Source organism: Variovorax sp. WS11, from assembly GCF_010499245.1.
Classification (GTDB): Bacteria; Pseudomonadota; Gammaproteobacteria; order Burkholderiales; family Burkholderiaceae_C; genus Variovorax.
The window spans coordinates 786,896-899,856 of sequence record NZ_JAAGOW010000005.1 but is presented as its reverse complement, the minus strand read 5'-3'; the positions used below and the strand labels follow the sequence as shown (position 1 = coordinate 899,856).

Annotated in this window: 105 protein-coding genes and 2 pseudogenes (2 of these 107 running past the window's edge); 45 read left to right on the top strand and 62 right to left on the bottom strand. The window is 68.7% G+C overall.

Translation table 11 applies throughout. The annotated features are described in order from the left end of the window. Positions 1–83 (top strand): annotated as a pseudogene (locus tag GXN78_RS41765) (VapC toxin family PIN domain ribonuclease); its annotated part reaches 31 nt to the left of the window's first position; the annotation flags it as partial. Here GXN78_RS41765 and GXN78_RS38840 read toward each other — a convergent pair. Beyond that, positions 81–1,517: an ATP-binding protein gene (locus tag GXN78_RS38840; RefSeq protein WP_239143153.1), complete on the bottom strand. Its 1,437-nt coding sequence runs from the start codon at positions 1,515–1,517 to the stop codon at positions 81–83. The pseudogene GXN78_RS41765 and the gene GXN78_RS38840 overlap by 3 nt on opposite strands. 271 nt (positions 1,518–1,788) lie before the next feature. On the opposite strand from GXN78_RS38840, the gene GXN78_RS38835 reads away from it, so the two are divergent. Continuing rightward, positions 1,789–4,926: a response regulator gene (locus GXN78_RS38835; RefSeq protein ID WP_106556968.1), complete on the top strand. Its 3,138-nt coding sequence runs from the start codon at positions 1,789–1,791 to the stop codon at positions 4,924–4,926. Positions 4,927–4,995: 69 nt separating this feature from the next. Here GXN78_RS38835 and GXN78_RS38830 read toward each other — a convergent pair whose 3' ends face one another. After that, positions 4,996–5,847, bottom strand: a complete 852-nt coding sequence (locus tag GXN78_RS38830) for a transporter substrate-binding domain-containing protein (RefSeq protein WP_164256326.1) — start codon at positions 5,845–5,847, stop codon at positions 4,996–4,998. A gap of 215 nt (positions 5,848–6,062) precedes the next feature. On the opposite strand from GXN78_RS38830, the gene GXN78_RS38825 reads away from it, so the two are divergent. Beyond that, complete coding sequence (locus tag GXN78_RS38825; protein WP_219910072.1) at positions 6,063–6,461, top strand: response regulator; 399 nt, start codon at positions 6,063–6,065, stop codon at positions 6,459–6,461. Positions 6,462–6,608: 147 nt separating this feature from the next. Next, positions 6,609–7,253 (top strand): enoyl-CoA hydratase-related protein, encoded by a 645-nt coding sequence (locus GXN78_RS38820; RefSeq protein ID WP_106556966.1) that lies wholly within the window; start codon positions 6,609–6,611, stop codon positions 7,251–7,253. Here GXN78_RS38820 and GXN78_RS38815 read toward each other — a convergent pair. Genes GXN78_RS38815 through GXN78_RS38780 form a run of 8 tightly spaced genes read right to left on the bottom strand, consistent with a single transcriptional unit; the run spans position 7,250 to position 16,513 of the window. Continuing rightward, positions 7,250–9,415: a hypothetical protein gene (locus tag GXN78_RS38815; protein WP_106556965.1), complete on the bottom strand. Its 2,166-nt coding sequence runs from the start codon at positions 9,413–9,415 to the stop codon at positions 7,250–7,252. The two genes, GXN78_RS38820 and GXN78_RS38815, sit on opposite strands and share 4 nt — an antisense overlap. A 42-nt stretch (positions 9,416–9,457) precedes the next feature. Further along, positions 9,458–10,417 carry a nitronate monooxygenase family protein gene (locus GXN78_RS38810; RefSeq protein ID WP_106556964.1) on the bottom strand — a complete coding sequence of 320 codons (960 nt, stop codon included), beginning with the start codon at positions 10,415–10,417 and terminating at the stop codon, positions 9,458–9,460. A 13-nt stretch (positions 10,418–10,430) separates the two neighbouring features. Next, positions 10,431–11,633 carry an ABC transporter substrate-binding protein gene (locus GXN78_RS38805; RefSeq protein ID WP_106556963.1) on the bottom strand — a complete coding sequence of 401 codons (1,203 nt, stop codon included), beginning with the start codon at positions 11,631–11,633 and terminating at the stop codon, positions 10,431–10,433. Further along, the gene (locus GXN78_RS38800) at positions 11,630–12,580 is read right to left on the bottom strand and encodes a branched-chain amino acid ABC transporter permease (RefSeq protein ID WP_106556962.1); all 951 of its coding nucleotides are present in this window, start codon (positions 12,578–12,580) and stop codon (positions 11,630–11,632) included. The genes GXN78_RS38805 and GXN78_RS38800 overlap by 4 nt, the downstream gene beginning before the upstream one ends. 1 nt (position 12,581) lies before the next feature. Further along, entirely contained in the window at positions 12,582–13,451 is an 870-nt protein-coding gene (locus tag GXN78_RS38795) for a branched-chain amino acid ABC transporter permease (RefSeq protein WP_106556961.1), read from the bottom strand. Then, positions 13,448–14,173, bottom strand: coding sequence for an ABC transporter ATP-binding protein (locus tag GXN78_RS38790; RefSeq protein ID WP_106556960.1), 726 nt, complete (start codon positions 14,171–14,173; stop codon positions 13,448–13,450). The genes GXN78_RS38795 and GXN78_RS38790 overlap by 4 nt, the downstream gene beginning before the upstream one ends. Then, the gene (locus tag GXN78_RS38785) at positions 14,170–14,997 is read right to left on the bottom strand and encodes an ABC transporter ATP-binding protein (protein WP_106556959.1); all 828 of its coding nucleotides are present in this window, start codon (positions 14,995–14,997) and stop codon (positions 14,170–14,172) included. Before GXN78_RS38785 ends, GXN78_RS38790 begins: the two co-directional genes overlap by 4 nt. 10 nt (positions 14,998–15,007) lie before the next feature. Further along, positions 15,008–16,513, bottom strand: a complete 1,506-nt coding sequence (locus tag GXN78_RS38780; protein ID WP_106556958.1) for an AMP-binding protein — start codon at positions 16,511–16,513, stop codon at positions 15,008–15,010. 141 nt (positions 16,514–16,654) lie between these two features. Between GXN78_RS38780 and GXN78_RS38775 the strand changes: the two genes are divergently transcribed. From GXN78_RS38775 to GXN78_RS38760, 4 genes and pseudogenes are all read left to right on the top strand, one after another. After that, a complete protein-coding gene (locus GXN78_RS38775) occupies positions 16,655–17,680 on the top strand; it encodes an AraC family transcriptional regulator (RefSeq protein ID WP_164256324.1) in 1,026 nt (341 codons plus the stop codon). Positions 17,681–17,789: 109 nt separating this feature from the next. Next, positions 17,790–18,866, top strand: a complete 1,077-nt coding sequence (locus GXN78_RS38770) for a L,D-transpeptidase family protein (RefSeq protein ID WP_106556956.1) — start codon at positions 17,790–17,792, stop codon at positions 18,864–18,866. A 164-nt stretch (positions 18,867–19,030) separates the two neighbouring features. Beyond that, a pseudogene (locus GXN78_RS38765) lies at positions 19,031–19,417 on the top strand (M23 family metallopeptidase); the annotation flags it as partial. Between the two features lie 91 nt (positions 19,418–19,508). Next, complete coding sequence (locus GXN78_RS38760) at positions 19,509–19,685, top strand: hypothetical protein (RefSeq protein WP_164256198.1); 177 nt, start codon at positions 19,509–19,511, stop codon at positions 19,683–19,685. Between the two features lie 58 nt (positions 19,686–19,743). On the opposite strand, the gene GXN78_RS38755 is transcribed toward GXN78_RS38760, so the two are convergent. Further along, positions 19,744–20,094: a hypothetical protein gene (locus tag GXN78_RS38755; RefSeq protein WP_146163049.1), complete on the bottom strand. Its 351-nt coding sequence runs from the start codon at positions 20,092–20,094 to the stop codon at positions 19,744–19,746. Between the two features lie 257 nt (positions 20,095–20,351). Between GXN78_RS38755 and GXN78_RS38750 the strand changes: the two genes are divergently transcribed. After that, positions 20,352–20,600, top strand: a complete 249-nt coding sequence (locus GXN78_RS38750) for a DUF3297 family protein (protein ID WP_106556953.1) — start codon at positions 20,352–20,354, stop codon at positions 20,598–20,600. A 441-nt stretch (positions 20,601–21,041) separates the two neighbouring features. Then, on the top strand, positions 21,042–21,653 hold the full coding sequence (locus tag GXN78_RS38745) for a toll/interleukin-1 receptor domain-containing protein (protein ID WP_164256320.1): 612 nt from the start codon (positions 21,042–21,044) through the stop codon (positions 21,651–21,653). 45 nt (positions 21,654–21,698) lie between these two features. Here GXN78_RS38745 and GXN78_RS38740 read toward each other — a convergent pair whose 3' ends face one another. Then, positions 21,699–22,697, bottom strand: coding sequence for a tripartite tricarboxylate transporter substrate binding protein (locus GXN78_RS38740; protein WP_106556951.1), 999 nt, complete (start codon positions 22,695–22,697; stop codon positions 21,699–21,701). A 94-nt stretch (positions 22,698–22,791) separates the two neighbouring features. Further along, entirely contained in the window at positions 22,792–23,712 is a 921-nt protein-coding gene (locus tag GXN78_RS38735; RefSeq protein WP_106556950.1) for a LysR substrate-binding domain-containing protein, read from the bottom strand. Between the two features lie 119 nt (positions 23,713–23,831). Here GXN78_RS38735 and GXN78_RS38730 point away from each other — a divergent pair, with 119 nt between their 5' ends. The 12 genes from GXN78_RS38730 (at position 23,832) to GXN78_RS38675 (ending at position 37,482) form a co-directional block, all read left to right on the top strand. Continuing rightward, positions 23,832–26,579 (top strand): tannase/feruloyl esterase family alpha/beta hydrolase, encoded by a 2,748-nt coding sequence (locus tag GXN78_RS38730; protein WP_106556949.1) that lies wholly within the window; start codon positions 23,832–23,834, stop codon positions 26,577–26,579. Between the two features lie 50 nt (positions 26,580–26,629). Further along, entirely contained in the window at positions 26,630–27,922 is a 1,293-nt protein-coding gene (locus tag GXN78_RS38725; RefSeq protein ID WP_239143151.1) for a hypothetical protein, read from the top strand. Positions 27,923–28,029: 107 nt separating this feature from the next. Beyond that, the gene (locus GXN78_RS38720; protein ID WP_106556947.1) at positions 28,030–28,944 is read left to right on the top strand and encodes a LysR family transcriptional regulator; all 915 of its coding nucleotides are present in this window, start codon (positions 28,030–28,032) and stop codon (positions 28,942–28,944) included. A gap of 157 nt (positions 28,945–29,101) precedes the next feature. Beyond that, entirely contained in the window at positions 29,102–30,475 is a 1,374-nt protein-coding gene (locus tag GXN78_RS38715) for an SLC13 family permease (RefSeq protein ID WP_106556946.1), read from the top strand. A 49-nt stretch (positions 30,476–30,524) separates the two neighbouring features. After that, on the top strand, positions 30,525–32,207 hold the full coding sequence (mdcA, locus tag GXN78_RS38710) for a malonate decarboxylase subunit alpha (RefSeq protein ID WP_106556945.1): 1,683 nt from the start codon (positions 30,525–30,527) through the stop codon (positions 32,205–32,207). A gap of 14 nt (positions 32,208–32,221) precedes the next feature. Further along, the gene (gene mdcC, locus GXN78_RS38705; RefSeq protein ID WP_106556944.1) at positions 32,222–32,554 is read left to right on the top strand and encodes a malonate decarboxylase acyl carrier protein; all 333 of its coding nucleotides are present in this window, start codon (positions 32,222–32,224) and stop codon (positions 32,552–32,554) included. Next, a complete protein-coding gene (locus tag GXN78_RS38700) occupies positions 32,551–33,432 on the top strand; it encodes a biotin-independent malonate decarboxylase subunit beta (RefSeq protein WP_106556943.1) in 882 nt (293 codons plus the stop codon). The genes mdcC and GXN78_RS38700 overlap by 4 nt, the downstream gene beginning before the upstream one ends. A gap of 11 nt (positions 33,433–33,443) precedes the next feature. Beyond that, complete coding sequence (mdcE, locus tag GXN78_RS38695; RefSeq protein ID WP_106556942.1) at positions 33,444–34,145, top strand: biotin-independent malonate decarboxylase subunit gamma; 702 nt, start codon at positions 33,444–33,446, stop codon at positions 34,143–34,145. Between the two features lie 16 nt (positions 34,146–34,161). Continuing rightward, positions 34,162–34,845: a malonate decarboxylase holo-[acyl-carrier-protein] synthase gene (gene mdcG, locus GXN78_RS38690; protein WP_106556941.1), complete on the top strand. Its 684-nt coding sequence runs from the start codon at positions 34,162–34,164 to the stop codon at positions 34,843–34,845. Next, entirely contained in the window at positions 34,842–35,705 is an 864-nt protein-coding gene (gene mdcB, locus GXN78_RS38685; RefSeq protein WP_106556940.1) for a triphosphoribosyl-dephospho-CoA synthase MdcB, read from the top strand. Before mdcG ends, mdcB begins: the two co-directional genes overlap by 4 nt. After that, positions 35,702–36,607, top strand: coding sequence for an acyltransferase domain-containing protein (locus GXN78_RS38680; RefSeq protein WP_106556939.1), 906 nt, complete (start codon positions 35,702–35,704; stop codon positions 36,605–36,607). The genes mdcB and GXN78_RS38680 overlap by 4 nt, the downstream gene beginning before the upstream one ends. 56 nt (positions 36,608–36,663) lie before the next feature. Continuing rightward, positions 36,664–37,482 (top strand): IclR family transcriptional regulator, encoded by an 819-nt coding sequence (locus tag GXN78_RS38675; RefSeq protein WP_106556938.1) that lies wholly within the window; start codon positions 36,664–36,666, stop codon positions 37,480–37,482. A 33-nt stretch (positions 37,483–37,515) separates the two neighbouring features. Here the strand turns inward: GXN78_RS38675 and GXN78_RS38670 are convergent, their stop codons facing one another. Genes GXN78_RS38670 through GXN78_RS38655 form a run of 4 tightly spaced genes read right to left on the bottom strand, consistent with a single transcriptional unit; the run spans position 37,516 to position 40,628 of the window. After that, a complete protein-coding gene (locus GXN78_RS38670) occupies positions 37,516–38,505 on the bottom strand; it encodes a tripartite tricarboxylate transporter substrate binding protein (protein WP_164256319.1) in 990 nt (329 codons plus the stop codon). 58 nt (positions 38,506–38,563) lie between these two features. Then, entirely contained in the window at positions 38,564–38,734 is a 171-nt protein-coding gene (locus tag GXN78_RS38665; protein WP_239143081.1) for a rubredoxin, read from the bottom strand. After that, positions 38,731–39,948, bottom strand: coding sequence for a cytochrome P450 (locus tag GXN78_RS38660; protein WP_106556935.1), 1,218 nt, complete (start codon positions 39,946–39,948; stop codon positions 38,731–38,733). Before GXN78_RS38660 ends, GXN78_RS38665 begins: the two co-directional genes overlap by 4 nt. Continuing rightward, on the bottom strand, positions 39,945–40,628 hold the full coding sequence (locus tag GXN78_RS38655; RefSeq protein ID WP_106556934.1) for a TetR/AcrR family transcriptional regulator: 684 nt from the start codon (positions 40,626–40,628) through the stop codon (positions 39,945–39,947). Before GXN78_RS38655 ends, GXN78_RS38660 begins: the two co-directional genes overlap by 4 nt. Before the next feature lie 158 nt (positions 40,629–40,786). Between GXN78_RS38655 and GXN78_RS38650 the strand changes: the two genes are divergently transcribed. From GXN78_RS38650 to GXN78_RS38635, 4 genes are read left to right on the top strand one after another with little or no spacing between them, the layout of a single operon-like run. Further along, complete coding sequence (locus GXN78_RS38650) at positions 40,787–41,956, top strand: acyl-CoA dehydrogenase family protein (RefSeq protein WP_106556933.1); 1,170 nt, start codon at positions 40,787–40,789, stop codon at positions 41,954–41,956. Then, positions 41,953–43,098 (top strand): CaiB/BaiF CoA-transferase family protein, encoded by a 1,146-nt coding sequence (locus GXN78_RS38645; protein ID WP_106556932.1) that lies wholly within the window; start codon positions 41,953–41,955, stop codon positions 43,096–43,098. Before GXN78_RS38650 ends, GXN78_RS38645 begins: the two co-directional genes overlap by 4 nt. A gap of 7 nt (positions 43,099–43,105) precedes the next feature. After that, positions 43,106–44,308 (top strand): acyl-CoA dehydrogenase family protein, encoded by a 1,203-nt coding sequence (locus GXN78_RS38640; RefSeq protein WP_106556931.1) that lies wholly within the window; start codon positions 43,106–43,108, stop codon positions 44,306–44,308. A gap of 10 nt (positions 44,309–44,318) precedes the next feature. Next, positions 44,319–45,461, top strand: coding sequence for an acyl-CoA dehydrogenase family protein (locus tag GXN78_RS38635; RefSeq protein ID WP_106556930.1), 1,143 nt, complete (start codon positions 44,319–44,321; stop codon positions 45,459–45,461). Here the strand turns inward: GXN78_RS38635 and GXN78_RS38630 are convergent. The 6 genes from GXN78_RS38630 to GXN78_RS38605 form a co-directional block, all read right to left on the bottom strand. Further along, positions 45,458–46,279 (bottom strand): IclR family transcriptional regulator, encoded by an 822-nt coding sequence (locus tag GXN78_RS38630; protein ID WP_106556982.1) that lies wholly within the window; start codon positions 46,277–46,279, stop codon positions 45,458–45,460. The genes GXN78_RS38635 and GXN78_RS38630 overlap by 4 nt on opposite strands. 101 nt (positions 46,280–46,380) lie before the next feature. Further along, positions 46,381–47,283, bottom strand: a complete 903-nt coding sequence (locus GXN78_RS38625; protein ID WP_106556929.1) for an SDR family NAD(P)-dependent oxidoreductase — start codon at positions 47,281–47,283, stop codon at positions 46,381–46,383. A gap of 25 nt (positions 47,284–47,308) precedes the next feature. Beyond that, complete coding sequence (locus GXN78_RS38620; RefSeq protein ID WP_106556928.1) at positions 47,309–48,112, bottom strand: enoyl-CoA hydratase-related protein; 804 nt, start codon at positions 48,110–48,112, stop codon at positions 47,309–47,311. After that, positions 48,109–49,242, bottom strand: coding sequence for an acyl-CoA dehydrogenase family protein (locus GXN78_RS38615; protein ID WP_106556927.1), 1,134 nt, complete (start codon positions 49,240–49,242; stop codon positions 48,109–48,111). The genes GXN78_RS38620 and GXN78_RS38615 overlap by 4 nt, the downstream gene beginning before the upstream one ends. A gap of 18 nt (positions 49,243–49,260) precedes the next feature. Next, positions 49,261–50,466 carry an acyl-CoA dehydrogenase family protein gene (locus GXN78_RS38610; RefSeq protein ID WP_106556926.1) on the bottom strand — a complete coding sequence of 402 codons (1,206 nt, stop codon included), beginning with the start codon at positions 50,464–50,466 and terminating at the stop codon, positions 49,261–49,263. Positions 50,467–50,511: 45 nt separating this feature from the next. After that, positions 50,512–52,413 (bottom strand): feruloyl-CoA synthase, encoded by a 1,902-nt coding sequence (locus GXN78_RS38605; RefSeq protein ID WP_106556925.1) that lies wholly within the window; start codon positions 52,411–52,413, stop codon positions 50,512–50,514. A 98-nt stretch (positions 52,414–52,511) separates the two neighbouring features. Here GXN78_RS38605 and GXN78_RS38600 point away from each other — a divergent pair, with 98 nt between their 5' ends. Next, on the top strand, positions 52,512–53,315 hold the full coding sequence (locus tag GXN78_RS38600) for an enoyl-CoA hydratase-related protein (RefSeq protein WP_106556924.1): 804 nt from the start codon (positions 52,512–52,514) through the stop codon (positions 53,313–53,315). After that, positions 53,312–53,740 (top strand): PaaI family thioesterase, encoded by a 429-nt coding sequence (locus tag GXN78_RS38595; protein ID WP_106556923.1) that lies wholly within the window; start codon positions 53,312–53,314, stop codon positions 53,738–53,740. Before GXN78_RS38600 ends, GXN78_RS38595 begins: the two co-directional genes overlap by 4 nt. 46 nt (positions 53,741–53,786) lie before the next feature. Here the strand turns inward: GXN78_RS38595 and GXN78_RS38590 are convergent, their stop codons facing one another. Continuing rightward, positions 53,787–54,227, bottom strand: coding sequence for a carboxymuconolactone decarboxylase family protein (locus GXN78_RS38590; RefSeq protein ID WP_106556981.1), 441 nt, complete (start codon positions 54,225–54,227; stop codon positions 53,787–53,789). A gap of 125 nt (positions 54,228–54,352) precedes the next feature. Between GXN78_RS38590 and GXN78_RS38585 the strand changes: the two genes are divergently transcribed. Genes GXN78_RS38585 through GXN78_RS38575 form a run of 3 tightly spaced genes read left to right on the top strand, consistent with a single transcriptional unit; the run spans position 54,353 to position 57,104 of the window. Beyond that, entirely contained in the window at positions 54,353–55,333 is a 981-nt protein-coding gene (locus GXN78_RS38585; RefSeq protein ID WP_106556922.1) for a phytanoyl-CoA dioxygenase family protein, read from the top strand. 5 nt (positions 55,334–55,338) lie between these two features. Further along, positions 55,339–56,193: a glucose 1-dehydrogenase gene (locus tag GXN78_RS38580; RefSeq protein WP_106556921.1), complete on the top strand. Its 855-nt coding sequence runs from the start codon at positions 55,339–55,341 to the stop codon at positions 56,191–56,193. After that, entirely contained in the window at positions 56,190–57,104 is a 915-nt protein-coding gene (locus tag GXN78_RS38575; protein WP_106556920.1) for a crotonase/enoyl-CoA hydratase family protein, read from the top strand. The genes GXN78_RS38580 and GXN78_RS38575 overlap by 4 nt, the downstream gene beginning before the upstream one ends. A 674-nt stretch (positions 57,105–57,778) precedes the next feature. On the opposite strand, the gene GXN78_RS38570 is transcribed toward GXN78_RS38575, so the two are convergent. The 6 genes from GXN78_RS38570 to GXN78_RS38545 are packed head-to-tail and all read right to left on the bottom strand — an operon-like array spanning position 57,779 to position 64,663. After that, positions 57,779–58,648, bottom strand: a complete 870-nt coding sequence (locus tag GXN78_RS38570) for a MaoC/PaaZ C-terminal domain-containing protein (RefSeq protein ID WP_106556919.1) — start codon at positions 58,646–58,648, stop codon at positions 57,779–57,781. A 14-nt stretch (positions 58,649–58,662) separates the two neighbouring features. Then, positions 58,663–59,817 carry a thiolase gene (locus GXN78_RS38565; protein ID WP_106556918.1) on the bottom strand — a complete coding sequence of 385 codons (1,155 nt, stop codon included), beginning with the start codon at positions 59,815–59,817 and terminating at the stop codon, positions 58,663–58,665. 3 nt (positions 59,818–59,820) lie between these two features. After that, positions 59,821–60,183, bottom strand: a complete 363-nt coding sequence (locus GXN78_RS38560; protein WP_239143080.1) for an OB-fold domain-containing protein — start codon at positions 60,181–60,183, stop codon at positions 59,821–59,823. A gap of 19 nt (positions 60,184–60,202) precedes the next feature. After that, complete coding sequence (locus GXN78_RS38555; protein WP_106556916.1) at positions 60,203–60,994, bottom strand: SDR family NAD(P)-dependent oxidoreductase; 792 nt, start codon at positions 60,992–60,994, stop codon at positions 60,203–60,205. Positions 60,995–61,011: 17 nt separating this feature from the next. Next, positions 61,012–63,846 (bottom strand): AMP-binding protein, encoded by a 2,835-nt coding sequence (locus GXN78_RS42340; RefSeq protein ID WP_164256317.1) that lies wholly within the window; start codon positions 63,844–63,846, stop codon positions 61,012–61,014. A 1-nt stretch (position 63,847) separates the two neighbouring features. Continuing rightward, positions 63,848–64,663: an enoyl-CoA hydratase/isomerase family protein gene (locus GXN78_RS38545; protein WP_239143079.1), complete on the bottom strand. Its 816-nt coding sequence runs from the start codon at positions 64,661–64,663 to the stop codon at positions 63,848–63,850. Between the two features lie 143 nt (positions 64,664–64,806). Here GXN78_RS38545 and GXN78_RS38540 point away from each other — a divergent pair, with 143 nt between their 5' ends. The 10 genes from GXN78_RS38540 (at position 64,807) to GXN78_RS38495 (ending at position 73,457) form a co-directional block, all read left to right on the top strand. Next, positions 64,807–65,277: a MaoC family dehydratase N-terminal domain-containing protein gene (locus GXN78_RS38540; protein WP_106556912.1), complete on the top strand. Its 471-nt coding sequence runs from the start codon at positions 64,807–64,809 to the stop codon at positions 65,275–65,277. Then, complete coding sequence (locus GXN78_RS38535) at positions 65,274–66,542, top strand: CoA transferase (protein ID WP_239143078.1); 1,269 nt, start codon at positions 65,274–65,276, stop codon at positions 66,540–66,542. The genes GXN78_RS38540 and GXN78_RS38535 overlap by 4 nt, the downstream gene beginning before the upstream one ends. Before the next feature lie 4 nt (positions 66,543–66,546). Beyond that, positions 66,547–67,371 (top strand): enoyl-CoA hydratase, encoded by an 825-nt coding sequence (locus GXN78_RS38530; RefSeq protein ID WP_106556911.1) that lies wholly within the window; start codon positions 66,547–66,549, stop codon positions 67,369–67,371. Then, entirely contained in the window at positions 67,368–68,564 is a 1,197-nt protein-coding gene (locus tag GXN78_RS38525; protein WP_106556910.1) for an acyl-CoA dehydrogenase family protein, read from the top strand. The genes GXN78_RS38530 and GXN78_RS38525 overlap by 4 nt, the downstream gene beginning before the upstream one ends. Before the next feature lie 7 nt (positions 68,565–68,571). Beyond that, positions 68,572–69,681 carry an acyl-CoA dehydrogenase family protein gene (locus GXN78_RS38520; protein ID WP_106556909.1) on the top strand — a complete coding sequence of 370 codons (1,110 nt, stop codon included), beginning with the start codon at positions 68,572–68,574 and terminating at the stop codon, positions 69,679–69,681. 11 nt (positions 69,682–69,692) lie between these two features. Continuing rightward, positions 69,693–70,487, top strand: coding sequence for a crotonase/enoyl-CoA hydratase family protein (locus tag GXN78_RS38515; RefSeq protein WP_106556979.1), 795 nt, complete (start codon positions 69,693–69,695; stop codon positions 70,485–70,487). A 5-nt stretch (positions 70,488–70,492) separates the two neighbouring features. After that, on the top strand, positions 70,493–71,335 hold the full coding sequence (locus tag GXN78_RS38510) for an SDR family oxidoreductase (protein WP_106556978.1): 843 nt from the start codon (positions 70,493–70,495) through the stop codon (positions 71,333–71,335). Positions 71,336–71,360: 25 nt separating this feature from the next. Next, entirely contained in the window at positions 71,361–72,155 is a 795-nt protein-coding gene (locus GXN78_RS38505) for an SDR family NAD(P)-dependent oxidoreductase (protein ID WP_219910071.1), read from the top strand. A gap of 91 nt (positions 72,156–72,246) precedes the next feature. Continuing rightward, positions 72,247–72,765, top strand: a complete 519-nt coding sequence (locus GXN78_RS38500) for a helix-turn-helix domain-containing protein (protein ID WP_164256315.1) — start codon at positions 72,247–72,249, stop codon at positions 72,763–72,765. Further along, positions 72,762–73,457, top strand: a complete 696-nt coding sequence (locus GXN78_RS38495; protein ID WP_106556906.1) for a nucleotidyl transferase AbiEii/AbiGii toxin family protein — start codon at positions 72,762–72,764, stop codon at positions 73,455–73,457. The genes GXN78_RS38500 and GXN78_RS38495 overlap by 4 nt, the downstream gene beginning before the upstream one ends. 77 nt (positions 73,458–73,534) lie before the next feature. Here GXN78_RS38495 and GXN78_RS38490 read toward each other — a convergent pair whose 3' ends face one another. The 21 genes from GXN78_RS38490 to GXN78_RS38390 form a co-directional block, all read right to left on the bottom strand. After that, on the bottom strand, positions 73,535–74,980 hold the full coding sequence (locus GXN78_RS38490) for an MFS transporter (RefSeq protein WP_106556905.1): 1,446 nt from the start codon (positions 74,978–74,980) through the stop codon (positions 73,535–73,537). Positions 74,981–75,041: 61 nt separating this feature from the next. After that, a complete protein-coding gene (locus GXN78_RS38485; RefSeq protein ID WP_106556904.1) occupies positions 75,042–77,480 on the bottom strand; it encodes an MMPL family transporter in 2,439 nt (812 codons plus the stop codon). Between the two features lie 7 nt (positions 77,481–77,487). Further along, positions 77,488–78,579 (bottom strand): YCF48-related protein, encoded by a 1,092-nt coding sequence (locus tag GXN78_RS38480; RefSeq protein WP_106556903.1) that lies wholly within the window; start codon positions 78,577–78,579, stop codon positions 77,488–77,490. A gap of 45 nt (positions 78,580–78,624) precedes the next feature. After that, complete coding sequence (locus tag GXN78_RS38475) at positions 78,625–79,986, bottom strand: DUF1329 domain-containing protein (protein WP_106556902.1); 1,362 nt, start codon at positions 79,984–79,986, stop codon at positions 78,625–78,627. 22 nt (positions 79,987–80,008) lie between these two features. After that, positions 80,009–81,715 (bottom strand): DUF1302 family protein, encoded by a 1,707-nt coding sequence (locus GXN78_RS38470; RefSeq protein WP_164256313.1) that lies wholly within the window; start codon positions 81,713–81,715, stop codon positions 80,009–80,011. Between the two features lie 137 nt (positions 81,716–81,852). After that, positions 81,853–83,328 carry an MFS transporter gene (locus GXN78_RS38465; RefSeq protein ID WP_106556900.1) on the bottom strand — a complete coding sequence of 492 codons (1,476 nt, stop codon included), beginning with the start codon at positions 83,326–83,328 and terminating at the stop codon, positions 81,853–81,855. A gap of 81 nt (positions 83,329–83,409) precedes the next feature. Beyond that, entirely contained in the window at positions 83,410–84,180 is a 771-nt protein-coding gene (locus GXN78_RS38460) for a helix-turn-helix domain-containing protein (protein WP_146163048.1), read from the bottom strand. Positions 84,181–84,209: 29 nt separating this feature from the next. After that, complete coding sequence (locus GXN78_RS38455) at positions 84,210–85,607, bottom strand: acyl-CoA reductase (protein ID WP_106556898.1); 1,398 nt, start codon at positions 85,605–85,607, stop codon at positions 84,210–84,212. Continuing rightward, a complete protein-coding gene (locus GXN78_RS38450) occupies positions 85,604–86,959 on the bottom strand; it encodes a hypothetical protein (protein ID WP_106556897.1) in 1,356 nt (451 codons plus the stop codon). Before GXN78_RS38450 ends, GXN78_RS38455 begins: the two co-directional genes overlap by 4 nt. A 10-nt stretch (positions 86,960–86,969) precedes the next feature. Beyond that, the gene (locus tag GXN78_RS38445) at positions 86,970–87,809 is read right to left on the bottom strand and encodes an oxidoreductase (protein WP_106556896.1); all 840 of its coding nucleotides are present in this window, start codon (positions 87,807–87,809) and stop codon (positions 86,970–86,972) included. A 314-nt stretch (positions 87,810–88,123) separates the two neighbouring features. Then, positions 88,124–88,942 (bottom strand): enoyl-CoA hydratase/isomerase family protein, encoded by an 819-nt coding sequence (locus tag GXN78_RS38440; protein ID WP_164256311.1) that lies wholly within the window; start codon positions 88,940–88,942, stop codon positions 88,124–88,126. Positions 88,943–88,970: 28 nt separating this feature from the next. Then, complete coding sequence (locus GXN78_RS38435) at positions 88,971–89,765, bottom strand: enoyl-CoA hydratase-related protein (RefSeq protein ID WP_106556894.1); 795 nt, start codon at positions 89,763–89,765, stop codon at positions 88,971–88,973. A gap of 4 nt (positions 89,766–89,769) precedes the next feature. After that, positions 89,770–90,600, bottom strand: a complete 831-nt coding sequence (locus tag GXN78_RS38430; RefSeq protein WP_106556893.1) for an enoyl-CoA hydratase — start codon at positions 90,598–90,600, stop codon at positions 89,770–89,772. Beyond that, entirely contained in the window at positions 90,600–91,772 is a 1,173-nt protein-coding gene (locus GXN78_RS38425; protein ID WP_106556892.1) for an NADH:flavin oxidoreductase, read from the bottom strand. The genes GXN78_RS38430 and GXN78_RS38425 overlap by 1 nt, the downstream gene beginning before the upstream one ends. A 9-nt stretch (positions 91,773–91,781) precedes the next feature. Continuing rightward, on the bottom strand, positions 91,782–92,759 hold the full coding sequence (locus GXN78_RS38420; protein ID WP_106556891.1) for a nitronate monooxygenase: 978 nt from the start codon (positions 92,757–92,759) through the stop codon (positions 91,782–91,784). Next, positions 92,756–93,976 (bottom strand): amidohydrolase family protein, encoded by a 1,221-nt coding sequence (locus GXN78_RS38415; RefSeq protein WP_106556890.1) that lies wholly within the window; start codon positions 93,974–93,976, stop codon positions 92,756–92,758. The genes GXN78_RS38420 and GXN78_RS38415 overlap by 4 nt, the downstream gene beginning before the upstream one ends. 65 nt (positions 93,977–94,041) lie before the next feature. Then, the gene (locus GXN78_RS38410) at positions 94,042–94,362 is read right to left on the bottom strand and encodes a 2Fe-2S iron-sulfur cluster-binding protein (protein WP_106556889.1); all 321 of its coding nucleotides are present in this window, start codon (positions 94,360–94,362) and stop codon (positions 94,042–94,044) included. A gap of 14 nt (positions 94,363–94,376) precedes the next feature. Then, on the bottom strand, positions 94,377–95,663 hold the full coding sequence (locus tag GXN78_RS38405) for an FAD-dependent oxidoreductase (RefSeq protein ID WP_106556888.1): 1,287 nt from the start codon (positions 95,661–95,663) through the stop codon (positions 94,377–94,379). Beyond that, positions 95,636–96,874, bottom strand: a complete 1,239-nt coding sequence (locus GXN78_RS38400) for a CaiB/BaiF CoA-transferase family protein (protein WP_106556887.1) — start codon at positions 96,872–96,874, stop codon at positions 95,636–95,638. The genes GXN78_RS38405 and GXN78_RS38400 overlap by 28 nt, the downstream gene beginning before the upstream one ends. A gap of 16 nt (positions 96,875–96,890) precedes the next feature. Then, a complete protein-coding gene (locus GXN78_RS38395) occupies positions 96,891–97,118 on the bottom strand; it encodes a hypothetical protein (RefSeq protein WP_106556886.1) in 228 nt (75 codons plus the stop codon). Positions 97,119–97,408: 290 nt separating this feature from the next. Beyond that, positions 97,409–97,654, bottom strand: coding sequence for a hypothetical protein (locus GXN78_RS38390; RefSeq protein WP_106556885.1), 246 nt, complete (start codon positions 97,652–97,654; stop codon positions 97,409–97,411). Between the two features lie 170 nt (positions 97,655–97,824). Here GXN78_RS38390 and GXN78_RS38385 point away from each other — a divergent pair, with 170 nt between their 5' ends. Next, positions 97,825–99,078, top strand: coding sequence for a cytochrome P450 (locus tag GXN78_RS38385; RefSeq protein ID WP_106556884.1), 1,254 nt, complete (start codon positions 97,825–97,827; stop codon positions 99,076–99,078). Then, positions 99,075–100,676 carry a GMC family oxidoreductase N-terminal domain-containing protein gene (locus tag GXN78_RS38380; protein WP_106556883.1) on the top strand — a complete coding sequence of 534 codons (1,602 nt, stop codon included), beginning with the start codon at positions 99,075–99,077 and terminating at the stop codon, positions 100,674–100,676. Before GXN78_RS38385 ends, GXN78_RS38380 begins: the two co-directional genes overlap by 4 nt. Before the next feature lie 21 nt (positions 100,677–100,697). Here the strand turns inward: GXN78_RS38380 and GXN78_RS38375 are convergent, their stop codons facing one another. From GXN78_RS38375 to GXN78_RS38325, 11 genes are all read right to left on the bottom strand, one after another. Next, complete coding sequence (locus GXN78_RS38375) at positions 100,698–101,426, bottom strand: 2-oxo acid dehydrogenase subunit E2 (RefSeq protein WP_106556882.1); 729 nt, start codon at positions 101,424–101,426, stop codon at positions 100,698–100,700. Further along, positions 101,423–101,653 (bottom strand): lipoyl domain-containing protein, encoded by a 231-nt coding sequence (locus tag GXN78_RS38370; protein WP_106556881.1) that lies wholly within the window; start codon positions 101,651–101,653, stop codon positions 101,423–101,425. The genes GXN78_RS38375 and GXN78_RS38370 overlap by 4 nt, the downstream gene beginning before the upstream one ends. Positions 101,654–101,681: 28 nt before the next feature. Beyond that, positions 101,682–102,692: an alpha-ketoacid dehydrogenase subunit beta gene (locus GXN78_RS38365; RefSeq protein WP_239143077.1), complete on the bottom strand. Its 1,011-nt coding sequence runs from the start codon at positions 102,690–102,692 to the stop codon at positions 101,682–101,684. Continuing rightward, entirely contained in the window at positions 102,689–103,672 is a 984-nt protein-coding gene (locus tag GXN78_RS38360) for a thiamine pyrophosphate-dependent dehydrogenase E1 component subunit alpha (RefSeq protein ID WP_106556880.1), read from the bottom strand. The genes GXN78_RS38365 and GXN78_RS38360 overlap by 4 nt, the downstream gene beginning before the upstream one ends. Positions 103,673–103,691: 19 nt before the next feature. Further along, on the bottom strand, positions 103,692–105,407 hold the full coding sequence (locus GXN78_RS38355; RefSeq protein ID WP_106556879.1) for an FAD-binding protein: 1,716 nt from the start codon (positions 105,405–105,407) through the stop codon (positions 103,692–103,694). Positions 105,408–105,414: 7 nt separating this feature from the next. Next, positions 105,415–106,770 carry an aromatic ring-hydroxylating dioxygenase subunit alpha gene (locus GXN78_RS38350; protein WP_106556878.1) on the bottom strand — a complete coding sequence of 452 codons (1,356 nt, stop codon included), beginning with the start codon at positions 106,768–106,770 and terminating at the stop codon, positions 105,415–105,417. Between the two features lie 148 nt (positions 106,771–106,918). Next, entirely contained in the window at positions 106,919–108,121 is a 1,203-nt protein-coding gene (locus GXN78_RS38345; protein ID WP_106556877.1) for an acetyl-CoA C-acetyltransferase, read from the bottom strand. A 25-nt stretch (positions 108,122–108,146) separates the two neighbouring features. Continuing rightward, complete coding sequence (locus tag GXN78_RS38340) at positions 108,147–108,743, bottom strand: nuclear transport factor 2 family protein (RefSeq protein ID WP_219910070.1); 597 nt, start codon at positions 108,741–108,743, stop codon at positions 108,147–108,149. Then, the gene (locus tag GXN78_RS38335) at positions 108,740–109,552 is read right to left on the bottom strand and encodes an SDR family oxidoreductase (RefSeq protein ID WP_106556876.1); all 813 of its coding nucleotides are present in this window, start codon (positions 109,550–109,552) and stop codon (positions 108,740–108,742) included. Before GXN78_RS38335 ends, GXN78_RS38340 begins: the two co-directional genes overlap by 4 nt. Positions 109,553–109,560: 8 nt before the next feature. Next, positions 109,561–110,355, bottom strand: a complete 795-nt coding sequence (locus GXN78_RS38330) for an SDR family oxidoreductase (RefSeq protein ID WP_106556875.1) — start codon at positions 110,353–110,355, stop codon at positions 109,561–109,563. A 34-nt stretch (positions 110,356–110,389) separates the two neighbouring features. After that, positions 110,390–111,112, bottom strand: a complete 723-nt coding sequence (locus GXN78_RS38325; protein ID WP_106556874.1) for an SDR family oxidoreductase — start codon at positions 111,110–111,112, stop codon at positions 110,390–110,392. Positions 111,113–111,258: 146 nt separating this feature from the next. Here GXN78_RS38325 and GXN78_RS38320 point away from each other — a divergent pair, with 146 nt between their 5' ends. Both GXN78_RS38320 and GXN78_RS38315 read left to right on the top strand, forming a co-directional pair. Continuing rightward, entirely contained in the window at positions 111,259–112,413 is a 1,155-nt protein-coding gene (locus GXN78_RS38320) for a serine hydrolase domain-containing protein (RefSeq protein ID WP_106556873.1), read from the top strand. Positions 112,414–112,915: 502 nt separating this feature from the next. Beyond that, a protein-coding gene (locus GXN78_RS38315) for a heparan-alpha-glucosaminide N-acetyltransferase domain-containing protein (RefSeq protein ID WP_164256309.1) crosses the window boundary here: on the top strand, positions 112,916–112,961 show its start. It continues 1,076 nt past the right edge of the window; 46 of the gene's 1,122 nt are visible here — the first part of the coding sequence; the start codon lies at positions 112,916–112,918; its stop codon lies off the right edge, out of view.

Genomic DNA, 112,961 nt, shown 5'->3' with positions numbered 1-112,961 from the left:
CAGCCGATCGAGTCATTGCGTACACGCAGAAGTGCGTGGTCGTGCCGCTGGATACTCCCATCGCCCTGCTGACTGTCGACCTACGGCTCCCTCCCCCCGGTCGGCAGCGAGAGCTGGAACAAGGCGCCGTGGGGTAGGTTGGACGCGACCCAGAGCCGGCCGCCATGGGCCTCGACGATCGACCGGCTGATGGAAAGCCCCATGCCGATGCCCTGCGGCTTGGAGGTACAGAACGGCTCGAAGAGCGTGTCCGCCATCTCGAGCGCGATGCCGGGGCCGGAGTCGCGCACCTCGATGCACACACCATCAGCCGCTTCGGCCGCGCAGCCGATAACCAGTCGCCGAGGACGATCGCCTGGCGCGCTCATGGCGTCGATGGCGTTGGCGATCAGGTTGAGGATTACCTGCTGGAGCTGCACCCTGTCGCCGCGTACGCTCGACAGACCGTCGGCGAGCGCCGTCTCGAGCGCGATGTTGCTACGGCGCATCTGGTCGCGCGTGAGCGCGATCACATCGAGGATGGTCTCTTTGACATCGACGAGATCCTGGCGCGGCGGTTGGCGCATCACCAGGGCGCGGATGCGGTCGATGACTTCGCTGGCGCGCTGGCCGTCCCTGGCGAGGCGTTCGAGCGAGCGCCGTGCCTTCTCGAGCTGGGGCGGCTCGGCCGCGAGCCATCGCGTGCAGGACCCCGCGCTCGAGACCATGGCCGCCAGCGGCTGGTTCACCTCGTGGGCGATGGATGCCGCCAGCACGCCGAGCGTGGTCACTCTGTTCACCCGCGCCAGCGCCGCCTGCGCCTCGCGCAGCGCTTCGGATGCGAGGACGTGGTCGGTGAGATCGCGCGAGATCACGAGCACCGCCTCCAGCCGCTCCGAGTCGAGCCGCAGCGGCGAATAGGACACCGACAGGTAGAAGCGGCCCAGCTGGGTCGTGAACCATTCCGCGAAAGTGACGTGTTCTCCGGCGAGGCAGCGGTCGAGATGCGGCTTCAAGGTGCGCTCGAAGACGTCGGTCCCCGAAAGGTCGGCGACATGCATGCCAACGATTCTCTCGGCCGGCATCCCCCAATTGCGCTCATAGACCGGGTTGACTCTTTGATAACGGTAATCTCGACCGATCACGGCCACGCCATCGGAGGCACTCTCGAACACCTGCCGCGTCAGGTACTCGGCCCGCTTTCGGGCGGCGAGGTCCGCCACGGTCACCGCCTGGAGCAGCTCGCGGCGGGTGAACGGCTTGGCCAATGTGCGTGCGGCTCCCAGCGCGACCGCGCTGTCTGCGTCCAAGCCACGTCCCAATTGGAAGAGGCCTGAGATCGCGATCACCGGGATGTCCGGGTGGTGCTGTTGCAACTCGGCGATGACGACCGCGCCACTCGTTCCCGGCATGTGGATGTCGGTGACGACCAGCGCCGGGGCCGCCGATCTCACGGCCGCGAGCCCGGCGCTTCCGTCCGCGGCCTTGCGCACCACGTAGCCGGCCGCCTCGAGCCACTCCGCCAAGGCTTCGCGCATGATCTCGTCGTCTTCAATGACGAGGATGTCGTTGGTCGTAGTCATGCTCCGTCGACGAGGGTAAAAACCCCTGACCAGTCGCTTCTTGAAAAGGTCATCCTGTCGATGCCTCTCGCGCCGATTCGAATTAGGCTACGGAGATGAAAAAAAGGAAAGCAAGCGGGAACGCGCGTGGCGGCCAAGGCCCTAGCGGTCACCTGCATCTCCCCCTTGCCGGGGGCGCACCAAGCGCATAGATTCCGACGGATCGATGTGACGAGCGAGTTCACCGATGATCCTGAAAGCGCGTGAGTCGGACACACGGTCCCCGGGCCACGGCTGGCTGGCATCGATTTCGCGGGTCCCGGGAGGCGGCATCGGGATCGCACTGCTGCTTCGCGTGCTGCTGTTCAGCACCGTGGTCACGCTGATCCTGACCATCTTGCAGTTGTCCTTGAGCTACCGCAGCGAGAGGGCGCGCCTCGAGAGTCGGTTCGGCGAGATCGATCAGGCCTCCTCGCGCAGCCTGAGCGAAAGCCTGTGGACGCTGGATTCGAAGCAACTCCAGGAGCAGCTCGATGGCATCTTGCGCCTACCTTCCATGCGCGCCGTGGAGGTTCGGGAGGCGGCTTCGTCTGCCCATGCCTTAACGGTCTTTCGCGGCGAGCGACAGACCGCCAGCGTTGTCGTGAAGGAATTTCCGCTGACCTGCTGCGGCGAACGGCCGGAAGTCATCGGCGTGCTGCACATCGAAGCGACGCTCAAGGACATCTACCGCGACATTGCGGCGCAGGCTGTCGTCATCCTCCTCAGCAACGCTGCCAAGACCTTCCTGGTCGCACTTTTCATCTTGTTCATCGTGCACCGCCTGGCGACGCGCCATCTGCAGGACATGGCCGTTTCGCTGGGCAGCGTCACCCCGGATGCAGAGGCCGTGCCGTTGCGATTGCGGCGCGCGCCTGGCAAGGGCGATGAACTCGACCAGCTGGCGGACGCCGTCAACGCGATGCGCGAGAGGCTGCGGCAGCACGCCCTGGAGCTCAGGAATGCCAATGCACGCATGGCGGCGATCCTGGACAACATCCCGGACCTCGCATGGGTCAAGGACGCGAGCGGTCATTTGGTCGCAGTCAACCAGGCTCTCGCCGCCAGCAAGGGTTTTGCCGAGCCGAGCCAGATGATCGGGAAGACCGATTTCGAGCTTCACCCCGCCGAACTCGCCAGGAGCTATCTTCTCGACGACGCTGAAGTGATGGCATCGAACGGCATCAAACGGATCGAGGAGCACCACATCAACGCCGACGGAAGCAGTACCCTGGTCGAGACCATCAAGACTGCGCTGCATGGCGGCGACGGCCGCGTGGCCGGGACGGTCGGCATTGCTCGCGACATCACCGCACGGCGGCAGGCCGAGGCGGACCGGATTGCGCGGCAGGCAGCCGAAGCAGCGAATCAGGCCAAGAGCGAGTTCCTGGCCAACATGAGCCACGAGATCCGGACGCCGATGAATGCCATTCTCGGCATGGCCTACCTGGCCCTGCAAAGCGGACTCAACTCGCAACAGCTCGACTACGTGCAGAAGATCCATGGCGCAGCCGAATCGCTGCTCAGGATCATCAACGACATCCTCGATCTCTCCAAGATCGAGGCCGGCAAGCTCGACATCGAGTCCATTCCCTTCGACCTCGGCGACGTGATGGAGGGACTGGGAAATCTGGTCGGCCTGAACGTCGAGGCGAAGGGCCTCGAGTTGCTGTTCGTCCTGCCGCCGGAGTTGCCGATGGCCCTGGTGGGCGATCCTTCGCGTCTGCGCCAGGTGCTGCTCAACCTGGGCTACAACGCCGTCAAGTTCACCGAGCGCGGGGAGGTTGTCATCGCCATCGAGATCGTCGAGCACGAGGCCCAGTCCGTTCGTCTGCGATTCGAGGTGCGTGACACCGGCATTGGCATGGCGTCCGACGTGCAGCAGCGTCTGTTCCAGCCGTTCTCGCAGGGCGACTCGTCGACGAGCAGGCGCTACGGCGGCAGCGGACTGGGGCTGTCGATCAGTCGTCACCTGGTGCGCATGATGGGCGGCGACATCGAGGTCGACAGCGCGCGGCAACTCGGCAGCCGATTCCACTTCACGCTGCGCTTCGACCTGCAGCCAAAGCCGGCAAGAAAGTCCTTGCTGCACCAGGAAGTCCTGCGCGGCCGCCGCGTGCTGGTCGTGGACGACAACACCTGCGCTCGCGCCGTGCTTGCCGACATGAGCGCCGCTCTCGGACTGCAAGCCGACACCGCGGCCGGTGATCAGGACGCCCTGCGCATGATGGAGCTTGCCGACGCGAGCGACAAGGCATACGACCTGGTTCTTCTGGATTGGAAAATGCCCGGCCTTGGCGGCGTGGAGTGCGCGCGCCTGCTGAGCGAGCGCGAATCCCGGCGCCCGCGGACATCCACCGTGCTGATGGTGACCGCCTTCGGCCGCGACGAAGTGCAGGAACAGCTGAGGGAACGAGACCTCCGCGTCGGCGCGCTGCTGATCAAGCCGGTCATCCCGGCAACGCTTTTCGAAGCCTGCAACCAGGCACTCGGCCCGTCGGCTCTCCGCTCGACCCGCACAACCAAGAGCGAGGAGGCATTGCTGCGCCATCAAGCCCACCTGCGCGGCGCGCGGATACTCCTCGTGGAGGACAACCCCATCAACCGCGAGATCGCCTCGACCGTGTTGCGCCGCGCCGGCATCTTCGTCAGCGTTGCCTGCAATGGCAAGGAGGCCCTGGACATGCTGGACCGGGAGCGTTTCGACGGCGTCCTGATGGACTGCCAGATGCCCGTCATGGACGGCTACGCTGCCACGCGTGCGCTGCGCCAGCAGCCGCAGGGGCGCGAGCTGCCGGTGATTGCGATGACCGCCAGCGCGCTGGTCGGCGATCGCGACAAGGTACTGGCAGCCGGCATGAACGACCACATCGCCAAGCCGATCAGCGTCGAAGCCTTGTTCGCGACGCTCGACCGCTGGGTTCGCCCGGCCTCGCTCGAGCCCGCGCAAGCGCCAGATTCCGCCCGCGGCGAATCGCGCACCGATTCGCTGGAAGGAATGGCTGGAATCGACCGCCGCGCGGGCCTCGACGCGATGGGCGACGAGGCCCTCTACCGTCGCCTGCTGCAAATGTTTCGCGATCGGGAAGCGGACTTCCCGGAGCGCTTCCGGGCCGCGCGCGCGACGGGCCAGAAGGAGGCGGCGATGCGCATGGCGCACAACCTGAAGAGCGTCACCGGTGCGCTCGCCGTAAGCGCCGTCCATCCCGCGGCGGCGGAGCTCGAAATGGCCTGCAACGACGGCACCGACGATGCGGGCGTCGAGACCCTGGTTCGGAAAGTGGCTCGGCTGCTCGGCCCGGTCATTTCCGAACTGCAGGCGCTCGGGCCAAGACAGCTGCGCTGAACCGGCGGCGCCGGCCAGGCATCGAGGCGCTGCAGCGGCCGTGGCCTGGTCCGGCTTGATGGATCAGCCTCACCGCCCCCGTTTGTGGTCGTACCAAAGTTCCGGCCGATTGGATGGCGTCTCGGGCGTCAGCAACGGGTTTCGCAGCTCGATGACCGTACGCTTGTCCAGACGCGCCTTGCGCAGCCGTTCGCCAAAGTGCTGAAGGAAGAGCTTGTCGAACGAGCCGTCGGCAATCGCCTTTTCGAGTCCTTGGCGGATGTCTTCTGCCAGCTTGGTGTTCTTGCGGTTCACCATGAAGTAGGAGTCGTAGACGTAGTGCAGCGCGAGGCGGGGTTCCACTTCGAGGGATTCAGCGTTGATCGCCTGCTCGTCCCAGATCTCCATGACGCTGCGCGGAAAGTAGTCGAAGCGCTTGCCCTCGAGCATCTTGAACAGGACTTCGTATTTCGGGGCGGTGATCACGTCGATGCCGTTGGCGCGGAGAATGTTCGTATCGGGCCACTCGTGTCCCTGCGCGAGCCGCACGCCCTTCAGGTCGTCCAGCGTCCTGACGCCCGCGACCAGGTCCTTGTCGCCCTTGCGGACCAGGCCCAGGCGCCATCCGAGCATGCCCTTGTTCACGGGGATGCGAATCGGCAGCAGACGCGTCTCGCGCTCCGCGGAGCTGGGGATCGGGCCGACATCGAGCGTGCGTCCTGCCTCGATCTCCAGCACCTGGCGCTCCTGGTTCATGGGGAATTCGGCCGTCTGGATCCGATACTCCGTACCGGTCTTCGACAGCGCGAGCTGCAGCAACTGCAAGGGATAGTCGAAACGGCGATCGCCGTCGAACTCGGGCCTCGGGAAGCGGACGATGTCCACGCCGGCGGCGCTCAGGTGCCAGGCAAGCATCAGGCAAGCCAACAGACGAAACATCATGGACATCATCTTCTCCTCGCCCACCCGGCTCCCGGCGGCCGATTGACGTTCTGCGGGCAACCGCTTGCGCACCGACGAATCGGATCAGCTTACATCCTCAGGTCGATCTCGTCACCGTTGCGGCCTTAGGCGCCTAAACCAAAGTCGTAGAGCGCGTGACAAACGTCCAATGGTCTTGCGCGCGCGATCGGCCTAGTCTTGCGTCAACGCTCAACGTGACCGGCAAGGACATCCAAGTGCGCAACAACCCGACCGTGGCGATTGTGGACGACGATGAGTCGGTGCGAGACACCACGAAGGACCTGCTCGACTCCGCCGGCTTATGCGCCGCCACCTTCGACTCGGCCGAGAGCTTCCTGCAGTCCAAGAATGTGCGCGCCATCCGGTGCCTCGTCGCCGACATGCGCATGCCGGGGATGACCGGGCTCGAACTGCACGGCCACCTCGCCGCCGCCGGCACCCCGATTCCCACGGTCCTCATCACCGCGTACCCCGACGAACGGGTGCGCTCCCGGGCCTTGTCGACGGGCGTGATCTGCTTTCTCGCAAAGCCCTTCAGCCCGGAAGACCTCCTCACCTGCATTGAGACCGCCCTGCGCGTTGACCGTGCGTGAGATGCACGACTCTGTTTTCCGGAACTGCTCCATCGAACTGAACCACGACGAGATCGCCATGCCCACCGCCTCCCACTCATCCGCTGCACCGTCCGCCTTCGGAGCAAAGCCATGTGCGATGGATCGGCCGTAATCCCGGACGGCGGGATGCCACATGCATCGCTGCAGAATCTCCTCTATGAAAAGAGGGCGGGGATCGCATACGTCATGATCAATCGCCCGCAGGCGATGAACGCACTGAGCCACACGGCGCTCGAGGAGCTGAGATCGGTGATGGAGGACGCGCAGGCGGACTCCGTCGTCCAAGGCGTGATCGTGACCGGCGCGGGCGACAAGGCCTTCGTCACCGGGGCCGATATCAGCGAAAACGCGTCGATCTCCGCCCCCGACGCGCAAGCGTTCACGCGCAGCGGCCGGCTTGCGTTCGATCTGATCGAGCACCTCGGCAAGCCGGTGATCGCCGCCATGAATGGCTTCACATCGGGCGAAGGGTGCGAACTGGCGATGGCTTGCACCTTGCGTCTTGCAGCGGCGCATGTGAGATTCGGCGGGCCGGAAGCGAAGGCCTTCGTTCGCGGCTTCGGCGGAACGCAGCGCCTCCTGCGTCTCGTCGGCAAGGGCCGTGCGCTGCAGCTCATTCTCACGGGGGACACGATCGACGCGACAGAAGCACACCGGAACGGCCTGGTCAACGAGATTGTCGATGCAGACCAGCTCATCCCCCGTGCCGAAGCGATCCTCGGCCGAATGGCGGCGAACACGCCGATCTGTCGTATCGCCGAGCCGCTCTAGGGAATGAAGTTCAGTCCTTCAGGCAACGGACCCAACAGAGGTACCTCGAACACTCCTTGCGTGCCGTCAGGGTCGACCGTGCGCGTGCCGCCGCTGGACAGAAACTCGGCAATCTGGCGCTGCGCAGCGATGGCATGGGGCCGGCTGGCAGGGTTGCCGATGCCGGTCATGAAGCCATGCGGGTCCTTCGGCACCGCCGGGTTGGCAGCAAAGGCGAGGTCGTTGCGGAAATAGGTGACACGATCTGCAAAGTCGCCTGCTCGCACGATGAGGCTGGAAGTCGGATTGGGCATCGTCCGGTCGCCCTTGGCCATCTGAAAGACGATGGGCTTGGCCGCTTGGCCGGGCAGCGGGCGCTTTCGGATCAGTGGCGCGTAGGCTGCGGCCGCGCCGGCCTGTTGCGCCCATTCGCCACGTTCGAACACCGCGGCGATGGCCATTGCGCCGGGAACGTGCTTGACCAGCGGCGGCTCATTGCGCAACGGCATGTTCTCGTCGAACTGCAGGTTGGCGGGGGCAGGCACGCCGGGCAGCGGAGGCAGGTTGATCAGCGAAGGCGTGCGGCCGGCAAGGCTGCTCGTCCGCAGGGAGCGCAAGGTGCCGAGCCGGGTTGCCTCCATCAGGTTGCCGCCGCCGACAACCGGGACGCCCGCAATCAGAGAGCGCTCCACGCCCAGCAGCATGGTCCCGTACACGCCGCCGAACGACTGTCCGCTGTAGCTGATGCGACGCCCATCGAAATCGGCGGCGCCGTCGCCGTCGATATCCACGCCGGCCTCGAACTGGCGCGCCAACTGCATGAGGTCGACCACGGTCTGGCGCAGCGTATCGCGTGCGCCGATCAGTCCGTGCGGCGCGGGCGCCGTGCTGCCCTCGGTGGGTGCGATGGCGCCGTCACCGTTGACATCGATGCCACGCCCACTCGCCGGCAAGGTGAGCGTCGCACCGCTGGCAAGCGTGGCCTGCAGGCTGCCCTGCGTGCCGCCGCCATGCCCCATGACATGGATCGAAGCCGTGGCCAGGCCATAGGAGGCCAAAACCGAAGCCACCGACCAGGGGGAGCCGAACAGGCTGTCGCCAAAGCCATGACCGAAGATCACCACGGGCCAGCCGCTCGCGGGCTTGGCACCGCCTGGAGCGAAGACCTGCAGCAGCAACCGGGTCTCGCCACGCTGCTGCGGCGTGCCGATGGCCGTGCCCATCGGCGGGATCTGCAGGGTGGACGTCAGGTAGTTGGGAGAACTGAAATAGGCGTACCCCACACGTGCGACGCTGCCCGGCACGACCTGAAGCGAGGCCAGCGGCTGCTCGATCTCGCTGAACTGCGACGTGCCCACCTGCCGGCGGAACACCATGCGCGTGATATCGGCCACGTCGAACAATGCGCGAGCAGGCGTGCCGTCACGCGTTGCGACCATGAAGTCCACCGAGCTCGGCGTGCGCGCCTTCACCTGATGGGCCATCTGGGCCAGTTCCGACGTCGCGCTCTGGGTCGTGAACAGGCTCGCAGCCACGGGCCGGCCCGGACCCGCAGCGACCAAAGCGAGTGCCCTCCGCAGTTCGTGGCGGTAGCTGCCCGACTCGGCCCGGTGGCCGATGGCGAGACCGCTCGCCTCTTCGAGCCACTCGCCGCGACCGATCGGCCTGCCCTGCATGTCACGCACGCGGTTCGTGACCACCAGCAAGTAGCGCGCATGGTCCAGCAGCAATTCATCGCTCTTGAACGACAACATGCGGGAAGGCGGGTCCCACGCAATCTGGTTGATGCCCACCCGGGCACCGGCGCGCAGCTCACCCGGACTGCCGACATGCAGCAGGTAGACGCTGTCGCTGGTCACTGTCGCCGGATCGATGTCGCCGGTGAAGGGAACCGTGAAGCGCGGCGTCACCGAGAAGCCGTCGAGCGTGTTGAGCACCTCGATGTCCTGGCAATCGCTCACGCGGACTGCACAGTTCGGCTTAGGCAGGGCTATGCGGCGCCCGGAGAGCTGCGTCGGATCGACGGCGGTGTAGCGGTCGCTCGGGAATGGAGCGGCATCGGGATCACTGACCGAGAATTGCACGGCGACGTTGCTGCCGGCCACGCTCGGGCCGCACGCGAAGGTGGCGGCGGTCGAGAGCAGCACGCAGCGCACGAGCGCGCGTCGTGAGTGAAACGACATTCGGATGTCTCCTTGAGTTGTGGTTGACTGTGCAGAGGCGGGTCAGTCAGCCAGCGCCGTTTCGGCGAGGCGCTGCCGCGCCGCGCAGTATTCGCGGCGGAGGCGCTCGACCAGCGCGGCGGCGGGCACCACCTGGGTCACCGCCGCGATGCCTTGGCCGCAGCCCCAGATGTCTTTCCAAGGCTTTTTGCGGTCGCTTCCGAAATTCATCTTGCTGGCGTCGCTGTGCGGCAGCGCGTCGGGATCGAGCCCCGCCGCCGCGATCGACCCGCGCAGGTAGTTCCCGTGCACGCCCGTGAACAGGTTGGAATAAACGACGTCGCGGCTGGTGCTCTCCACGATCATCCGTTTGTAGGCTGCGTCGGCGCGTGCTTCCTCGGTGGCGATGAAGGCGGAGCCGATATAGCCAAAATCGGCGCCGGCCGCCAGTGCGGCGAGCAGTGCGTCGCCGGTGGCGATGGCGCCGCTCAGGGCGAGTGGCCCGCGGAACCAGCGGCGAATTTCGTGCACGAGCGCGAATGGGCTGACAGTTCCGGCATGGCCGCCGGCGCCGGCGGCCACTGCCACCAGCCCATCGGCGCCTTTCTCCACCGCCTTGCGCGCAAAAGCGTCGTCGATCACGTCGTGCAGCACGATCCCGCCCCAGCCGTGCACGGCGTCGTTGATCTCCGGGCGCGCGCCAAGCGAGGTGATCACGATCGGCACCTTGTAGCGCCCGCAAGCCGCCATGTCGCGCTCGAGCCGGTCGTTGCTCCGGTGCACGATCTGGTTGATGGCGAACGGTGCCGACGGTGCTTCGGGATGCCGGCGGTCGTGCGCCGCGAGTTCCTCGGTGATCTCGGCCAGCCAATCGTCGAAGAGTTCGGCCGGCCGGGCGTTGAGCGCCGGCATCGAGCCAACGATGCCGGCCTTGCACTGGGCGATGACGAGTTGCGGCGTGCTGATGATGAACAGCGGCGCGGCGACGACAGGAAGCCGCAGCTTGCGAAGAGCAGGATGCATGGGTATGTGGGAGTCAGAAGATGGAAACGAATTCGCCGAGGCGGTTCCAGCGCTTGCCGTCGAACACGACCGGCTGGAGCGACTTGATCAGCCGGTAGTCGTCGGGGCTGCTGCTCACCACCACGCCGGGCAGGAACATGGGGAGCTGCACGGCCTTGATCGATGCGGCTTGCCGCAGCACGTTCTCGCGGGTGAGGTTGTCGCCGCAGGCGCGCAGGATGTCGACCATCAGCTTCGCGCTGGAGTATGCGTAGACATGGGAGCCCAGGCGCAGGTCGGCTTCCGGCCGGTATTTCTTCATGAAAGCAAGCCATTCGCGGAACGCGGCATCGTTCTCCCACTGCGGGTCGTTGGGGTCCTTGGAATACGCGGTGGAGATCACACCGATGGCCTTCTCCGGCCCGGCCGGGTTGAATACCGCGCCGATCAGCGCGGCGCCCTGGGCCAGATAGTGCGTCGGCTTCCAGCCTGTGTCGTGAACCCGGCGCAGCGTCTGGATCGCCGCCTTCGCGGTGCTGAAGCTCACCAGCACGTCCGCCCCCGCGCCGCGCAACTGCACGATCTGCGAATCCACCGTCGGGTCGGTCACTTCGTACGAAGCCTCCGCGACGATCATCGACTTGGCGCGGGCACCCAGCCCTTCCTTGAAGCCGCGCAGATAGTCGCGTCCATAGTCGTCGTTCTGGTACAGGATGCCGATCTTCGCGGTGGGCTTGTGCTCCAGGATGTGCCGCGCGTAGACGCGCGCTTCGGACGGATAGTCAGGATAGAAACTCATGCTCCAGGGGTGCCGCTGCGGGTCGTTCCACTTCGAAGCGCCGGTCAGCAGCAGCAGGTGCGGGACCTTCTTCGCGTTCGCATAGCGGTGCACGGCGGAATTGGTCGCAGTGCCGAACATGCCGTACAGCAGCAGCACCTGCTCCTGCTCCACCAGACGCCGCACACCCTCCACCGTTTTCGGCGGCGAATACCCGTCGTCGAGGCTGATGAAGTTGAGCTTGCGGCCGTTGAAGCCGCCTTGGTCATTGACCATGCGGAAGTAAGCCGCCTGCGTCTTGCCAACCTCGCCATAGATCGATGCGGCGCCGCTGTACGCCATCGTCTGCCCGATGCGGATCTCGGTATCTGACGCACCCGGATCGTATTTCTTCTGCGCGGCGGCGCTACCGCACGCCAATGCCAGCGTTGCTGCCAGTCCCAGGACGAACATCTTCATGGTTTGCTCCTCGCGATAAACCGATTTTTCAAGTGACGGATGCCGCCGGCTGCGCCGGTGGGCCAGAGCAGCACCAGCACGATCAGGATGGCGCCGTAGACGGCCCAGGGCGCAGACTTCGAGACCTGCTCCGCCACGCGCGGCACGAACTGGATGAACAGCGCGCCGTAGACTGCGCCCTGAAGCGATGACAAGCCGCCCACCACGGCGCCGACCAGCAACGTGATCGACAGGAAGATCGAAAAGCTGTCGGGCGCGACGAACTGCACCACGATGGCCGACAGGGCGCCGCCGACGCTGGTGCACAGCGCCGATACACCGAATGCGAGCGTCTTGATCCGTGCGTTGTCGACGCCCATGGCCTGCGCCGCGATGGGGTGGTCGCGCACGGCCACGACGTTCAGTCCGATCCCGCCGCGCAGCAGGTTGTGCACGGCGGCGAACAGCGCCGCCGCCACCGCCAAGCAGAAGAAATAGAGCCACTGGTCGGCATCCAGCGGCAGACCGAAAGGCGCATCAGGCTTCATCAGCACGAGGCCCTGCGAGCCTCCGGTCCAGGTCTCCAGCCCCTTGTACTTCAGCAACTGCGGCGTGGCCACGCCCAGCGCGAAAGTCGCCAAAGCGAGGTAGACGCCATCGAGCTTGAGTGCGGGCCTGCCGAACAGCCAGCCGAGCGTCCCGCCCACCAGCGCGGCGGCCGGCGGCGTCGCCCAGTAGGGCCATCCGGCATGCTCCATCAACATCGCGGCTGCATAGGCGCCCAGCGCGAAGAACGCGCCGTGACCCAGCGAGATCTGCCCATTGAACCCGGTGAGCAGGTTCAGGCCGAGCAGGGCTACCGCGTACGTGATCACGAGGGTGGCCTCGAACACGGCATAGCTTGGCAGCGCAAACGGCAGAGCGCAGGCGATCGCAAGGAGGACGGCGGGAAACAGGTGACGCGGCATTTCAGACTCTCACCACGACAGCCTTGCCGAACAAACCGTTAGGCCGAGCCACCAGCACCGCGATGATCAGCACCAGGGCGACGGTGAGTTTGAGCTCGGCACCCACCACATAGGTGCCGATCAGGTTCTCCAGCACGCCGACAATGAATCCGCCCACGACGGCGCCCGGTGCGCTGCCGATGCCGCCGAGCACCGCCGCGGCGAAGGCGTACACCAGCACGCCCGACATCATGTGGACGTCGAGGAAGACGACCGGCGCGATCATCATCCCGGCGACGGCGCCGATCGAGCCGGCGAACCCCCAGCCGAGTGCCAGCATGCGGTCGACCCGCACGCCGACAAGGCGGCTCGACACCGGGTTTTCCGCGGTCGCGCGCATCTGCAGCCCCAGCGGCGAGTGGCGAAAGAACAGGTACACCACCAAGAGCATGGCGAGCGTCATGCCGACAGCGCCGAGCTGGTGGGCGGAGAGGAGTGCGCCGGCCGCGCCGGTTTGCGGGAACGGGCTGGGGAAAGATCGGATCGCATAGCCGAACAGCCAGCCGGCAATGCTGTGCAGGATGACCAGCAGCGCGACGAACACCACCACGATCGACAGCACTGGCGCATGGCGCAGCCGGCGAATCAGCACGGCTTCGATCGCGGCGCCCAGCGTGAACGCGAGCGCGACGGTGGCGAGGAAGGCCGCCCAGTAGGGCCACCCGGACTCGATCAGCACAGACGCGATGAAGGTGCAGAACATCGCCATCTCGCCCTGCGCGAAGTTCACGTGGTGAGTGCTGCGATACACCATCACCAGCGCCAGTGCCAGGCTGGCGTAGATCCCGCCGGTCGCCAGGCCCGCCGCGAGCTGCGGCAGCAATGTGTTCATGCGATGTCTCCTCCCAGGTAGGCCGCGTGCACGGCCTCGTTGTTGCGCACGGCCGCCGCCGGCCCGTGCAGGACGATGCGGCCGGTTTCGAGCAGGTAGGCTGTGTCCGCCAGGTCCAGGGCGAGCCCGGCGTTTTGTTCGACCAGCAGGATCGCGACGCGCTGTTCGTCGCGAACGCGCCGCATGATGCGGAAGATGTCTTGCACCACGTTTGGCGCCAGTCCGAACGACGGTTCATCCATCAGCAGCAGCCGGGGCCGCAGCATGAGGGCGCGCGCGATCGCGAGCATCTGCTGCTCGCCACCGGACAGCGTGCCCGCCTGCTGATGGCGGCGCTCCTTCAGCCGCGGGAAGTACTCGTAAAGGCGCTCGAAGTCCTCGCGCACGCCGGCCTTGTCGGTCCGTGTGCATGCGCCCATGCGCAGGTTCTCCTCCGTGCTGAGCCCCCCGAACGTGCCGCGGCCATCCGGAACGTGGGCCACGCCGAGGCGCACGATGTTTTCCGTGGCCAAGGTGTCGATGCGCTTGCCGGCGAACGTGACGCGGCCATGCCGGCGCACCAGGCCGCACAGGGCGCGCAGCGTCGTCGTCTTGCCGGCACCGTTGGCGCCGAGCAGCGCGGTGACGCCTGCGGCAGGCACCTCCAGATCGATGCCGAAGAGCACGCGGCTGTTGCCGTAGCCCGCCTCAAGCCCGCGCACGTCGAGCAGGACGTCGCTCATAAGGCAAGCTCCCTTTGGTTGAAGGCCGCCGACTCGCCCAGGTAGGCTTTCACCAGTTCGGGGTCGCACCGCACCTCGGCGGGCAGGCCCTCTGCGACCTTGCGCCCGAAATTCAGTGCCACGATGTTGTCCGACAGAGCCATCACGAGGCCCATGTGGTGTTCCACGAGCAGCACCGTCAGCGCGAAGCGCCGGCGCAGCGTGCGGATCAAGAACGCGAGCTCGTCGACCTCCTGGTGATTCAGGCCGCACGCCGGTTCGTCCAGTAGCAGCAGGCGCGGCGACGAGGCCAGCGCGCGCGCGAGCTCCACGCGCTTCTGCGTGCCGAAAGGCAATTCGCCGGCGGGTGCGTCGGCCACGTCGCCGAGATGCAGCAGGTCGATCAGCTCGTCGACGCGCGCCGCCTGCGCCAGTTCTTCGCGTGCAACCGCGGGCAGGCGCAGTGCATGTGCAAGCCAACCGGTGCCGCGGCGGCAAGTGGTGCCAACCGCGATGTTCTGCTGCACCGTCAGCGTCCTGAACAGCGCGAGGTTCTGGAAAGTGCGCCCGATGCCCAGGCCCGCCATCCGGTGCTGCGGCAGCGCACCGAGCGCCTGCCCCGCGAAACGGATCTCGCCTGAATGGCTCGCGTACAGGCGCGACAGGCAGTTGAACAGGGTCGTCTTGCCCGCCCCGTTCGGTCCGATCAGCCCGCAGATCTCACCAGGCGCGACATCGAAGGACACGCGGTCCAGGGCAACCACGCCGCCGAAGCGCACTGTGATGTCCCGCACCTCGAGCAGGGGCTTGGGCTGCCGCCGGCCGCCGGAGACGCCGTATTTCATCGGCCCTCCCTCATCCGCGGACCTGCGCACGCAGCACGCTCTTGAGCACCTTGCCGGCACCCGACAGCGGCAACTCGGGCACGAAGCTGAAGGCGCGCGGGCACTTGTAGCCGGCCAGCCGCTGGCGACACCACTCGCGCAGCACCTCGCCCTCGATCGGCGCCGAGCCGGTCCGCAGTACCACCACCGCGTGCACGGACTCGCCCCAGCGGGCGTCGGGCACGCCGACCACTGCCGCCTGAGCCACCGCCGGGTGGCCTCGCAAGACGGTCTCGACCTCGCCGCCGTACACGTTCTCGCCACCGCTGATGATCATGTCCTTGAGGCGGTCGACAATGAAGAGATGGCCGCTTTCATCCATGCGGCCGGCATCGCCGGTGCGCAGCCATCCTTCGCGAAATGCTGCTTGCGTCGCCTCCGGCTGGCGCCAGTAGCCGCGCATCACCATGGGCCCGCGCACCACCACCTCGCCCACAGCCCCGCGCGGCAGCTCGCGGCCTTCTGCGTCGGCGACGAGGATCTCGGCGCCAAGGCCGGCGCGGCCCACGGAATGGAGCAGCCCGCGCTCGCGAGCCCCTGCGCGGTGGTTGCCCGGCGGGTTCATGCACACGGCGCCCGCAGTTTCCGTCATGCCATAGGCCTGAAAGAATTCGGCTTGCGGCAACGCGTCCAATGCGCGGGTCAGCAGGTCCGGCGGCATCGGCGCCGCGCCGAATGCGACGCGCGTGAGACCCTGCACGCGCTCGCGCCGGAACTCGGGCGCGTCGAGCAGCGACTGCAGCATCGTGGGTACCGCGACGATGTCGCTCACGGCGTGGTGCTCGATCGCGTCCAGCACGCGATCGGGCTGGAACCGGGTCAGCGTGTTGCATGTGCCGCCCACGACGATTTGTCCGAGCAGCCGGCCCAGGCCGGCGACGTGGAACAGTGGCGCGACGAGCAACGCCACCGAGTCCGGCGAATTGGGCAACTCCGCCCCACGCGCGACAGAGGCGGCCCAGAAGTTGGCGTGCGACAGCATCACACCCTTGGCGCGGCCGGTCGTGCCGCCTGTGTAGAGTATGGCGGCGAGCGCGTCGCCGCCCGTGCGCGTATCAGGCAGTCCCGCGTGCCCGCGCGCTTGCGCCCCGAATGCGTCCAGCGTGAGCACCTGCGTTTGGAGCTGCGGCACAAGATGCGTGAGCGATTCGTCGGCCAGCATCAGCACTGCGGCGCTGTCGGAAAGCGCATCGGCCAGTTCGGGCGCGCTCCAGCGAATGTTGAGCGGGCAGGCGACGGCCCCGAGCCACCAGCAGGCCAGAAGCGCCAGGACCAGGCGATCATCGTTGGGCGCGAGCAATGCGACCCGGTCGCCGGCGCCGACGCCGTGCCCGGCCAGGGCGGCCGCCTGCCGCGCTGTGCTTTGCAGCAGTTCGGCGAAGGTCAGGCGCCGCGGGGCGCCGTCTCCGAGATGGATCAATGCGTCCTTGCCGGGGTGGCTCTGGAGCGAGCGGTGCAGTCCTTGCGTGAGGTACATAGGGTCGGTTCAGAAGAGACCTGCAGCTTCGCGCCGAACTGCGCGCACGGGTATCGGAAATGTGCAGGCCAGAGGATTGCGTGCAGGCACTGCGGTTTCCCCCCATTGCCCATCACTGCAATGGGTCCGAGAGTGGCGGCCATGCGCGTTTCCTCCCTGCCTTCCCGGATCGAATTCGCAGGCCATCGGATCGTCGGCCTGCGCCTGGCGGACTGCCGGGACGTTGACCAATCCAACGAGCTTTCCGCCCGCCTGTTCGGTTCTGCACGCATGCGCCGGCTGCGCACCGGCGGTGCTTTCCATTTCACGCACGACCACGTGCCGTTCGGTTCGGTTTCTTTCGACCGCATGAGCTGGGGTGCCCATACCTCGCTCGTCCCCAAGGCCGAATCGTTGCCGGGGTATTACCTCGTCAACTTGCCCATCTGCGGCGCGGCACGTGTGCGGCAGGATTCGCACGTACAGCCGCTGGCGCACGGCACCTGCGGCGTGTTCAGCCCCTTGCGCAGCTTCGAGATCGAGGCTTACGAGGGATTCGACCACCTCCTGGTGCGCATCGATGCCGCGTTCCTCGCGCGCGCATGGCAGGGGATTTCGGGCCGGCCGCTCACTGCGCCCCTGTTCTTCGACCCCGCCATGCCGGATTCGCCGGCCCTGGCGGCCAGCTGGATGTCTTTGGTGAATTTGGGCGAGAGCGTGGCAAGACTGCCGTTGGGCACTACGGCGCGCGAGTATGCGCAATCAGCGTTTGCCGCGAGCGTGGCCTCGGTCCTGCTGACACAGCACCCCCATAACCACCGATTTCTTCTGGAGTCCGACTCCAAGGGAGCTGCGCCCCGCGTGGTCCGGCTTGCCGAGGAGTTCATGCAGCAGCGGCTGCGTGAGCCGGTAACGGCGGACGAGGTCAGCGCTGCCTGCGGCGTGTCGCGCCGCTCGCTGTTTGCCGCATTTCAGGCGCATCACGCAACAGGCCCGATTGCATGGCTGCGGCAGCGCCGCCTGGATGCCGCACGCGCGTTGCTCGAGAAGCCCGCGCGCGGCGACTTGCGCGTGGCGGATGTCGCCTTGGAGTTGGGCTTCTTCCATGTGGGCGAATTCGCGGCTGCCTACGGGCGCGCGTTCGGCGAAACGCCGTCCGTCACATTGCGGCGAGGCCGGCGGGGCTAGCGGGCCCAGCGGCGGCGCCTGACCGCAGCGCATTGGCTCGGATGGATGCGGCGCAGGCCGAGGCTTTGTGTCTGTTTGAGACTACAGGTCGCAAGCGGTTGCCGACCGTATGGTCCAACGGACTTTACTGCGTTCGCCCACTCCCATGAAGATGTCTTCACGTCGAATCTTGTTCCGCACCGCGGCCTGTCTTGCTGTCAGCGCCACCGGCGCCACGTCGTGGCTTGCCTATGCGGCAACGAAACACGTCTCGAAGGATCCCTCCGGCGTGTCGGGTCCCGCTGCGCTCGACAGGCTCAATGCAGCCGCGGAAACGCCGGTGCTCGCGCAAGGCTCGCGCGGGGCCGCGGTCATGCGAGCGCAAATCCTGCTCGATCGCGCCTGGTTCTCGCCCGGCGAGATCGACGGCGGTTTCGGCGCCAACATGCGCCGCGTGGTGAAGGCCTACCAGAAGGCAAAGGGTCTTGCGGAGAGCGGCAAGGTCGATGCCGCGACGTGGACCGCGCTGAAGGCCGACACCGCGCCATTGTTCGCCACCCATGCAATCACCGAGAAGGAAGCGGCTGGTCCCTATGCGGCGACGCCGAGGGAGATGGCCGACCGAGCCAAGATGAGGGTATCGAGCTATGAGAACCTGAAGGAAGCCATTTCGGAGAAGCACCACATGTCTCCCAAGGCCCTGGTCGCCCTGAATGTCGGCGCCAGATTCCAGGCCGGTGAGGAAATTGTGGTTGTCAACGTCACGAGCGAGGCAGATGCCAGTGTCATCAAGGCCGCGGCGTCGATCGAGATCGACAAGAGCGAGCACATGCTGTTCGTGCTCGACGGTGCGGGCAAGCCGCTCGCCGGCTTTCCCATCAGCATTGGCGGGCCTCTGGACCCGCTGCCGTTGGGCAAGATGAAGATCATCAACGAAGTGAAGGACCCCACCTTCACGTACGACCCGGCGATCCTGAAGAACGCGCCGGCAGGCGCGGTGAAGGTCGATATCGCAGGGGGTCCGAACAACCCGATCGGCAACGTGTGGATGGGGCTGTCGAAGCCGCACTGGGGCATCCACGGCACGCCGGCGCCGGATCGCGTGGGGCATGCGGCAACCAATGGCTGCATCCACCTGACCAACTGGGACGCGGCACGCGTGTCGCAGTTGGCGAAAGCGGGCTTTGCGGTCGAGGTGAAGGCCTGAAGGGACTGCCGATGCACATGTCGCGACGGCAAGTGGCGATTGCTGTGGCTTGCCTCGTAGTGCCAGGCTGGGCGACTGCCGAGGCCTGCACCGACAGCGCCGGGCCGGCGCCACTCGCCGCCCGCGCGTTGCAGTTCCCAGTCGACGGCATCCAGCCCGAGACCGTCCGCGACACCTTCGACGACGGCCGCCCCGACCACCGCCATGAAGCGCTCGACATCATGGCCCCACGCGGGACGCCCGTGCGCGCCGTGGAAGACGGCAAGCTGGTCAAACTGTTCGAAAGCAAGCCGGGGGGACTCACCGCCTATCAGTTCGACCCGGCAGGCCAACTGGTCTACTACTACGCGCACCTGGACCGCTATGCCGAAGGCCTGCATGAAGGCATGCAGCTTCGGCGCGGCGACCTGATCGGGTACGTCGGCACGACCGGCAACGCCGCGCCCGACGCGCCGCACTTGCATTTCGCGGTATTTCTGCTCGGTCCGGAAAAGCAATGGTGGAAGGGCGAAGCGCTGAACCCGTACTGCGCCTGGCGCGCTGCCCGATGACGAGGCGTCGCGTGAGCGCCATTGCCTGACCGCCGCATGGTTGGAGACCGGGGCGCTCCTACCCAAGGACCATCGATAAAGCTCAAGCTCATTGTGTGGACCCAGTACCAGCTATTGGTCCGGCGACATCGGCAAGGCCTTCGCCGACGCGCTGGCCGAGCGCTCGCGCGCTGGCGTCAAGGTCCGTCACGCTGGAAGCCTGGCGCGATCGGCCGTGGTGGGAGAAAGCACGGAACATCTGGCCGCATCGATCGCCTCGCAGCTCTAGGCTGCCGGCCCAGGTACGCGGTGGCCGACGCCAAGCGCGGTGCGCGATCGCGCCGGACCTACTCGCGCGTCAGCCGCAACAACTCTTCACCGACTACACGACGCGCCTCGTTGGTCGACGCGCAATCGAACAGGGTCTGCAAGAGGTCGTCGCGCTCGAGGACCAACAGGCTTGCAATCATGAACTGCTGCGCTGCAGAGAAAACTTTGCCCAACACCCAGGACTCGAGCATCAGCGCCGCTTGCGCCGGGTTGTCGTGATGCAACTCGGCGAGGTGCAGAACAAGCTTCACCTGCGCCGCGTCGAACGATTGTGGGATCGCCGGATTCGTCTTGAGCGGTTCCGCAATCCGGAAATATGGCGTCCGCCCGCGGATACGAGCCGCGAGCCTCGACATGGCTTTTTGCATCGCCTTCCCCGCGTCGTGGAGATGAGATCGAACAGCAACCATCATGCACCTGGCCCGAGAAGTCGAGCGGCGGGGGCGTAACCTTTGTAACGAACGGCTCGCGGTAGCGCCCCGCGTGGCCGGATCACTTGCTGCGGCACTGAAGCTAGACTTCGCGATGCACCTGGCAGATATCGTCCGCCCGCTGCCCTGCAGCCAAGGCTTCGATCCTGTCAGGCGGCACGACAAACTGCCCCCTGATGCAGTGAACCCTATCCATGACTGAAGCCAATCCAATCCCGCCCCTCCCGGATCACCTGTCCATTGATCCACGCAGCCCCCATTACCTTGCCGGCGTCTTCGAACACGACATCGGCATCCGATTCAACGACAAGGAGCGAGGCGACGTGGAGGAATACTGCATCAGCGAGGGCTGGATCAAGGTCCCCGCGGGCAAGACGCTGGATCGCAAGGGCAAACCGCTGCTGATCAAGCTGAAGGGCAAGGTCGAGGCGTTCTACCGGTAGGCCGGCTGGCTCCGACGAGCCCTCAACACCCGGGCGCCGGCGTTCACCAAACCAGCTGGGCTCGGCAAGGTTCGTCAATGACGAAGGGCCCTCCGCCAACTTTCGTTCGTCCGGAGGGCCCCCGCAGCTTCGGATTGCCGCACAGGGTGTTGCCGAAACCGTGTGGTGATTGTCTGATCGAGCGCCCAGCCCCTCCATTGGCCAGGCGCCATAGTTCAAGTGGGAGAAGTCCTGCGCACGTGGGGCGCGGGCCCTCATGGGCTACCAATACGCATCTCCGGTCGTCGATCTTGGTCGATGCTTGTAGCCGCCGGGGATGGCGGAACCACTTCGCTACCTTGGTAACGTGCGCAAGCAATGACGGCACGCGACGCTGTGACTATGCTGCGGAAGGCGGCGCCGGTCGTTCGAACCGCGCCCACAACGCCAGGTGAGGTAGCCATGATTGGTGACTCCATTCGATCCATCGTCGACCTGCTCGTGTTTCGCAAGATGCCGAAGAAGCTGGGTGCGGAACTCGAGGAAGCGCCGAGCGACTTCGAGGAGGCTGGTGACGCCGGCACGCCCCATCGCATCGACGACATTCTCAAGCGCGATCCACACGCGGCGGAAATGCACGCCGTGCAAGCCATACCCTTGAGCGCATATGTGTCCTTCGCGCATTCCGATGCCGATTTCGCTGAGTCGCTACGCACCACGCTTCAACAGAGGCATGAAGTGTCGGCCTTCCTCAAGGACGACCGGCAGAGGGCCCCGGACTATTTCGATCGAGTGATCCCTTGGGCCATCGAGGCCGCGGACATTTTCATCGTCCTGCTCTCGCCGGAAACAATGGGAAGCAACTACCTGGGGCGCGAGCTCCAACTCGCCCTTCAATTGCACAAGCGCGTCGTACCGGTCTATGTCGAAGCCTTTGATCTCGGGGCGAATGCGCCAACACCGTTCGACCAGTTGCGAAACATTCCGGCTTTGCATCTGGAAGAGATGAGCATCGAAGAAGTAGCGCAAGAGACCGCGCGACTGATGCGTCCAGTCGCGCGGCGGCTGCGATAGCGCCGCTGTGCGTCGGCCGAATGCGGCTGAGCACCGGGCGGAGCGTCAGTCGAACTGCGAGCGGTTTCCCGCCACCAGTTCGCGGTTGCGCCGCCTGTCGGCGGCGATATCGCGCGCGAACGCTTCACTGCTGCCCTCGGCCGGGATGTTGTGAGCGCCGCGCAGCCACGAGCGCAGCGCCTCCCCCCGCAGCACGCGGTTGATCTCGGCATTGAGGCGTTGCACCACCGCGGGTGGCGTGCGCGCGGGCGCGAAGATGCCGAACAGCGAGTCGCAGTTGGCCCGCTCAAAGCCCAGCTCGGCCAGCGTGGGGACCGCGGGCAAGGCCTCGACACGCGCCGGCGCGCCCACGGCCAGCGCCTGGAACCGGCCGCTCTCGATGTACTGCAGCTGCTGCGCCGCGACGTTGGTCGACAGCACCTCGAACTGCCCGCTCAGCGCATCGTTGAGCTGCGGCCCGCCACCGTGGTAGGGAATGTGCGTGATGTCGCTGTGGCTTTGCATGCGCACTTGCGCCAACACCATGTGCCCGCTGGTCGCCACGCCCGAGGTGGCCCAGCGCACCGCGCCGGGCCAGCTGCGCGCGAGTGCGATCAGGTCGCCGAATCCGTGGCCTGCGAAGGCCGGGGTTCCCACCACCAGCACCGGCGTGCGCATCACGCCGGCGACGGGCGCAAAGCCGTGCAGCGGGTCGTAGGGCACGCGCGCGAGCAGCGGGTGCAGCGTGAGCGGGCTGATGGCGGAAAAGGCCAGCGTACAGCCGTCCGGCGCCGAACGCCCGAGCGCGTCCATGCCGAGGCTGCCACCCGCGCCGGGGCGGTTCTCGACCAGGACCGGCACGCCGAGCGACTGCGACAGCGGTTCGGCCAGGACACGCGCCATGCCGTCGCTCACACCGCCGGGCGGGTAGACCACGATCAGCCGCACCGGCCGGTTCGGCCAGGCGGTCGGCGCAGCGCACACCCGATGCGGCGCGGCACAGGCGGCCGCGAGCAGCGCTCCCGTACCCTGCAGGAAGTGGCGGCGCGGCAGTAGCAGGGTCACTGGAGTACCTCCGCCTTCGGAGCGGCCGTGCGTCTCACTGGAGTACCTTCGCCTTCGGCTACGGTGCTATTCGCCTTGGGAGCGGCCCGGCGGCTCATGACCGCGGGCTCTCGCGCGCGAGCCTGCGCAGCAGCGCCGCGAAATGCTGCGCGGGCAGGTTGTCTTCGCCTGCGCGCGACACCAGCGTGAGCGGGGCGTCGAGCTGGCCGCCGTCGGCCAGCCGCGCATACGCAACGGCATGGGCGTGCACGCCGGCCATCGAGGCCGGCACCACCGACAGGCCAACGCCAGCAGCCACGAGGTTCAGGTTGGTCATCATGCGATCGACTTCGGCGACCACGCGCGGGCGCAGGCCCTTGGCGTGGCACAGCGCAAGGAGCTCGGCATAGAGGCCGGGCGCACCCGGGCGCCGCACGAGGATGATGCCTTCCTCGCACAGCTTCGCGAGCGGCAGCGGGCGCGAATCCTTGTGTCGGGCGAGGGCAAGGCGATGGTCGCTGGGCATGGCCACGAGCACCGGCTCGCGCAGCAGCGTCTCGAACACCAGCCCCTCGGGGCGCGCCACCGGTACGCGCAACAGGCCGCAGTGCAGGCGGCCCGCCGCCAGCGCCTCGGTCAGCTCGGCGGCGTTGTCTTCGCGCAGTTGAAGCTCCACATCCGGGTGCGTGCGACGAAACGCGCGCAGCGCCTCGGGCATGAAGCGATGCGCCGCGGCCGAACTCGTGAAACCGACGGCGAGCGTGCCGGCCTGGCCTTTCGCCACGCGCGTCATGCGCTGCTTCATGGCCTCCATGTCCTGCAGCATGCGCGCCGCCTCGGCCTGGAACAGCCGGCCCGCATCCGTGAGCGCCACGCCGCGCGGATGGCGGCGCAGCAGCAGCACGCCCAGTTCGCGCTCGAGCGTCTTGATCTGCACGCTCAGAGGCGGCTGCTGGATGCCCAACTGCTCGGCGGCACGCGTCATGTGACCGGTCTCCGCGACGGCCACGAAGTATCGCAGCGCTCTTATGTCCATATGTTTTTCATATTGAAGGTGCCTCTTTATTTTATTTGACCCGAAGTCACTCGTGAATCTATCGTCCGGCCGCCCATTCAAAAAGCGGCCCTTCGAGGCCGCATGCCGGAGACAAGTCCATGCGCATACCGCGCCCTGCCTCGATGATTCGTGCCGCCCTTGGCACCTGCTGTTCGTTCGGCCCCGCGATCGCCGTTGCCCTGGTTCTGACCGCCTGCGGCGGGGGTGGAAGCGGCGCCGATCTCTCCCTCGCGGCACTCACCACCCCGTCCGCCGCCGGCAACACGACCCCGGCCGCCGACGACCCGCCGGACAACCCGCCGGCCCCGCCCGTGCAGCCGGTCGTGTCTTGCGCGGACCTCAATGGCAAGAGCCTGCCGGCCTCCCTGATCAGCCTGCCCACGCAGGGCGCGACCGTCACCAGCGCCACGCCCGTGGCGGCGGCCGACGCCGGCAACCTGCTGGGCGACTACTGCCGCGTGCGCGGCACCATCCAGCCGGTCGACGCGAACGCGTCGGTCATCAACTTCGCCGTCAATCTGCCCGAGCAGTGGAACCAGAAGACCATCCACTTCGGTGGCGGCGGCTTCAACGGCCGGTTGATCGACGGTACCGAAACCGTGCGCTTCGGCCCTGCGGACAAACCTGCGCCGCTGGCGCTCGGCTACGCCACCTATGGCGACGACTCGGGCCACCAGTCGAGCAGCATCACCGACGGGCGCTTCGCCGCCAACGACGAAGAGCTCGCCAACTACGGCGGCCAGTCGCTCAAGAAGACGCGCGACGTGGCGCAGACGCTGGTGCTCGCGCGCTACGGCGTAGTGCCGAAGCGCGCCTACTTCCTCGGCACCTCGACCGGCGGTCGCGACGCGCTCAGCTACATCCAACGCTGGCCGCTCGACTACGACGGCGCGATTGCCAACGAGCCCGCGCTCAACTACACCGGCACGCGGCTGTCGAACGTGGCCGTGGGCCGCGCACTCTACGACAACGGCGGTGCGGGCTGGATGAACGTGGCCAAGACGCTGCTGGTGCAGAAGGCCGCGATGCAGGCCTGCGACAAGCTCGATGGTGCGGCCGACAACCTGGTGAGCAACGTGGAGAGCTGCCGCCTGCTGAACGCGCAGATCCTGGCATCGCTGCGCTGCAGCGGTGGTGCGGACACGGGTGACACCTGCCTGTCGGATGCGCAGATCGCCACCGTGCGCACCATCGAATCGCCGCTGGACTTCACGCGCTATTCGCTGGCCAACGGCGTGAAGCGTGCCGGCGGCTACAACCTCCTCGAAGGCGCACTGGTGGCGGGGCCGTACACCACGCGCGACCTCGGCACCCGCAAGGTCCCCGCCAATCCGGCGACCTCGGCCGATGCCAACATGTACGTCACGGGCGACCAATGGGTGAAGTACTTCGTCACGCGCATCGCCGGCTTCGACTCCCTGACTTTCGACCCGCTGGACCCGGGCAGCTACACGGCACGCGTGACCGAGGTCTCGAAGCTCACCGACGCCACCGACCCCAATCTCACGCCCTTTCTCGCGCGCGGCGGCAAGCTCATCATGCTGCACGGCCTCGCCGACGAGGTGATCAGCCCCAATTCGAGCATCGACTATTACAAGCAGCTCATCGCCACCGTGGGCCGGGCCTCGGTCGACCAGAACGTGCGCTTCTACACCGTGCCCGGCATGGGCCACGGCACCGGCAGCTTCATTCCCAATTGGGATTCGCTGGCAGCGCTCGAGGGCTGGGTCGAGCGCGGCCTCGCACCCGCCACCGGCGTGGCGGTCGATGCCGTGGCGGGCACGTACGGGCGCACGCGCCCTCTGTGCCAGTACCCGGCCTGGCCCAAGTACCGCGGCAGCGGCAGCCTCGACGCGGCCGTCAACTACAGCTGCGTGACCGAGGCCGGCGACCCGCTGGCCTGCCCGAATCTGCCTGCGACGGCCAGCACTTTCAAGGGCGGCAACAGCTTCGGCGAGGAGCTCAGCGTGACGATCGATCCGTCCACCATGGCTTATGCCGTGACCATCGACGCAAGCCTGCAGCGCAGCGCCGGCACGCAGCGCAGTGGTTCATTGGTGGCGCAAGGGCAATGCAGCTACGCCAGCGCCGAGAGCGGGGCGGTGTTCAGCTTCGCGCCGGGCGGTGTGCTGCTCGGCGGCGTCAACGCTCCCTCGGGCGGTGGGTTCGCTCCGCTGCTGGCATTCCAGAGCACCTTCCAGAACGCGGGCACGCCCACGGTGTTCAACCCGGTGGCCAACATTTTCAACGCGGTGGGCGTGCAGCAGGGATCGGGCGTTGCCGCCGCCCAGGCTGCATCGGTGCGACTGCGCAATGCGGGCACCTTCCAGTACTGCCGCGACCCGGTTTCGGGCGGCTTCATGGTCTACGACGCCAACTGCACCCAGACGGAGAAGGGCTACATCACCTACAACACCACGCGCAAGGCCTTCGACCTGTTCACCACCTCGCCGACGGGCGGCGCCACCACCAGCGGCGGCACACTCACCGGCTCGATGGTGATCGGCCTGGTGAACGGCAGCCCCGTGCCGCTGCACCTGGTGCGCGAGTCGGCCGCCAATGCGGGGCTGCGCATGTTCTCGCTGCAGCAGAGCCTGATGGCCGGCGCTGCCGACGGCAGCTATGCGATGGTCAGCGTCAAGGACGAAAACCACGATGCGACGGTGAGCGGCAGCGCCCTGAACCTCGGCGGCGCTGCCGCGGCGCTGAGCTACGACACGCCCGTGCCCGGGGCCGTGCAGGCCGATGCGGGCCGGCCGGGCAGTTTCATCTTCAACGGCGGCGTCCTCGGATTCATCTCCAGTGCGGGGGCGAACGCGGCGCTGGAACTCGGAGTACGCCATTGACTTGCAAGCTCTTGGGCCTCGGCGCGTTCGCCCTGCTCGCCGCTGCGCCGCTGCTGTCCGCGCACGGCGCGCCCGTGGCGCCCAGGCCCGCCACCTGCCCCGCGCCGGTGCCCGAAGCCGCGCGCTGCTACACCGGTGAGGACGGCACGGGCGCGCTTTACTGGATCGCAGTCCCGAAGGACTGGAACCGCGTGCTCGTGATGCACGCACACGGCGGCCCCGAGACCGGGCCGCCCAAGCTGCAGCGCAGCGAGGAAGACCTCAAGCGCTGGGCCGTCACCGTGAAGGCGGGTTACGCCTGGGCCGGTTCGACCTACCGGCGCGGCGGCTACGGCGTGACCATGGCGGCCGAAGACACCGAGCGCCTGCGCCGGATCTTCGTGCGTCACTTCGGGCGGCCGCGCGCCACGCTCCTGCATGGGCAGAGCTATGGCGCGGGCGTGGCCGCGAAGGCAGCCGAACTCTATGCGCCGGCGGGCGACACGAAGAGCCCCTACGACGGATTGCTGCTGACCAGCGGCGTGCTCGGCGGCGGCAGCAGCGCCTACGAGTTCCGGCTCGACCTGCGCGTGGTCTATCAATACGTGTGTCGCAACCATCCCAAGCCCGACGAGCCGCAGTACCCGCTGTGGATGGGTCTGCCGATGGACTCGAAACTCACGCGCGCCGACCTCGCCGCGCGTGTGAAGGAATGCACCGGCGTCGGCCTTCCAGCCGCGCAACGCTCGCCCGAGCAGACGGCGCGGCTCAAGACCATTCTGTCGGTCGTGAAGATCCAGGAGCGCTCGTTGCTCGGCCACCTGAGCTGGGCAACCTGGCTGTTCCGGGACCTGGTGCAGACGCGCCTGAACGGCCGCAACCCCTTCGGCAACATCGGTGTGGTCTACCAGGGCTCGGCCGACGATGCGGCGCTCAATGCCGGCGTGGCGCGCTATGCGTCCGATCCGCAAGCCAAAGGCGCGCTGGCGGCCGACAGCCGGCCCACCGGCCGCTCCGCGCTGCCGACCGTGGGACTGCATGCCATCGACGATCCGACGGCCTTCGTCGAGCTGGCGCACGCCTACCGCCGCATTCGCGATGCGGCCGGCACCGGCGAGCTCCTGGTGCAGAGCTTCAGCACCGAGCGTGAGCACAGCTACCTGAGCGATTCGGAGTACCCCGCGCTGTTCGCCGCGCTGCTCGACTGGATCGACAAAGGCGAGAAGCCCACGCCGGAAGGCCTCGCGCAGCGTTGCGCCGCATTGCAGGCGCACTACGACACCGACGGCAGGAACGGCTGCCACATCGATCCCGAGTGGCAACCACCCGCGCTCGAAAGCCGCGTGCCGCCCCGCGATCCTTGATTCGCCTGTTCCAGGCCCGGCCGGGCCCGGCGCGGGCGGCGCGTCACGATCCCTTGTCGGCGCCACGCCGGACTGGCTTACGATTCGACCGCACCCCGGGCCGTCTCATGCACCTACACGTCGACGAAGAGATCACTTTCCGCAGGCTCGAGATCCTCCTGGCCTTCCTGGAGACCGGCAACCTCGCTCGCACGGCCGAGAAGCTCGACATCAGTGCCGTCAGCGTACACCGCGCGTTGCATGCGCTGGAGACGGGTTTGCGCTGTGCCTTGTTCCGGCACGAAGGCCGCAATCTGCATCCGACCGAAGCCGCGCAGGCACTGGCCGAGGTGGCCCGCGAGGTGCTCCGCACGATGTCCAGGGGCATCCACACGACGCGAGAAGTCGCCGGCTACTCGGCCGATCGGATCCGCATCGGCTCGCTCTACTCCCTGACGAGCCGCACGGTGCCGCAGTTGATCATGGGCATGAAGCTTCGCAAGCCGGAGCTGCACACCGAGCTCGTGCTCGGGTCCAATGCCCACCTGCTGCAAAAGCTGCGCGACGGCGCCGTCGATGCCGCGCTCATGGCGATCCCCGAGGAGGCGTCCGATGTCGAATCGGAGCCCTTGTTCGAGGACGACATCCAGTTCGCCGCACCCGTGGGCTCGCCTTACTCGGCGCAGAAGGAGATCGACCTCAGCGCCTGCGCCGGCGAGCGTTTCGTCAGTCTGAGCGAGGGTTTCGTCACCTACAGCGGCTTCATCGACACCTTTCGCATCGCCGGCTTCACGCCCAACGTGGTGATGAAGACCGACGACATCTTCTCGCTGATGAACCTGGTCAGCGGCGGCGTCGGCTACACGCTGCTGCCGGGCCGGGTGCGCGGCGTCATGCCGCAGAACGTGCAGTTGATCCCGCTGCAGCCCAGGTACCTGATGCGCCAGACCATCGCGCTCAATTTCCTGCGCACGCGCGAGCGCGACCCCAACCTGCTCGCGCTGCTGTCGGTATGCCGCCTGGCAAAGGCCGAACTCGGCTGAGCGCGCGACCTCGGTTCGATTGGGGTTAACCCTCGATCATTTCAGAAGGCGTAAAGGTCGACGGCAGCGCTTCATTGATCGTCCCGGAGGGGGTGCGTACTGTCCGTACCCAGACGCGCAAGCACTGCACGTCGTACCAAAAACTGGAGACGCCTCGATGAGTTCTCATTGGATTTCGATCTACGCGCTGGTCGGCATGTTCGTGCTGGCCACCGTGCTGCCGATCAACATGGGCGTGATCGCCTTCGTCGGCGCCTTCCTGGTCGGCACGCTCGTGGCCGGCATGAACGCCAAGGCGATCATGGGCGGCTTTCCGGCCGACCTGTTTCTCACCCTGGTCGGCATCACCTACCTGTTCGCGCTGGCGCAGAACAACGGCACCATCGACTGGCTCGTCAGGCTGGCGGTGCGCGCCGTGCGCGGGCGCATCGCCGCCATCCCCTGGATCATGTTCTTCATCGCCGCGCTGCTCACGGCGGTGGGCGCGGTCAGTCCCGCGGCGGTGGCCATCATCGCGCCGATCGCGCTGGGCTTTGCCGCCAAGTACGGCATCAATCCCCTGCTCATGGGGCTGATGGTCGTGCACGGCGCGCAGGGCGGCGGCTTCTCGCCGATCAGCATCTACGGCGGCATCACCAACAAGATCGTCGCCAAGGCCGGCCTGCCGCTCAACGAACTCGCGACGATGCTGGCAAGCCTGGGCGTGAACCTGTCGGTATCGCTGCTGCTGTTCTTTCTCATGGGCGGGATGAAACTGCTGCGCCAGAAGGCCGACACGACCGGCGCAGTGCCTGCAACGCGCCGCGCTGCGCATGCACAGGGCGGCGCGCAGGTGTTCGGCGACGCCGAGGCCGAATCGTTCGCGGAAGAGCGGCGCGTCGCGACTGCGGCTGGCGAGTCGCTCATGGACGCTGCGCCGGCGGTCCCGGCCGACCAGGGTTCGCGCGGCTACCAGATCGCGACCGTGGTCGGCCTGCTGGCGCTGGCGGTACTGACGCTGTTCTTCAAGCAGGACATCGGCTTCGTCTCGATCACCATCGGCCTCGTACTGACGCTGATGGCGCCCAATCTGCAGAAGCGCGCCCTGGGTCAGGTGTCGTGGCCGGAGATCATGCTGATCGTCGGCGTCAGCACCTACGTCGGCGTGATGGAGAAGATGGGCACGATCGATTTCGTCGGCCACAGCGTTGCCGGCCTTACTTCGCCCATGATGGCCGCGCTGCTCTTGTGCTTTGTCGGCGCCGTGGTGTCGGCCTTCGCCTCGTCGACCGCAGTGCTCGGCTCGCTGATCCCGCTGGCGGTGCCGTTCCTTCAGGGTGACGCCGGCGTCAGCGCGATCGGCTTCATCGCGGCGATGGCCGTGTCCTCGACCATCGTCGACGTCAGTCCCTTCTCCACCAATGGCGCGCTGGTGCTTGCCAATGCGAAGGGGGTGGACCGCGACGTGTTCTTCCGGCAGCTGATGGTGTACGGCGCCATCGTGACCGTGGTGGCCCCCGTGGTGGTGTGGCTGCTCTTCGTGGTGCTGTGAGACGGCGCCTCCCCTTCGACTCAACCCCATGCAAACCCATCGGACCGACATGAACCCCAGCGCCTGGAACTCCAAGGCCGAAGACCGCGCAGCCCGGCTGGCGCGTGCCGCCACTGCACTCGGCACACGGCTGGCCGGCAAGCGCGTCGATACCGAAGCGATCGCCACCCTGCTCGAAGCGGTGCTCTCGCCCGGCGACCGCGTCTGCCTCGAGGGCAACAACCAGAAGCAGGCCGACTTCCTGGCACAGGCGCTGGTGCAGGTCGATCCGCAGCGGGTCCATGGTCTGCACATGGTGCAATCGGTGCTGGCGCTGCCCGAGCATCTGGACATCTTCGAGAACGGCGTGGCCGCCCGGCTGGACTTCAGCTTCTCGGGCCCGCAGGGCGCGCGCCTGGCCAAGCTGGTGTCCGCCGGACGTATCGAGATCGGTGCGATCCACACCTACCTCGAACTGTTCGCACGCTACTTCGTCGACCTCACGCCCAAGGTGGCACTGGTCGCGGCGCAGGCCGCCGACGCCGAGGGCAATCTCTACACCGGCCCCAACACCGAAGACACGCCGGCCATCGTCGAGGCCACGGCGTTCTCGGGCGGCATCGTGATCGCGCAAGTCAACGAATGGGTCGACGGCAAGACCACGACGCTGCCCCGCATCGACATCCCGGCCGGCTGGGTGAACTTCGTCGTGAAGGCGCCGCGCCCCAACTTCATCGAGCCGCTGTTCACGCGCGACCCGGCGCAGATCAGCGAGGTCCAGGTGCTGATGGCGATGATGGCGATCAAGGGCATCTATGCCGAGTACGGCGTGCAGCGCCTGAACCACGGCATCGGCTTCGACACCGCCGCGATCGAGCTGCTGCTGCCGACCTATGCCGAGTCGCTCGGCCTCAAGGGCAAGATCGGCAAGCACTGGGCATTGAATCCACATCCGGCACTGATCCCGGCGATCGAGGCGGGCTGGGTCGAGTCGGTGCACTCCTTCGGCTCCGAGCTGGGCATGGAGGACTACATCCGTGCGCGCTCCGACGTGTTCTTCACCGGCCCCGACGGCAGCCTGCGCAGCAACCGCGCCTTCTGCCAGGCGGCCGGCCACTACGCCTGCGACATGTTCATCGGCTCGACCTTGCAGATCGACCTCGACGGCAACAGCTCCACCGCGACCCTGGGCCGCATTGCCGGCTTCGGCGGTGCGCCCAACATGGGGGCCGATGCACGCGGCCGGCGCCATGCGAGCCCGGCCTGGCTCAAGGCCGGACGCGAGGCGCGTGCCGGGCGCAGCGGCGCAGCCGGAACGCCGCGCGGGCAGAAGCTGGTCGTGCAGATGGTCGAGACCTTCCGCGAACACATGCAGCCGGCCTTCGTCGACCGGCTCGACGCGTGGACGCTGCAGGAGCAGGCCGGCATGGCGCTGCCGCCGATCATGATCTACGGCGACGACGTCTCGCACATCCTCACCGAAGAAGGCATCGCCAACCTGCTGCTGTGCCGCACCGATGCGGAGCGGGAGCAGGCGATCCGCGGCGTGGCCGGCTACACCGCGGTGGGTCTGGCGCGCGACCGGCGCGCGGTGGAGAACCTGCGCGACCGTGGCGTGATCCGCCGGCCGCAGGACGTCGGCATCGACCCCCGCCAGGCCACGCGCAACCTGCTGGCCGCACGCAGCATGCGCGACCTGGTGCGCGCCTCGGGCGGGTTGTACCAACCGCCCAAGCGCTTCAGAAACTGGTAACAGGAGATTCGACGATGAGCGACGTTCCCGCAGGGCTCGAAACCCTGGACTATTCCTTCTCCGGCGGCCGGCCGGCCGGCGCCTTCGCGCCGGTGCTGGTCGGCGTCGTCGGCTCCGGCAATCTCGAAGTCATGCTCGAGCCGGCCGACGGCAACGACTGCGCGGTGCGCGTCCAGACCTCGGCGCGCGGCTTCGGGTCGATCTGGCAGGCCGTGATGAACGACTTTCACGCTCGCCATCCGCTGGCCGGCCTGCGCGTCTCGATCAACGACATGGGCGCCACGCCCGCGGTGGTGAGCCTGCGCCTCGACCAGGCGGTGGCCGAGATCGGCGGAGGGCAGCCATGATCAGCTATGCGGAATGCTCTGCGCGCGAGCGGCTGGCGAAGCTGCTCGACCCCGGCAGCTTTCACGAGTGGCTGCCGCCGGCCGAGCGGGTCACCAGCCCGCACCTGGCGCAGCTCGGCGTCCCCTTCGCCTTCGACGACGGCGTGGCGATCGGCCGCGCGACGCTCGACGACCGCAGCGTCTTCGTCGCCGCGCAGGAGGGTGGCTTCATGGGGGGCGGCGTCGGCGAGGTGCACGGCGCCAAGCTGGTGGGCTTGATGCAGCGCGCCTTGCGCGACCGCCCCGCTGCCGTGCTGCTGCTGGCGGAGTCGGGCGGCGTGCGCCTGCATGAGGCCAACGCTGGGCTGATCGCCGTGTCGGAAGTGATGCGGGCGCTCCTCGACGTGCGCGCCGCCGGCATCCCCGTGATCGTGCTGATCGGCGGCGCCAACGGCTGCTTCGGCGGCATGGGCATCGTGGCGCGCTGTGCCGATCACATCGTGATGAGCGACGTCGGGCGGCTTGCGATGTCGGGGCCGGAGGTGATCGAGTCCTCCCACGGCGTGGACGAATTCGATTCGCGCGACCGCGCGCTGGTCTGGCGCACGACCGGCGGCAAGCACCGCTGGCTGACCGGCGACTGCGACGCGCTGGTCGAAGACGACGTCGCGGCCTTTCGCGCGTCGGCTGTCGCGGCGATCGATGCGTCCAGGCCATTGACGCTGGCGGCGCTGGAGGAGGAGCACGCGCTGCTCAGCGCGCGCCTGCATGCACTGCCTTCCGATACGGCCGGCCGCGACGAAGCCACCCTGCTCTGGAGTGCGCTCGGCTTCGCCGATGCGCAACAGGTCCCTGACCTTTCGGTCGAAGCCGTGCGCGCGCTGCGCGCCATCCGTTGAGGAGCGTTCAGATGCAGTGGAATTCTCTTGTCACTCAGCTCTTCGGTCCGTACCACGGCATGCGTGCCGACGGCGACTTCCTGCGGGGCGAAGTGATGTTCGAAGGCGAGCCGCTCACGGTGATCGGCACCACGAACCACGCGTCGATCGGCGTCCGGCTCGCGCTCGCTCAGGCCCGCGCGGTGCTCGATACGGTGGCGCAGCATCCCGGCCGACCGATCCTGCTGCTGATCGACACCCAAGGCCAGCAGTTGCGCCGGCGCGACGAATTGCTCGGCATCAACCGCGCGATGGCGCACCTCGGCGCGAGCATCGATCTGGCGCGGCGCCGCGGCCACCGCGTGATCGGCCTGGTGTACGACCAGGCCCTCTCCGGCGGCTTCATCACCTCGGGCCTGATCGCAGATGCCTGCTACGCGCTGCCGGATGCCGAGATTCGCGTGATGCGGATCCCTGCCATGGCGCGCGTGACCAAGCTGTCCGAGGAAAAGCTCGCCGCGCTGTCGCAGTCCAACCCCGTGTTCGCACCCGGCGTGCAGAACTACGTGGCCATGGGCGGCGTGCGTGCGCTGTGGCGCGGCGACCTGCAGGCTTGCCTACGCGATGCGCTGACCCACACGCCGACGGAAGACCGGCGCGCGCAGGACGGCGCCGAGCGGGGTGGGCGCCAGCTTGCCGCCGCCGTCGTGCAGCGCGTGCTGGACGCCGCCTGACCGCCAGAGGTGCACCATGGTCTCCCTGCGCCGCCATCAACTCGTCCGGCTCTCCGAGGCGGGCTGGTCCGCCGTCTTGCTCCGGCCGTGGGACCCGCAGGCGCGCGAATGCCTGACGCATTGGGCGATGCATCGACTGCCGCTGGTGGTGACGCGTCAACCGATAGCACCCCCTGCCGCCGGATGCATCGCACTGGGCCTGCCGTCGCCTGCGCGCTGGGACAAGCGCCGGCTGACGCTGCAGGTGCCGCGCACCGCGCTGCTTTGCTTCGACGAGTTCCCGCGGCTTGCCCAGGTGCAGGGGCTGCTGCCGCGGGCGGCGCGGTCTGCGGTGCGCGAGCTTCGCGGCGGACTCGACGCATGCCGAGCGTCATCTCGCGTCTTCGGCAGTTACGGGTGGCAAGCGATCAGCGGTCTCGACCACGTGCGGCCGGGCTCCGACCTCGATCTGTGGATTTCCGTCGATGACGCCTCCCATGCGGATGCCGTGACGCAGGTCCTTCAGTCCTTTGGCGCAGCGCGCCCGAGGCTGGATGGCGAGCTCGTTTTCGACGGTGGCGCGGCGGTTGCGTGGCGCGAATGGGCCGAGTGGCGCGCCGGACGCGCGCGGGCGGTGATGGTCAAGCGACTGAACGACGTGGTCCTGAAACGCGATACGGCATGGTGTGAGCGTGCCGGGCTGGCGGAGCTGGTCCCATGAGGACCTCTGCGCTGCGTGAGCAGCGGCACCCAGCGCTCACGCCATCGGCCATCGGCCGGGCCGCAACGCTCGCGCTGCACGACGAGCTGTCGCTGACGCCCAAGCCCGGCCTGGTGACGCTGATCGACCGCGGCAGCCACGACGACATGGATGCGCACACCTTCATGCGCAGCCTGTTCTCGCTGCGCCACTACTTTGCGCAGATCGCCGAGGCCGGCCTGGCGGACGCGGAGTTCGACGTTCTGGAGCGCTCCGGGATCGCGGCAGAAGCACGCATGCTGGCCGCCACCGGCGGCATCAACACGCATCGCGGTGCGATCTTCATGCTCGGCCTGTTGTGCGCCGCGGCTGGCGCTGCCCTGCGAGAGCAGGATGAAGCACCCCGCCCGGCAGACCTGCAGCGTGCGCTGCGCCGGCGGTGGGGCGATGCGCTGGCCCTGCGAAGTCAGCGCACGTCGACTCTCTCCGGCGGCATCGCTGCCCGACGCCATGGGCTTCGCAGCGCATCCGAAGAAGCGGCGCTGGCCTTTCCGGTGTTGTTCGATGCAGCGCTGCCCGCTCTGAGCGCGGCACTGGCCCGCGGATTGACGCCGCAGCAGGCGCGTCTCGACGCCTTGTTCCACATCATGGCCGTCCTGGAGGACAGCAACCTCGCGCATCGCGGCGGTCTTGCCGGGCTGCGCTTTGCGCAGCGCACGGCGCAGGCGTTCCTGGACCGTGGCGGTGTCGCGCGCCCCGGCGGACTTCAGGAGGCACACGCCATTGCAGGCGAGTTCGTGGCACGCCGCCTGTCGCCCGGAGGCGCGGCAGACACGCTGGCCGCAGCCTGCTGGCTCACGCGGGTGTGTGGGGGCTCATGAGCTTCGCGCTGCTGTTTTCCGGCCAAGGCAACCAGCACCCCGCGATGCTGCCGTGGATCGCCGACGATGCCATCGTCGACGACATGCGCACGCGCCTGGGCGTCGAGGACTGGCGCCGTGCGCTGGCCGATCCCGGCTGGGCCGAACGCAACGACAACGCGCAGACCTTGTTGACCGGCCTGGCACTGGCGGCCTGGAGCCAACTGGCTCCGCTCGTTGCACCTCCTGCTGCCATTGCAGGCTACAGCGTCGGGGAGCTGCCGGCCTTCAGCGCGGGGGGCGTGCTCGAACCCGCGGCCACCGTCGAACTTGCACGGCGGCGGGCCGAGGCGATGGACGAATGCGCGGCGCGGGCCCCCGGCGGCTTGCTGGCTGTGTCCGGTCTTTCCCGGATCGGGCTCGAACGCCTGCGAGCGCAAACCGGCCTCGCGCTCGCCATCCGCAACGGCGAGGACAGCGTGATCCTCGGCGGACCGATCGCTGCGTTGGTGCAGGCGCAGCCAATGGCCGAGCACGAAGGTGCGCAATGCACGCGATTGCGCGTCAACGTGGCATCCCATACGCCGTGGATGCGCGAAGCTGCCGACCGCTTTTCGCGGACGCTCGAGAACGTCCGGTTCCATGCGCCACGCGTCGTGTTGTTCAGCAATGCGGCGGACCGCATCCGGGACGCATCGTCTGCCCGGTTCGCGCTGGCCGCCCAGATCGCCACGACGGTTCGCTGGGACGAATGCATGGAAAACGTCATGGGGCGGCAGGTACGCTGCGTGCTGGAGATCGGCCCTGGCCAGGCGTTGGCGCGCATGTGGAGCCAGCGCTACCCCAGCGTTCCGGCGCGCGCCTGCGACGACTTCCGCAGTGCTGCAGCGATTGCTGCCTGGCTGAACAGCCATGCGGACTGACGAATCGCCGTAGATAAAATGCCGCTTCAGCACCCCTCCAAGGGCGAAGGATTCGAATGACAAGAAAAGCGAGCTCGGCGCCACTGGCCGCGGAAGGCCCTGAACGCGATAACACCGGCCCGCGTTCCCTGACGCGGCTGCTGGGATTGTTCGACGTGTTGTCGCTGACACAGAACGGGATGTCGCTCGCCGAGTTGAGCGCAACCCTGGCATCGCCGAAAAGCAGCCTGCTCAACCTGCTGCGGCCCCTGGTGGCCGAAGGCTACCTGATCCACGCCGACGGCAGCTATCGCATCGGCCCGTCGATCATCCGCCTCTCGGCCAGCGTGATGTCCGCCTGGAACTTCCCGAAGATGATCCGGCCCTTCATGGAAGAACTCGTCGAGCGCACCGGCGAGACCGTGCTGCTCGGCGTGCTCAACAAGGAGGCCGAGGCCGTGGCCTTTGTCGAGCTCGTCAACAGCCCTCATCCGGTGCGCCTTCAAGTACCGGTCGGGACGGTTCGCCCGCTCTATGCGAGCCCGACCGGCTGGCTGCTGCTCGCCTATGCCGACAAGGGCTTCAGGGACCCGTACATGGCCTCGGTGCAGTTCAAGCTCAAGATGCCGGCCGGGATCGCGAGGGCCTCGATCACGCGCGAGATGGCCAAGATCCGGACCGAAGGCGTGTGCAGTGCCATCGATACCCCCATCGCCGGGGTCGGATCCGTCATTGCGCCCGTTTTCGACGGCAATGGCGAGTGCATCGCATCGCTTACCGTCGCCGGCCCGGCAGATCGATTCCGCAAGGACATGGATTTGCTCAGAGCGACAGTCAAGGAAGTGGCTGCGAGGGCTTCGGGCATCGTCGGGGCTGCCCAGCCGGGTCCCAGGTAGCCAGGTAGAGGCCTTGCGCCATCCGGCCCGTCTTCATTCCTTCAGGACGATCCGGCCCTCCTCGATGAGGCGCCCCATCTTCTCGTACTCGGCGGCCAGGAATGCGGCATAGGCCTTCGACGTGCCCCCGACGCGCTCCACCGCCATCGCGAGCATCTTCTCGCGGACCCGGTCGTCGGCCAGCACCTCGTTGGTCGCCCGGTTCAGCGTGTCGATGACCGGCGCGGGCGTACCTGCGGGCACGTTGAGCCCCACGAAGGTGTACGCCTCGTAGTCCGGGTAGCCCTGCTCGGCCACGGTCGGCACATCCGCCAGCGAGGGCGAGCGGCGCTTGCCGGTCACGGCGATCGGCTTGATCTTCCCGGCCCGGATCAGCGGCTCGGCCACCGCGATCGAGCCGAAGGCCAGGTCGACGTGCCCTGCCATGAGGTCGTTGAACGCCGGGTTCTCGCCCTTGTAGGGCACGTGATTCAGGCGGATGCCCGCCAGCTTCTGGAAGTACTCGCCCGCCAGGTGCTGCGGACCGCCCAGCCCGGTGGTTCCGTAGCTGATGGCGCCCGGCTTGCTCCGCGCCAGCTGCACCAGCTCGGGCACCGTGCCGGCCGCGAGCGTGGTGCGCGCCACCAGCACGTTGGGCACGTTGTGGATATGGATCACGGGCAGCAGGTCCTTGCGCGGATCGAAGGGCTGCTTCGTCAGGTGCGGCAGTATCACCTGCGGGCCGGTGGTGCAGAAGCAGACGGTGTAGCCGTCGGGCGCCGACTTCGCGACATGGTCGGTCCCGATCGAGCCGGCGGCTCCGGCCTTGTTCTCGACGATCACGACCTGGCCCAGCACCCTGCCGAGTTCCTGTCCCACCAGCCGGCCGAGCACATCCGTCGCTCCGCCCGCGGGAAAGGGCACCACCAAGTGGATCGGCCTGGCCCGGGGATAGTCCTGCGCTTGCGACGCAGTGGAGAACCCGAGCGTCGCAGTGAGCATGAACACAGAGCTCAAGGCGCGAAACAGCGTTGCGGAGAACATGGCCATCACCTGATGTTCACGATTCTGGTGCCGGTATCGCGCGCGGTCGCCGGGGTCTTCACACCTCGACCGGCGCGAAGTCGCTCTTCGTCGCGCCGCATTCCGGGCAGCACCAGTCCTCCGGCACATCGGCCCAGCTGGTGCCGGGCGCGATGCCGTGGTCCGGGTCGCCCAGAGCCTCGTCGTAGAAGTGCGCGCAGAAGAAGCACTGCCATATTGTCGTGTTCACTGCGCGCGCACCTCCCACACCAGCGGCAGCTCGAACAGCGTGGCATTGACGCCGGCACGCACGCCGCATTCCTTGCCGGGCTCGATCTGAAAGTCGGGAATGCGCTTGAGCCATTCCTCGAGAAAGATCTTGATCTCGGTGCGCGCCAGCAGCGAGCCCGGGCAACGGTGCGCGCCGTTGCCGAAGGTCGAATGGATCGGGGTGCGGCGCTGGAAGTTCACCGCCATCGGATCGTCGAACTGGCGGTCGTCCACGCCGTGCAGCGTCGTGGGCATGACGACCATCTCGCCGGCCTTCATCTCGACGCCCTTGTAGTTCATGTCCTCGCGCACCATGCGGCCCTGGTTGACGACCGGGAAGCGGCGCAGCAATTCTTCCACCGCCGCCGGGATGCGATCCGGATGCTCGATCAGCTCATGGCGGTGCGCCGGGCTCATGGCCAGGAAGCGCGCGGCGAACCCCATCGCCGAGGCCACGGTGTCCAGGCCGCCGATCAGCACCAGCGCCACCATCGGGATCACCTCCTCGTCGGTGATCGGCCGTCCGTCCACCTGCGCCTTGGTTAGCTGGCTGATCGCGTCCGGCCCGGGGTTCGCGCGCCGCTCCTTCACCTTCTGCGCTGCATAGCCGAAGATGTTCATGTAGCTCTGCTCGCGCTCGGCTTCGCTGCTCGGGCGCACCTGCTGGTCGGCCCAGGCCAGCAGCTTCTCGCGGTCTTCGACCGGGAGGTCGACCATCCGCATGAAGATGCCGATCGGCAGGTGCTGCGCGAACTCGCTGACGAACTCGCAGCGGCCGCGCGGCCGGAAGCCCTCGATCAGCTCGATCGCCTGCTCGCGCGCCCGCCCCGCGAGGGCCGACACCGCCTTGGGCGACAGCAGCGGCGACAGCAGCGACCGGTACTTCGTGTGCTCCGGCGGATCGAGAAAGATCGGCGGCATCCGGTGCGTGTTGCGTTCGGCGGGCACCACCAGCTTCTGCGAAGTGAAGCGCTCCGCGTCCTTGAAGATTTCGTAGATGTCCTCCCCGCGCGTCGCCACCCAGTGCCCGCCGTTCTTCGGCGTCCAGAAGATGTCGGGGATGCCCGGATCGTGAAGGCGCTTCAGCGCGGCGTGATAGTCGCCGCCCGTGACCTCGACGTTGTAAAGGTCGAACGTATGCACCCGTTCGGCGGGCACGTGCGGCGGGATTCGGTCGGCAACGGAATGACTCATGTGGTGGACCTCTTGAGCGAAGTTTTTTGGGTCGTGCGGCCCGCTGGGCGGCTTGGGCGGGCTGCGCGCGCCGGGCCGGCGACCGCCAGCAGCCCGCGCAGGTAGAGCAGGAACATGTCGCCGGCGTAGGCGGGATTGCCGCGCTGCGCGCCGTGGCCGCTCTGCAGCGCCAGCGATGTACCGAAGGACAGGGCGGCCGCGGCGAGCGCCTCGGGCGCGGCCGGCGGCTCCTTGCCCGCCTTCTCGAACAGGGCCGCGAAGACGCGCGCGACGTGCCGGTGATGGGCGGTGATGAAGGCCTGGTAGTGGGCTGCGAATTTCGGATTGCGCTCGGCATGCAAAGTGAGCTCGACCCAGAGCAGGCCGCCGCTGCCGTCGCGGCGGGAGCGCTGGAAGCGCGCCAGGAAACCGTGCAGCACGGCCTCCGCGTCCGGCGCCTCGGCAACCACCTGGCTCCACTCGCTCGCCTGGCGTTCGAGCCACTCGCTCATCAGCTCGAGCAACATGTCTTCCTTGGTGCTGTAGTTCGCATAGAAGGCGCCTCGGCTCAGGCCCGCGGCCTGGCTGATGCCGTCCACCGAGGCCGCCCGGACGCCTTGCCCGGCGAACGCCTGGGTGGCGGAACTGCGCAGGCGGGTCTTGGTGATCTCGCGCTTCTCTTCACGGGTCATCGCTTCCATGACTGTCTCCTTCACATACAGTTGTGTATTCTAATTATTGATCGATGTTCTGATATTGGTACACACCCTAGCGCCGACTGTTTCATTCGAAACGCTTCTTGACGAGCCTTTTGGGTTTGTTCAGAATTACGCACTGTGTTCATATATTAGACCAAAACGTGTCCTCCACGAGCTACGAACTGAGCGATGAGCAGAAGGCCATCCAGGACCTGATCCGGCGCGTCGCGCGCGAAAAAGTGGCGCCGCGCGCCGACGAGATCGACCGCACCGCCGAGTACCCGCACGACATGTTCGCGCTGCTCAAGGGACTGGGCCTGTTCGCGCTGCCCTTCCCCGCCGAATACGGCGGCACCGGCAGCACGCTGTCGGCCTGCGTGGCGGTCGAGGAGTTCGGGCGCGTCTGCTACAACACCGGCTACCTGCTGGTCGTGCAGTGGACGCCGTTCGGCGCCATCCTGGCCGGTGGCACCGAGGCGCAGAAGCAGCGCCTGCTGCCCGGGCTGGCGAGCGGCGAGCTGCGCGGCGCGCTGTCGCTGACCGAGCCGCAGAGCGGTTCCGACGTCTCCGGCATCAAGACCACCGCGCGCCGCACGGCCGGCGGCTACGTGCTCAACGGCGCGAAGATCTGGTGCACCAACGCCGACATCGCCGACTTCATCCTCGTCGCCGCGAAGACGCAGGACGAAGCCGGCCAGCCGCTCGGCATCAACCTGTTCGTCGTCGATCGCGGAACGCCCGGCCTGACGGTGGGCCGCAAGGAAGACAAGATGGGCGCCCGCGGCGTGCCCTCGTGCCCGCTCTTCTTCGACGAGGCGAAGCTCCCGCTGGACAGCCGCCTCGGCCCCGAGGGCGGCGAAGGCTTCAAGGTCGCCATGGAGGCGCTCAACACCAGCCGGCCGATCGTCGCGGCGCGTGCCGTCGGCATCGCGCAGGGCGCGATCGACCACGCCGTCGCGTACATCCGGGAGCGGCGCGCCTTCGGCCAGGCGATCAGCGACTTCCAGGGCGTGCGCTGGATGCTTGCCGACATGGTGATGCAGACCGAAGCAGCGCGCCAATTGGTCTATCGTACGGCCGCCATGGTCGACGCCGGCGTGACGGGCCGGGCGCTGGCGCCGATGGCGGCGATGGCCAAGTGCGTCGCCTCCGACGTTGCGATGAAAGTCGCCACCGATGCGGTGCAGCTCTTCGGCGCCGCCGGCGTGTCGGCCGAGTATCCGATCAACCGCTACTTCCGCGATGCGAAGGTGGTGCAGATCATCGAGGGCACGAACCAGATCCAGCGCAACATCATCGCGAACAGCCTGCTCGGGAAGGCCGGCCGATGACGGGACCGCTGGCCGGCCTGAAGGTCCTCGAGCTGGCCGGCATCGGCCCGGGGCCGATGTGCGCGATGCTGCTCGCCGACCTCGGCGCGACCGTGATCCGCGTGGACCGCAAGCAGCCCGTGAAGCTCGGCATCGAGCGGCCGCTGAAGTTCAACACGCTGCTGCGCAACCGCGGCGTGGTCGCGCTCGACCTGAAGCAGCCCGCTGCGGTGGAGGCGGTGCTCGGGCTGGTCGAGCAGGCCGATGCGCTGATCGAAGGGTTTCGCCCCGGCGTCACCGAGCGCCTCGGCCTGGGGCCCGACGTCTGCCTCGCGCGTAATCCGCGGCTGGTCTACGGGCGCCTCACCGGATGGGGCCAGAGCGGCCCGCTGGCGCAGGTGGCCGGCCACGACATCAACTATCTCGCCATCACCGGCATCCTGGAAGCGATCGGACGAGAAGGCCAGCCGCCGTCGATCCCGCTGAACCTGCTCGGCGACTATGCCGGCGGATCGCTGTACATGGCGGTCGGCCTGCTCGCCGCGACCCTCGAGGCGCGCCGCACGGGCCAGGGCCAGGTGGTCGACGCGGCGGTCGTCGACGGCGCCATGCACCTGGCGACGACCTTTCACGGCATGGTCGCCGGCGGCATCTGGCACGAAGGCCGCGGCGCCAACCTGACGGACAGCGGCTCGCATTTCTACGACTGCTACGAGTGCGCCGACGGCCGCTGGATCGCGGTCGGGCCGATCGAGGAGAAGTTCTTCGCCGAGCTGCTCGCCCGTCTGGAGATCGACGCCGAAGCGCTCGGCCCCCAGATGTCGCGCGAGCACTGGAAGCCGGCCAAGGAAATGCTTGCCGCCACCTTCAGGACGCGAACGCGCGACGACTGGGCGACGCGCCTGGAGCAGACCGACGCCTGCGTATCGCCGGTGCTGAGCTTTGCCGAGGCCGCGGCGCACCCGCACCTGAAGGCGCGCGGCAGCCTGGTCGAGATCGACGGCATCGTCCAATCCGCACCGGCCCCGCGCTTCTCGCGCAGCACGCCCGCCACCCCGACGCCGCCTCAGGCGGTCACGCCCGAGAACACCGATCGAACCTTGTCGGCCTGGTTGTCCCCGGACAAGATCGCGGCACTGCGGCGCGACGGCGTCATCGACTAGACACACCATGGACCTGCGCTACACCGACGAAGAACTTGCCTTCCGCGACGAGGTGCGCGCCTTCTTCGCGACGGCATTGCCGCCCGAGCTGCGCCGCAAATGCGAGCTCGGCCAGCGCATCGGCAAGGACGAAATGAAGCGCTGGGTGCGCATCCTGCACGAGCGCGGCTGGGCCACGCCTTCGTGGACGCCCGAATGGGGCGGCACCGGGTGGGACCCGGTCCGGCAATACATCTTCAAGGAAGAGCTCGCCATGGCCCCGGCGCCGGAGCCGATCTCGTTCAACATGAACATGATCGGGCCGACGCTGATCGCCTTCGGCAGCGACGAGCAGAAGCGCCATTTCCTGCCCCGCATCGCGCGCATGGAGTATTGGTTCTGTCAGGGCTTCTCGGAGCCGGGTGCCGGGTCGGACCTGGCGGCGCTGCGCACCAGCGCCGTCCTGGACGGCGACCACTACATCGTCAATGGGCAGAAGCTGTGGACCTCGACCGCGCACCATGCCGATTGGTGCTTCCTGCTCGTGCGCACCGATCCGGCAGCGAAGAAGCAGCAGGGCATCACCTACCTGCTGATGGACATGCGCTCGCCCGGCGTTTCGGTGCGGCCGATCGTGACGATCGATGGGCACCACGAGACCAACGAGATGTTCCTCGACAACGTGCGCATCCCGGTGGCGATGCGCGTCGGCGACGAGAACAAGGGCTGGGACTATGCGAAGTACCTGCTGGGCCATGAGCGCAGCGGCATCGCGCGCGTGGGCGTCTCCAAGTTCCGGGTGCGCCGCGCGAGGCAGCTCGCCGCGCAGGTGATGCAAGGCGGCCGGCCTCTGATCGAGGACGCGCGCTTCCAGGAGCGCGTCGCCGAGATCGAGATCGAGCTGAAGGCGCTCGAGATCACCCAGATGCGGCTGATCTCCGAAACCGCCAAGCACTCCAACGGCAAGCCCGACCCCAAGTCCTCGATCCTGAAGATGAAGGGCTCGCAGCTCCAGCAGGCGGCGGCCGAGCTGCTGCTGGAGGTCGCCGGCCTGCACGCACTGGAGTTCGACCCCGGCTTCCTCGCCGGCCGGCCGGACGCCGCCGAGGATGCCGACGATTGGGCGCTGACGATCGCCCCCAACCACTACTGGGCGCGGCACGTGTCGATCGTCGGTGGCTCGAACGAGATCCAGCGCAACATCCTCGCCAAGACCGTGCTCGGACTCTGACCCACCCACCATGGACTTCGACCTCACCGACGAGCAGCGCATGCTGCAGGACAGCCTGCAGCGGCTTCTGGCCGAACGCTGCGGCTTCGAACAACGGCTGGCCAGCCGCGACGAGCCCGGCGGCTACAGCCGCGCGCTGTGGTCGCGCCATGCCGAGATGGGACTGCTGGGGCTGCCCTTCGCCGAGGATGACGGCGGTCTCGGCGGCGGCCCCGTCGAAACGCTGATCGTGATGCAGGCCTTCGGCCGTGCACTCGCGCTCGAGCCCTATTTGCCGACGGTGGTGCTGTCCGGCGCCCTGCTGCGCCAGGCCGCCTCGCCGGCGCAGCGCGATGCGCAGGTGGGCGCGATCGTCGCCGGGGAGCGCACGCTGGCCTTTGCCTACGCCGAATCGCAATCGCGTGACGACCTGGCCGACGTCACGGCGCGTGCCGAGCGCGACGGCGCCGGTTGGCGGCTCTCGGGCATCAAGCGTTTCGTGCTCGCCGGCGACAGCGCCGAGCTGCTGATCGTCTCGGCCCGCACGCACGGCGATGCGCGCGACCGCGACGGCGTGTCGCTGTTTCTCGTCGATCCGGGCGCGGCCGGGATCACGCGGCGCGGCTACCGCACGCAGGACCACCAGCGTGCCGCCGACATCCGCTTCGATGCGGTGCATCTGGAGGCAGACGCTCTGCTCGGGCCCGAAGGCGCCGCGCTGCCGCTGATCGAAGGCGCCGTCGACACCGCCACGGCCGCGCTGTGCGCCGAAGCGGTCGGCGCGATGGAACGCCTGCACGAGATCACCGTCGAGTACCTGACGATGCGCAAGCAGTTCGGCGTCGCGATCGGCAGCTTCCAGGCGCTGCAGCATCGTGCGGTGGACATGCTGGTCGCCGTCGAGCAGGCGCGCAGCATGGCCTTGTACGCAGCGATGATGTGCAGCGAACCCGACGCCGCCGAGCGCGGCCGCGCGATTTCCGCCGCCAAGGTGCAGATCAACAAGAGCGCGCGCTTCGTCGCGCAGGAGGCGATCCAGCTGCACGGCGGCATCGGCATGACCGAGGAGTGCCAGGCCGGGCATTACTTCCGGCGGCTGTCGGTGATCGAGATGCTGTTCGGCGACACCGCGCACCACCTGCGGCGGGTGGCCGCTGGGGGCGGATTGATCTAGGCGGCCCGCGCCTCGATGCCGGCCACCACGCCGGAAGCCTTCGCAGCGACTTCCTTGACCACGGTCTTCAGCTGGTCGAGCTCGTTGCGGAAGCGATCCGACGGGCCCGCGATGTTGAGCGATGCGACGCAGTTGCCGTCGCCGTCGAACACCGGCGCAGCCACGGCCGCCAGGCCGACCATGTAGTTGTCCACCGAGGTCGACACGCCCTCGGCACGAATCCGGTCGAGCTCGCGCGAGAGCGATGCGCGGGTCACCGGAATCGCCGTCCTGACCTTGAACTGCACCGACGACAGGTAGGCCTCGCGCCAGCGCTTCTCGGTGTAGGCGAGCAGCAGCCGGCCGGCGGAGCTGGCATAGAGCGGCCGCGTGGTGCCCACCGGAATCTGGTAGCGCACCGGATGCGGGCTGTCGATGATTTCGACGTAGGTCAGCACCTCGGCGTCGCGGTTGAGCACCCCCAGGAGCACGGTTTCGCCGGTGCGCTGGCAGAGCTCCTCCATGAAGGGCCGGATCATCCTCGGGAAGTTCCAGGCCGACATCACGCTCGCGGCGAGCCTAAAGATCGACGGGCCCAGCCGGTACTGGCCGGCGCTGTGGATCAGGTAGCCCTCCGCGACCAGCGGGCGCAGCAGGTTCAGCAGGCTGCTTTTGGGGGACTCGAGCGTGACGTTGAGCTCGGCCAGCGACATGCCGTCCGGCGTCATCGACAGCACGTCGAACAGGCCGAGCAGGCGCGTGAGCGAGCGTGGCCCGGTGACGTCGCGCTCTGCGGGCAGGCCGTTGTTGTTGTCTTCGACGATTTTCTTGGTGACCATTGCATCCCCATGCGGGCCGGACGGGCCGCTCAGTTCGGTCGGGCCCGTCAGGCTCGCAATGCTACCCGAGCCCGGCAGCATTGCATGCTCCCGGGCTTTCCTCACACCGGATCCCAGGGCGTCAGCTTCATCGAGGGCACGTTGTCGAAGAAGCTGGCCTCGAAGGCCGGCATCGCCTCGTCCGCGATCATCTCGGGCGTCCAGCCATCGCCGCGGTGCATCGAGCGCATCATGCGGATCTGGCTGAAGAAGTAGATCTCGTTGGCGCGCACGCCGAAGATCTGCCCCGACACCTTGCCGGCGCGGTCGCTGGCAAGGTACACCGCCAGCGGCGCGATCTTGGCGCTTTCCATCTTCTTCAGCTTCTCGACGCGCGCCTTCTCCTCCGGCGTGTCGGCCGGGATGCCCGCGGTCATCGCCGTCCAGGCCCAGGGCGCGATGCAGTTGGAGCGGACCTTGAAGCGCGCCATGTCGAGCGCGATCGATTTCGACAGCCCCACGATGCCCATCTTCGCGGCCGAGTAGTTGCCCTGGCCCAGGTTTCCGATGAGCCCCGAGGTCGAGGTCATGTGCACGTAGCTGCCGCTCTCCTGGCTCTTGAAATGCGGCGCCGCGGCGCGCGTCATGTAGAAGGAGCCGTTCAGGTGCACGTCGACGACGGCCTGCCACTCCTCCTTGCTCATGTTGAAGATGAAGCGGTCGCGCACGATGCCGGCGTTGTTGACGATGCAGTCGATGCGGCCGAAGCTGTCGAGCGCGGCCTGCACGATCTTGTGCGCCGAATCCCATTCGGCCACGCTCTCCACCGCAGCCACCGCCTGCCCGCCCGCTTCCCTGATCTCGGCGACCACCGATTCGGCCAGCGCCTGGCCGCTTTCCTTGTCGCGCGCGAGATCGTTGACCACCACCTTCGCGCCATTCGCGGCGAACGCCTTCGCGAAGTCGCGCCCGATGCCGGCACCGGCGCCGGTCACGATCACGACCTTGTCTTGAACCATCCCCATCCGTTTGCTCCTTGAGTTTTGGTGTTCAGTCGCCGCTGAAATCGGGCACGCGCTTGCCGCGAAACGCCGCGACGGCCTCGGCATGGTCTCGCGTCTGGTTCGACAGCAGCTCGTAGGCCATGCCGGCGTCCATCACCGAGGCGGCGATCTGCTTGAGCCCGACGTTGATCGTGGCCTTGGTCCACTGGATCGCGCGGCGCGCGCCGCCGGCCATGCGCTGGGCCCAGGCATCGACCGCGGCATCGAGTTCCTCGGCCGGCAAGGCGAAATTGACCAGCCCGATCGCGGCCGCCTCCTCGCCGGTGATCGTGTCGCCGGTCAACAGGTACTGCTTGGCTCGGGCATAGCCGATGAGCTGCGGCCAGATGACCGCGCCGCCGTCGCCGGCGACGAAGCCGACCTTCACATGCGGATCCGCGATCTTCGCGTGGTTCGCGGCGAAGATGACGTCGCAGAACAGCGCCAGCGTTGCGCCCAGGCCCATCGCGGCGCCGTTCACCTTGGCGATCACCGGCTGCGGCACGTCGAGCAGGCCCATCACCAGGCGCTTGGCCATCGTCGCATCCGGCACCATCAGCGACGGGCGATCGACCAGGCGCTGCATCTGCTCGACGTCGCCGCCGGCGCTGAAAGCCTTGCCGGCGCCGGTCAACACGACGACATGCGTCGCGTCGTCGCGAGGCAGTTCGCCGAGCAGGCGCTCCAGCTCGTCGTGCATCGCCGTGTCGAACGCATTCAGCGCCTCCGGGCGGTTGAAGCTCACGTGAAGCACGCGCCCGTCGCGGCCGTCGCGTCGGAGTGCCAGGCTGCGGTAGTGGTCGAGATTCATGCTGCCGTCTCTCGTTGCGCCTCGATGAAGCGCCCAAGGTGCCATTCGCCGTCGCCGTACAGCGTCGTCAGCGCCAGCAGCCGCTTGTAGTAGTGGCCGATCGGATACTCGTCGGTGAGCCCGATGCCGCCGTGCAGCTGGATGCCCTGCCCGCCGACGAAGCGGGCCGACGATGCCAGCAGCACCTTCGCGGCCGAGACCGCCTGGCGACGCAGCGCGGGCGCGCCGTCGAGGCTGGCGATGCCGCGGTACAGGATCGATCGCGTCTCCTGCACCTCCACGAACATCTCCGAGATGCGGTGCTGCAGCGCCTGGAAGCGGCCGATCGGCTGGCCGAATTGCTGGCGCGTCTTCAGGTACTCGCTGCTCGTCTCCAGCACCGCTTCCATGCAGCCCAGCGCCTCGGCCACCTGCGCGAGCGCGGCGCGGTCGAGCGCCTCCTCGAGCTTCGCGAGGCCGCTGCCGGGCGCCGTGAGCCGCGCGTCGGCGGCAACGTACACCGAGCGCAGCTCCAGGTCGGCGGCCAGCGTGCCGTCGATCAGCGGATAGCCGTGCACCGCGGCCGCGCTCTTGTCGACCAGGAACAGCGCGAGCCCCTCGCCGGCGACCTGCGCCGACACGATGAAAAGATCCGCCCCCTGCGCGCCGGGAATCATCAGCTTGGTCCCCTCGATCACGAAGCCGTCGCCCTCGGCGCGCGCGAGGGTCGACGCCGCGTCCAGCTCGTAGCGGCCGGCCGGCTCGCTGTGCGCGAGCGCGATCTGCAATGCACCGCCGGCCAGAGCTTCGAGCAGCTCGCCGCGCCGTTGCGCTGCGAACACCGGCGCGTCGGCGGTCTCGACCAGCCGGGCCGACAGCACCGCGCAGCCGATGTAGGGTTCGAGTGCCAGCGCGCGGCCGAGCTCCTCGGTCACCAGCGCCGTCTCGACGAAGCTGCAGCCCAGCCCGCCGAAGTCCTCCGGGATGCCGAGGCCGAGCCAGCCCATCTCGGCGTACTGCGCCCAGTGCGGCGTCGATGCGTCGCCGGCCGCCTGCAGGCGGCGCCGCGCCTCGAAGCCGTACTGCTCGCGCACGTAGCGGTTCGCGGCATCGCGCAGCATCTGCTGCTCTTCGCTCAGGTTGAAGTCCATGTCTGCGTCCCTGCCTGCCTACAGCCCGAAGGCCAGCTTGGCGATGATGTTCTTCTGGATCTCCTGCGACCCGCCGTAGATCGTCGACGCGCGCGTGATCAGCGCCTGCGCGGTGCGGCCCGGCACCTGCGGCGGCCAGCGCAGCGCCTCGCCGCCGGCTAGCGCCTCGCCCTCGTCGTGGCCCCACTGACGCAGCGCATGCAGGCCCAGCGCTTCCACCTGCAGCTCGGTGACGCGCTGCTGCAGCGCCGAGCCGCGCAGCTTGAGCGCCGACACCACCGCATCGAGGTCGTGGCGGTTCTTCTCCTGCGACAGCACGCGCAGCACCGAGTATTCGAGCGCGAGCAGGTCGACCTCGACGCGCGCGAGCTCGCGGGCGAACTCGGGGCGATCGATCAGGCGCTGGCCGTTCACGCGCTGCACCGTGGCGATCTCGCGCGCCTTCTCGAGCTCGCGCTTGTTGAAGTAGAGGAAGGCGCTGGCAGTGCGCTCCTTGCCGAGCAGGTACTTGGCATAGGTCCAGCCCATGCCGGGCTCGCCGACGAGGTTCTCGCAGGGCACCCGCACGTTGTCGAGGAACACCTCGTTGAGCCCGAGGCCGCCTTCGATCGACACGATCGGCCGCACCGTCAGGCCCGGCGTGTCCATCCTGATCAGCAGGAAGGAGATGCCGCGCTGCGGCTTCACGTCGGCATCGGTGCGCACCAGGAAGAAGCCCCACTCGGCCATCGAGGCATCGCTGGTCCAGATCTTCTGGCCGTTGACGATGTACTCGTCGCCGACGCGCTCGGCCCGCGTCTTCAGGCTCGCGAGGTCCGAGCCGGCATTGGGCTCGGAGAAGCCCTGGGTCCAGAACTCGTCGCCGGCCAGCATCGGCGGCAGGAAGCGCCGCTTCTGCGCCTCGGACGCGAAGGCGAGCATCACCGGCGCGACCATGTGCAGCCCCTGCCAGCTGTAGTCCAGCCCGTCGGCGTCGTACAGCTCCTGCATGAAGAGGTGCTTGCGCAGCGGGCTCCAGCCGGTGCCGCCCCATTCGAGCGGCCAGTGCGGTGCGCCCCAGCCGCGGCCGTGCATCAGCTTCTGGAACGCCCGCACGTCCTCGCGCGACGGCGGGTGGGCGCCGATGTAGAAGCGGCGCGCCATCGGCGGCGGGAGGTGGTCGCGGAAGAAGGCGCGAACCTCCAGCCTGAAGGCCTCGTCCTCGGGGGAAAACTCGAAGCGCATGGACAGTGTGGCTCTCAGTTGATCAATTATGTGAACGATGTTCGTTTAGTTTAACGACACTGAACGGACTGTCAATGCTTCGCCGCGTGCGCAGAGCACGCGCGCGGGTTTCGGGTCCGCGAACAGCGCGGCCACTGCAGCGGCGCGGCGGCGCAGCACCACGACCGGGCTGAGCGTGCCCTTGGCGGTCATCTCGCCGCTGTCGAGCGTGGCCGGCTCGGTTTCGACCACGATACGCAGCACGCGGTTCGAGCTGCCGGTGGCACCGGCAGCCAGCGCATCCAGCCGCTGCTGGAAGGCCGTCCGCACGCGCGGGCTCGCGACGACCTCGCTCGCGGGCGCGTCGGCCGCAAGCGCCGGGTCGAACGCACGGCAGGCCGCAAGATCGGGGAACACCAGTGCGCCGACATGGTCCTCGCCGCTGCCGGCGATCACGAGGTCCAGCACGAGCGGCGAGAACGCCGCCAGCGTCGTGCTGCGCAGCGGCCCCGCATGGACCCAGGTGCCGCTGGAGAGCTTGAAGTTCTCGGCGATCCGGCCGTCGAATCGCAGCCCTTGCTCCGGATGCGCGGGGTCGACGAAGCTCGCCGCGTCGCCGAGGCAGAAGTAGCCTTCGTCGTCGAAGGCAGCAGCGCTGCGCTCGGGATCGTTCCAGTAGCCGGGCGTCACGCAGTCGCCCCGGACGCGCAGCTCGAGCTTGTCGTTCACCGGCGCGAGCTTCAGCTCGACCCCGGCCACCGGCAGCCCGACGATCGCCTCGCGGCGCGGGTCCCGGCTCGTCGTCAACGGCACCGGGCCGCATTCGGTGGAGCCAATGCCCGAGACGATCAGCACCCGCTCGCCGCAGTGCTTCACCGCCACCTCGTCGAGGCCGGCCCAGGTGTGCGCGGGCAGCACGGCGCCGCCGTAGTACAGCAGCTGCAGCCGCGCGTAGAAGCGCTCGCGCAGCAGTGCGTCGTCGCGCAGGTGCGGCAGCAGCGCGGCCAGGCCCCCCGGCGTGTTGTAGTAGATCGTCGGCGACACCTCGCGCAGCGCGTCGACGCTGGGCTGCACCGCCTCGGCCATCGGCTTGCCGGGGTCCAGGTAGTAGGAGCCGCCGCAGTACAGCGCGATCCCGAGGTTGTTGGTGCCGCCGAAGGTGTGGTGCCACGGCAGCCAGTCGACCAGCACCGGCGGCTCGTCGAGCAGGAAGGGCATCGCCTGCACGACCTGCTGGCGGTTGCTGCAGAGCATGCGGTGGGTCAGCATCACGCCCTTGGGCTCGCCGGTGGTGCCGGAGGTGAACATCACCTTGGCCACCTGCTCGGGCCGGATGGCGTCGTAGGCCGCGTCGACCGCATGGCCCGGCGCGGCGTCGAGCAATGTGGAGAACGGCGTGGCACCGCCTTCGGCCTCGCTGGCGACGAACTCCGCCTCGGGGAAGGCCGCGCGCGCGGCACGCCCGTAGGCCGCTGCGCTGGACGCATAGACCAGCCCCGGACGCACACGCTCGTTCAGGAACTTCAGCTTCGCGTGGTCCTGCGACAGCAGCGCATACGCCGGCGTCACCGGCACATACGGAATGCCGACGTGCGTGCAGGCCAGCGCCAGCAGCTGGTTGTCGAAGTCGTTCTCCGACAGGATCATCACCGGCCGTTCGGCGCCGAGCCTGCGCTCCAGCAGCGACTGGCCGATTGCCCTGACCTTGTGCAACGTGTCGGCGAAAGTCAGGGTCTCCCAGGCCCCGGTCTTTGGGCCGCCCGGCGGGCGGCGGGCGAGGAACACTTGCGCCGGCCGTTCGAGGGCCCACTGCGCCAGCCGGTCGGTGTAGCGCCGCGGATAGCGGTGGAGAGGCTCGGCGAGACGCATGCGAACGCTGCCGTCCGCATCGTGCGCGACCTCGCAGGCGCCCGGACCGAGCCGCACCGGCCGGATCGGCGCATCGAACGAGGGATCGCGGTGGGGCATGGAAAACGTCTCCTGAAACGTGGCCGTCGATCCGGCGGCACTTCATTTAATTGAACATCGTACTAGAATTCGAACGACAGAGACAAGCCCATCGCGCCATGACTGACCTCCTCTACGAACCCTCCGACGACGGCATCGCCACGCTGACGCTGAACCGGCCCGATGCGCTCAACGCCTTCGACTTCCCGATGTACGAGGCGCTGATCGCCCAGCTCGAGGCGCTGCGGCACGACGCCGGCACGCGCGTGCTGATCGTCACCGGCGCCGGTCGCGCGTTCTGCGCCGGCCATGACCTGCGCTCGCCTGGGCCGGCGCCATGGGTGGACCCGGCGCTCGGCAAGCCCTACGTGGCGAAGCACTCGATCACGCGCATCGCGCAGATCCCGCTGTTGATGCGCCAGTTGCCGCAGCCGGTGATTGCGGCAGTGAACGGCGCCGCGGCGGGCATCGGCTTCGCGTTCGCGCTGGCGGCCGATCTGTGTCTGGCCGGGCAATCCGCCAAATTCGTCAACTCGATCCACAACGCCGGCACCGGCCACGAGCTCGGCATGAGCTGGATGCTGCCGCGCGCGGTCGGCACCCAGCGCGCCGCCGAGATCCTGCTGACGGCGCGTCCGGTGCTGGCCGACGAGGCGGCTCGCATCGGGCTGGCACTGCGCGTGGTGCCGGATGAGCGCCTGCTGGCCGAGGCGCGCGCGCTCGCCGAGGCGATCTGCGCCAACGTGCCGCTCGGCGTCTGGCTCACCAAGCAATCGCTGTGGCTGAACCAGGGCGTCGCGAGCCTGGAAGCGGCCTGCGAGATCGAATCGCGCGCGGTCTTCCAGGCCCAGGCGACGGAAGATGCGGCGGAGAAGCGCAAGGCCTATTTCGAGAAGCGTGCGCCGCGCTTCGGCAACCGATGAACGCTGCGCCGACGGACATCCCGCCCGGCTTCGAGCAGATGCCGGCCTTCGGCCCTTTCCACGAACTGGTCGGGCCGTTGTATGCGGCACGGCGCGACGCCATGCACATCGTCGGCCTGCGGGTCGAGGACAAGCACCGCAACCGCGGCGCGATGATGCACGGCGGCATGATCTGCATGCTGGCCGACACCGCGATCGTCTGGGCCGCCAAGCATGCGCGAGAGCCGAGGCCGAAGATGCTGACGACCAACCTGTCGGTCAACCTGATCGGCAACGCGCCGCCCGGCGCCTGGGTGGAAGCGCAGGTCGACGTGGTGCGCGCCGGGCGGCGCGTCGTGTTCGCCAACTGCTATATCTGGAGCCAGGGGCAGCGCATCGCGCAGGCCACTGCGCAGTGCCAGGTCATCGGGGAAGAAACGGCGTGAGACCGGCACGACCCCCGCTGCGAGGTCGCGCGGCTCGGTGCGCCGGCTAAAGCATCCCGCGATCCTTCGCCGTCTTCACGTTGTCGCCGACCAGCCCGCGCTCGCGCAGCACCGCCACCGTCGCCTCCAGCGCCTCGGCCACGCAGGGGAAGCCGCAGTACGGAATCGCCTGGATCAGCGCCTCCTGCAGCTCGATGACCGTCAGGCCGTTGTTCAGCCCCGCGCGCACATGGTTCTTCAGCTCGTTGGGCTTGCCCATGCCGACGAGGATGCCGATGGTGACGAGACTGCGCTCCTTGCGCTGCAGGCCCGGGCGCGACCAGACGGCGCCGAACGCCGATTCGAGCGCGATCGTCGCGGCATCCGCCGCGAAGCCTCCCGAGTTCGCCGCCGAAAGCATGCCGCCGAGAAAGGCCTCCCCGAGCATCTCGCGCACGAGGTTCACGCCCCGTTGGTAGTTGGGGCTCTGTTCGTCTTCGCTGCTCATCGAATGGGTCTCCGGGTGGTTGGGCATCGGCTCGCGACGACGATTCGGGTAAACCCGCTTGGTGGGACGCCCGGGTCATCGCCTACAGTGAACTACGTTCTATTTTACGAACATTGTTCCGTTATATGCAATCCCCAGCCGCTCTTGCGACACCCCCCGCCACCGCGCCCCGGCTACGCGAACTGGAGTCCTCCAACCATCTGCTCGGCGACCGGGCCGCACTCGATGCCGCCTGGGAGCGCAACGGCTACTGGTTCTTCCGCGACGTGCTGGACCGCGACGCGGTCGCGCGCCTGCGCGCCGTCTACATGCAACTGCTCGGCGAGTACGGCGTGGCCGACCCGGCAGACCCCGAGGCGCGCTACAACGGCGCGAGCCTCGAGGGCTTCCCCTTCCGGATGGATCCGCTGTCGAAGCGCAAGGCCTGGCAGCCCTTCGTGCGCGAGCCGTCGATCCACGCCTTCTTCCGGCACCTGCTGCAGGACGAGCCCTTCTGGATCCCGACCGTGGAGTACCGTGCCACGCCGCCGGCGGCCGACCGAACGCGTTCGCGCCTGGACTTCGTGCACCAGGACGGCTTCTACAACAAGGGCATCCCCTTCCGCATCTGCTGGATCCCGCTCGCCGAGATCGATGACGAGGTCGGCGGCCTGATCCTCGGCGAAGGCCTGCACCGCGGTCCGATCCTGCACGACACGCAGCAGCCGCCGCTCTACCCGATTCCCGAGGGCGCGGTGCCGGCCGAGCGCTGGCGCCGCACCACCTACCGGCCCGGTGACGTGCTGCTGATGGACCTCAACACCCCGCACACCGGCCTCGCGAACCGTTCCGACCGCTTTCGCCTGTCGATGGACATCCGCGTGATGGGCGCGAACGAGGACCCGCCGATGGTCGGTCGCCTCACCGCCGTCGAAGCGCACGCAGTCGAGCTCGAAGGCGAAGATGGGCGCAGCGGACGTTTCGTCGTCGACGCGGCGAGCTATTGCCGCGGCCTCGACGGCCAGCAGGTCCCGCTGGCCGACATCGCCACGCGCTTCCATGTCGGCGACGAAGTCATCCTTGCAGCACGGGGCGGCCGCGCGACGATCATGCGCCCCATCCATTGAGCGCCATGTCCCGCCCCTCTCGCTACTTGCAGCGCCTGGCCGGCAAGGTCGCGATCGTCACCGGCGCCGGTTCGCAGGGCGAGGGCTTCGGCACCGGCAAGGCCATCGCCTGCGTGTTCGCGCGCGAAGGCGCGCACGTCGCGCTGGTGGACCTGGATGCCGAACGCGCCGAGATCACGCGCCGCCTGATCGCCGAGGACGGGGGCGACGCCTTCGTCTGTGCCGCCGACGTCACCGAGGTGGACGGCTGCCGCCGCGTCGTCGCGGCAACGCTCGAACACTACGGCCGCCTCGACGTGCTGGTGAACAACGTCGGCCACGGTGCCGGCGGCGGCCGCCTGGAGGCGCTGCCCGACGGGCTGTGGCAGCGCGTGCTCGACATCAACCTGAAGAGCGTCGTGCTGATGACGCAGCAGGCGATCACGCACCTGGTCGCCTCGCGCGGCAACATCGTCAACATCGCGTCCACCGCCGGCCTGCGCGCCCACGGCGGCGCGGCCTACGGCCCCTCGAAGGCCGCCGTCGTGGCGCTGTCGCGCGAGCTCGCGGTGATGTACGGCCGCGACGGCGTGCGTGCGAACACGATCGCGCCGGGCCACCTGTTCACTCCGCTGGTCGCGCAGTTCGTCGACGCGGCCGGCCGCGAGCGCCGCCGCCGCATCGCGCCGCTGGGCATCGAAGGCGACGCGTGGGATGTCGCGGCCGCCGCGCTGTTCCTCGCGAGCGACGAGGCACGCTTCATCAGCGGTGTCTGCCTGCCGGTGGACGGCGGCGTCGGCGAAGTGGCGGCGCTCGCCGCCCTGGAAATGATCGCGGCCGAGGACGAAGCGAAGGCCGACCTGACTGGAGACACGCCATGAACAAGTGGCTGAAGAGCAGCGAGACGATTCTTTTCAAGATCGAAGAGCGGGTGGCGCGCATCACGCTGAACCGGCCCGACAAGCGCAACGCGCTGTCCGACACCATGCTCGGCGAGCTCGAGCAGGCCTTGCTCGAGGCCGACGACCGGCGCGACGTGAGCGTCATCGTGATCGACGGCGCCGGGCGCGACTTCTGCGCCGGCTACGACCTGGCCGGCGCCTACGCCGGCGTCGCACCCGAGGACATGCCCTACGACCCGGCGCTGTACCGGAGTCAGCGCAGCGGCTTCGACGACGATTGCTGGGCGCTCGAGCGCACGCTCGAACAGCGCATGCGCATCTTCGACCTGCACAAGCCGGTGATCGCGAAGATCCACGGCAACTGCCTGGCCGGGGGCACCGACCTCGCCTTCCTGTGCGACCTGGTGCTGGCGGCCGAGGACGCGCGCATCGGCTTTCCGGCGACGCGCGCCAACGGCACGCCGCCGACGCAGTTCTGGCTCGCCCATGCCGGCCCGCAATGGGCCAAGCGGTTGATGTTCACCGGCGACTGCGTGAGCGGTCTCGATGCAGCACGCCTCGGCCTCGTGATGGAAGCCGTGCCGGCCGATCGGCTCGAAGACGAGGTCGCCGAACTCGCGCGCCGCATCGCCCTGACCGACGTCGATCTGCTCGCCGCGCACAAGCGGGTCGTCAACCTCGGCATGGAGCTGATGCATGTGCGCACGCTGCAGCGCCTCACGGCCGAGCTCGACGCGCGCGCGCACCTGGCCAGCGGGCCGCGGCGCACGCAGTTCAAGGCCGACATGACGTCGGGCGGGCTGAAGGAGGCGCTGAAGAACCGCGACGAGCCGTATGGCGACAGCGTCGTGCGCCTGAAGGCACGGGGCACATCAGCAGGGGAAGGCTGAGCCTACAGGCCGCCGCTGCAGAGGTACTGCCGCTCCTGGCGGGCGCCCGACAGCAGGGCTCGTGGCAACGCACTGGCTTCGCTTTTCCAAGGAGCTGCGCGGGGTGTGCAAGAGCGATGGATGCTGGCTTGCGCGCCGCGGAAGGCGGTCTGCGGTCCGGGCTCATACTGGGGCGGTCGTCGCTTCGCGCCGACTCCGCTGCGGTGCTCGCCGCCCCAGAAATCGCCCGGCCCGCAGACCACCTTCCGCGGAGGAGACGGTGGGGTTGATCTGAATACCGACCCGGACCCCGGCCCCGGCCGCACGCACCCAGCGTTCTGGGGTGTTTGGATGTTCGGGGAAACCGGCGCAACGTATCCCGCAAAGGTGCCCGCGGGTCCGCTGCGGCGCGCCTCTGTGGCGCCGAGGAGCGGAGCGTCGCCGGCCGCACGCCTGCCGAAGGACAGGCGTGCTTCGTGGACTGACTTGCCGCAGCTGTTTGAGCAGAGTGAACGAAGTGAACGTCGCGAGTTCTGCGGCAGGCCGGCGACGCGAGCACCGCAGGGAAGTCGGCGCGAAGCGACGACCGCCACAGTGGCGCGCCGCAGCGGACCCGCGGGCGCCTTTGCAGCGCGCAGGCACATACCCCGTCGGGCGCCCCCCAGTGCAAGGAGCGCCCTGCTCGACAGTTGGAATCAGCCGACCTCGACCAAGCCGTTGTTCAGCACCACCGTCTTGCGCGCATCGACACTGGCGCGCAGCCGCAGCAGCGCCGCACCCTCGCGCCACAGTTCGTAGCGCACGGTCTCCCCCGGCCAGACCGGCGAGGTGAAGCGCAGCGCCAGGCGCTTCAGGCGTGCCGCATCGTGGTCGAGCACCTGCTCGATCACCGCGCGCGCCGCCATGCCGTAGGTGCACAGGCCGTGCAGGATCGGGCGGTCGAAGCCGGCCTTCGCGGCCACTTCGGGATCGGCATGCAGCGGATTCACGTCGCCGCTCAGGCGGTAGATCAAGGCCGCCTCGGGCCGCGTGGCATAGCTCACTTCGACATCGGCCGCGCGTTCGGGCACGGCCGGCAGCGGCTCGGGGCCGGGATCGCTCCTGCCGCCATTGGCGCTGAAGCCGCCGTCGCCGCGCAAGAAGGTCACGTTGCGGCTCTCCGCCACAGGCTCGCCGCTTGCCGCGTCGACCAGCGTCCGCAGCACCACCGCGACCGCCCCCTTGCCGGCGCCCTTGTCGGTCAGCGAGACCACGCGGTTGCGCGCGATCACGCAGCCCTTGACCGGCAACGGGCGCAGGACCCGCACGTCCTGCTCGCCGTGCACCAGCTTGACGGCATCGGCGCCGGTCTTCGGGTCGCGCCACCAGATGCCGGGCGAGCCCATCACCGCCGCCATGGTCGGGACCGCCTGCAACGCCTCCTCGTAGACGAAGCGCAGGGCGCCGCGATCCATCGGGTCCTGCCCGAAGCCCAGGCCCAGCGCATACAGCATCGTGTCGCGTTCGGTATAGCGATGGACCAGGTCGGGGAAAGTCCAGTTCTTGCAGATCTCGTAGTCGAGCATGTCGATTCCAATGCCTATGGCGTTTCTTGGCTGCCCAGGATCACGAGCGCCTCGTGCGAGAGCTCGCCGCCGTTGCCCTGCGCAATCGCCAGCTTCGCGCCCGGCACCTGCCGCTCGCCGGCGCTGCCCGCGAGCTGGCGCGCCGCCTCGACGATCGTGAACAGACCATACATGCCCGGGTGCACGCAGGACAGGCCGCCGCCGTTGGTGTTCACCGCCAGTTCCCCGCCCGGCGCGATGCGGCCGCCCTCGACAAAGCGGCCCCCTTCGCCCTTCTCGCAGAAGCCCAGATCCTCGAGGAACAGGATCGGGTTGATGGTGAACGCGTCGTACAGCTCGACGACATCGATGTCCTGGGGGCCCACACCGGCCTGCGCATAGGCGCGCGGGCCGGCCTCGGCGAGCCCGGTGACGGTCAGGTCCGGCATGCTCGCGATCTCGCGGTGCGTCGTGGACTGCGCGCCGCCGAGCAGGTACACCGGCCGACTGCACAGATCCTTCGCACGGTCCGCGCGCGTCAGCACCACCGCGGCCGCGCCGTCGGTGACGAGGCAGCAGTCGCGCACGCCGAAGGGGTCGGCGACCAGGCGGGCCTTCAGGTAGTCCTCCATCGTCAACGGCTCGCGCACGAAGGCCTCGGGGTTCAGCGCTGCCCATTGGCGCGCAGCCACGGCGACGGCGCCGAGCTGCTCCTTCGTCGTGCCGTACTGGTGCATGTGGCGCGCCGCGGCGAGCGCATACGACGAGATCGGGCGCAGCGGCTTGTACGGCGACTCCCACGGCGAGGGCCGCGACGATTGCAGCAGCTTGCCGGTGCTGCTGCGCTGGTTGCTGCCGTAGGCAATCAGCGCCACGTCGCACAGGCCGGCATCGAGCGCCAGCGCGGCCAGCATCGCATGCACCTGGAACGAGGAGCCGCCGGTGCGGTTGTTGTCGAGGAATCGCGGGTGAATGCCGAGCGTCTCGGCGAAGGTCAGACCGGACAGCGAGTCGTCCATGACCACGACGAACAGGCCATCGACATCCGATGGCTTCAATCCGGCCTGGGCCAGCGCGAGTACGCTCGCCTGATGTGCCAGCTCCATCGAGCTGTAGCCCGGAGCAGCGCCGCAGCCGAAGGTGGCGGTGCCGACGATCGCGCTCCGGCCGCGGGGGAAACGTTCCTGCATCGCTCAGCCCTCCGCCGGTTCGAACACGACCAGCGGATGCTCCTCCTCGGTGATGATCCTGGCGCGCACCGCCATGCCGATCTTCACCGCCTCGGGCGCGATGCCGTCGACACGGCTCATCATGCGCGGCCCCTCGGCAAGATCGATCAGCGCGAGGTTGGCGTTCGCTGCCGGCGGCTTGCCGCGGATCACCGTCGTCGAGTAGACGATGCCGCGGCCCGAGGCCTCGACCCATTCGAGGTCGGTCGCGCCGGTGCCCGGCTCGGCCACGCGCGGGTGGTACACATGGCCGCCGGTGCTGCGGCTCTTCTGGATCATGAAGCGCCCGGAAGCCAGGCGCTCGAAGAATTCCTTCTCGGGGTTCATCGGGTTCCTTGCTCGCTCGTCAGCCATGCATGGTCAGGCCGCCGCTGACCGAGACCACCTGGCCGGTCATGAAGTCGGTGGCCGGCGTCGCGAGGTAGACGATGGTGTGCGCGATCTCGACCGGCTGCGCCAGCCGCTTCAGCGGGATCGCCTTGATCAGCGCGTCGCGCAGCTTGCCCTCGGGAATCGTGCCGTTGAACAGCGGCGTGTCGGTCGGCCCCGGCGCGACGCAGTTGCAGGTGATGCCCGAGCGCGCCGTCTCGCGCGCCAGCGACTTCGTGAAGGCGATCACCGCGCCCTTGGTGCCGGCATAGAAGGTCTCGCCCATGCTGCCGACGCGCCCGGCGTCGCTCGCCACCATCACGATCTTGCCGCGGCGCCGCTCGATCATGTGCGGCAGGAAGCGGTGGATCATGCGCACCGGGCCGATGTAGTTGACCTGCGCGAGCAGGTCCCACACGTCGGGCGTGTTCTCGAGGAAGGGCATCACGCGGTCGAGGCCGGCGACATTCGCGATGATGTCCGGCGCGCCGCCGATCCGCGCCACGGCAGCGTCGACGAAGGCGTCGATGGTCGCTGGGCTGCCGAGGTCCAGGGCAAAGAACTCGCCGTGCCCCCCGCCGTTGCGGATCTGCGCGATGGTGGCCTCGCCATCGGCCTCATTCCTGTCGCCGGCGTACACGGTGGCGCCGGCGCTGGCGAACTGCAGCGCCGCGGCGCGTCCGATGCCGGAGGCGCAGCCGGTGATGACGACGCTCTTGCCGGCCAGGTCGGTGACGGCGCGCCAGGAGGTGTCGGGGGTCTCGGTCATGAATGGGTCTCCAGGGTTCAGGGGGATGGGGTCGGTGCGGGCTTGGCGCTGCGCTGCAGGAAGGCCGCGATGCGTTCGCGTGCCTCCGGCGTTTCGAGCAAGGCGCCGCCCAGCTCGCGTTCGAGCGCGTAGCCGGTGGTGGCCGAAGCGCCGGCGGCTGCGATCAACTGCTTGGCGACGCGCAAGGCCGGCGGCGGCAGCGCGGCAACGCGCCGCGCCAGCTGCGATGCCTCGCCGGCGATCGCGGCCCGGGGCACTGCCCATTGCACGAGGCCGAGCTCTTTCGCGGCCGTGCCGTCCAGCACTTCGGCCCCGAGGATCAGGCGGCTCGCGATGCCGGCGCCCGCCAGCCGCGTCAGGCGCTGCGTACCGCCGAGGCCGGGAATCAGGCCGAGGCCCACTTCGGGCAGCCCGAGCTTGGCTTCGTTCGCGGCAATGCGCAGGTCGCAGCACAGGGCCAGCTCCAGCCCGCCGCCGAGCGCGGCGCCGCCGATCTCCGCCAGCGTGACCTGCGGCAGGCTCGCGAGCCTGGCGAACACCGCCTGCAGCCGCTCGATGTAGAGCGCGAGCCGCGGCCCCGGACGGGCTTCGCCGGCCCAGCCATCGATCTGCGCCAGGTCGGCGCCGGCCGCGAACACCTTCTGGTTGCTGCGCAGATGCAGCACCGTCCAGTCGTCGCGCGCGCCCAGCTGGTCGAGGAGCGCGCCGAAGGCCTCGCCCCACTCCTCGCTCAGCGCATTTACCGGCGCGCGGCACAGCGTGACGGTCGCAATGCGATCGGCAACCTGGTTTTCGAACAGGGCGGTCATTGGACAAGCTCCGTGCTGGACGCTGCGGTGATGCGGTCTTGCTCCCTCCCCTCCCCTGGGGGGAGGGCTGGGGAGGGGCACCGGACGCTCGTTTCGGCGGTGCTTGTTTCGAGGCTGGAGCCGGGATGTCGCCCCCGGCAGGTGAGTCACTTTTCTTTGCGTCGCCAAAGAAAGTAACAGAAAAGGCGACCCCACTGGCCGCGACCCTCCGCTTCGCTCGGGAAGCCTGCGGTGCTCGCTTTCGCGGGGTCCGCGCAAACTCGCTTCGCTCAAACACGCGCGGCCCTGATCCGCGAAAAGCTGCGCTCCTCGGCTACGGCCAGAGGGGAGTTGGAATTCAACTGCGCCATGGCGCGTCCGCCCAAAACCCTCACCCAACCCTCTCCCGCAAGCGGGAGAGGGAGCCCCCAGCAAAGGCGCAACGCCGGCACGAAGGCCGGTGCCCATTCCCCCTCCCCGGAGCAAGACGCATCCTTCGACAAGGTCGACGCAGGATGCTTCATTGCGAACCCTCGCGCGCTCGCGCAGCGCCACCTTGTTCACCTTGCCGCTCGCCACCCGAGGCAGCTCGCTGATCGCCTCGACCAGCTTCGGGCACTTGTAGCCGGCGATCAGGCGCTTGCAATGGGCGATCACCTCGGCTTCGGGCGCGCTCGCGCCGCTGGCGCAGACCACGTAGGCCTTCACCGCCTCGCCCCACTTCGCATCGGGCACCCCGATCACCGCGCACTCGACGATGCCCGGATAGGCCTGCACCGCTTCCTCGACCTCGCGGCTGTAGATGTTCTCGCCACCCGAGATGATCATGTCCTTCTTGCGGTCGACCAGGAACAGGTAGCCGTCCTCGTCCACATAGCCGACGTCGCCGGTGCGATACCAGCCGTCCCGCAGCGCCTCCAGCGTCGCGGCGGTGTTGTTCCAGTAGCCGTCCATGCGCTCGTCGGTGAGGGTCCAGACTTCGCCCGCGGTGCCGGCCGGACAGTCCTCGCCGTCATCGCCGACGATGCGGATCCGCGTGCCCTGCCCCGGGTGGCCGACCGAGGCGATGCGCTTCACGTCGCGCGCGTCGCCGAAGGGCTTCAGCTCGTGACGGTACATCCCGCAGCCCGCAGTCTCGGTGGCGCCGTACTGCACCGAGAACACCGGGCCGATGCGCTCGAACGCACGCCGCAGCAGCGCCACCGGCACCGGCGCCGCCGCGGCCACGACGTTGTGCAGGCTCGACAGGTCCGCATCGCCGATCGCCGGCGAATCGAGGATCGCCTGCAGCATCGCCGACACGACGAAGGTGAAGCTGATGCGCTCCTCCTGGATCGTGCGGATCACGTTCGCCGCATCGAAGCCGCGGTGCAGCACCAGCGTGCCGGCGCACCACCGGACCTGCAGCGCATAGCCGATCACACCGACGTGAAAGGCCGGCGTCGTCAGCAGCATGCGCGTGTCGGAGTCGAGCTCGCTCATGCGCGAGCCGGCGTCGGCCGTGCGCACCCAGCGCCACTGGGCGCGCAGCGCACCCTTGGGCCGGCCGGTGGTGCCGCTGGTATAGACCAGCGGCCCGTAGTCCTGCGCGTGCGAGCGGAATGGCGGTCCTTCGGGGGAGCCCTGCTCGACGACGGCCTCGTAGTCGTTGGCCCAGCCCGGCGCAGGTCCGCCGATGCACACATAGGCCTCGATGGTCGCGAGCCGCGGCCGCAGCGCGTCGACCATTTCCGCATACTGCGCCTCGAACACCAGCACGCGAGGCGTCGCATCGCCGAGCAGCCATTCGACCTCGGCCGCGGCCAGGCGGAAGTTCACCGTCGCGACGATGTAGCCCGCCCAGTCGCCGGCGGCCAGCAGCTCGATGTACTCGGCGTTGTTCATCGACAGGATCGCGACCCGGTCCTGCCGCCGCAGGCCCAGGCGGTGCAGCCCGTCGGCCAGGCGCTTCGCGCGTTCGAGCAGCTGGCGATGGCTCAGCCGCCGGCCCTCGCACACCAGCGCCTCACGCTCCGGGTGGAAGCGCGCGTTGCGTTCCAGCAGCTCGCCGATGGTCTGGAGCATGCTAGACCGGCGTGTCGGGGCTGAACTTCGGCGCACGCTTGCCGAGGAAGGCATCGATGCCCTCCATGCCCTCGGGGCCGGCGAAGCCGATGAACTCGAGCGCCAGCGAAGCATCGAAGATGGGTGCCGCCTGGCGCAGCCAGTGGTTCAGCGTCTGCTTGGTCCAGCGCACCGCGGCCGGCGCGCTCTCGGCCAGGCGCGAGGCCACCTCGACCGCCTTGCCCTCCACCTCCTCGTCGGCCAGCGCCATCGAGATCAGGTTCATCCGCTCGGCCTCCTCCCCGGTGAAGGTCTCCGCCGTCATCAGGTAGTACTTGGCCTTGGCCATGCCGCACAGGAGCGGCCAGATGATCGCCGCGTGGTCGCCGGCCGCGACGCCGATCTTCAGGTGGCCGTCGGAGAACTTCGCGTCGCGCGAGGCGATCGACACGTCCGCAAGAATCAGCAGCGCCAGCCCGGCGCCGACCGCCCAGCCGCGCGCCGCGCCGACGATGGGCTTGCGGCAATTGATCATCCCCAGCACCAGGTCGCGCGATTCCTTCATCGCCTGCATGCGCAGCGCGTAGTCCTCGCACACCTTGCGCTCGTGGTGCAGGTCGCCGCCGGCGGAGAAGGTCTTGCCGCTGCCGGTGACGATCACTGCCGAGACGCTGTCGTCCGCATCGACGTCGGCCCAGATCTGCGAGGCCTCGCGGTGCATCGCGGCGTCCATCGCGCCCATCTTGAGCGGCGAATCCAGCGTCACGCGCAGCACGCGCGGGTGGGGCCGGTCGAACTTCAGGCGCGTGTAGCGCGCATAGCGGCTGTCGGTCTCCAAGCGAGGTCTCCTTCGATTCGATTTCAGTGGTACGGGCGGGTTTCCGAGGGGGCCGTCGTGTTGACGGCGCATCGACTCGGCATTTATATTATCGAACATCGTTCAACAATGGAAGCGCAAATTTCTTGCGTTCAAGGTGCCAAATGGACACAGTCGGTCTCGGTTTCTGCTTCGAGGATCTGCCGTTGGGGCGGCAGTTCAAGACCGTGGGGCGCACGGTCACCGAGGCCGACATCGTGGGCTTCATCGACAAGATCGGGATGACCGAGGTGCTGTTCACCAATCTCGACTTCCTGCGCAACGTCGCCGGCTTCGAGGGGCGCCTGGCGCCCGGCTCGATGGTGTTCTGCTTCGCCGAGGGGCTGCTCGCGCAGGCCACGATGCAGGGCACCGGCCTCGCCTTCCTCGGCATGCAGCTCGACATCAAGGGGCCGACCTTCGCCGGCGACACGATCCACGTCGAATGCGAGGTGATCGAGGCGCGCCGCTCCGAGAGCCGGCCCGGCCGCGGCCTGGTGCGCACGCGCAACCGCGTGGTGAAGGCAGACGGCACGGTGGTGATGGAGTACACGCCCTTGCGCATGCTCAAGGCCCGCTCGGAGGTGCGCACGTGAAAGCGCCGGTGCTGCCGGCCGAGGTGCAGGCCAGCGTGCAGGCCGATCCGGCCCCGGCCGGCGAGCCCTTGCACGCCAGGCTGCCCACCAGCGCCGGGCCGCTGACCGGCGTGCGCGTGATCGACCTGACGGTCAACGTGCTCGGCCCGGTCGCGACGATGATCCTCGGCGACATGGGCGCCGACGTCATCAAGATCGAGACGCCCGACGGCGACCCGAACCGCCAGAACGGCCCCTCGCGCAACCCCAACATGGCCGCGATGCACCTGAACATGAACCGCAACAAGCGCAGCGTGACGCTGAACCTGAAGCGGCCCGAGGCCCGCGAGGCCCTGCTGCGCATGGTCGACAGCGCGGACGTGTTCATCCACAGCATGCGTCCGGCGGCGGCGAAGCGCCTGGGCGTCGCCTACGAGGACATCGCCGCGCGCAACCCGCGCATCGTCTATGGCTACGGCTGTGGCTACATGCCCGGCGGCCCGCGCGAGAACGATCCGGCCTTCGACGACGTGGTGCAGGGCGAGGCCGGCATCGCCGACCTGATGCTGCGCTCGGTCGGCCAGGCGCGCTACCTGCCCACCGTGATCGTCGACAAGTTCTGCGGCTACATGCTGGCCTCGGGCGTCGCGATGGCGCTGTACGCACGCGAGCGTTCAGGCCTCGGCCAGATGGTGCGCGTGCCGATGCTGGAAACCATCGTCGCCTTCAACCTGCAGGAGCATCTGTACGGCGGCGCCTTCGACCCGCCGATGGGCGCCGGCGTCGGCTACGTGCGCCTGCTCTCCGAGCATCGCCGCCCCTACGAGACGAGCGACGGCCACATCTGCGTGCTGGCCGTGAACGACGAGCAGTGGAAGCGGCTGCTGCCGACGCTCGGCCGCCCCGAGCTGCTGACCGACCCCGTCTTCGCGACGCACGAAGGGCGCATGAAGAACATCGACCGCGTCTACGGCATGGTCTCGGACCAGATGAAGACCCGGCCCACCGCGCAGTGGCACGAGCTGCTCGACGCGATCGACGTGCCGAACGGGCCGGTCGCGCGCTTCGAGGACATGCTCTCGGACCCCTACCTGAACGAGATCGGCTTCTTCCACCGCTACCGGCATCCGACCGAGGGCCCGATGGTGACGACCGCCGTGCCGACCCAGTTCTCCGGCACCCCCGGCGGCATCCACCTGCCGCCGCCGCAGCTCGGCGAGCACAACGACGAGGTGCTCGGCTGGTTTGGCTACGGTGCCGAAGACATCGCCAACATCACGCGCTGACGCCATGGCCTACGAACAGATCCTGTACGAGGTGCGCGACGCGATCGCCACCCTCACGCTGAACCGGCCCGAAGCCCTGAACGCCTGGACCGACGTGATGGCCGAGGAGGTCTGGCAGGCGATGCATGCGGCCGGGAGCGACGACGCGGTGCGCGTGATCGTGCTGACCGGCGCCGGCCGCGCCTTCTGCGCCGGCGGCGACGTCACCGGGTTCAAGTCGGCCGGCGACGACAGCGCCTTCCCGCGCTCGCTGCTGCACAAGCTGCCGCGCGCCTACGACTTCAGCCGCCGTCCGGACTACCAGAGCCGCGCCGCCTACTTCCCCGGGATCGGCAAGCCGGTCATCGCGATGCTCAACGGCGCCACCGCCGGCCTGGGTCTGGTGCATGCGCTCTATGCCGACATGCGCTTCGCGGCCGACGATGCAGTGCTGACCACCGCCTTCGCGCGCCTCGGCCTGGCATCCGAATACGGCATGGCCTGGGCCCTGCGCAACGCCGTCGGCCACGCCAACGCGCTCGACCTGCTGCTGTCGGCGCGCAAGGTGCGCGGCGAGGAAGCGCTGCGCCTCGGGCTCGTGAACCGCATCCACCCGCGCGAGGAACTCGCCGAAGCGACCTATGCGTATGCACGGGAGCTGGCCGAGTCGTGCTCCCCGCTGTCGCTGCGGATGATCAAGCGTCAGCTCTGGGAGCTGCCCTTCCAGACCCTGCACGAAGCGCTGATCGCCGACAGCGCCGACATGATGCAGACCAACCTCAGCGAGGACTTCGAGGAAGGCAAGCTCGCATTCAAGGAAAAGCGCAAGCCGCGCTTCAAGGGACGATGAATCTCCACGAATCGCCTGAAGACGCAGCCTTCCGTGCGGAGGTGCGGGACTTCGTCGCCGCCCAGTTGCCCGAGGACATCCGCCGGAAGGTGCTGGGCTTCCTGCGCGTGCCGCGCGAGGACTACGTGCGCTGGCAGCGCATCCTCGCGGCCCGCGGCTGGGGCGCGCCCGGCTGGCCGGTCGAGCATGGCGGCTGCGGCTGGAACGCCGTGCAGCGCAACATCTTCGACGAGGAATGCTTCACCGCCGGCGCGCCGCGCCAGATGCCCTTCGGCCTCGCGATGATCGGGCCGGTGCTGATGAAGTTCGGCAGCGACGCGCAGAAGGCGCGCTTCCTGCCGCGCATCGTGGCGATGGAGGACTGGTGGTGCCAGGGCTATTCGGAGCCGGGCGCCGGCTCCGACCTCGCCTCGCTGAAGACCCGTGCCGAGCGCGACGGCGAGCACTACGTGGTGAACGGCCAGAAGACCTGGACCTCCTTCGCGCAATGGGCCAACTGGATGTTCGCGCTGGTGCGCACCTCGGCCGACGCGAAGCCGCAGCGCGGCATCTCGCTGCTGCTGATCCCGATGGACACGCCCGGCATCACGGTGCGCCCGATCCGCACGCTCGACGGCGGCCACGACGTGAACGAAGTCTTCCTCGACGGCGTGCGCGTGCCGGTGGAGAACCGCGTCGGTGCCGAGAACGAGGGTTGGTCGATCGCGAAGTATTTGCTCGGCCACGAGCGCACCGCCATCGCGGGGCTCGGCATGTGCAAGCGGCTGCTGCGCCGGCTGAAGGAGCTGGCGCGCACGCAGGCCCGGCACGGCCGGCCGCTGATCGAGGACCCGCGCTTTCGCGACAAGCTCGCCAGGATCGAGATCGACGTGCTGGCGCACGAATGGGCGCTGGCGCGGCTCATCTCGCTCGAACGCGCCGGCCTCGGCCTGGGGGCGGAGCCGTCGATGCTGAAGGTGCGCGGCTCGGAGATCCAGGGCGAGCTCGGCGAGCTGCTGATGGAATGCGCCGGTCCCTACGCGGTGCCGCTGGTCGAAGCCGCGCTCGAATTCGGCTACGACGGGCCGACGCCGGCCGGCACGCAGCTCAATGCCCTCGCCGGCCAGTACCTCGACCTGCGCAAGGTCGCGATCTACGGCGGCACCAACGAGATCCAGCGCGGGCTGATCGGCAAATCCCTCATCCCGCTCTAGCCCCACCATGGACTTCACGCTGAACGAAGAGCAGCAGATGCTCGCCGACACGATGGCGCGCTTCGTGCAGAACGAGTATGAATTCGAGGCACGCCGCAAGCGCCTGGCCGAAGGCCCGAGCGCTGCGCTGGCGCGGCAGATGGCCGAGCTCGGCCTGTTCGCGCTGAACGTGCCCGAGGCGCACGGCGGCATCGGCGCCGGCGCGGTCGAGACCCTGATCGTGATGGAAGGCCTGGGCCGCGGCCTCGTGATCGAGCCCTACGTCGCCAGCGCGGTGATCGCGCCGCGCCTGCTCGCCGCCTTCGGCAGCGAAGCGCAGAAGGATCGCTTCCTCGGGCCGATCGCCGAGGGCCGGCTGCGCTTCGCGCTCGCCGCGCTGGAGCCGCAGGCGCGCTACGACCTGGAGAACGTGAACACACGCGCGGTGCGCCGCGACGGCGGGTGGCGGCTCGACGGCGCCAAGGCCGTGGTGCCGCATGGCGACAGCGCCGACTGGCTGATCGTCACCGCCGACACGGGCCACGGCGTGGCGTTGATGCTGGTCGACGCCCGGTCGCCCGGCGTCGCGGTCGACGGCTACCCGACCCTCGACGGCCAGCGCGCCGCCGAGATCTGCTTCGAAGGCGTCGGCGTGGACGACGCCTGTGTGATCGGCACGCCCGGCCAGGGCCTGGAGCTGGCCGACTGGGCGACCGACCAGGGCCTGGCCGCCTTCGCCGCCGAGGCCGTCGGCGCGATGGCGAAGCTCACCGAGCTGAGTTGCGAGCACCTCTCGACGCGCAAGCAGTTCGGCGTGCCGATCGGCAGCTTCCAGGCGCTGCAGCATCGCGCCGCGGACATGCGCATCGCCGTCGAGCAGGCGCGCGCGCTGGCGTTGATGGCCGCGGCGCACGTCGAGTCGACGGACCGCGCCCTGCGCCGCCGCGCCGCCTCGGCGGCGAAGGCGATGGCCGGACGTTCCGGGCGCTACGTCGGCCAGCAGGCCACGCAGCTCCATGGCGGCATGGGGATGACCGACGAGCTGGCCTCAGGCCACTATTTCAAACGACTGACTGCGATCGACATGACCTGGGGCAACTCGGAACACCACGTCGAACGCTATGGAGAACTGCTGTGACTGAAACCGCCATCACCGAACGCCACCCCGAGGGCCGCATCGTCGTGGAGCGGCGCGGGCCGATCCTGCTGATGGGCGTGGACCGCGTCGAGAAGCGCAACGGCTTCACGCCGCGCATGTTCCGCGAGCTCGGCGAGGCCTTCACCCTGCTGGAAAACGCGCCGGATCTGTTCGTCGGCCTGCTGTATGCCAAGGGCGATCATTTCAGCGGCGGCGTCGACCTGCCGCTGATGGCCGAGTACCGCAAGGCCGGCTCGCCCTACGTGCCGCTGAACCTGGTCGACCCGGGCCAGCTGCGCGAGCCCTATCGCACGAAGCCGGTGGTCGCCGCGATGCAGGGCATCTGCTACACCATCGCGATCGAGCTGATGCTGGCGGCCGACGTCGTGTTCGCCGCCGACAACTGCCGCTTCTCGCAGCTCGAGGTGAAGCGCGGCATCATGCCCGGCTACGGCGGCTCCTTCCGCTTCATCGAACGCGCCGGCTGGGGCAATGCGATGAAGTGGCTCTTGACCGGCGACGAGTTCGACAGCGCCGAGGCGCTGCGGCTCGGCCTGGTGCAGGAGGTCGTGCCCGCTGGCGAGCAGTTCGAGCGCGCCCTCGCCTACGCGCAGCGCGTGGCCGAGCAGGCGCCGCTGGCGGTGCAGGGCACGATCGAGAACGCGCGCCTGGCGCTCGGGCAGGGCTGGATGCACGCGGCGACGCATGCCACCGCGAAGAACACCTTCCTGTATGGCACCGAGGATGCCGCCGAGGGCCGCAAGTCCTTCGCCGAGAAGCGCACGGCCAAGTTCGTCGGCAGGTGAAGGCCATGTTTCGCCAAGACCTGCTCGCGGGCAAGAAGATCCTCGTCACCGGCGGCGGCACCGGGCTCGGCAAGAGCATCGGGCGGCGCTATCTCGAACTCGGTGCGCACCTGGTGATCTGCGGCCGGCGGCTTGCCGTGCTCGACGCCACCGCCGACGACTTCCGCGCCGAGCTGCCCGGTGCGCGCATCGACACGCTCACCTGCGACGTGCGCGACGCCGAGCAGGTCGAGGCCATGATGGAGCGCCTCTGGCAGGCCGGCCCGCTCGACGTGCTGGTCAACAACGCCGCGGCCAATTTCATCGCGCGCACCGACAAGCTCTCGGCACGCGCCGTCGACGCGGTGTTGAACATCGTGCTGCACGGCAGCTTCTACTGTGCGATCGCCGCGGGCCGGCGGTGGATCGAGGCTGGCCGGCCGGGCAACGTGATCAGCACCGTGTCGGCGCCGGTGATCACCGGCCAGGCCTTCACCGCACCGTCGGCGGCGGCCAAGGCCGGCGTGCTCGCGATGACGCGCAGCCTCGCGGTCGAATGGGGCCCCAAGGGCATCCGCCTGAACTGCGTGGCGCCGGGGCTGTTCCCGACGCCGGGTGCCTGGGAGCAGCTCTTTCCGCCCGGCAGCCAGGTCGAGGCGCAGGAGCGCGGCGTGCCGCTGCGGCGCCTCGGCGAGCACCGCGAACTGTGCGACCTGTATGCCTACCTCGCGGCCGACGGCTCGGGCTACATGACCGGCGACCTGATCGTCATGGACGGCGGGCGCTGGATGCAGGGCGCCGGTGGCCCGACCTTCCGCGCGATGCAGGACTGGAACGATGCGCAATGGGACGCGATGCGCAAGAAATGAAACCTGGCCAGAAAAAGGAAACACCATGTCTGACTCCACCCTCGCCGCCGGCCCGCTGAGCCTGGCCGGCAAGACCGCCGTCGTCACCGGTGCCGGCAGCGGCATCGGCCAGGCGATCGCCGAGCTGTTCGCGCGCGCCGGCGCCAAGGTCGTCGCGGCCGACATCCACGCCGACGGCGCCGAGACCACCGCCGCGGGCATCCGCGCGAGCGGCGGCCAGGCCATCGCGGCAACGGCCGACGTGTCGCAGGACACGCAGGTCGTGGCCATGCTCGACCGTGCGATCGCGGAGTTCGGCAGCCTCGACGTGCTGGTCAACAACGCGGGGATCTTTCCGAAGAAGCCCTTCCTCGAGGTCGACGCCGCGTTCTGGGACAAGCTGCACGCGGTGAACCTGCGCGGCACCTTCCTGTGCCTGCGCGAGGCGATCCGGCGCATGCAGGCGCAGGGGAACGGCGGCGCGATCGTCAACATCTCGTCGGTGTCCTCGATGCAGGCGGTGGTCTATCACAACGCCACCTACAACGCGTCGAAGGCTGGCGTGAACAGCCTGACCAAGACCACCGCGCTGGAGTTCGCCGCCGACGGCATCCGCGTGAATGCCGTGCTGCCCGGCGGTACGCTGACGCCCGGGGCCAAGGCTGCCAGTACCGATGGCGTCGACATGAAAGGGCCGATCATGGGGCCGGGGCGCATCCCGCTCGGCAAGATGGGCGATCCGGAAGACATCGCGATGGCGGCGCTGTTCTTTGCGAGCCCGGCTTCGCGGCTGATCACCGGGCAGCTGCTGGCGGTGGATGGGGGCTTTCAGGTGAGTTAGAACGTCCCCGGGCGCCTTCCGGTAGCCTATCGAGGCGGGCGGCATGTCGAATATATTGCACATCCGTCCCCGTCGCTTGCACAATGGCGGCATGTCCACCCTTCACGAAATCGGGAACGCGGTCCGCGCACGCAGGACCGAAATGGGGCTTACCCAGGAGACCCTCGCGCAAGTGAGCGGGCTTTCGCGCTCCACCATCAACGCCGTGGAGAAGCAGTCGATCGGCAACCTCAGCATCTCGAAGGCGGAGGCCCTCCTGGAGTCCATCGGCCTGTCGATGAAGGTTGCGACAAGCGGGATGGCGCGCGCGCCCTCCCCCAAGAAGGCTCCGCCGAGCAGGTCGGCGCTGGAGCGCGCGGCTTCAACGGCCAGCGTGAGTTACCAGCCCGTCATGTCGGCAAGGCAGCTCGAGGCGGCACTCCTCACCGGCATCGCACCGCGCCCGGTTCGGCCCCATCTGCAGGTCCTGCTCGACGAAGCGCCCATGTCGCTGCTCGCGAAAGTGGTGGACGAGCTTCACGCCGACAAAGGGGTCGAGCGTTCGCATGTCTGGAGCCAGATGCGTCGCCTGGCACATGAACTGCAGTGCTTCAGGACGGTGTGGCAATGACGGCCGTCGATTTCACTCGCGCGGGCCCGTGGCGCCAGCTTTGGCCGCACGCCCTGGACCTGATGACGCACCTGGAGCGGGTCACCGTCGCACCGCCGTGGACCTTCGGCGGCGGTACCGCACTCATGCTTCGCTTCGATCACCGGTTCAGCAAGGATATCGACCTGTTCGTCCCGGACCCGCAGTACCTTGGTTATGTGAATCCGCGCTTCGGCGGGCCTGCCGAGGACCTCACGGCTGACTACGAGGAGAACGCCCAGTTCATCAAGCTGCAGCTCCCGGCAGGGGAGATCGATGTTGTGGTCGGCACGCCGCTGATGGTGCCGCACTTCGAGCTCGTCGACTATGAAGGACGTCCGATTCGCGTCGAGACCTCGGCCGAGATCCTCGCAAAGAAGATGTGGCATCGCGGCGACCTGGCCAAGGTCCGTGATCTTTTCGACCTTTGCGCCGTGGCCACGTTCGAGCCAGCGGCCATCGATGCAGCTCTTCCGCACATGGGACGGCACGCGGCCTTGTTTCTCCAACGATTGGACGCCAGGGCAGATGCCGCAGAGCTCGAGTTCGAGCTGATCGAAGCCCGCTCGTTTCGCAAGTCCTTCTGGGAATGCCTCGCACTTGCGCATGCGATCCTCGAGCCACTTGTGCCTGTCGAAGAAGAGGTCGCTCCCGGCAAGGGCCGCCCACGGTAGGCGGGTCGGGTGTGTGCGTTGTGTGCACCTCGAAGGTCCGATGTCCTCAGTCCACCGCTGCATCGACCGCGCCTCCCCTACGCCATCAAAGCCTGCCCGTCCGCATCCGCCGCCCGCGTCGGCCGCCGCGGCAGCACCCATGCGACCAGCCCGCACAGCACACACACAGCCGTAATGGCAGCCATCGTCCATAGATAGGCATCGGCGCTCGGATAAACCGCCTCCGGCTGCGTGCCGCTGCGCACCACCGCCAGCGCCAGCAGCACGCTGGCGGCCTGCGTGCCGATCGCGGTGCCGAGGGTGCGCACCACCTGCGCCAGGCCGACGAACTCGCTGGTGCGCTCGACGGGCACCACCTCCACCAGCAGGTTCGGCACCGCCGACATCAGCATCGCCCCGCCCAGCGAGGCCAGCATCACCCACCCCACCAGCATCCAGGCGCTCGAGTGCAGCGCGGTCAGGCCGAGCCAGCCGGCGACGATCATGAGGGTGGCGAGCCGCGCCGCACTGCGGGCGCCATGCCGCGCCGCGAGGTGGCCGCCCCACGGCGCGCCGAACAGGCCCATGAAGTTGGACGGGAGCTTCAGCAGGCCGGCCATCGTCGCGCTCAGGCCCAGGCCGATGCCGGTCCACGACGGCTGCTGCGCGAGCGCCATCAGCACCAGCATGGTCTGCGAGGTGCCGAGGCCGAAGAGAAACATCAGGCCGATCGGCAGACCGACCTTGCGGGTCGCGATGCGGCGCACGTCGATCATCGGCTGCGCGTGCCGCCACTCGTGGCGCCACCACACGGCCAGCAACAGCACGCCGCCGGCCAGCGCAGCGAGCGTCGCGGCGTCGCCCAGCCCATGCGCCTTCAGCCGCGATACGGCCCACAGCAGCGCGGCCACCGCCGGCGCGTAGAGCATGCCGCCGATCCAGTCGACCCGCGCGCCGGCGGCGGTGGCGGCCGAGGCCGGCACCCAGCGCGCGACCAGCAGCATCGCCACGACGCCGTGCACCGCGCCGAACCAGAACATGGTGCGCCAGCCGGCATGGTCGACCAGCAGCCCGCCGAGCAGCAGCCCGGCGCCGGCGCTGAAGGTGGCCATCGCGGTGAGCCAGCCGACGGCCACCGGCACCCGCTCGGCCCGCAAGCGCTCGCGCACGATGCCGATGGCCAGTGGCAGCAAGGCCGCCGACATGCCCTGCAGGGCACGGCCGCAGATCAGGCCCGGCAGCTCGCTCGACAGCGCGCTGATCAGCGACCCGGTCGCCGAGCAAGCCAGCATCGCGAGCACCAGGCGCTTGCGCCCGAACAGGTCGCCCAGCCGCGACGACAGGCCCGCCGAGACCGAGCCGACCAGCAGATAGGCGGTGATGAGCCAGCCCACGCCGGCCGGATCGCCGAAGTCGCGCATCAGCGTCGGCAGGGCCGCGTAGATCATGCTGACTTCGAAGGAGCTGATGATCTCCGCGAACACCAGCGCGACGACGATCGAATGGCCGCGGCCTGCGCCTGGCAGCGCCCCCGGGTGGTTCATTGGAAAACCTTCGTGCTTAGGACTGCGATGCAAGCCCCCTTCGGAGCGGCCGGCCGGAGGCTCACGTTGCGTGCGCCGCAGCTGCCGTCGGCGCCGCGTTCGCGCCGCGCTGCTTCACATCGCGCAGCAGGAAGTGCGACAGCGCCGGGATCAGCACCAGCGCGCCGATCATGTTCCACAGGAACATGAAGGTCAGCAGGATGCCCATGTCGGCCTGGAACTTGATCGGCGACCAGGCCCAGGTCACGACGCCGGCGGCCATCGTCACGCCGATCAGCGCGACGACCTTGCCGGTGAATTCAAGCGAGTGCTTGTACGCATCGCGCAAGCTGCCGCCGCGGCGCTGCACCGCGAGCTGCACCGACAGCAGGTACAGCGCATAGTCGACGCCGACGCCCACGCCGAGCGCGATGACGGGCAAGGTCGCAACCTTCACGCCGATGCCCATCACGACCATGATCGCCTCGCAAAGAATCGACGTGATCAACAGCGGCACCAGCGCCACCACCACCGCGCGCCACGAGCGGAAGGTAATGAAGCACAGCAGCGTCACCGCGATGTAGAGCACCACGTGCATGATGTAGAAGGACTTGCGCACCACGATGTTGGTCACCGCCTCGATGCCGGCCGGGCCGGCCGCGGGCAGGAACTCGACCCCGGGCCGGCTGTGCGTCGCGGCGAAGCCCTCCACGGACTTCAGCACGCGATCGAGCGTGTCGGCGCGGTGGTCGCTCAGGTAGGCCGTGACCGCGAACAGCGAGCAGTTCGGATTCATCGCGTCCGGGTTGTCCTGGATCACGCGGTTGGCCGCTGGGCCGAGGATGCGCGGGTCGCGCGCCAGCGTGTTCCACTTGAAGTAGCCCTCGCTCGAGGCGGCGACCCCGCGCTTGGTCTGCTCGGCGAAGGAGGTCACGGCCTTCACGCCCTGCACATGCTCGAGCTCCCAGCCGAGGCGGTCGGCTTCGACCAGGCCTTCGTAGCGGTCGCAGGCGCTCTTCGGCGTCTTCACGATGACGGCGAACTGGTCGCTCGACAGGCCGTAGTGGCGCGCGATGTAGGCGTTGTCGAGGTTGTAGCGCGAGTCGCGGCGCAGCTCGGGCGCACCTTCGTCGAGGTCGCCGATCTTCAGGCCCGTGCGCAGGCTGAAAGCGCCGGCGCCGAGCAGCGCCGCCGCCGCGATGGCAACCAGGGCCCAGCGCCGCTCGGTCAACCGCTCCAGCGCGCCCCACACGCGGCCCATTGCGGAGCGCCCGGCGTGCTCGGCCGCGTCGGCATTCAGCGAGCGCTGCGCGGCCTTGGGGCTGACGCCGGTGTACGACAGCAGCACGGGGATCAGCACCAGCTTCGTGAAGATCAGCCCGGTGACGCCGATGCTGGTCATCACCGCCAGGTCGCGGATCACCGGGATGTCGATGATGATCAGCACCATGAAGCCGACCACGTTGGTCAGGAGCGCCGTCAATCCGGCCAGGAACAGCCGCCGGAAGGTGTAGCGCGCGGCGACGTACTTGTGCGTGCCGCGGCCGACGTCCTGCATGATGCCGTTCATCTTCTGCGCGCCGTGCGACAGGCCGATCGCGAACAGCAGGAAGGGCACCAGGATCGAATAGGGATCGAGCTCGTAGCCGAGGATCTGCAGCAGCCCCATCAGCCACATCACGCCGAGCACCGCGGTGACGACCAGCACGACGGTGCTGCGCAGGCAGCGGGTGTAGAGGAACACGAACAGCGCCGCAATCGCGACCGAGATCGCGAAGTAGGAGATCACCGTTGTGAGGCCTTCGATCAGGTCGCCGACGAGCTTGCCGAAGCCGACGATGTAGACGCGGAACTTGCCGGTGCTCTTGGCGCGCACCTGTTCCTCGAGGGCGCGCGACAGCTTCAGGTAGTCGATCGGCTCGCCGCTGTCGGCATAGCGGTCGAGCAGCGGCACGACGATCATCGAGGAGCGCTGGTCGTCGCTGATGATGCGGCCGGCGGCGCCGGAGCGCGCGATGTTGGCCTTCAGCTCCTCGAGCTTGACCGGCGAACCGTCGAAGCGCTCGGGCATCACCGGGCCGCCGCGCATGCCCTCCTCGGTCACCTCGCCCCATCGCAGCACCGGCGTCCACAGGGACTTGAGCCAGGGCCGGTCGACGCCCGGCATGATGTAGAGCGCATCGTTGACCGACGCGAGGAACTTCAGGTACTCGGCGTCGTAGATGTCGCCCTGCGTGTTCTCGACCACCACCCGCAGCTGGTTGCCCAGCCCGCGCAGCTCGGTCTTGTTGTCGAGGTAGTTCTGGATGTACGGGTGCGAGCGCGGGATCATGCGCTCGAAGTTGGCGTTGATCTTCAGCTGCATCGAATGCCAGCCGAGGAAGATCGACACCAGCGCGAAGGCGACGAGGATCACCCGGCGGTGGTTGAAGATGAGCCGTTCGATCGCATTGCCGGAGCGCGGGTCGAAGCGGGCGGGATCCGGGATGACCTCGAAGGTCTCGTCGCTGCCGATGTTCATCGCTGTGTCACCTCGCCGCCGGCGCCATCGCCAGCCGCTGTACGCCGGAAGGGCCGGCGACGAGCAGCCAGTCGGCTTCCATCGAGACCACGTCGAAAGCCGCGCCCAATCCGGGCATCGGCGCCATCCGCACGAAGCTGTCGCCAAGCGCGGTGCCGACCAGCAGCTCGCCCGCCTGCGTGGCCAGCACCAGGCGGCCATCGGGCAGGACCACGCCGCCGTTCACGGCCGCATGGGTGCCGGTGGCCAGCGGCTTCCAGCTCGCGCCGGCGTCGGCCGAGCGCCAAGCCGTGCCGCGCAGGCCGAGCGCGACGATCGCGTCCTTCGAAGCCGCCATGCCGAACCAGGTGCCGGGATACGGCGTCTGGATGCGCACGAAGCGCCCGGCCGCCGCATCCAGGCGCATGACCAGACCGAGCTCGCCGACGATCACCACCTGGTCGCCGGCCTGGCGGATGGCATGCAGCGAATAGCCGTCGGGGTTGTCGGTGCGGTCGAGCCACGGCTCCCACGTCGCGCCGCCATCGGCCGTGTGGAGGATCAGGTTGAATTGGCCGACCGCCCAACCCTCGCGCTCATCGCGAAAGTGCACGGCCAAAAAGGGCCGGGTCGGGCCGTCCTCGGCCATGCGCTTGGCGTCGTCGCGCGCCCGCGCGAGCGCCGGGTCGGCGGCAGCACCCTTTTTCTCGTAGTACGACACCATCATCGTCCCGAGGCTGCGCCCGTCGAGCACGCGGCGCCAGCTCAGCCCGCCGTCGGTGCTGTGCAGCACCACGCCATCGTGGCCCACCGCCCAGCCCTGCGTGGGGGACGGGAACTGCACGGCGAGCAGGTCGGTGCTGACCGGCGCGGGCCGCTGCTCCCAGGTCTTGCCGCGGTCCGCGGAGCGCAGGATGTGGCCACGCGGGCCGACGGCGACGACATGCTCGGCATCGACCACCGCCAGCGCAAAAACCGGCGCCCGCAGCGCGCGCGGCGACATGCGCGCCGGTGCATCGAGCGGATCGACGAAGGCGGGTGCGGACGGGCCCGCCGCGCCGGCCACGACCGATGCACAGAGGCAGGCCGCGATCGTCGCGAGGGCGCTCACGTGCCGCATGGCGCGAGCGGATAACGATGCACCCTGGGCCACGCTCGCGTGCACTCAGCGCTGGGTCCGGCGTGCCAGGCCTTCGGGGCTGTAGAAGGCGTCGGCATCGACCGTGTCGATGTCCATGAACAGGCCCTTGTAGCCGCCGAGGATCGAGGAGTTGTACCAGGCCCCGGTGCCGAAGTCGAAGTAGAAGGTACCGCCCTGCACCACCGCCTGCTTGTCGTAGGCCCAGACCGTCGGGTTCAGGATGCCGCGCGAGAGCTTGCCGGTGGCGTCCCAGGCGTCGATCACCACCGCGCCGGGGATGTCCTCGTCCATGTAGAAGCGGCGCTTGGCGGCCACGTGGCGCGCGCCCGGCTTGAGCGTGGCGTCGACCACCGTGACGCGGTGCAGCTCCCAGCGCATCGCGTCCGGGTTCGGGTGGCCCTTCATCAGGATGTCGTCGGGCTTGCCGGCCAGGTACTTGTAGTTGTTGTATGGGATCAGCATCTCCTTCGTGCCGGCCAGCTTCCAGTCGAAGCGGTCGAGCCGGCCCGAGAAGGCATAGATCTCGTCGTACAGCATGGCCCCGGCGGCCGTCGCGACCGGGAAGTCGTAGCTCGCATCCGGCGACAACCGCACGCGGCGCTGGCCCGGCGTGTAGGCCCAGGTCTTGTCGGGCTGCTGCACCGGGTTGATGAACTTGCGCTGCAGGTTCCCCTCGCCGGTGATCCGCGCCGGCGCGGTGTAGATGTTGTTGTTCATGAAGTACTGGCCACCCCTGGCGTAGAACTCCTCGGAAGTGAGCTTCGGGTTGAAGTAGTCGTTCTGGTTGCGGTTGTTCACCTCGGCCGTCATGACCTTGTTGCCGCCGCCATCCACGTACCAGGCCTGGCCGTAGGTCCACGAAGACGCGCCCTTGTTCGTCAGCATCATGTTCCACATCCCCTCCTGTCCGGTCTTCGGAGCGGGGAAGGGCGTGCCGCCGAAGCAGCCGGTCACCGCTTCGCCGTCCTCGATTGCCTTGCAGCGGCCGGCAGCGTTCTTGCGGGTGTTCTCGACGAACCAGGCCGAGTAGTTGGCCGGCCTGCGTGTCGGGTAGACGTCGATGCGGAAGGTCGGGTAGCGCTTCAGCAGCTCCTTGGTCGCCTCGGAGAGCTTGTCGGCGTACTGCGCCATGTTGGCTGCCGTCACGGTGTAGAGCGGCTTGTCGGCCGCGTAGGGGTCGGTCCAGAAGCCGGAGTCCTTCTTGAAGCCGGGCGGGCTGGTGTTGGCCGGAAGGCCGCCGTCCCAGGCCGCGATGCTGCCGTCCTTGTTGCCGGCCTTCACGGCGCCCCAGGGCAGGCGATCGCCGTCGTCGGCGTTGGCTGCGGGCACGAAGCTCGCGCCGATGCCGAGGCACAGCGCGGCGGTTGCGATGCGTCGAATGTTCATCTCGATTCCTTCGAAGTGCTGCTCAGAACGCGGTCTGGTAGGTGAAGCTCAGGTAGTTGCGATCGCGGAAGTTCGCCAGGCCGGAGGCGAAGAACGGCGCTGCGCCCGGGCCGGTGGCGATGTTGCCGGTCTTGCCGCCGCGCGCGGTGTAGGCCAGGTCGAACTGGTGCTTGTACTTGCCGGCCAGGTACTCGATGCGGATTGCCGGGCGGACCAGCCACGACCCCTTGGGCGTGACGCCGGCGCCGACTGCGGCGGCATTGCCCGACAAACCGTAGGTCACGAACAGCGGCGTCGAGATGTCGATGCTCGGGAAGACCTGCTGCCACGTCGGCGTGAACGACAGGGCAATGCTGGCAGCGTTGCGCGTCGAGCAGCCGCGCAGCACCAGGTTGTCGGTGCAGGCGGGGTTGCCGCCCCGGCCGTTGTAAAGGCTGGCGCCGCTGGTGATCTTGTCCAGGTGCATGGCGTCGAACTGCAGCGCGATCGAGCCCGAGTCGAAGAGCGCGTTCTTGTTGATCGTCGAAACGGCGCTCATCAGGAAGTGGACGGTGTTGCCGCGCGGGCCTTCCATGCCGGGGTCCCTGACGAGGCCGGGGAAAGTCCCAAAGGCGAAGCCGCTGCGCACGTTCAACGGCATCTTGCGGCGGTAGTTCAGCTCGATGCCGGTGCCCCAGCCCGCGAGCAAGGTGTTGTAGGTCAGGCCGATGAGCTCGATGTCCTTCGCATAGACCGCGCGGCCGATGCGCGAGCCGTTGGCGTTGACCCCGATCTGGCTCAGCCAGCTGGGATTCTTGTCGTCGAAGCGGCGCAGCCACAGGCCCAAGGCGTCGCCCTCGAGCTTTTCCGGCGACCACTTCAGGCCCAGCGCGATGTCGCCCTTGTCGCCCTTGAAGGAAGGGGCGCGCGGAACGGCCGGATTGGAAATGAATTGCGGGCCTTCGAGCGCGGTGTCGTTGACCTGCCAGAAGGTGCCGCCTTCGGAAATGCGCGAGGAGCGGAATTCGCCCGTGTACTGGCCCATCAGCGACCACGCGTTGTTGAGCTGCCAGGTGGCGCCGACCTGGCCGATCGGCAGCGCCGTTTCCTTGGCCGAGGCGCCCGGGCTCAGGTCCGACTTGCGGCCGTCGTTGGGCGCCATCGAGTAAGACACGCTGCCGCCATTGCCGAACAGGAATTCGCCCGGCAGCCAGGCAAAGCGGCCGGCCTTCAGGTTCAGCGAGGTGCCGCCGAAGTCGAGGTTGGTCCATGCGAAGGCGTCCATGAACTCGGCGGAAGGGCCCTTGTAGTAGCGGTCGATGTAGCCAGTGAATTCGTTGCGCGCATAGTTCGGAACGGTCGCGAAGCGCGGGTCGCTGCGGCTCCTGTCGGGGAAGTTATTGTCGTACCAGCCTGTTGCGCTGAGGCGCAAGCCCATGTTCCTCTTGTAGCTCAAGTCCAACTCGGAGTAGATATCGAAGCGCGACAGCGTCGTGTCGTTCTTGCCGAACAGCCAGTTGCCCTCGTCCACCGCCGGCGAGTTGACCAGGCGCAGGTCACGCTCGCCGGTACGCATCGCGGCGTTGTAGCGCACCGTGGTGTCGAGCGTGATCTCCAGGTCGGGCGAGCCGGTGTCGATCTTGAAGGCGGCCGCGGGCGCGGCCATGGCCACCGCCGCACCGATGCAGGCCGCCTTCAAGGCGTGTTCGCTGCGCGTAGCGCGGCGGCGAGTCCCTCGTTCTTTGCTCATCGAGTCTCCAGTTTTGTAGGAATGGGAAATCTGGCGGGGCCGGCGCGACGCCTTTTTGGGTGGTCGGTGCGTCATGCCAATAATCGAACAGTGTTCGTATGGTTGCACAGGCCCTCCGGAACGTCAACCAAGGGCTATCAGTAATTACCCGTGGACTCGGATCGGCCCGCCACCTGCGAGGGCACTTGCAACGGCGCCCCCGCGCTGCTGCGGCGCGGCAAGGCAATGGCGAGCAGCACGCCGGCGCCGGCACAGGCGATGACGAAGGCGAAGGTGAGCGCATAGGCGGCCGGGCTCGGATGCGTGCCGGCGCCCCGGGCCGCGTCGCTCACCGTCGAGCTGGCCAGAAGCAGGGTCGCGAGCTGCGTGCCGATCGCGGTGCCCACGGTGCGAACGACGTGCGACATGCCGTTGATCTCGCTGGTGCGATCCGTGGGCGCGACCTCGACGATCAGGTTGGGGATTGCCGCATAGAGGATCGATCCGCCGAGGGTGATCAGGAAGGCCTCCGCGACCAGCAGCCACACGGCGTCGTGGTGCAGCAGCACGCCCACCCAGCCGGCGCAGATCACGACGCTGCCGACCAGCGCCGCGCGCCGCGCACCATGCCGCGCCGCGACATGCCCGCTCCACGGCGCTCCGAACAGGCCTGCGATGCTGGCAGGCACCTTGATCGTTGCGGCCAGCGTGGCCGTGAGGCCGAGGCCGATGCCGGTCCACGCCGGCTGCTGCGCGAGCAGCAGGATCACGAGCATCAGCTGCGCCGTGCCGAGACCGAACAGCGCCATCAGCCCCATCGCCAGCCCGACCTGGCGTTCGGCGAAGCGGCGCACGTCGATCATGGGCTGCGGGTGGCGCCATTCGTGACGTACCCAGGCCGCGATCGCCAGCAGGCCGGTCGCGATCAGCCCGAGCGTGACCGGGTCGGCCGGACCGCTCCCCTTCATGCGCGTGACGGCCCACAGCAGCAACGCGACACCGGGCGCGAACAGCACGCCGCCGAGCAGGTCGAGGCGCCCCACCGCCGCCTGCCGCACCGAGGGCGGCAGCAGCGTCGCAACCGCGACGATCGACAGCGCCGTCTGGCCGACCGAGAACCAGAAGATCCAGCGCCAGCCCGCATGGTCGACCAGCCAGCCCCCGAGCAGGATGCCCGCGCCGGCCGTGAAGCTCGCCATCGCAGCCACCCAGCCGATGCCCACCGGCACGCGCGCCTTCGGCAGATGCTCGCGCACCAGCCCGATGGTGAGCGGCAGCAGCGCCGCCGACATGCCCTGCACCGCGCGCCCGGCGATCAGCCACGGCAGGCTGGTGGCGAAAGCACCGATGAGCGAGCCGGCCAGCGCGAACGCCAGCGTCAGGATCAGCAGCCTGCGCCGGCCGTACAGATCGCCCAGGCGCGAGCTCAGGCCGGCCGACACGGCGCCGACGAGCAGGAAGGCCGTGATCAGCCAGCCGACGCCGACCGGATCGCCGAACTCGCGCATCAGCGTGGCCAGGGCGCCGTACATCATGCCGACCTCGAAGGAGCTGTTCACCTCGGCGAACACCAGCACGGCGAGGATCAGAAGCCAGCGCCGATTCTCGGCCGGCGTGGGGGAATCTTGTTTCACGAACGTCTCCTGGTGCCCCGTCTCCGGGACCCTTGTCACCTGCCCTTGCGATTCGTTGCAAAAGGCGGTGGATCGGAAGGTCTAGAGCCCGTCGAAGGGACCTTCGACAGCGCCCTCCAGTTGCTGCAGCAGGCGCCTCAGGCTGTTCGACAGCGCGCGGCGCTCGTCGTTCGGCAACGCCCGCACGGCCTTGAAGACCGGCGCCGGGTGGGCGATCAGGCGGTCCAGCGCCTGGTCACCGAGCGCGGTCATGCGGACCATCTGCCCGCGCCGGTCGAGCGGGTTGTGGACCCGCTCCACCAGCCCGCGCGCGACCAGCCTGTCGAGCCGCTTCTTCAGCCCCGGCAGCGAGATCCACAGCCGCTCCTTCAGCCCGGTGGGCGTGCTCTCGAAGGGCGGCCCCATGCGCCGCAGCGCGCCCAGCACCATCACCTCGCCGGAATTCAGTCCCTGCGCGGCGGCCAGCGACGCGATGCCGCGCTCGACGTGCGCCCCAAGGCGCGACAGGCGCGCCAGCACGGCGAACACCTGCGGATCGACCTCCGGCCAGGCACGGCGCCAGCTCTCCAGGTTGGGCTGCACGACACCGTCGTCGTCCGCCACCGACGCCATGGAGGCCAGCCCTGGCGCCAAGCCCAGCGGCGCCGCGATGCGCGCGAGCACCGACAGCTGCAGGTCCTCGCCGCGTTCGGCGCGCACGATCTGCGGCTGGTGCACGCCGGCGCGCTGGGCCAGCTCGCGCTGCGACCATCCCGCGGCGGCGCGCTTCTCCTTCAGCAACTCGGCCCATGAGGATTTGCTCCAGGTGCTTGGTTCGGTCATCGGGTAGGCCTGCGGGTCGATATCTTTCACGATATCAGCGGCAAGCCCCGTGCAGGCGATCAACCTTCGTCGTTGACCCAGCGCACGAAGCGGCTCAGCGGCAGGAAGCCGTCGTGCGAGATGCCCGCCTCGAAGGCCACCGCCTTGCCGAGCTCGACGATGCGCTGCACGCCGGCCGCGGCGAGCGCGTCGCGCAACTCCGCCTTGCGCTTCGGCGGGTAGACGCCGACCGTCTGCGTCGCAACGTTGGCGCAGCCCACCGCCGAGGCCAGGCTCGCCACCGGCACAACGTTGACCACGCGGCCGTCCGGATGGAAGTCGACCTGCTCCTCCGAGCGGATCACCAGCCCCCGGCCCTCGTAGCCGCCCCACACGCGGTAGTGCGGCTCCATGCCGCGCAGGCCGTCGATCTCGTCGCGCAGATCGGCCGGCAGCGGACTGCCGATCGCGGAGCAGGTCTCGCGCTGCACACCCAGCCGCGCCTGCAGCAGCGCGCAATAGCGATCGACCTCCTCGACCGAGCCCTCGACGAATTGCACGCGGCTCGACGCACAGGCCTGCTGGTTCATGATCGTCGCGTCGGTCGCGGCGCGCTCGGCCACCTCGGCCAGTGCGGCGTCGGAGGCGAAGGCCTCGCGGCCGATCAGCGAGATCGAGGTCTTCGGATCGAAGGCCACCAGCTCGAAGCCCGGGCCGATGTACTGCTTGACGCTGCGGATCGTGCTCTCGCCGCCCCAGGCCACCACCTTGTCGAAGAATTGCGGCCGGAACAGCAGGCTCTCGATCTGGGCATCGCCGCCGCGCCAATAGGCCGCCGAGAACGAGCGCACCAGCGGATGGCCGGGCGCGACCGCCGCCATGGTGCGCAGGATCGCCGTGGCCGTGAAGAGATCGTTGGAAGGCAGCTTGATCAGGTGCACGCCCTTGGTCAGCGCGCCCCGGACCACCGACATCGCGGCCACGCCCGGCGCGTTGCCGGCGATCACGTGGATCAGCCGCGGCGGGAAGGCGCGCATCCGGTGCGTGCGACCGCTGGGCGCGTTGTCGATGAGGCGCCAGCCGTCCAGCACGTCGGCGCCGCCGAGCTCCTGCTCGACCTGGAAGAGCAGGCCGCGGTTGTCGAAGGCGCGGCCCAGGCCGGCATAGGAGCGCTCCAGGACGTCGCGCGGCAGCGGGCTGGTGCGCACGCTGAAATCGAGCGCCTCGGCGAGCAGCCCGTCCGGGTCGCGCTTGAGCCGCTCGCCGGTGGCCACCAGCACGTCGATGATCTCGGCCAGCGGCGTGTCGAAGGCGGGGCCAGGCTCGCGGCGTGTCCACACCAGATCGTTCAGGTCCAGCGCCGGGGTCGCGAAGCGCGCCTGCGGGCTGCCGAACTCGTGAGCCGCGCCGGTGACGACCTTGCCCTTGACGACGTGACAGACGGGGACCGCGGGGGTCGCAAGAGTGCTTGTGTTCATGCTGCGATCGCTCCACGGACATAGGCGTCGATCGTGCCCGCGCAGCCGATGTGATCGTCCTCGCCCGGCTGCGCGAAGCGCGTGATGTTGTCGAACAGCGTCGGCCCGCGGCGGCCGCAGGGGCAGCGCGGCTTCAGGTCCGCGGTCACCTTGTCGCCGGTGATGAGGCCGCCCCAGCGCCCTTCGTAGAGCAGGTCGAGAAAGGCGAAGCGGCCCTCGACCACGCCATCCTCGCCATCGTTGGCCGTCAACAGTCGCTCGCCATCACGATCGATGATCAGCCAGATCAAGGCCGGCGCGCGGTGGTAGCGCCCGGCCTCGCAGCGCGGCATCACCTGCGCGAGCTCGGTCATGCCGTAGTTGCCCGGGCGCACGACCTGGCCGAAGAAGCGGTCGACCTGCTCCTTGTAGTCCGGCGGCAGGGCCACGCCCTTGATGCCGCCGCCGGCGTTGACGACGGTGTCGGGGTGGAAGGCGCCGTCGCCGATGCCGCGTTCGCGCGCCCGGGCGATGAGCCCCATGTACTGCGCCCACATGCCGGAGATCAGCATCGGCTCCGCGCGGCGGTCGAGGATGGTGTCGAGCAGCTTCAGCAAGCCCTCGCGCCCTTCGGCGCCCCTGCGCGCGGCCTCCTGCTCGAAGGCGGCGATCTCGTCGGGCGTCGCGCTGCCATCGGCCATCTTCTTGCGCATCGCCGCCATCCGGCTGACGTCGGCGATCCGCAGCGGCTGGTCGGTCAGCGCGAAGGTCTGCCCCGGTTTGCCGAAGTTCTCGAAGTTGAACTGGGCTGCCTCGGTCGCGCTGCTCGTGCCTCGGGACGGGCCGAGCCAGAACACCGTGCGGTCGGCATTCGAGCGCACGTAGGGCCAGCCGACCGAGTACTTGAAGTGGCGCTTCTTCAGGTCGTGGTCGCCCACCGTGTGGTTCAGGAACGAGCACTTGCCCGAGGACCCGCTGGTCGCGAGCACCCGATGGCCGGCCTCCCACAGCCGCGCGAGCCAGTCGTCGACGTCCTTCACGCCCTCGACGTTCACGCCGGTGGTGTCGGCCACCGACAGCGTGTTCAGCCACTGCAGCATGCGGCCCCACTGCCCCTTCTCGACGAAGGACGGCGGGTAGGACTTGTAGACCGTGTGCGCGAACAGCAGGGGAACCAGGTCCTCCAGCCGGCCGATGCGCTCGATGCCGGCGTCTTCTGCGCGGCGCGCGAGCAGCGGGATCTGCGCCTGGCGCTCCTCGAACAGCTCCTGCGCCGCGCCCAGCTGCAGCGCTTCGACGTCGGCGGCCGGCAGGTCGTAGGCGAGGTCGGGGTCGAGGATCATGTCGACCAGTTGCTTGCGGATCGGTGTCATGCCGGCCTCCTCATTGGCCGGCGTCGATGGCCGTCGCCACCGACACGCTTTCCCACTCGGCGAGCTGCTTCACCCGCGACTCGTAGGCCCCGCGCAGCATGCCGACCGCGTCGGCACCGAGCACCAGCCGCAGCGGCGGCTGCGGCGCCTCCAGCACCCGGATGATCGCGGCCGCCGCCTTGGCCGGGTCGCCCGGCTCGTGGCCGTGGTAGTGGGCGATGTGGTCGCGTGCCTTGTGCGCGGGCGTGCCGGCGTAGGCCTCGACGCGCAGGGCCGCCTGGCGCTGCGAGCCGCCGGCGAACTGCGTGCGAAAGCCCCCCGGCTCGACGATCGTCACGCGGATGTCGAAGGGCGCCAGCTCGGTCGCCAGCGCCTCGGTCGCGCCTTCCAGCGCGAACTTCGAGGCGGCATACAGGCCGCAGGCGGGAAAGCCGATCACGCCGGCCACCGAGGCGACGTTGAAGATGTGCCCGGCGCGCCGCTCGCGCAGGTGCGGCAGCAGCGCACGCACGACCGCGAGCGGGCCGAAGAGGTTGGTGTCCATCACCTGGCGCCCTTCGGCGTCGGACACTTCCTCGATCGCGCCGAAGAGGCCATAGCCGGCGTTGTTGACCAGCACGTCGATCGTGCCGGCGAGCTTCAGGGCCTTCTGCACGGCCGGCTCGACCTGGTCGATGCGCGTCACGTCGAGCAGCAGCGCATGGGCGCGGCCGGGGGCGAGCTGCTCGAAGCGATCGGCCTGCGCAGCCTGGCGCACGGTGCCGACGACGGTGTCGCCACGCGCGAGCGCGGCCCGGGCGAGCTCGAGGCCGAAGCCGCTCGAGACGCCGGTGATGAGCCAATTTGTCATCTTGGGATTCCTTTGATCGTTGGTGACGGAGCGTTCATATATGTTTACAACGTTCTGTTTTTGATTATCTTGGCGAATATTCGACGGCGGGGCGAGTGGGTGCAATCGGGTTTACCCGGACTGACCTGATTGGTTGCAATCGTCACAGGCAGCAGGTGATCTCGGCGGGGCTGCGGACTCGTCGGGAGTGATATGTTTATCTGTATCAATGGATGCGCCCGGTGCCCTCACCCTAGCCCTCTCCCAGAGGGAGAGGGGACAAGGCGGGGCACGCACATCGCATGTCGGCGTTCAGCCCATTTGCAGCGCGAGCCCTACCCGGTGCCCGCCCTCGCACGGACCGACAGCTCATCGTGAATCCGCTTGGCACCCGCGAGCCCGCCATCGAAGTCCGCGGCGTTCACAGCGCACTCGACCGCGTCGATGCACCCCAGCGCAGCTTGATTCGGCACGCCCGCATCGCCCAGCCTGGCTCGATACGCAGCGATCGCCTCTGCCGCCCCGCAACGATCCAGCGGCCGATGGCGCAACAGCACGGATGCCGGCGGCCGGTCCCGATCCATCGCCGCGGCGAAGGCACGCGCGGCAGCCAGCGGGTCGGCCTCGCACAGGCGATCGAACAAGGGCGTGTCGGCGTAGCGGTCCGCACGCACCGGCTCGCCCGCCAGGATCAGCGCGAGTGCGCGCCCCACCCCGACCGCGCGCGGCAGACGCTGCGATCCGCTGGGCGGCACGACGCCGTGCTTCAGCTCGGGCAGCGCGATGCGCGCGTCGCGTTGCGCGACGCGGTAGTGGCAGGCCAGCGCAAGCTCGAAGCCGCCGCCGATCGCGAAGCCGTGGATGGCCGCGATCATCGGCTTCGTGCACGCCTCGATGCGCGGGAACAGGTGGGCTGACAGCGCCGGCCACTGCTGCTGCAGCGGCGAGCGCAGCTCGGCATAGTCGCCGCCGGCCGAGAAGCCGCGGCCGGCACCGCCGATCACGATCGCCCGCACGGCAGGGTCGGCATCCGCCGCCTCCAGCGCCTCCCACAGCGCGAGCCGCATCGGATGCGAGAGGCTGTTCACCGGGGCATGCTCGAGCACGAGCTGCAGCACGCCGTCACGCCAGAGCTTGGATAGGACGCGGGCCATCGTCGCGGTCCTCGGGACGTCAGGCCGTCTATCGGCCTTCGAAGCGCGGCGCGCGCTTTTCCAGGAACGCACGCACCGCCTCCGCATGGTCGGCGCTGCCCATCGCCACGGCCTGGAACTCCACCTCGCTGCGGATCGCCGCGTCGAGACTGTCCACCCCCTGTGCCAGCGCGCTCTTCAGCAGGGCGCTCGCCACCGGCGGCAGCGCCGCGTAGTCCTGCGCCACCGCGAGCGCTTGCGGCAGCGCTCCGCCCGGCTCGGCGAGTTCGTTGGCCAGGCCGATCCGGTGCGCCTCGGCGCCGTCGAACACCCGCGCGAGGCCGAGGATCTCGCGGGCCTTCGCACGGCCGACCCGGTGCTGCAGGCTCCACAGCGCGCCCATGTCCGGCATCAGGCCCACCTTGACGAACGCGGCGCCGAACTTCGCGTCGCGCGCCGCGACCACATGGTCGGCAAGCGAAGCGATCGACAGGCCCGCGCCCATCGCCGAGCCCTCGACCGCCGCCACCACCGGCTTCGGCCCGAGTGCGATGAGCCGGATCAGTGCGGTCACCAGGTTCCAGCGCTCGCGGTTCTCCAGCAGCGTGCGCGTTTCCATTTCGCTGATGTCGCCGCCGGCGCAGAAGTGTCCGCCGGCGCCGGTGAGGACGATCGCGCGCACCTCGGCATCGCCCATCGCCGCTTCCAGCCGCTCGCGAAGCTGCGTGCGCATCTGCAGGCAGTAGGCGTTGCGGCGCGCCGGGAAGTTCAGTGTCAGCACCGCAACCGCGCCGTCGCGCATCATCGGCACCATGTCGGCGGGACGGTCGATAGGCTTGGTCATCCTTTCAATGCCCTTCAAAGCGCGGCTCGCGCTTCTGCTGGAAGGCCGCGAGCGCCTCCTTGCAGTCCTCGCTCAGGCGGCAGCGGATCATGTTGCGCGCCTCGAGGTCGAGCACCTGCTGCAGCGTCTGGTGCGCGGCGGCGTGGACGTTCTCCTTGATCGCTCGGAACGCGAGCGCCGGCCCGTTCGCCAGGCGCAGCGCGAAGGCATCGGCCACGGCATCGAGCTCGGCGTCGGCCACGACGCGGTTGACCATGCCCAGCGTCAGCGCCTCGGCGGCGCCGACGCGGTCGGACAGCATGTAGATCTCTTTCGCCTTGGAGGGGCCGACGAGCTGGGTCAGGAAATAGCTGCCGCCGTAATCCCCCGGCGTGCCGATCTTCGCGAAGCTCGAGACGAAAAAGGCGTTGTCGGCGGCCACGCGGAAATCGCAGGCCAGGGCCAGCGAGAAGCCGAGCCCGGCTGCCGGCCCGCGCAGCTTCGCGATGGTCGGCTTGCCCATGTCGTGCAGCAGGAACGAGGCGTCGGCGAGGCGCCGCAGCCGGTCGACCCGCGCCTCGTGCGCCTGCCAGAGTTCGGTCTGGCCGAATTCCTGCGCGATCGCATCATGGGGGTCGGGCGCGCCCATCGAGCGCACGTCGGCACCGGTACAGAAGGCCGCGCCGGTGCCGGTCAGCACCACGACCTTCACACGCGGATGGCGCGCCGCGTCGGCCAGCAGGCGCACCAACAGGTTCTGCCCGGCGGTGTCGATCGCGTTCTTCACCTCCGGGCGGTCGATCGTCAGGGTCAGCACGCCGGAATCGGCAAGCGCCCAGGTGATGGCCTCGCTCATCAGTACAGCTCCTTCATCCGCTGCTCGTCGAAGGCGGGCAACGCGTGCCCGTGGCGCAGCTTCTCGGTCCATCTCGGTTCGTTCAAGAGCGCACGGCCGACAGCGACGAGATCGAACTCGCCGCGCTCGAAGCGCTTCATCAGCAAAGCGACGTTGTCGGAGCCGCCGGCGCGACCGTCGCGCTTCGAATCGTAGAAGCCGCGGTCCAGCCCGATGCCGCCGATCGCCATCGCCAGCTTGCCGGTGAGCTTGCGGGCCCAGCCCGAGAGGTTGAGCGGCGAGCCCTCGAACTCCGCGCGGTCGAAATAGCGCGCGCTGCCGTCGAACACATCGACGCCGGCATCGGCGATCGGGCCGAGCACCTCCTCGAGCTCCTGCGGCGTCGCCGCCAGGCGGGCCTTGAAGTCCTGCTGCTTCCACTGCGAGAAGCGGAAGAAGATCGGCATCGACTCGCCCGCCTCGCGCCGGATCGCACGCACCACCTCGGCGGCGAAGCGTGCGCGGGCGCGACGGTCGCCGCCCCAGGCGTCGTTGCGGCGGTTCGTCTCGTCCCACAGGAAGGTGTCGATCAGGTAGCCGTGCGCGCCATGGATCGCGATGCCGTCGAAACCGGCCTCGCGCGCGTGGCGGGCGCTGCGCGCGTAGGCATCGATCACGTCCTGGATCTCGCGCTCGGTCATCGGCCGCGTCGGCGCCTGCACGCGCTCGGCATAGGCGGGGTCGATCGAAGTCATGCGCCCCGCCGGCCCCCAAAGGCCCGAGGGACGCAGCGATGCCGCCTCCGGCTGCGGACCGGTCCCGGGCTCGCGCATCACGCCCTGGTGCCAGAGCTGCGGCACGATCCGCCCGCCGGCGGCATGCACCGCGTCGACGACGCGCCGCCAGCCGGCCAGCGCCGCCTCGCCATGGAGGTGCGGCAGATTGCTTTCGCCGAGGCCCGCATCACCGAGCGCCGCGGGGTGGTCGATGCCCACGCCTTCGGTGATCAGCAGGCCGGTGCCCCCTTCGGCGCGGCGGCGGTAGTAGGCGGCGACGTCCTCGCCCGGCACGCCGCCGGGCGAAAAGTTGCGCGTCATGGGCGCCATCACGATGCGGTTCGCGAGCGCGAGTCCGCGGATGGCGATCGGTTCGAACAAGGGCGCGACGTCGATGGGCCCGGAGGGTTCGCTCATGGTCCCGGCCTATGCAGCGAGCAGCAGCGGCGACAGGCGCTGCTCGATCGCGTCCCGCGCCTGCGCCAGCATGCGCTCGACCAGTTCGGCGCAGCTGGGCAGGTCGTCGATCAGGCCGACGCACTGGCCGACCGGCAGCGCCGCATCGTCCGCGGCGCCGCTTTCCATCGCCTGCATCCAGCGCGGCGCGCCGATCAGCGGCAGCAGGTCCCCGTGCGTCGTCGCCGGCTGTGCCTCGAGGGCGAGCGCTTCGGCGGCCGTGCGGTTCTTCAGCACGCGGATGCTGTCGCCGAAGCGGCGGCCGACCAGCGTGGTGTCGGTCGCGCCCGCGGCCAGCATGCGCGCCTTGACCTCCGCATGCAGCGGCGACTCGCGCGTCAACAGGAAGCGCGTGCCCATGCAGACCCCCTCGGCACCCAGCGCCAAGGCCGCGACCAGGCCGTACCCATCGGCAATGCCGCCAGCAGCCAGCACCGGGATCTTCAGCGCCCGTGCGGCGGCCGGGATCAGCACCAGGCCCGGCACGTCATCGGCGCCCGGGTGGCCGGCGCATTCGAAGCCGTCGATGATCACCGCGTCGACGCCGAGCGACTCGGCCTTCAGTGCATGGCGCACGCTGGTGGCCTTGTGCATCACCTTGACGCCCGCGCCCTTCAGCGCGTCGAGATAGCGGGCGGGGCTGCCGCCGGCCGTCTCGACGACGGGAATGCGCTCCTCGCAGACCACCCGCACGTAGCCCTCGACGTCGACGCCGCTCGCACTCGGCAACAGGGTCAGGTTGACGCCGAAGGGCTGCTTGGTCATCGACCGGGTGCGCTCGATCTCGCGGCGCAGCGCTTCCGCATCCGGCTGGGTGTGCGCCGACAGGATGCCGAAGGCGCCGGCGTTCGAGACCGCCGACACCAACTCCGCGCGCGAGGCCCAGCGCATGCCGCTCTGCACGATCGGCAGCCGGCTGCCGAGCAGTGCGCTCGCCCTCGTCTTCATGATTGGACGGGCGCCAGGAAGCGCCGGCCGTTGTCGTGCATCACACCCTGCGTCTGTTCGGCGCCCAGGTGCTTGCACGCCTCTTCGGCGAAGTCGCGCGGCGCCGGCACGCCTTCGGCATGCGGATAGTCCGAGCCCATGATCATCCACTCGTGCGAGCCGACCTGGTCGACGATCGTCTTCAGGTCGTCCTCCGGATAGGCGACCACGCTGACATGGCGCTGGAAGATCTTGCTCGGCCGTTCCTTCAGCTGCCCGCCCGGCCAGTAGCCGTTCTTCGCCATGCCGCGGCACTTGTCCATCTTGATCAGCATCGTCGGCACCCACTCGGCGCCGTTCTCGGCCGACAGCACGCGCAGGTTGGGGAAGCGCGCGAAGAAGTTCCAGAAGATCAGCGACGAGATCGTCTCAACCACCGGCCGCTCGCTGTAGCCGTGCATCCACACGAAGGCGGTCTGGCGCTGGCGCGACTGCTGCACCGGCTCGCCCCACACCGCCATGTGGTCCTTCATGTAGATCGCCTCGGACACGTGATAGACCACGCGGCAGTGCGCCTCGTTGAGGATGGACCAGAAGCGGTCGAAGTCCGGATGCGCCGGCGGCTTGCCGCCGAAGGGGCCCATCGGCATCAGGAACAGGCGCGTGCCATGCTTAATCGCCCATTCCGCCTCGGCGCAGGCGGCGTCCAGGTCGTCGAGCGAAACCAGGGGCGCGGAGTAGATGCGGTCTTCGTGGTTGAAGCCCCAGTCGTCGAGCATCCAGCGGTTGTAGGCATGCATCACCGCGGCAGCGGCCTTCGGCTCGTCGAGGTAGCTGATCGTCGCGACCATGTTGCCGCAGTAGAGGAAGCAGCCCTCGACGCCGAACTCGTCCATCTTCGCGAGGCGGGCGTCGCGGGCGTACATGTCTGCGGTCATCGGCACGCGCATGTCGACGTTCTCCTTGCCTTCCTTCTGCGCGCGCAGCCATTCGTGCAGCTTGCCCGGCGGCGGCACGCGGCCGTCCTCGGCGTAGTAGCCGGCACTGACCTCGATCTTGCGATGGCCCACGTACAGCGCGAACTCGCCGTCGGCGCCGACCTTCCACTCGTAGCTCCAGTCCTTCTTGAACTTCTCGGGCAGGTAGCGGCTGAAGGCGTCGGGGGTCTCGTAGAGATGGGTGTCGCCGTCGAAGATGGGGCCTCTGAAAAGCGGTGCAGCGGTGGTGGTCGTCGTCATCGGGTTCTCCGGGGATGGAAATGCCATGCCGCGGGGTCGCGGCGCGGCGTGGAATGGCGGGTGCTTCAGATTTGCGATGCGGGCAGCCGGATCACGAGGCCGTCGATCGCCGGGGTGACGCGCAACTGGCACGCCAGGCGGCTGGTCTCGCGTGGCTCGACCACGCACTCGAGCATCTCGCGCTCGGTGGATTCCGGCGGCGGCAGCCTGGACGCCCAGCTTTCGTCGACATAGCAGTGGCAGGTCGCGCAGCTGCACGAGCCGCCGCAGTCGGCGAGGATGCCGGGCACCAGGGCGTCGATGGCGCCCTGCATGACCGACTGGCCGACTTCGGCCTCGACCTGGTGCTCGGCACCGGTGTGCTCGATGATCGTGAAACGGGGCACGGTGGGTTGTCTCCTCAAAGTGGCAAGGCTTCCTGAAGCAGGCTCTTCAGCGGCGTGCCGTCGTCGACCAGCCGCTCGGGTGGAATGACCCTGCGCTCGCCGATGATGCGCTTGGCCAGCATGAATTCGGCCGGGCGGTTCACCGTGTCGACCGCGATCACGCGCTCACCCTTCAGGTAGAAGGCCGAGAACGAGCGCTGCTCGACCGAGCCGCGCAACAGGAATTGGTCGTGGCCCTGCGACAGGCCGACCATCTTCAGCTTCAGGTCGTACTGGTCGGACCAGAACCACGGCGCGCTCTCGAACGGCCGCTCATGCCCGAGCAGCGCCGCCGCCGCGGAGCGCGCCTGTTCGAGCGCACTGGGCACCGACTCGAGCCGCACGGAGCGGCCGTACAGCGCGCTGTCGAAGCGCGTGCAGTCGCCGGCCGCGACGATGTGCGGATCGCTGGTCCGTGCGCAGGCGTCGATGCGGATGCCGTCGTCGACGGCAAGGCCGGCGGCGGCGGCCAGCTCGGTGTTGGGCACGATGCCGATGCCGACGATCACCAGGTCGCAGGCCAGGCGCTCGCCGTCGGCGCAATGCACGCCGATGACCCTGCGGCGCGCGGCATCGAGCTCGAAGCCGTCGACCTGCACGCCGATGCGCAGGTCGACGCCGGCCTCGCGGTGTACCTGCTCGTAGAAGGAGGACACGCGCGGCGCGGTCACGCGCGCGAGCACGCGCTCGGCCGCCTCCAGCACGGTGACGTTCAACCCGGCCTTGATGGCCACCGCAGCGACCTCGAGGCCGATGTAGCCGCCGCCGACGATCGCGACGCGCGCACCGGGCGCGAAGTGCCGGCGGATGCGATCTACGTCGGCGAGCGTGCGCAGGTAGTGGAAGTTGTCGGCGCCTTCGGCCGCGCCCGCGATGGCGGCCGGCAACGGGCGCGGCCGCCCGCCGGTGGCCAGCGCGAGCCGTGCGTAGTCGATCGAGGAGCCGTCCTCGAACGCGACGCGCCGAGCGGCGCGGTCGAGGGCCTGCACGCGCCGGCCCTGCAGCAGCTCGACGCCGGCTTTCTCGAGCGTGGCGCGCGCCTTCAGGTGCAGCGAGTCGAGCGTCGCGGTGCCGGCCAGGTAGGCCTTCGACAGCGGCGGCCGGTGGTAGGGCAGCGCGGTCTCGTCGCCGATCAGCCGGATCGGGCCCGGCCATCCGGCCTCGCGTGCCTGCACCGCGAGCTCGGTGCCCGCGTGCCCGGCACCGATGACGACCAGCGCGCCGCCCTCGCCGCTCACACGATGCCTTTCGACTTCAAGCATTCGAGTTCCTCGGCGTCCAGCCTGAGGAGGCCGCGGTAGATCTCGTCGTTGTGCTGGCCCAGCGTCGGCGGTGCGACGTAGTCGGTGATCGGCGTGTCCGAGAACTTGATCGGGTTGGTGTGGATCCTGACGCTGCCGGCCAGCGGATGCGGCACTTCGGTGGCCAGGCCGCGGTGCTGCGCCTGCGGATCGTCGAACACCTGCTTCAAGTCGTAGATTGGCCCGGCCGGCACGCCGGCGGCTTCCATGGCGGCGAGCAGGTCGGCCTGGCGCCAGCGGCGCGTGATCGCATCGAAGGTGTCCGCCAGCAGCCGGCGGTTGCCCACGCGCAGCGGGTTGGTCGCGAAGCGCGGATCGCCGGCGAGCTCGGGGTGCTCGAGCGCGACGCAGAAGCGGCGGTACTGCTCGTCGTTGCCGCACACCACCATCACGCCCCCGTCGACGCATGGGAACATCTGCGAAGGCAGGCCGCCGTTGCCCTGGGTGCCGCGCCGCATCGGCACCTGGCCGGTCGCGAGGTACTGCGCCGCGTAGTGCGACAGCGAAGCGACCACCGAGTCGAACAGCGCGACATCGATGTGCTGGCCGCGGCCGCTGCTGGCCTCGCGGTTGGCGTCGCGGTCGTACAGCGCGGTGATCACGCCGATGGCAGCGAACTGCCCAGCCACGAAGTCGGCGATCGACGGGCCGGTCTTGACCGGCGCACCGCCCTCCTCGTCCGGATAGCCTGTCACGCTCATGAGGCCGCCCATGGCCTGAAAGATCGAGTCGTAGCCGGGGCGCGGCGCATAGGGACCGGTCTGGCCGAAGCCCGTCACCGAGCAATAGACGAGGCGCGGATTGAGCTCGCGCAGACTCGCGGCGTCCAGGCCGTGGCGCTTCAGGTCGCCGACCTTGAAGTTCTCGACCAGCACGTCCGACATCGCGGCCAGCCGGCGCGCCAACGCCTGGCCTTCGGGCCGGGCGAGGTCGAGCGTGATCGACTTCTTGTTGCGGTTGCTGCCGAGGATGATCGGCGTCTCGTGGGTGTCGCGTCCTTCGCGGTCCTTCAGGAACGGCGGGCCCATCCTGCGCGCGTCGTCGCCCGTGCCGGGGCGCTCGACCTTGATCACCTCGGCGCCGAGGTCACCGAGCATCTGCGCGGCCAGCGGGCCGGCGATGACGCGAGACAGATCGAGAACGCGAATGTGCGAGAAGGGCTTTCTGGACATGGCAGGGAGGTGAGAGTCAGGTTCCCTGCAGTGTCGGTCGCGGCATCTGCGCCAGCAAGGCGGCGCTGCTGCGCGCGAGCAGTTCCAGGCCGCTCTCGGCCGCCCTCTGCGCACACTCCTGGGCGTACACCATGTCGCGCCGGAAGCGCGGCACATCCACCCACCATCCGCGCTCCGCCATCAGCCACTTGAACGCGACGAGTTCGGTCAACGGGTCGTTCGAATCGAATTGCAGGCTGTTCATAGGAGTCCCCATCGATGTTCGTATAGTCGAATGATAGTCTGATTTTAGAACATTGCAAATGCTTTGCGACAGGCCTTGGCAGGTCGGTGCAACCCGACGCCATGCGCGGTCGCGGCATTTAATTTGGGGGAAGGATTCGACGCGTTGAGCTGCAAGTGCGGGAGCCGCCCTGGCATTGACTCCCTCCCCTTTCGGGGGAGGGTTGGAAGTGGGGCACGCTGCGTCACCACGGACAGGCCGCTGCCCCCATCCCCGCCTTCCCCGGAAGGGGAAGGAGCAAGACCGCGTGCTCAGCGGCGCGATGCCGCGAACACCTGCCCGATGGAGCCTCCGAGATAGCCATAGGCATGGACCATCTCCCTATAGCAATCCTGGGCCGTCGAAGCGGGCAGGTTGATGCCGCCCGCCCGGCAGACTTCGGCCTTCGAAGGGGCTGCCGCACGCGCACCATCGGACGCGTCGGACTTCAGATAGCCGAGCGACCCGAACACGCCCACTGCCGCACCGATTGCCAACACTTTCAGACCACTGAGCATTTCCGTCTCCTCAGGCGACCCCGCCGTGGCGCGACAGGGCGCGCACCGTCGACAAGGCCGGCAGCCAGACCAACACCGTGCGACTATTCGCAGGCTAGACGTTCTGTTTGTTGAATGCTATTCTGAAATCAAGTCTTCATGATTCGGGATAACCCGAGAGCAGGATCACCATGGGCGCGCTTCCCCGCATTCAGGATTTCGACGACCCCGCCTACGACCCCTTCGTCTCCGACGACGCTTCGTTCGGCGCACACGACGACCCCTACCCGCAGCTCGCCCGGTGGCGCGAACAGGGGCCGGTGCATGCCTTCGACTACCGCACGGCGCTGGGCCTCCATCCCGACGTGACGATGGCCGATCTGCCGGCGTACCTGGTGCTCGGCTACGACGCGGTCGAGAAGGTCTTCCTGGATCCGCAGACCTATTCGAACGGCGTCTATGCGCGCAACCTGGGCATCTCCTTCGGCCGCAGCGTGAGCACGATGGATGCGCCGGACCATCCGCGCTATCGCAAGATTTTCCAGAAGGCTTTTCTGCCGAACAGGGTGTCGGCCTGGGGCGAGACGCTGGTCGATCCCGTCGTGGCGTCGCTGATGCAGAAGTTCAGCGGCCGCGGCCGGGCCGATCTGGTGCAGGAGTTCACCCACCACTACCCTTTCCAGATCATCTACCGACAGCTGAACCTGCCGCCGGAAGACGTCGGCATCTTCCACAAGCTGGCGATCGCGCAGACGGTGGTGTCGCACGACGTGGCGCACGGCACCGAGGCGTCGCACAAGCTGGGCGTGTACTTCAAGGCCCTGCTGCAGGAGCGCCGCGCGCACCCGGGCGACGACCTCGTGAGCCTGCTGGCCCATGCCGAGGTCGACGGCGAGTCCCTGCCCGAAGAGATCCTGGTCTCCTTCCTGCGCCAGCTCGTCAACGCCGGCGGCGACACCACCTACCGGGGCACGAGCATCCTGCTGACCGGGCTGCTGACCCACCCGGACCAGCTCGAGGCCGTGCGGAAGGACCGCTCGCTGATCCCGCAGGCGATCGAGGAAGCCTTGCGCTGGGACGGCCCCGTGCTGATCGCGACGCGCACACCCTCGGTCGACACCGAACTGTGCGGCGTGAAGCTGCCGGCAGGCGCCTGCCTGTCGGTGGCGTCGGGCTCGGCGAACCGCGATCCCTCGCGCTTCGAGGATCCCGACCGCTTCGACATCTTCCGCAGGAAGCAGCGCCACTTCGCATTTGCGTCCGGGCCCCATGTGTGCATCGGCCAGCACCTCGCGCGCGTCGAGATGACGCGGGCGCTGAACGCGATCCTCGACCAGCTGCCGAACTTGCGGCTCGACCCCGACATGCCGCCGCCGCGCATCCAGGGCACGATGATGCGCGTGCCCAAGCACATCCACGTGCGCTTCGACGGCGCGCTGGCATGAGCGAGGCGACCTACCTCATCGTCGGCGCGGGCTCGGCCGGCTGCGTGCTGGCCAACCGCCTCAGCGAAAACCCGGCTCATCGAGTGCTTCTGATCGAAGCCGGCCCCGAGGACAGCAGCCCCCTGATCGCCATGCCCAAGGGCTTCGGCAAGCTGCTCGCCGACCCGAAGCATGCCGACTACACGCCGGTGGCACCCCACGCCGGCAACCGCGGGCGGCAGGAGGTGTGGGCGCGCGGGAAGATGCTGGGCGGATCGAGCGCGATCAACGGCATGGTCTACGTGCGCGGCCACCCTGCGGACTACGACGCGTGGGCCTTGCAGGGCGCCACCGGCTGGGGCTGGGACGAGATGGCGAAGCGCTTCAAGGCGATGGAAGACCACGCACTCGGCGCCGACGAGCTGCGCGGTGCCGGCGGGCCGCTGAAGGTAACGCCCCATGCCGAGCGCAGCGAGCTGGCCGAAGCCACGATCGCCGCCTGCGCGCACCTGGGCCTCGAGCGCCGCGAGGACCTCAATCGCCTCGATCACGAAGGCATCGCCTACCTGAGCTACACGATCCGCGACGGGGTGCGGCAGAGCGCCGCCGCCGCCTTCCTCGCGCCGGTGCGATCCCGCGCCAACCTCAGGGTGCTCACCGGCACGCGGGTCGTCCGCGTGCTGTTCGAAGGCCGGCGGGCTATCGGCGTCGAGGCGGTGGTCGACGGCCACGTGCGGCGCTTCGATGCGGCGCGCGAGCTCATTCTCTGCGGCGGTGCATTGCGATCGCCGCGCCTGCTGCAGCTGTCCGGCGTGGGTGATGGCGAGCATCTCCGCTCACTGGGAATCCGGCTGGTGGCGCACAACCCGGCCGTCGGGCGCCACCTGCAGGAACACCTGCTGTACATGGCGCAATGGCGGCTCGCCGACTGGCGTCATTCCCAGAACCGCGAGTTCAGCGGCTGGCGCCTCGGCCTCAATGCCACCAAGTACCTCTCCACGCGCAGCGGCGTGATGGCGACGGGCTCGTATCCGGTCGGCGGCTTCTACCGATCGCTGCCCGGCGCCGCGCGAGCCGACGCACAGCTGATGATGTGCCCCTTCTCGCTCGATTTCGCGGCGGGCGGCATGGCGATGGAAGACTTCCCCGGCATGCAGTTCTTCAGCTACGGGCTGCGGCCGCGCAGCGAGGGCCATCTGCGCATCGTGTCGCCCGATGCGGACGTGCCGGCCGAGGTCGATCCGAACTACCTGGCCGAGGAGGAAGACCGCCGCATCGCGATTGCCTCGATGCGCTTCATGCGCAAGGTCGCGGAACAGCCGAGCCTGGCGCCGCTGATCGTCGCGGAGACGCGGCCGGGCCCGGCGGTGCAGAGCGACGAACAGATCCTGGACGCCTTCCGCAGCGGCGGCCAGAGCGGCTACCACGCCTGCGGCACCTGCCGCATGGGCGGTGACGAGCACAGCGTCGTCGATCCGCGGCTCAAGGTGCGCGGCGTCGAGGCGCTCCGCGTGATGGACCTGTCGATCGCACCGAGCATGCCCGCCGGCAACACCAATGGTCCCGTGATGGCGATGGCCTGGCGCGCGGCCGATCTGATCCTGGAGGATGCGCGTTGACGCGCGGCTCGCGGGGCTGACTCAGGCGAGCAGCTGCTTCGGCTCGGCGAGCACTTCGTCCAGGTGCCGCAGGAAGCGCGCCGCGTCGGCGCCATTGATCACGCGGTGGTCGTAGCTCAGCGAGAGCGGCGCTTTCAACCGCCATTCGATCGCGTCGTCCGAAGCGCGGCGAGGCTTCCATTCCGCCTTGGCAATGCCGAGGATCGCGACCTCGGGCGCGTTGACGATCGGCGTGAAGCCGGTGCCGCCGATGCCGCCGAGCGAGCTGATCGAGATGCAGCCACCCTCCATGTCGCTCATCGGCAGTCCGCGCCCCCGCGCCTTGGCCGACAGGGCCGAGATGTCGGCCGCGACGTCGGCGAGTGGCTTGCGGTCGCAATCGCGCACCACGCCGACCACGAGCCCGCGCGGCGTGTCGATCGCGACGCCGATGTGGAAGTACTTCTTGAGCACGAGGTTCCGGCCGCTCGCGTCCAGCGAGGCGTTGAACTGCGGGAAGGCCTTCAGCCCCGACACCAGCGCCTTCGCGAAGAAGGCCAGCGCGCTGGGCCGGGGCGCCAGCGTCGCGCGCAGCGCTTCGACCGCAGTGATGTCCGCGTCGTCCTGGTGCGTGACGTGGGGAATGCTCAGCCAGTTGCGCGACAGGAACCCCGCTGTCAGGCCCTGGATGCGCGACAGCGGCTTGAGCTCGACCTCGCCGAAGACGGCGAAGTCGACCACGGGCCAGGCCGGAAGGTCGGCACCGATCATGCGATTTCGGCCAGCAGTGCGCCGACCTCGTAGACCTCGCCGACGCGGGCCACGATCTTCAGCGTGCCGGTCGCAGGCGACTCGACCTCCTGCACGGACTTGTCGCTTTCCAGCGCATACAGCGGCTGGCCTTCGGTGACGGCGGTGCCGTCTTCGGCCATCCATTCGGCGAGCGTCGCCTCGTTCATGGAGAAGCCGATCTTGGGGAGCAGAACCTGGGTGGCCACGGGGATGTCCTCGGTCGTTGGTGAGTTTTCAGTCCAGCGTCTTGCGGATCGCCGCCTCGATCGTCGCGGGCTGCGGCACATGGGCCATCTCCAGCGTCTTCGAGAACGGGACCGGCGAGTGGTTGGCGCCGACGCGCTGCACCGGCGCCTTCAGCTCGCCGAACAGATGTTCGTGCAGCAGCGCGGCGATCTCGGCACCGACGCCGAAGCGGCGCACCGCCTCGTGCACGACCACCGCGCGCCGCGTCTTCGCGACCGAGCGCAGCAGGGTTGCCTGGTCGAGCGGCGAGATGGTGCGCAGGTCGATCAGCTCGACCTGGATGCCTTCCTTGGCCAGTTTCTCGGCCACCGCGGCGCAGTCCTGCACCATGCGGCTGTAGCTGATCACGGTCACGTCGCTGCCTTCGCGCAGCACCTTCGCCTGGCCGAGCGGAATACGCTGGCCGACCTGCGGCGGCGCGCCCGGCGTCCAGTAGCTCGGCATGTTCTCGATGAAGAGGCAGGGGTCCTCGTCGAAGATGCACGACAGCATCAGCCCGTAGGCATCGGCCGGCGAGGACGGCGCCACCACCTTCATGCCGGCGGTGTGTGCGAACCAGGCCTCGAGGTAGTCGGCATGCTGGCCGCCGGTGCCGAAGCCGGCGCCGGTCATCGTGCGGATCGTGATCGGCACGTGCGTCTGCCCGCCCGACATGTAGCGCAGCTTGGCCGCATGGTTGACGATCATGTCCATCGCCACCGTGGTGAAGTTCATCAGCATGATCTCCGCCACCGGCCGCATGCCGACGATCGACGCGCCGATCGCCGCGCCGATGATGGCCTGCTCGGAGATCGGCGTGGAGCGCACGCGCGAGTTGCCGTACTTGCTCGACAGGCCCTTGGTCACGCCGACGATGCCGCCTTCCTGGCCATCGGCGATGTCCTCGCCGAGCAGGATGACGTTCGGGTCCAGGCCCATCGCCTCGTCGAGGGCCAGGTTGACGGCCTGGATCGTGTTCATGGGCTTGACCTTGTCGAGCACGGCGGTGGCGGTATTCATTGGGCAAGCTCCTCGGCCAGCACATCACGCTGCAACTCCGAGAGGTCCGGCACGGGGCTTTCCAGCGCGAAGGCCACGGCCTCGTCGATCTCGCGATCGATCGCCGATTCGAGCGCCGCGAGCTCCGATTCGGCCACGCCTCCTTCGATCAGCCAGCTGCGAAAGCGCGGCACCGGGTCCCTCGCCATCGCAGCCTCCTTCTCTCCCGGCGCCATGTAGGCGTCCGCATCGCCGAAAACATGGCCATGGAAGCGGAAAGTCTTGGCCTCGATCAGCGTCGGACCTTCGCCCGCGCGCGCCCGGCTGACGGCCTCGCGCGCCGCGGCATACACCGCCAGCGGGTCGTTGCCGTCGATCGTGACGCCAGGCATCTGGTAGCCGGCGGCGCGGTCGGAGATCTGCTTGGCGGAAGTGGCCAGCTCGTAGCGCGTGTGCTCGCCATAGCCGTTGTTCTGGCAGACGAAGATCACCGGCAGCTTCCAGACCGCCGCCATGTTCAGCGCCTCGTGGAAGGCGCCGATGTTCGAGGCGCCGTCGCCGAAATACGCAACGGACACATGCTTCTGCCCGCGGATCTGCGCCGCCAGCGCCAGGCCGTTGGCGATCGGCATGCTGCTGCCGACGATGCCTGTCGTCACCATCACGCCGGACTCCGGGTGCGTGATGTGCATCGGGCCGCCCTTGCCCTTGCAGGTGCCGGTCGCCTTGCCGGCAATCTCCGCCCACAGCAGTTTCGACGGCACGCCCTTGGCGAGCATGTCGTGGATGCCGCGGTAGATGGTGCAGATGGTGTCCTCGTTGGTGAGGTTCACCGACACCGCGGCGGGGATCGCCTCCTGCCCGCGCGGCGAGTAGTACGGCGCGACGATCTTGCCGGCCTTGATGACGGCGCGAAAGCGATCGTCGCTGCGCTGGATCAGGGCCATGCGGCGGTAGATGTCGACCAGGATGGCCTGGTCGATGCGTGTGTCGGGTGTCATGGATGGTTCCTGCTCGATGTCATGGCGCCGCGGCGCCCAGTGCGTGATGCGCGGCGATGTAGCCGAAGGTGAAGGAGGCGCCGATGCTTGCGCCCGCGCCGGGATAGGAGCGCCCGACCACCGAGGCGGTGCAGTTGCCGGTGGCATAGAGGCCCGGGATGGCCGAGCCGTCCTCCCGCAGCACGCGGGCATGCTCGTCGGTGACCACGCCGCCGGCGGTGCCGACGTCGCCGGGGTACATGCGCACCGCGTAGAACGGCGGCTTCTCGATGGCGCCGAGATTGGGATTCGGCGTCACGGTCGGGTCGCCGTGGCAACGGTCGAAGGCGCGCGAGCCGCGGCCGAAATCGCTGTCGATGCCGCTGCGGCAGAAGCCGTTGAAGCGCTCGAGGGTGCGTGCCAGCCCGGGCCCGTCGATGCCGGTCTTCTCCACCAGCTCGCCGATCGACTCGGCCTTGATCATGTAGCCGCTCTTGAGCCATTCATCGGGCACCTGGCCGGGTTGCGCGGTGCCCCAGGGGTAGTAGGCGCGCTGGCGGCTGTCCATGATGACCCAGCTCGGCACGGCCTTGCCGGTCTCGCGCTCGCGCCGGTACATGCGCTGGCCGATCTCCATGTAGGCACCGGCCTCGTCGCAGAAGCGCTCGCCGAGCTGGTCGACCATCATCGAGTACGGCAGCGACAGGTCGAGGTGGTGCATGAAGGGCAGCGGCGTGCCGTCGGCCGCATAGCCGCCGGGCTTGGGCGGCTGGCCGTCCGGCGCGAGCGAGGTCACGACCCACCAGGCCTCGTCCATGCAGTCCACGGCGGCGCCGAGCGCCATGGCCAGCTCGATCGCCTCGCCGGTGTCGCCGGGGTTGGCATTGGTCCAGGTGGCCGAGTTCGGGTGGGGCTGGAAGCGCTGGCGCATCGACGCGCTGCGCGAGAAGCCGCCGACGTTCATCAGCACGCCATGGCGCGCCTGCACGCGCACCAGCCGGCCGCCGCGCTGCACGGCGACGCCTGCAACGCGATCGCCGTCGACGATGAATTGCGCGAGGGCCGAGCCGGTCCAGATCGGCAGCTGCTCGCGCAGCGCGATCTGCAGCATGCGGCCCTGGATCGCCGCGCCGGCGCCGGCGAGCCGGCGGCCGGTCAGCTTGCCCTTCAGCATGCGCCCGACCATCGACAGTGCGGTCTTCTTGCCCCGCCAGGTGCGCTTGGCCAGCATCAGCGACGGGAACTGGTCGGTCGGCAGCGGCAGGCTGAAGCCCTTGTAGCGCGACAGCTTCGACTCCCACTCGCCCAGCTCGCGCGTGTCGAAGAGCTCGGCCAAGAGCGAGCGGCCGCGCGCTTCGCCGCCGGGCAGCTCGTCGTAGTAGTCGGACCAGCCGTCGGCATAGACGAACTTCATGCCCTGGTCCTCGAGGAACTCGACCATCTTCGGGCCGTTGCGCAGGAAGGCGTCGCGCCGCGCGGGGGTGGTGCCCGGGCCTTGGTAGGTGACGGCCGCGTCGAGATACTGCCGCGCGCGCTCGGCACTGTCGGCCACGCCGGCGCGCTTCATCACCGGGTTGTTCGGCACCCACCAGACGCCGCCGGAAAAGCCGGTCGAGCCGCCGATGAGGGGCTGCTTCTCGACGATCAGCGCGCGCTTGCCCAATTGCTTGGCCGCGAGCGCGGCGCACATCGAGCCGCCGCCGCTGCCGACGATGACGAAGTCGAAGGCCTCGTCCCAGGTTCCGTTGGTCGTCATCTTGTGCTCAGGCGCCGCTCGGCTCGTCGAACAGGATCTCGCGCAGCGCGCGGTGGAAGTTCGAGATGGCGGACTCCTGCAGCGGGTTCGTGCGCGCGCCCCGGAAGGCCTGGGACTTCATGCCCTTCTGCACCTCGGTCATGTTGGCGAAGTCCTGCGACAGGATCAGGCCGAAGCGCTCGACGGTGTCGGTCTTCCAGTCGTCCGCGCCCCAATAGAACTCGCGCTGCAGCTTGGGCTCGGCGCCCGGTGCGTAGCGGGCGATCGAGCAGATGTCGTAGAAGCAGGAGTCGGGGTTGTCGCCATCAGGCCGGGCGCGGTAGAACAGCATGCCGTCGGGCGACATCAGGAAGATCATGTTGGGGAACACGTGCCAGTCGGTCCCGGCCTTGTAGATCTGCTCGCCCGTGAGCTTCGGCCAGCCGGCGCCTTCGGCGATCGCGGCCTCGGCCTGGAACTGGCCCACCTTCATCAGCAGCTCGAGGTGCGGCGTGTCGGCCGGGCACTCGGTGAGGATGCGCCTGGCCGCTTCCAGGTCGCGCTGGGTGGTGATCGCCTTGAGCTGGTCCTCCAGGTCGGCGAAGAACTTGACGATGCCGGGGCGCACGTCGTCCGGCACCGGCCGCCCGGTGCGCGGCGAGGGCGCGCCCGGCAGCCGCGCCGGCGCTGGGTAGCCGAACATGCCGTGTCGGCCGAAGGTGAAGCTGCGCGTCACGTCGTCGCCCTGCGAATCGAGCAGCTGGGGGTGCGTGCCGAAGACGTGATAGCCCTCGCTGAAGGCTTCCAGCGCCACCTTCCAGTTGCAGGGCAGGCGCACCGACTTGTACCAGCGGTAGCGCATCTTCTCGAACTCGTAGCAGTCGGTGTATTCGGGCACCGGCGCCAGGTGCCTGGCAAGCGGCTCGCAGGTCGGGTCGAAATTGACGAAGACGAAGCCGGCCCAGGTGTCGACCTTGATCTCGGGCAGCGAGAAGTCCTCGTCGCTCATGTCGGGGCAGCCCTGCCAGTCCTCGCGGTCGACGATGCGGATGACCTTGCCGTCGAGGTTCCATTGCCAGCCGTGGAAGCGGCACTGCAGCCTGGCGGCCGACCCGCAGCCTTCGGTGAGGCGCCGGCCGCGGTGCTGGCACACGTTGTGGAAGGCGCGGATGGTGTCGGGCGTCTGGCGCACGACGATGATCGACTCGTCGTTGATGTCGTAGGTGACGTAGTCGCCCGGAAAAGGGATTTCCTCGAGGCGGCAGGCGAGCTGCCACACCTTGGGCCACAGCAGGCGCTTTTCGAGCTGCACGATCTCGCGGGAGATGTAGTGCTCGGCCGGGACGTAGTCCACGCGCACCTTGGGCTTCACGGCGGTATCCACAGTGTCTCTCTCCTGGTCTCGATAAGCCGGAGGCACGTTGCCTCGCCGGTCATCAGGTATCACAAATTGAATGACGTTCTGAAATATAAACGCGCGAGCTTCGCAGTGTCAATGCGGTCGGACCCGCCTTCACGCGGATCGAGGCGCCTCACGACCCGGCCCGCTCGAAGAGCGCGGCCAGCCCCTGCCCGCCGCCGATGCACATCGTCTCCAGCGCATAGCGGCCGCGGCGACGCTTCAGCTCGTGCAGCATCGTCGCGAGGATGCGCACGCCGGTTGCGCCGATCGGGTGCCCGAGCGAGATGCCACCGCCATTGACGTTGAGCCGGTCGGCGTCGTTCCAGTCCCAGCCCTTCAGCACCGCCAGCACCTGCGCCGCGAAGGCCTCGTTGAGCTCGACGAGATCGAGGTGGTCGAAGGAGAGGCCCGTGCGCGCCAGCAGCTTCTGCACCGCAGGCACCGGGCCGATGCCCATGCGCGAGGGTTCGCAGCCGGCGGCGGCCCACCCGCGCACCCAGGCCATCGGCTCGAGCTTCAGTTCGGCCAGCTTGTCCTCGGCGACGACCAGGCAGGCAGCGGCCGCATCGTTCTGCTGGCTCGCGTTGCCGGCGGTCACGGTGCCGCCCTTCAGCACCGGCTTCAGCTTCGCGAGCGTTTCCATCGTGGTTTCGGCACGGATGCCTTCGTCGCGTGCGAAGTGCAGCGGCTCGCCCTTCTTCGCCGGCACCGTGACGCTCACCACCTCGTCCGCGAAGCGGCCTTCGCGCCAGGCCGCGGCGGCGCGCTGGTGGCTGCGCATCGCGAAGGCATCGGCGGCCTCGCGCGAGATGCCGTAGTCGCGCGCCAGGTTCTCCGCGGTCTCCGGCATGCCGGAGATAGGGCCGAAGCGGTGCTCGGGCTGCGAGCGCTCGCGACCGCGCTGCAGACGGTCGTGCATCGTGACCGAGCCGGCGCGCGAGCCCCAGCGCAGATCGGTCGTGTAGTACTCGATGCTGCTCATGCTCTCGACGCCGGCGGCCACGACGACGTCGGCCGCGCCGGTCTGCACCTGCATCGCCGCATCGATCACGGCCTGCAGCCCGGAGCCGCAGCGCCGGTCCAGCGTCATCCCCGGCACCGAGACCGGCAAGCCGGCATCGAGCGCGGCATAGCGGCCGAGGCACGGCGCCTCGCTGTTGGCATAGGACTGGGCCATCACCACTTCGTCGATGCGCTCAGGGTCGATGCCGCTGCGGGCGACCAGCGCCTTCAGGATGGTGCTGGCGAGCTGGTCGGCGGGCATGGGCTTCAGGCTGCCGCCGAAGGCGCCGACGGCGGTGCGCAAAGGGCAGACGATGGCGGCTCTGCGCATGCGTCAGTGCCTCTTGGATGCGGGATCAGGGCGCATGCGTCACCGCGCCCCGGGCTTCGTCGCCCTGCGCCTCCCAGTAGGCCGCCCAGCTCGGCCAGGCATGCGGCAGCTGCGGCGCGAACTTCGGGGCCTCGTACTTGCCGGGCCAGTTCTGGAAGCCCGCTCCCTCGCCGCGGTTGGGGCGCTGCTGCCAGTCGGTCGAGTACCAGTGCTTCTCGTCCCGACGCTCGAAGCACCAGAGGCCTTCGCTGCGCACATAACGGTCGAAGTAGCAGATCGACATCTCGATCCAGTGGTCCTTGTCTTCGTGGCCGGCGCGGCAATAGACGGTGCCCGTCGCGTGATCGGCGTCGACCAGGTCGATCGTCTGCCCGCACACCAGGTGGACCGAGCGGTAGAAGCCCGTGAGCACATGCCGGCTCGCGTAGTAGCGCTTCAGGGCCTCGCGTCCGCTGCCCCAGCGGCCGCAGTCCACATCGGCGGCGAAGAGCGCGACCAAGGCGTCGACATTGCGCGAGTCGACCGCGACGGCGTAGCGCGCGGGCAGTTGCCCGATCGCGAGCTCGGCCTCGACGCGGGCCAGGCGTTGCGCCAGATCGGCCGGACCGGCGGTATCGCTCACGACGCCGCCTCTCGATCGATGAAGTCCGCGACGTAAGGCTGGTGCGCCAGCGAGCCGCCATCGACGCAGATGATCTGGCCGGTGATGAATGCGGCCTCGTCGGAGGCGAGGAAGACCACGGCGGCGGCGATGTCCTCGGGCCGCCCCAGCCGCGGCGTCAGGTGGTGCCGCAGCATGATCTCGCCGACGCCGGAGGCGGCATAGCTGTCCTTCGTCGACGGCGTGACGATCAGCCCCGGCGAGATCGCGTTGCAGCGGATGCCCTCCTTGCCGTGCTGCGTCGCGACGCTCTGCGTCAGCGAGTTGATCGCAGCCTTGGAGGCGCTGTAGGCGCTGTGCGAGAGCGCGCCGGCGAGGGCCGCATTCGAGCTGGTGTTGACGATCGCGCCGCCGCCGCGCCGGCGCAGATGCGGGATCGCCGCCCGGCACGCGATCATCGTGCCGCGCAGGTTGGTGCGCAGGATCGCGTCCCAGACCTCGGTGTGGACGGTGGCGACCGGCCGATCGCAGGTCGACGACAGGCGTGTGTCGGCCGCGTTGTTGTGCAGGATGTCGAGGCCGCCGAGCCGCGAGGCGGTAGCTTCCACCATCGCAAGCACCGAGGCCTCGTCGCCCAGATCGACCTGCAGCGCGATCGCATGGCCGCCCTGCGCCTCGATCGCCGCGACCTGGCGCTCGGCGGCGCCGAGGTCGATGTCGGCGACCGCGACCGCGGCGCCCTCCCGCGCCAGCGCCAGCGCGCAGGCCGCGCCGATGCCGCCGCCCGCGCCGGTCACCAGCGCCACTTTTCCTTGAACGCGTCCCGTCATGGCTGTCCTCACAATGCGGTGTACAGGCCGCCGTCGACGGGCAGGTTCTGCCCGCTGACGTAGCCCATCAGGTCGCTGCACAGCGCCACGACGGCGCGGCCGATGTCCTCGCGCGGCACGCCCATGCGGCCGAGCGGGAACAGGCGGAGATAGGCGTCGCGGACCGCTGGGTTCTGAGCGAAGAACACCTGGGTCGGCTCGGTGGCCGCGGCAGGCTCGATCGCATTCACGGTGATGCCGTGCGGCCCCCACTCGCGCGCCAGCGACTTGACGAAGCCCCGGTCGCCGCCCTTCAAGGCCGAGTACACCGGGTTCATCGCCGCACCGTGAAGACCGAAGGCCGAGCCGAGCACGATGAAGCGGCCGCATCCGCCGGCCCGCAGGTGCGGCAATGCAGCCTGGGCGCAATGCAGGTTGCCGTCCCAGGCGACGCGGGCCTGGCGCAGCCAGTCCTCTTCGCTGACGTCCTCGAGCGCGATCGGATGCGCCGAGTCGCCGGCGTTCGCGTTCTGCACCACGATGTCGAGCCGCCCCCAACGGTCCACGGCTGCTTCGACGGCACGATGCACGGCCGCTCGATCGCCGACATCGGCCTCGAGTGCGAAGGCCGCACCGCCCTCGGCGGCAATCTGCGCGACGGTGTCGTCGCAGGTCGAGGCGCGGCGCCCGGTCACCGCCACGCGCGCACCTGCGGCGGCGAGCGCCAGCGCGATGCCGCGGCCGATGCCGGCGCCGGCGCCGGTCACGAAGGCGACGCGGCCGTCCAGGAGGCCCGCGCCGGTTGTTGTCGTCGTTGTCGTCATTTCGCTTGTGTGGGTCATTGGAGTGGGGCGGCGCTCATGGCACCATCCAGTCGCCGCCGTCGAGGTTGAAGCTCGCGCCCGTCACGCCCCGCGCGCCGTCGCTGCCGAGCCAGGCGATCACGTCGGCCACATCGGATTCCGCATCGGGCACGCGGCCGAGCGCCGGCGGGGGGGGACCGAGCTCCGGCGTCGGCGGCAGCGCGGCCCCTGCCAGCGAGCCCGCGTAGCGCTGCGCCCCGACGCCGACCCAGTTGAGCCGCATGCCGTGCCGGCCCCATTGCCGCGCCGCCGACTTGACCAGCGTGCGCTGCGCTTCGGCCAGCGTGATCAGCGGGACCAGCCCGGCCGCGCCGACCAGCGCCACCGACGGGCCGACGAGCACCGTCGCCCCGCCTGCCTCGTGCTGCTGGCGATAAACGCCCTGCAGGAAGTACAGGCTCGCGAGCATGCTGCGATGCACGGCGGCATGCCATTCCTCGCCGGACAACACCTCGAGCGGGCGCGACGCCAGCGCGGCAGGCGTGGCGCCCGCATGCACGAAGAGGTCTGCGCCGCCGGCCTCGCGTGCGGCATGGCCGAGGGCTTTCTCGGCGTCCGCGCAGGAGCCGGGCGCCACGTCGACCTCGACCACGCGCGCCCCATGCCGCCGCAGCCCGCGTGCCAGCGCGCGTCCCAACGGCAGACCCGGCATGGCGACGATCGCACACCGGCCTGACAGCAGCGCCGCACCGGCGTCTTGCCCTATTCCTTGGACCATGCCTTGCTCCTTTGCGGCCCGGGCGGGCTCGCCTGTCTCGTAGATTGCGATGTCATTTATATGAACGTCGTTCTACAATATAAACCAGCTGATGACGCCCCGGCAAGCGCTGCAGCGCTTCTTTTTTCGTTTAGCAGGAGACCCGCGTGACCTCACCCGTGCTCGACGCCAACCCTCCGGTGCAGCGCGCCATCGACAACGCGATCGCCGGCGGCCGCGAGATCGGCGTGCAGGTGGCCGCCTACCATCGCGGCCGCCTGGTGGTCGATGCCTGGGGCGGCCTGGCCGATCCGGCGAGCGGACGCCCGGTCGACAGCGAGACGCTCTTCAACGTCTACTCGGTGACCAAGGCCGTCGCCGCGACGGCGGTGCACATGCTGGTCGATCGCGGCCGCCTCGACTACGACGCGCCCGTGGCAAGCTGGTGGCCCGAGTACGCCGCGCATGGCAAAGGCGGGACCACGCTGCGCCACGTGCTCACGCATCGCGCCGGCATTCCGCAGATGCCGGAGGGCATGACGCCGGAGCGCCTGTGCGATTGGGCCTGGATGACCCGCGCGATCGCGAAGCTCGAGCCGCTGGCGGAGCCCGGCACGAAGACCCTGTACCTGTCGATGACCTTCGGATGGATCCTCGGCGAGCTGGTGCGTCGTGCCGACCCGGACCATCGCTCGCTGGGCCGCTTCGTGCGCGAGGAGATCGCCGAGCCGCTCGGCGCGCCGGACCTCTGGATCGGCATCCCGGATGAGGCCGAGCCCCGGATCGCGCGACAGATCGATGCGATGCGGCCGCTGCCGGCCGAGCACCTGCCGCCGCTCTATCTCGCCTCCATGCCGTCCGAGGTCGCGCTGGGACCGGCGGTGTTCGAGCGGCCCGAGGTGCGCCGCGCCGAGGTGGCCGGCGTCGGCGGCATCTTCACCGCGCGCAGCGAAGCGCGCTTCTGGGCCATGCTGGCCGGCGGCGGCGAGCTCGATGGCGTGCGCCTGCTCTCGCCAGGCCTGGCGGCCACGCTGAACACGCCGCGTGCGCACAGCGACGAGCCCGATTCGGTGATGTTCGGCTTCCCACTCCCGATCACGATCGGGGGCTACTGGTTCGGCGGCGAACATCCGCCGGTGTGCTCGGCAAAGAGCCCGCGCGCGCTCTGCCATCCCGGCCAGGGCGGCTCCATCGGCTGGGCCGATCCCGATGCGCAGCTCGCCGTGGCGATCTGCCACAACCGTCTGTTCAACCCGGCCACACGCGAGGAAGACGCGATCCTGACGATCGCCGAGGCCGTGCGTGGTGCATTGAAGCTCTGAAGGAGGAACGCTTGCGCTGGGGCCGCTCCGCGCTGATGGCGACGCGCACGATCAGCAGTTCAATGGGCGGCTGACCAGGGTTCGCTCACTCCGCGCCGCCAGACGAGTCCGTGCGTCGAGGGTCGCGTTCCCGCAGCTTCCGTTCGGGACGATAGGTCTCGCGGTGAGAGAAGTATTCGAGGACGAGGCCTGCCACCACGATGGCGGCGATGCAGAGAAGGACGAGGAGGGGAGACATGGCGGGCATCGAGTAACCCGTTTGTTGTACATGCGGCCGGCGCGGACGGCGCCGTCACATTAGGCGAGTGGGGGCATGATCGGCCACTCGGATGCGACTTTTTTCACGGCTCCTGCCACCAATCCTCGGATGGGTGCCAGGAACCCGCTGTCGACCTGCTTATCCGGCTCGGCATTGGGGATGGGATGCCGCGCGCATGTCGCCAATCTTCAAGACGTGCGCTTCACGCCCGCCCAACATGGGAGCCACCCCTCGAGACCCTCCATGCAGTCCGTCTCCTCCAACATCCTTGCCAAGGCCGGCGACGTCG

Bases quoted from the DNA above. Each gene is read 5' to 3' on its own strand.
- GXN78_RS38840 (WP_239143153.1), bottom strand. From the start codon at position 1,517: ATGCGCGAAGCCTTGGCGGAGTGGCTCGAGGCGGCCGGCTACGTGGTG.
- GXN78_RS38835 (WP_106556968.1), top strand. From the start codon at position 1,789: ATGATCCTGAAAGCGCGTGAGTCGGACACACGGTCCCCGGGCCACGGC.
- GXN78_RS38830 (WP_164256326.1), bottom strand. From the start codon at position 5,847: ATGATGTTTCGTCTGTTGGCTTGCCTGATGCTTGCCTGGCACCTGAGC.
- GXN78_RS38820 (WP_106556966.1), top strand. From the start codon at position 6,609: ATGCCACATGCATCGCTGCAGAATCTCCTCTATGAAAAGAGGGCGGGG.
- GXN78_RS38815 (WP_106556965.1), bottom strand. From the start codon at position 9,415: ATGTCGTTTCACTCACGACGCGCGCTCGTGCGCTGCGTGCTGCTCTCG.
- GXN78_RS38810 (WP_106556964.1), bottom strand. From the start codon at position 10,417: ATGCATCCTGCTCTTCGCAAGCTGCGGCTTCCTGTCGTCGCCGCGCCG.
- GXN78_RS38805 (WP_106556963.1), bottom strand. From the start codon at position 11,633: ATGAAGATGTTCGTCCTGGGACTGGCAGCAACGCTGGCATTGGCGTGC.
- GXN78_RS38800 (WP_106556962.1), bottom strand. From the start codon at position 12,580: ATGCCGCGTCACCTGTTTCCCGCCGTCCTCCTTGCGATCGCCTGCGCT.
- GXN78_RS38795 (WP_106556961.1), bottom strand. From the start codon at position 13,451: ATGAACACATTGCTGCCGCAGCTCGCGGCGGGCCTGGCGACCGGCGGG.
- GXN78_RS38790 (WP_106556960.1), bottom strand. From the start codon at position 14,173: ATGAGCGACGTCCTGCTCGACGTGCGCGGGCTTGAGGCGGGCTACGGC.
- GXN78_RS38785 (WP_106556959.1), bottom strand. From the start codon at position 14,997: ATGAAATACGGCGTCTCCGGCGGCCGGCGGCAGCCCAAGCCCCTGCTC.
- GXN78_RS38780 (WP_106556958.1), bottom strand. From the start codon at position 16,513: ATGTACCTCACGCAAGGACTGCACCGCTCGCTCCAGAGCCACCCCGGC.
- GXN78_RS38775 (WP_164256324.1), top strand. From the start codon at position 16,655: ATGCGCGTTTCCTCCCTGCCTTCCCGGATCGAATTCGCAGGCCATCGG.
- GXN78_RS38770 (WP_106556956.1), top strand. From the start codon at position 17,790: ATGGTCCAACGGACTTTACTGCGTTCGCCCACTCCCATGAAGATGTCT.
- GXN78_RS38755 (WP_146163049.1), bottom strand. From the start codon at position 20,094: ATGCAAAAAGCCATGTCGAGGCTCGCGGCTCGTATCCGCGGGCGGACG.
- GXN78_RS38750 (WP_106556953.1), top strand. From the start codon at position 20,352: ATGACTGAAGCCAATCCAATCCCGCCCCTCCCGGATCACCTGTCCATT.
- GXN78_RS38745 (WP_164256320.1), top strand. From the start codon at position 21,042: ATGATTGGTGACTCCATTCGATCCATCGTCGACCTGCTCGTGTTTCGC.
- GXN78_RS38735 (WP_106556950.1), bottom strand. From the start codon at position 23,712: ATGGACATAAGAGCGCTGCGATACTTCGTGGCCGTCGCGGAGACCGGT.
- GXN78_RS38730 (WP_106556949.1), top strand. From the start codon at position 23,832: ATGCGCATACCGCGCCCTGCCTCGATGATTCGTGCCGCCCTTGGCACC.
- GXN78_RS38720 (WP_106556947.1), top strand. From the start codon at position 28,030: ATGCACCTACACGTCGACGAAGAGATCACTTTCCGCAGGCTCGAGATC.
- GXN78_RS38715 (WP_106556946.1), top strand. From the start codon at position 29,102: ATGAGTTCTCATTGGATTTCGATCTACGCGCTGGTCGGCATGTTCGTG.
- mdcA (WP_106556945.1), top strand. From the start codon at position 30,525: ATGAACCCCAGCGCCTGGAACTCCAAGGCCGAAGACCGCGCAGCCCGG.
- mdcC (WP_106556944.1), top strand. From the start codon at position 32,222: ATGAGCGACGTTCCCGCAGGGCTCGAAACCCTGGACTATTCCTTCTCC.
- GXN78_RS38700 (WP_106556943.1), top strand. From the start codon at position 32,551: ATGATCAGCTATGCGGAATGCTCTGCGCGCGAGCGGCTGGCGAAGCTG.
- mdcE (WP_106556942.1), top strand. From the start codon at position 33,444: ATGCAGTGGAATTCTCTTGTCACTCAGCTCTTCGGTCCGTACCACGGC.
- mdcG (WP_106556941.1), top strand. From the start codon at position 34,162: ATGGTCTCCCTGCGCCGCCATCAACTCGTCCGGCTCTCCGAGGCGGGC.
- mdcB (WP_106556940.1), top strand. From the start codon at position 34,842: ATGAGGACCTCTGCGCTGCGTGAGCAGCGGCACCCAGCGCTCACGCCA.
- GXN78_RS38680 (WP_106556939.1), top strand. From the start codon at position 35,702: ATGAGCTTCGCGCTGCTGTTTTCCGGCCAAGGCAACCAGCACCCCGCG.
- GXN78_RS38675 (WP_106556938.1), top strand. From the start codon at position 36,664: ATGACAAGAAAAGCGAGCTCGGCGCCACTGGCCGCGGAAGGCCCTGAA.
- GXN78_RS38670 (WP_164256319.1), bottom strand. From the start codon at position 38,505: ATGTTCTCCGCAACGCTGTTTCGCGCCTTGAGCTCTGTGTTCATGCTC.
- GXN78_RS38660 (WP_106556935.1), bottom strand. From the start codon at position 39,948: ATGAGTCATTCCGTTGCCGACCGAATCCCGCCGCACGTGCCCGCCGAA.
- GXN78_RS38655 (WP_106556934.1), bottom strand. From the start codon at position 40,628: ATGGAAGCGATGACCCGTGAAGAGAAGCGCGAGATCACCAAGACCCGC.
- GXN78_RS38645 (WP_106556932.1), top strand. From the start codon at position 41,953: ATGACGGGACCGCTGGCCGGCCTGAAGGTCCTCGAGCTGGCCGGCATC.
- GXN78_RS38640 (WP_106556931.1), top strand. From the start codon at position 43,106: ATGGACCTGCGCTACACCGACGAAGAACTTGCCTTCCGCGACGAGGTG.
- GXN78_RS38635 (WP_106556930.1), top strand. From the start codon at position 44,319: ATGGACTTCGACCTCACCGACGAGCAGCGCATGCTGCAGGACAGCCTG.
- GXN78_RS38630 (WP_106556982.1), bottom strand. From the start codon at position 46,279: ATGGTCACCAAGAAAATCGTCGAAGACAACAACAACGGCCTGCCCGCA.
- GXN78_RS38625 (WP_106556929.1), bottom strand. From the start codon at position 47,283: ATGGGGATGGTTCAAGACAAGGTCGTGATCGTGACCGGCGCCGGTGCC.
- GXN78_RS38620 (WP_106556928.1), bottom strand. From the start codon at position 48,112: ATGAATCTCGACCACTACCGCAGCCTGGCACTCCGACGCGACGGCCGC.
- GXN78_RS38615 (WP_106556927.1), bottom strand. From the start codon at position 49,242: ATGGACTTCAACCTGAGCGAAGAGCAGCAGATGCTGCGCGATGCCGCG.
- GXN78_RS38610 (WP_106556926.1), bottom strand. From the start codon at position 50,466: ATGCGCTTCGAGTTTTCCCCCGAGGACGAGGCCTTCAGGCTGGAGGTT.
- GXN78_RS38605 (WP_106556925.1), bottom strand. From the start codon at position 52,413: ATGCCCCACCGCGATCCCTCGTTCGATGCGCCGATCCGGCCGGTGCGG.
- GXN78_RS38600 (WP_106556924.1), top strand. From the start codon at position 52,512: ATGACTGACCTCCTCTACGAACCCTCCGACGACGGCATCGCCACGCTG.
- GXN78_RS38595 (WP_106556923.1), top strand. From the start codon at position 53,312: ATGAACGCTGCGCCGACGGACATCCCGCCCGGCTTCGAGCAGATGCCG.
- GXN78_RS38590 (WP_106556981.1), bottom strand. From the start codon at position 54,227: ATGAGCAGCGAAGACGAACAGAGCCCCAACTACCAACGGGGCGTGAAC.
- GXN78_RS38585 (WP_106556922.1), top strand. From the start codon at position 54,353: ATGCAATCCCCAGCCGCTCTTGCGACACCCCCCGCCACCGCGCCCCGG.
- GXN78_RS38580 (WP_106556921.1), top strand. From the start codon at position 55,339: ATGTCCCGCCCCTCTCGCTACTTGCAGCGCCTGGCCGGCAAGGTCGCG.
- GXN78_RS38575 (WP_106556920.1), top strand. From the start codon at position 56,190: ATGAACAAGTGGCTGAAGAGCAGCGAGACGATTCTTTTCAAGATCGAA.
- GXN78_RS38570 (WP_106556919.1), bottom strand. From the start codon at position 58,648: ATGCTCGACTACGAGATCTGCAAGAACTGGACTTTCCCCGACCTGGTC.
- GXN78_RS38565 (WP_106556918.1), bottom strand. From the start codon at position 59,817: ATGCAGGAACGTTTCCCCCGCGGCCGGAGCGCGATCGTCGGCACCGCC.
- GXN78_RS38560 (WP_239143080.1), bottom strand. From the start codon at position 60,183: ATGAACCCCGAGAAGGAATTCTTCGAGCGCCTGGCTTCCGGGCGCTTC.
- GXN78_RS38555 (WP_106556916.1), bottom strand. From the start codon at position 60,994: ATGACCGAGACCCCCGACACCTCCTGGCGCGCCGTCACCGACCTGGCC.
- GXN78_RS42340 (WP_164256317.1), bottom strand. From the start codon at position 63,846: ATGCTCCAGACCATCGGCGAGCTGCTGGAACGCAACGCGCGCTTCCAC.
- GXN78_RS38540 (WP_106556912.1), top strand. From the start codon at position 64,807: ATGGACACAGTCGGTCTCGGTTTCTGCTTCGAGGATCTGCCGTTGGGG.
- GXN78_RS38530 (WP_106556911.1), top strand. From the start codon at position 66,547: ATGGCCTACGAACAGATCCTGTACGAGGTGCGCGACGCGATCGCCACC.
- GXN78_RS38525 (WP_106556910.1), top strand. From the start codon at position 67,368: ATGAATCTCCACGAATCGCCTGAAGACGCAGCCTTCCGTGCGGAGGTG.
- GXN78_RS38520 (WP_106556909.1), top strand. From the start codon at position 68,572: ATGGACTTCACGCTGAACGAAGAGCAGCAGATGCTCGCCGACACGATG.
- GXN78_RS38510 (WP_106556978.1), top strand. From the start codon at position 70,493: ATGTTTCGCCAAGACCTGCTCGCGGGCAAGAAGATCCTCGTCACCGGC.
- GXN78_RS38505 (WP_219910071.1), top strand. From the start codon at position 71,361: ATGTCTGACTCCACCCTCGCCGCCGGCCCGCTGAGCCTGGCCGGCAAG.
- GXN78_RS38500 (WP_164256315.1), top strand. From the start codon at position 72,247: ATGTCCACCCTTCACGAAATCGGGAACGCGGTCCGCGCACGCAGGACC.
- GXN78_RS38495 (WP_106556906.1), top strand. From the start codon at position 72,762: ATGACGGCCGTCGATTTCACTCGCGCGGGCCCGTGGCGCCAGCTTTGG.
- GXN78_RS38490 (WP_106556905.1), bottom strand. From the start codon at position 74,980: ATGAACCACCCGGGGGCGCTGCCAGGCGCAGGCCGCGGCCATTCGATC.
- GXN78_RS38485 (WP_106556904.1), bottom strand. From the start codon at position 77,480: ATGAACATCGGCAGCGACGAGACCTTCGAGGTCATCCCGGATCCCGCC.
- GXN78_RS38480 (WP_106556903.1), bottom strand. From the start codon at position 78,579: ATGCGGCACGTGAGCGCCCTCGCGACGATCGCGGCCTGCCTCTGTGCA.
- GXN78_RS38475 (WP_106556902.1), bottom strand. From the start codon at position 79,986: ATGAACATTCGACGCATCGCAACCGCCGCGCTGTGCCTCGGCATCGGC.
- GXN78_RS38470 (WP_164256313.1), bottom strand. From the start codon at position 81,715: ATGAGCAAAGAACGAGGGACTCGCCGCCGCGCTACGCGCAGCGAACAC.
- GXN78_RS38455 (WP_106556898.1), bottom strand. From the start codon at position 85,607: ATGAACACAAGCACTCTTGCGACCCCCGCGGTCCCCGTCTGTCACGTC.
- GXN78_RS38450 (WP_106556897.1), bottom strand. From the start codon at position 86,959: ATGACACCGATCCGCAAGCAACTGGTCGACATGATCCTCGACCCCGAC.
- GXN78_RS38445 (WP_106556896.1), bottom strand. From the start codon at position 87,809: ATGACAAATTGGCTCATCACCGGCGTCTCGAGCGGCTTCGGCCTCGAG.
- GXN78_RS38440 (WP_164256311.1), bottom strand. From the start codon at position 88,942: ATGGCCCGCGTCCTATCCAAGCTCTGGCGTGACGGCGTGCTGCAGCTC.
- GXN78_RS38435 (WP_106556894.1), bottom strand. From the start codon at position 89,765: ATGACCAAGCCTATCGACCGTCCCGCCGACATGGTGCCGATGATGCGC.
- GXN78_RS38430 (WP_106556893.1), bottom strand. From the start codon at position 90,600: ATGAGCGAGGCCATCACCTGGGCGCTTGCCGATTCCGGCGTGCTGACC.
- GXN78_RS38425 (WP_106556892.1), bottom strand. From the start codon at position 91,772: ATGAGCGAACCCTCCGGGCCCATCGACGTCGCGCCCTTGTTCGAACCG.
- GXN78_RS38420 (WP_106556891.1), bottom strand. From the start codon at position 92,759: ATGAAGACGAGGGCGAGCGCACTGCTCGGCAGCCGGCTGCCGATCGTG.
- GXN78_RS38415 (WP_106556890.1), bottom strand. From the start codon at position 93,976: ATGACGACGACCACCACCGCTGCACCGCTTTTCAGAGGCCCCATCTTC.
- GXN78_RS38405 (WP_106556888.1), bottom strand. From the start codon at position 95,663: ATGCTTGAAGTCGAAAGGCATCGTGTGAGCGGCGAGGGCGGCGCGCTG.
- GXN78_RS38400 (WP_106556887.1), bottom strand. From the start codon at position 96,874: ATGTCCAGAAAGCCCTTCTCGCACATTCGCGTTCTCGATCTGTCTCGC.
- GXN78_RS38395 (WP_106556886.1), bottom strand. From the start codon at position 97,118: ATGAACAGCCTGCAATTCGATTCGAACGACCCGTTGACCGAACTCGTC.
- GXN78_RS38390 (WP_106556885.1), bottom strand. From the start codon at position 97,654: ATGCTCAGTGGTCTGAAAGTGTTGGCAATCGGTGCGGCAGTGGGCGTG.
- GXN78_RS38385 (WP_106556884.1), top strand. From the start codon at position 97,825: ATGGGCGCGCTTCCCCGCATTCAGGATTTCGACGACCCCGCCTACGAC.
- GXN78_RS38380 (WP_106556883.1), top strand. From the start codon at position 99,075: ATGAGCGAGGCGACCTACCTCATCGTCGGCGCGGGCTCGGCCGGCTGC.
- GXN78_RS38375 (WP_106556882.1), bottom strand. From the start codon at position 101,426: ATGATCGGTGCCGACCTTCCGGCCTGGCCCGTGGTCGACTTCGCCGTC.
- GXN78_RS38365 (WP_239143077.1), bottom strand. From the start codon at position 102,692: ATGAATACCGCCACCGCCGTGCTCGACAAGGTCAAGCCCATGAACACG.
- GXN78_RS38360 (WP_106556880.1), bottom strand. From the start codon at position 103,672: ATGACACCCGACACACGCATCGACCAGGCCATCCTGGTCGACATCTAC.
- GXN78_RS38355 (WP_106556879.1), bottom strand. From the start codon at position 105,407: ATGACGACCAACGGAACCTGGGACGAGGCCTTCGACTTCGTCATCGTC.
- GXN78_RS38345 (WP_106556877.1), bottom strand. From the start codon at position 108,121: ATGCGCAGAGCCGCCATCGTCTGCCCTTTGCGCACCGCCGTCGGCGCC.
- GXN78_RS38335 (WP_106556876.1), bottom strand. From the start codon at position 109,552: ATGACGGGACGCGTTCAAGGAAAAGTGGCGCTGGTGACCGGCGCGGGC.
- GXN78_RS38330 (WP_106556875.1), bottom strand. From the start codon at position 110,355: ATGACGACAACGACGACAACAACCGGCGCGGGCCTCCTGGACGGCCGC.
- GXN78_RS38325 (WP_106556874.1), bottom strand. From the start codon at position 111,112: ATGGTCCAAGGAATAGGGCAAGACGCCGGTGCGGCGCTGCTGTCAGGC.